The sequence below is a fragment of the Gilliamella sp. LMG 34361 genome, from assembly GCF_984569075.1.
In genome coordinates, this window is the sequence record NZ_OZ474903.1 from 2,244,752 (window position 1) to 2,360,094 (window position 115,343).

Sequence of the window (115,343 nt, forward strand, 5' to 3'; positions counted from 1 at the left end):
AAGCAAAGTCACATATTTTTGCTTCACGCGGTTACCGTGCTCTTGAAAAAGGTCATGTAGATGCGACGTCTGCCATTATTATTTTGGAAAGTTGGTTTGAAAATAACGAATCTGTTTAATCAATGAGTTATTTTAACAATAATTAGTCGCCAATAAATTTCATACTTGCTAAAATATCAACCAATTTTTCTACTGTAAGGACTGCTCCCCGTGTCAAATAACAAATCTCTTAGCTATAAAGATGCCGGTGTCGATATCGATGCAGGCAATGAACTGGTTAATCGCATTAAATCTGTCGTAAAAGAGACTAAACGTCCTGAAGTTATGGGTGGACTAGGTGGTTTTGGTGCATTATGTGCAATTCCGCAAAAATATAACCAACCTATTTTAGTATCAGGCACTGATGGCGTTGGCACGAAATTACGTCTTGCGATGGATCTAAATCGTCATGAGTCAATTGGTATTGATTTAGTAGCAATGTGTGTTAATGATTTGATTGTTCAAGGTGCTGAGCCGTTATTCTTCCTCGATTATTACGCAACAGGTAAACTCAATGTTGATGTTGCAGCAACAGTTGTTACGGGTATTGCTCAAGGTTGTAAGCAATCTGGTTGTGCTTTAGTTGGTGGCGAAACTGCTGAAATGCCCGGTATGTATCATGGTGATGATTATGACTTAGCTGGCTTTTGTGTTGGCGTTGTTGAAAAATCCGAAATGATTGATGGCAGTAAAGTACGAGATGGAGACGCATTAATTGCCCTCGCGTCAAGCGGTGCTCATTCAAATGGTTATTCGTTGGTGCGTAAAATAATTGAAGTAAGTGAAGTAAACCCTGCTACAGAACAATTAGATGGTAAACCATTAGCCGATCATCTACTTGCTCCAACTAAAATTTATGTCAAATCAGTGCTAGATTTGATTTCAAAAATTGAAGTTCACGCAATTGCTCATATTACCGGTGGTGGCTTTTGGGAAAACATACCTAGAGTATTACCTAATAATACTCAAGCAATTATTGATGAATCTAGCTGGCAATGGCCGGCAATCTTTAATTGGCTACAATTGGCTGGTAATGTAAGCCGCCATGAAATGTATCGCACATTTAACTGTGGTGTCGGTTTAATTATCGCTTTACCAAAAGCATTCGCAGACCAAGCTATTAACTTGCTTAATCAGCATGGTGAAAAAGCTTGGCTACTTGGCGAAATAAAAACATCAACGTCAACTGAGCGTGTAATTATAAAATAATGTAACTCCGTTTGTATTATCCAACTATAGGATAATACAAACTTCAATAGCGTCTTTATCTAACATCCCTTCCCAAAACCTTCTTATCAATTAACACATTTAATTAGCCTATTAATTAACTTTTACTATGTAGTTTACCAATGGTAATTCTCTTCATTGTGATTAAAAACGGATAGTTATAACGGAAAAATTTAACAGAAAAATAACTAAAAGCTATCTTACTTTCTGGTACAATAGCCAAAAATATAATAACTAAGTAATGTCATAAAACTATAGAATACAAGGTTTTTTAATGATCATATCAGATGCTAATAGTGCGGTGTCATCCGTCGCATATCGCGCAAACGAAATCATTGCTATTTATCCAATTACACCAAGTTCATCCATGGCTGAGCAAGCTAGCACGTGGGCAGAATTTAATAAACCCAATGTATTTGGTGATACCCCAAAAGTGGTTGAAATGCAATCGGAAGCAGGTGCAATATCGACTGTGCATGGTGCCTTAATGACGGGCGCACTAGCAACATCATTTACCTCATCACAAGGTTTACTATTAATGATTCCTTCGCTATACAAAATAGCAGGAGAATTAACACCATTTGTTTTACATGTTGCTGCTCGCACTGTTGCCACCCATGCATTATCCATTTTTGGCGATCATTCAGATGTCATGTCAATTAGGCAAACTGGTTTTGCCATGCTTTGTTCAAGCTCAGTTCAAGAAGCTCAAGATTTAGCGTTAATTTCACAAATAGCAACGCTTAATAGTCGTGTACCATTTGTCCACTTTTTTGACGGTTTTAGAACATCACACGAAGTTAATAAAATTTATCCAATTAGTGATGAACAAATCCGTCATTTATTACCGGCCGAAGCTATAGATGCTTTTCGAGCTCGAGCATTAACACCAGATAAACCGGTAATACGTGGAACATCAGCCAATCCAGATACTTATTTCCAATGTCGTGAAGCGGTTAATCCATATTATGAAAACGCTTACCATCATGTTGTTGAAGCAATGCAAGCATTTGAAAAAGAGACTGGAAGAAAATATCAACCTTTCCAATACTATGGCGCTAAAGATGCCGAGCGTATCATCGTTATCATGGGATCAGGTGTCAGTACAACCAAAGAAGTAGTCGATCATCTTATCAAAAATGATGAAAAAGTCGGTCTAGTTATCGTTAGATTATTCCGCCCTTTTTCAGCAAAACATCTTCTTGATATTATTCCCCAAACCGTAAAAAAAATAGCGGTGATGGATCGCACAAAAGAGCCCGGTGCTCAAGCTGAACCACTTTATTTAGATGTGATGTGCGCATTTGCAGAAAGGTTTTCTCGTGGTGAAAGCGATCATTTGCCACAAATTATCGGTGGTCGTTATGGCTTATCTTCCAAAGAGTTCGATCCACGTTGTGTATTAGCAATATTTAATGAATTAACAATTGCAAAGCCAAAACCTCGCTTTACCGTTGGTATTTACGACGATATCAGCGGTTTATCATTACCATTACCCAAGCAATCTATACCACAAACATCGGCACTCGAAGCGCTATTTTATGGCTTGGGAAGTGACGGGACGGTATCTGCAACAAAAAATAATATCAAAATCATTGGTGATAGTTCACCATTTTATGTACAGGGTTATTTTGTTTACGATTCAAAAAAAGCAGGTGGTTTAACCACTTCTCATCTTCGAGTTAACCTTGAACCAATAGATTCACCATATTTGATAACCAGTGCCCATTTTATCGGTTGTCATCAAGATCAGTTTATCGACAAATATCAAATAGTTGAAAGATTAAAAGATGATGGTATTTTCTTGCTGAATACACCTTATAGTAAGGATGAAGTTTGGCATAGATTACCTAAAGAAGTGCAAATTCAACTAATTAAGAAAAGAGCACATTTTTATATTATTAATGCCGCTAAAATTGCTCGAGAATGTAATTTAGGGGCAAGAATTAATACGGTCATGCAAGCCGCTTTCTTCCATTTATCGGAAATATTTAAAAATGATTTTAGTATTACCCAACTAAAAGAAGTTATTGCCAAAAGTTACGGCAGTAAAGGACAGGATATTGTTGAAAATAACTGGAAAGCGCTTGATTTGGCCATCGCATCACTTGAACAAATTCCGTTAAGTTGTGTTGATCAAAGTAGCGCTTCACGACCACCTATCGTACCAAGTAATGCACCTGATTTTGTTAAGATGGTAACTGCAACCATGTTAGCTGGTTTAGGTGATACCTTACCGGTTTCGGCCTTCCCGCCTGATGGAACATGGCCTGTTGGCACCACAAAATGGGAAAAACGTAATATTGCGGAAGAAATTCCAATTTGGAAACCTGAACTTTGCACCCAATGTAACCACTGTGTGGTAGCTTGTCCGCATGCCGCTATTCGTGCCAAAGTGGTAACACCTGATGATATGATCAATGCACCTGAATCACTAAGTTCACTTGAAGTAAAAGCACGAGACATGAAAGGTCAGCGCTACGTATTACAAGTTGCCCCGGAAGATTGTACCGGATGTAATTTGTGTGTTGAAGTTTGTCCATCGCGTGATCGCAATAACTTTGATATCAAAGCAATTAACATGCAATCACGCATTGATAATCTTAAAACACAGCGTACTAATTATAACTACTTTACTGATCTACCTGATCGTGAAATAAAAACGCTTGAACGAATAGATGTACGTACATCACAACTATTAACACCGTTATTTGAATATTCTGGTGCATGTGCGGGATGTGGAGAAACACCTTATATCAAATTACTTACTCAGTTATATGGTGATCACCTCGCTATTGCCAATGCAACAGGTTGCTCATCAATTTATGGCGGTAATTTACCATCATCACCATATACTACCGATCGTAGCGGTCGTGGCCCTGCTTGGGCTAATTCATTATTTGAAGATAATGCCGAATTTGCTCTTGGTTATCGAATTACATATAACCAACATAAAAAACGAGTATTACGTTTACTTGAACATGTTGCCGGTGAAGTTTCACCAGAGATTGTTATCAATTTACAATCACCAGATTTATCTATTGATGAAAAACGAACTCAAGTTAATTTATTACGTCAACAATTAGCGCATTTAACTTCAGCTGAAGCTAAGGAGTTAATGCAAGATGCTAATTATCTGATTGATAAATCAGTATGGGCAATTGGTGGTGATGGTTGGGCTTATGATATTGGCTTCGGTGGACTCGATCATGTAATGAGTTTAAGCGAAAATGTTAACATCTTAGTGCTTGATACCCAATGCTACTCTAATACTGGCGGACAGCAATCGAAAGCAACACCAATGGGTGCAGTTTCCAAATTTGCTGATTTAGGTAAACATAAAGCTCGTAAAGATCTTGGAGTCAGTGTAATGATGTATGGTCACGTTTATGTCGCACAAGTTGCTTTAGGTTCGCAATTGAACCAAACACTTAAAGCATTACAAGAAGCTGAAGCTTATAATGGCCCTTCTCTGGTTATTGCTTATAGCCCTTGTGAAGAACATGGTTACGATTTATCTAAATCTCATGAACAGATGAAAGATTTAGTTAAATCAGGTTTCTGGCCATTATATCGTTATGATCCGCGTCGTATGCAAGAAGGAAAACCAGGTTTAGTGTTAGACTCAAAAACACCAAACAGCGATTCATTAACAGATGCGTTACTCAGAGAACAGCGATTCCGCCGTCTAGAAACACTCGAACCAGTGATTGCCAATACCTTACATGAACAATCAACGAAAATGGTTAACTCCAAGTTTAAATTCTTACAGATGCTAGCGACCTATTCCGATATAGAAACGCCAGCAGACAGCTAAACCAAAAAAACGGATTAATTGCTAATTAACCCGTTTAATTTCCATAAAATACACTAGTCATGATTTAAATTGTTTCAGAGCAAAAAAAACTCTCTAAAGTAGAGAGTTTTTTTATTTTTGAAATTGTTACATCTTTTTAACCACCAGTCACACGACGAGTCATCCAGTAATGTTTTTTCCAGTAATTTTCATTCAAACTAGAATAAATAACCCCTTTTGATGTTGAAGCATGTAAAAATTTACCATCAGCATAATAAATACCTACATGTAAACCACTGCGACTACGTCCAGTTTTGAAAAAGACTAAATCACCTGCTTTTGGTTCAGTAACTTTATAACCTAATTTAGCTTGTTCAGCAGCACTTCTTGGAAGGTTTTTTTGTAATCTATTTTTGTAGAAGTTCATAACTAAACCTGAACAATCACTACCTGCTAAAGTAGTACCACCATAACGGTAAGGTGTTTTCTTCCATTTTTTGTAATGTTGTTCAATTTTCGACAACATCACAGGATCGGATTTAACAGATACTTGTCCATGGCTAGTGCTACAGCCAAATAAGACGAATAGTGAGAAAATTACTGAGCTTACGAGTAGTCTTTTTTTAACGCTACCGTAGCTGCTGCGCAACTTCGTTAATAATCGATTGTCTTTTTTTGTCATTTCTTTTTGTTCCTTTATTCAACGTCGACCACTGCGAATAACGTCTTGCAACCTTTAAACTTTTAGGCAATACACCTTTTTGCCACTTGTTCTTATCTAATTTAGACAACTTAACTGAGCTAAGGTTCGCGTGACTACGATATTTTAAACTCTCTTTAAGCTGAAGTAATCGTAAAGAAAGAAAACAAATGATCACATCATCAACACTGAGTTTTCTATATCCAGAAAGCTGATCGCGCATTCTAGAACCATAATGCTTAGCAGTTTGCATTAAACTACCAACAGCTGCACCTATTAACGCAGCTGAACCAAACGACAATCCACCAGTAGCTAAATCAATGCTGGCGCCGATTGTCGCGCCTGAAACAAAACCTTTGGTTAAATGAATTCCCATCATTTTTAATGCATCAAGATTAAACAAATCTGCTTTATAGCGGCCTTTAATTAAAGGTAGATTTTCATCATTTTCTTGACTTGAATCAAATTGATAGAGCTTTAACAAATCACAAATCGCTGACTGTTCGCGTTTTCTGACTTTGTTTTGCATATCAGCTACAGCTTGCCTATCATCAGGCTTTGCCATTTCATAAAAAGCAGTCACATCAACTAACGCTTCAGCAATAATTAAATTAGCAGTATAATTACGAGATTGACGAATTTCATCAATGTTAACTAACCAATTATCTAATATTTTTTTTGCAGGTTCAACCAATAGAGCTAAACTTTTGTATAATTTTTCCTCACCATCTAGCGGTGGAAATACAGCGTTAAACCCTATAATAGCATGAATTCCCATTCTTGAGAGCAATATTTTCCATTCCTTTTCATTTTGCTCCTCAGTAGAAACAAAGTTGAGTACTGCAAGAATTGGTTTATCACTATTGGTTAAGATAGCTAATTCGTCATGATATTTAGGTAGAACGGGCTCTCTCACGTCGATAACATAAATAGCCGCTTCACAATTTAACACCTGTCGAATCACTTTTGCTTCTTGATTAAAAAGGTTTTCAGCTTCTGGGCTTTGTAAAAAAATCGATAATTTATCAACCCCGTCAAGTTTAGTGTTTTGTGGAATAAGCTGATTAATGTAATCATAAAGCGCCAAACTGTCTTCAAATCCGGGGGTATCATAAAATGTTATGTCGGTATTATCGGCTAAAGGCAGTTTGATGGACTCCACATGTCTGGTGGTGCCAGGTTTATCAGAAACATCACCAAAATGACTATCACGTATCAATGCTCGTAAAAGCGATGTTTTGCCAAAATTTGCATGTCCAACTATCGCTAATTTCAATGAAGTTATCATATTACTTACCCTGTTCTAACCAATTAGGATCAGCTAACGGTAAAGATAGAGATTGCCAATTATGCAATTGCTTACCTTGATTAATAAACCAAATACGACTTTGTTGTGATTTATTCATTAATTGTTGAATAAAATTTAATATTCCGCGATCGGGTGCTCGGTCAGTATCAATTGCAATTAACATTTTATAAGCTGGTTTTAATTGCAAATAATCTAATATCGCACCTCGCTCTTGACGAGTATTTAAAAAACCATAAAAAGGAATTGTATTGGGAAAATTCCAATTTTCCTCAACATCTACGGCAACTAAGTAAACGTCATGTCCTTCTTCAATCTGCGAAATTGGTAATTGCCATTTATGTTGGCCTAGCTTATCTTCATCAACAACATTGGTTAAAAGCGGCTGTAATTGTTGAGAGAGAATTTGATAATAGGGATCATTCAAATTTAATTTAATTTTTCGACTACTAACAATCCAAATAACACCACAAAAAATCATCAATAAAAATCGAACTGCTAGCCCATAACAGATAAAAACACCCAGCAACCAAATAGCCCAAGAAGAACGAATATCGCCCGCACTTAGCGCATGTTCACTAAGTTTAATCACATTATCGCTTGGAATGGAAAAACCAAATAAAGCTGGCAAATAACCTAAATAGTGGGTTAAATGAATAATGGTATCAGAATTTAATAATGTGGTTTTCCACTCAAAACTATAATGTTGCGTTGAAAGTAGCACGACTAAAACTAATAAAGCGCTGCTTAAAATAACTGTCCAAAACAGATTAAGAACAAAGCCAATCAACCAACGGATTCGAGAACCAAATAAAGTAATAAAAGCAGGTATAAGCTGTTGTACAGTCTTTTTTTGATAAAGCTTTTGGGCTATCCATAACCAACAGTGAATTAATAAACTACCGCCAAAACGAGAGAAGAAGAAAAACGAACCAATCCAAAGAATCAGCGTAATCAAGTGAACGCCCAATAAACTAAATAGCGCCCAATACAAATTGATTGGATTTTGGCTCAACGCGCTAAAAGTTAATGAACTACCTAAAAAAATCGATACTAATAGTAATAAAAAGAAAGAAATCTTAATAGAACGCAAAATAATCTTCTGTGCCAAGTAAAGACCATTTGGCTTAGATAGCATCGTTGCACGAGTAACAATTCGATTAACCAAAGAGGTAGGTATAGCTTTAACTTGCCGATTGATATCTTGATCAGCAAACCGTCCTGATTCTGATTCAATTAAATGGATAGTTTCAGTAAGCCATAAAGATTTTAACTGTTGGCGCATTTAAATATCATCTTCATATTGATTATAAAAGAAACGCGACCTAAGTCGCGTTAAACAAAGATTGAATCATTTATTGTGTTATTTCACCAATTTTGGTTAAAAGAGTTTGAATACGTTGTTGCCAAACTTGTTGATCGTGTTTTAACTTCTCGTTTTCGTCACGTAATGCTTTCATTTCATCTGAACTATCATTAATTAATTGTTCAAGTTCTTGATTACCTTGCTTTAATCTTGAAATCTCTTGTTGTAAGGTATCAATGGTATTTACAGTGTGTTGAATTTTAGTTTCTAACTGATTCAATATTTCATATGACATATTTTTCCTCAAGCTCGTTTTATTTGGTGTATAATAAGTAGTATTATAACTAATTCAATCGAAAATCAACACCTTTTTAAATCTTAAGTTGGAGAAAATTATGCGAAAACCTCTCGTTATGGGTAACTGGAAACTCAATGGTAGTATCGAAATGGCAAAAGACTTAGTTGCAGGATTAAGAACTGAGCTATCAACTGAAGCAAACTGCGGTATTGCAATTGCACCACCAACCGTTTATTTAGATTTCGTTAAACATCAATTAGGTGGCTCAAATATTCTATTAGGCGCACAAGATGTTGGTGTTCATCTATCTGGTGCTTATACAGGTGAAGTATCAGCGACTATGTTAAAAGAAATCGGTGTGACTCACGTTATTATTGGTCACTCGGAACGTCGCACTTATCATAAAGAATCAGACGAATTTATCGCGCAAAAATTTGGCGTATTAAAAGAGGCTGGACTAGTTCCTGTGCTTTGTATTGGTGAAACAGAAGCGGAAAACGAAGCTGGCCAAACTCAAGCAGTATGTGCTCGTCAAATTGATGCCGTAATTAATGCATTAGGTGTTCAGGCATTCGATGGTGCTGTAATTGCATATGAGCCAGTTTGGGCAATTGGAACTGGTAAATCAGCAACTCCAGCTCAAGCACAAGCTGTTCATAAATTTATTCGTGACCATATTGCTAAACAAGATGCAGCTGTTGCTAAACAAGTTATCATACAATATGGTGGTTCTGTAAATGATAAAAACGCAGCAGAACTATTTACTCAACCAGATATTGATGGTGCATTAGTTGGTGGTGCTTCATTAAAAGCAGATGCCTTCGCCGCGATTGTTAGAGCAGCAGAACAAGCTAAAAAATAAGAGTCAAGATGAAAAGACGCCTTTAAAAGGCGTCTTTTTAAATAAATGGAAATTTGTAACTTATTTTTTACCCTTCTTTTCATACCTAGATGGCCAAATTTGCTCAACAGGTACTTGCAAATATTCAGAGATAATACGTTCATATTTAGGACAATGACGATATAAAGCATTACGCAAAGTATCAGCCTGTAAACCACTTGAACGTGAAAGCGCCCTTAAATTTCCACCTCGAATTTTAATTTCACCTACAACTCTTGATGGTGTCCAGTCTTGATCTTGTTCTCTCATTATGAGATCCTCTATTGGTTAAATTTTTTGCTATTGTAAAGATTATCGGTATTACAATACTAAATTGACAAAAAGTTACCATCAAAGAATATCACACAAAAAAACGAATTAAAATAATAAAAGCAAAAAAAACACGAAAATGGAATTATATACAATGGATAACAAAGTAAAAAAACAATCAGAACAAGAAAAAACACGAGACTTAACTAATACCGGAGTAATTTATTTCAAAAATCGATTAACTATTGTATTAGAAGGCCTTTCGGGAAATGCTTTTGCGAAAAAAGTGGGCATGTCTGAAGCCGTTATTCGCGATTACCTATCAGGAAAAACTTACCCCTCACTTAATCGATTAGCCACTATCGCACAAAAATGTGAAGTACCAATTGAATGGTTAGCTACCGGTAAAGGAGAATGTCGATTACTACCTGAGACCTTTGGCAGAGGTACTGTTCATGTTCCGTTTCACAATTTAAACGAAACCAACAACGCATTCTCAGTCATTGAATCAATCCCATTTGATTTGACCTTAATTAAACATCATGGTTGTGAAGCTGAAGATCTTGCTGCAGTTTGGGCTAAAGGCAACAGTATGGAACCAACCATATCTAATCATGATATATTAATTATAAACAAAGCACATTGTAAACCTATAGATGGCTTTCTTTATGCCATACAATCTGATGACCAAATTACTATTAAACGTATTCAAAATCAAGGAACAAATTTGTTATTGATATCGGATAATCCAATTTACCCAACGATTGTCGGCGACAAAATTAAACAACAAGATTTTAAGATAATCGGCCATGTAGTTTATTTACTGAAAAATCTTAATTAACATTAAAATCTGTTTTTTCATTTTGACTCCATTGATGAAAATCAATGGAGTTTTTTACATAACTCAATTTTTTATGCGAAAATTCGAGAATTAACTTGATGTTAAGAAAATTACGTAATCTAAACAACTCCAAAACAGCATAACCTTATACTTTTAACCTTAGTTATGTTAAAATCGTCGCAAAATTTTTGCTCATTAATTTAGTTATTATGCCAAATGTAAACTCTCGAAAAAAAGTCGTTGTCGGCATGTCTGGCGGCGTAGACTCTTCCGTTTCTGCTTATTTATTACAACAACAAGGTTATGAAGTTGTTGGTTTATTTATGAAAAATTGGGAAGAAGATGATACTGAAGAATATTGCTCGGCGGCAATTGATTTAGCCGATGCACAAGCAGTTTGTGACAAATTAAATATCAAACTACACACTATCAATTTTGCTGCAGAATATTGGGATAACGTCTTTGAACATTTTTTATCTGAATATCAAGCTGGTCGAACACCAAATCCGGATATTTTATGTAACAAAGAGATCAAATTTAAAGCATTTCTTCAATATGCTGCTGAAGATCTAGGTGCCGATTATATTGCGACTGGTCACTATGTTCGTAAACGCGAAGATCGCAACAAAGTCGAATTACTTCGAGGGATCGACAACAACAAAGATCAAAGTTATTTTTTATATACACTTAGTGAAGACCAAATTCGTCAAAGCTTATTCCCAGTTGGTGAACTTGAAAAACCTCAGGTAAGAAAAATTGCCGAACAAATAGGATTAGCAACAGCGGCTAAAAAAGATTCAACGGGTATCTGCTTCATTGGGGAGCGAAAATTCAGCGATTTCTTAGCACGTTACTTACCTGCTCAATCTGGTATTATTCGTACCGTGGATGGTGAAGTTATTGGACAACATCAAGGTTTAATGTATCACACATTAGGTCAACGCAAAGGCCTTGGAATCGGTGGTCTTAAACAAGCTGATGACACCCCATGGTACGTTGTTGATAAAGATGTTAACAATAACGAATTGATTGTAGCTCAAGGCCATGACCATCCTGCACTATTTTCAGATGGTTTAATTGCCCAACAACTACATTGGGTTGATCGTAAAGTTGTGAACCAACCATTCCATTGCACAGTCAAAACTCGTTACCGTCAGCAAGATATCCCTTGTTATGTTACACCACTAGGCGAAGATAAAATTGAAGTCGTGTTTGACCAACCTGTTGCAGCAGTTACACCAGGACAATCAGCAGTGTTTTATCAAGAGGAAGTTTGCCTTGGTGGCGGTATCATTGAAGAACGAATTATAAGTAGTAAGGAGCATTAATTTGAATAGTAAATACCATCATATTGCGATAGCTCTTGCTGGCATTACACAAAGTGCGACACTTATTCCCCAGCTGGCCAATACTGGGGTTTGCAATAATACGTTATATCAAATATCAATAAAAAGCATCTTAAATACATCACCAAAAACCACAGATGATGTTTATGATGGTATCAACAATATCAAAACGGGTTTAGAAACACTTATCTCGTTACTCTCATCCAATCAAAAACAACAAATTGACCTAATTCGTTATCTTTTTGGTACTTTAAGTATCACTAGTAAACTATTAAAAAACAATGTCGCATTAAATAAAATAGATCAGCGTCTAAAACAAATCTCAGGTCTTTATTTTGAAATGAATGATGAGATAATCGGCTGTCATATTGACGACCTCTCTATTTCATTAGCATGTATCTATTCTGATATCATCAGCCCATTAGCAACAAAAATCAAAGTAACGGGTAAAGCTCAATATCTACAAAATTCATTAGTTCAAGCCAAAGTGAGGACTTCACTATTAGCTTGTGTTCGTTCTGCCATTTTATGGTATCAAGTAGGTGGAAGTCGCTTTCAGATTTTATTTAGTCGTAAATCAATAGTTTATGCGGCACAAGATTTATTAAAAGAAATTAATCGTTATTAAATTTAAAAAATAGCAACGGAGTAACACCGATGGAATTATCTGCTCTAACTGCCCTATCACCAATTGATGGTCGTTACGGTGACAAAACAACAGAATTACGAACCATTTTTAGTGAATATGGCTTATTAAAATATCGCGTTCAAGTTGAAGTACGTTGGCTACAAAAATTAGCTAGCGAAGCAGATATTGTGGAAGTGCCAGCATTGAGTGAACTTGCTATCAATCACCTTAACCAAATTGTGGAAAGTTTCAGCGAGCAAGATGCGCTGCGCATCAAAACAATTGAAAAAACCACAAATCATGATGTCAAAGCCGTCGAATATTTCCTAAAAGAAAAAGTTACTAGCAACGAAGAACTACAGACGATTAACGAATTTATCCATTTTGCTTGCACATCAGAAGATATCAACAACCTATCTTATGCATTAATGTTAAAAACAGCGCGAGATGCAGTAATCGTTCCCTACTGGAACAAATTAATTGATACTATCACTACTCAAGCTAAGATTTATCGTGAGCTGCCATTGCTATCAAGAACACACGGTCAACCTGCTACACCATCAACGATTGGTAAAGAGTTTGCTAATGTCACCTATCGTCTTAAACGACAACTTAAACAACTACAATCCATTGAGATACTTGGCAAAATCAACGGAGCGACAGGTAATTATAATGCACACATGGTGGCTTACCCACAAATTAATTGGCACAAATTTAGCGAAGAATTTGTCACTTCATTAGGATTACAGTGGAATCCATACACCACACAAATTGAACCTCATGATTATATTGCTGAATATTTCGATTGTATTGCTCGCTTTAATACCATCATGCTCGACTTCAACCGAGATGTTTGGGGTTATATCGCATTAAATCACTTCAAACAAAAAACTATCGCTGGTGAAATTGGTTCTTCAACCATGCCACACAAAGTTAATCCAATTGATTTTGAAAATTCTGAAGGTAATTTAGGTCTTGCTAATGCTATTATGAGCCATCTTGGTAGCAAATTACCGATCTCTCGTTGGCAACGTGATTTAACTGACTCGACCGTATTGCGTAACCTGGGTGTAGGTATCGGTTATGCGATCATCGCTTATCAATCAACCCTTAAAGGATTAAACAAACTTGAAGTAAATGAAGATCATCTACTTGAAGAACTTAACCTAAATTGGGAAGTGTTAGCCGAACCAATTCAAACCGTGATGCGTCGTTATGGTATCGAAAAACCATATGAAAAGTTAAAAGAACTCACTCGTGGTAAACGAGTTGATGCCAAAGGAATGCAACAATTTATCGACTCGTTAGCGTTACCGGAACAAGAAAAAGTACGATTAAAACAATTAACCCCAGCAAACTATATTGGTTATGCCATTAATTTTGTCGACGAGCTTTAAACGGCATCTTTAAGTAATAACCATTAAAGAATAATAGAGCGTCTTCATGCCTAAGGTTTTCAAATTATCGATCTTAGGCAAATCAACTTAAGACTTGACATAAAAAATAAAAGAAGCTCAAAAGTTTGAAAATTAGGAAATATCATTGAAAATCCGCATCGCAACACGAAAAAGCCCCTTAGCACTTTGGCAAGCTAATTTTGTAAAACAACAGCTGGCAACAATCCATAAAGATCTTAACGTAGAATTGATCCCAATGGTAACCAAAGGTGATGTACTTTTAGACAGTCCACTATCGAAAATTGGCGGCAAAGGACTATTTGTTAAACAATTAGAACAAGCAATCCTAGACAACACTGCCGATATTGCCGTTCACTCGATTAAAGACATCCCTGCCCAATTTCCGGAAGGATTAACGCTTGCCACCATCTGCCAACGCGATGACGTACGTGATGCATTAATATCAAACCAATATCAAAGTTTGAACGACTTACCGCAAGGCGCCATTGTTGGCACCTCAAGTTTAAGACGTCAATGTCAATTGCGCGCCCAATACTCTCATTTAACAATTAAAGATCTGCGCGGTAATGTAGGTACGCGTTTAACTAAATTAGACAATCAAGAATACGACGCCATCATCTTAGCTTCGGTCGGCCTAAAACGACTAGGATTACAAGAGCGAATTAAACAATATATCCAGACAGACTTAATCTTACCCGCTGTTGGACAAGGTGCAATAGGCATTGAAGCACGATCAAGTGATGATACGATCCTAAAATTACTTGCACCGCTTGACGATAAAAACAGCCGAATTTGTATTCAAGCTGAAAGAGCGATGAATCGAGCCTTACAAGGTGGTTGCCAAGTACCGATTGCTTGCTATAGCCAATTAAATCATGATTCATTAACCTTAAATGGATTAGTTGGCAGTATTGACGGTAGCAAAATTATCAAAGTAACCCTTATAGGGCCCGCAGATCAACCCGAAGCATTAGGTCAACAACTAGCTAAAGAATTATTAGCCAAAGGGGCTGATAAAATATTAGCGGAAATAAACGACTGATGATCTATATTACTCGACCTTCTCCGGAAGGAGATATGTTAACTCAGCAATTAAATCAAGCAAATATTCCGGCAACTCATCTCCCCTTTTTTAAAATCTCAGCTGGGCCGGGGCTAAATAATCTCCAACAGCAACTAAACCAACTTGCTTCATCCGATATAGTTATTGTGGTTTCACCACAAGTCAGCCACATGATAAATCAGCTTCAACCAAAACTAAATTTTCCGAAACATCTACGTTATTTTGCCATTGGTAGAAAGTCAGCTGAATTGTTTAGCCAACAAAGTGGCGTTCATGTTGATTATCCAAATGAAGAGCGTAGTGAAGGATTATTACCACTATTAACCGACCTGCAAGGCCGTTCGATAATAATTTTATGTGGAAATAATGGACGACAATTACTCTCTCAGAAGTTAATTAAAAAAGCACAGGTAACATCTGTAGCGTGTTATTTAAGACAACCCATTGTCTACCCCACAGCAATATTAGCCAATGACATTGAGCAACAAATCATACTCGTAACAAGTGTCGATCATCTGCTACAACTGGACATTTATTGCCAAGATAAACATAAATGTGAAGCACAATTAATCGTAACCAGCCCACGAATTCTCGAAAAAGCCAAACAACTAAATTGGCATAAAGTTTTACCAATTGTTAGTGCAAATAATCAATTTTTATTTAAAACAATGATAACTCTATGTCATAATGCATGAGATATTTCTCAAAAATCTAAATGAGGTTAATTTATGACATTAAGATATTATGGTGCTAATGCAACACTTTCAAATATCAGCACCACTTCATTTAGTCAAACGCCAATAAAAAAGACAGAAGCGAATAACATGATGAATATTAATAAAAAAGAGACAAAATCTCCAAATCCTCAACTCGAACAAACAAGCAATATGCCAAAAGCGCCAGTATCAAGACTCTCAATATTTGCTATTGCATTAACGGTTTGTTTAAGTGGATTGATTTACTTCCAAGGTTACAAACAAATTCAAAACCAAAAGCAAAAAATCTCAACGCTACAAACAGAAGTTGCCAATTTAAAACAAAATACCAACATAATTAAGGACCTTGAAAATAATATTAACAATGAGGTCAATAAACAAAACCAACAGTTCTCATTATTATCTCAACGTGTCGATATTAAATTGAATGACAACAAAAAAGTACAGCAACAACTCACTGATAAGATTAATGATGCAAATAAATTAAACGAACAAAATCTAAATGCGCTTAATGAACGCTTATCAGCCGTATCGAATCTTGATAACAATGTTTGGCTAATTTCACAAGCAAACTATCTTGTCCATTTAGCAGGCAGGAAAATCTGGAGTGATCAAGACTACAACAGTGCACGTTTACTACTCAAAAGCGCAGATGAAAGCTTAGCTAAAGCGAATGATCCAAGTTTACTTTCCGCACGACAAGCTATCACAAAAGATATCAATTCACTATCACAAGTCACCTTTATTGATTCTGATGGTATTATCTTAAAACTACTTGGTTTAACAGAATCAGTGACCGAATTACCATTAATTGGAAATTATAAAGATATTGACCTTGGCATGAACCAACATGACGATACTCTTCCTAACAAGACGAATAATTCATCAAATTCAGTTAACAATAACAACGTCACCAATTCAACTGATGATTGGTCAAATAATTTACTTGCCAATGCTTCAACATTTATGGATAGATTCATTAAAATCGAAAAACTGGATGTAAAAGATAACCATTTTTCTAAGTGTTTAGACAAAGCTGGCAGCGACGAAAAACAAATTGTTAGATGCCAAATCCTAAAAACGCCACTTAGTCCAGAACAATCACTTTACTTACGCGAAAATATCCGCTTGCGATTATTAATTGCCAGCCAAGCTATTCCAAGACATCAAGAACTCATTTATCAACGCGCACTTAACGATGCCGCCATTTGGGTGAATGCTTATTTTGATGGAAATGCACCAGCAGTAAAAGCGTTCCTAGATGAACTCGAAAATTTACGAAACCAACCAATCAGCAACCGAAATATACCAGATAAACTCGATAGCATTACCGAACTTGAAAAATTAATGCAAACTCGTGTTAAATCGATATTAGGTAAATAGGAGAATAATAATGTTCAAAATACTCATTATATTCTTAGTATTAGTTGGTGGATTTTTTCTTGGCCCATTATTAGAAGGCCATCAAGGTTCTGCGGTATTTGAAGTTGCTAAATATCGAATTAGCATGTCATTTAATTCATTTATTATCTTGCAGATTGTTGGCTTACTTTGCCTTTACCTAATCTATAAATTATTTTCTAAAATTTTCAATAATAAATTGGGTAATTGGTTTAGCTTGAAATCACAAAAAAAATCGATCAAGCGCGTTGAACAAGCACAATTTTATCTACTCGAAGGTGATTATCGAAAAGCGGCAAAACTATTTATGAAAAGTGCCAAAGGTGCAAAAAGTTCGACGCTATCTTATCTACTTGCTGCTCAAGCTCAAATCGATAATGACCAACTCATCGCCGCAAATCAATCTTTAGAGCAAGCGGCTAAAACGTGCCAACCTAAAGAGTTATTCGCTTTTCAGCTTGTGCAAATTCGCTTACAGATAAAAAATCATGAATATAACGCAGCGAAAATCTCCATTGAAAAACTCTTAAATGAAAAACCGCGTCACGTTGAAATACTAAAATTGGCTGATCAACTCTATTATGAATCACAAGATTATCAAGCAGTAATTGATCTGCTTCCGAGCTTATATAAAACCAAAGCTTATCCTGATTCACAACTTGATCAGTTTAAACAAGCGGCATATATTAGTCGAATCAAACAACTATCGACAGACATCGATCCACTTGCTCTAATAAAATGGTGGAAAAAACAACCAAAATCTATCATCAACAATTTAGCGAATCAAAAAGCGATGGCCAACTACCTAAACCAATTAGGCCAAACAGCTGAAGCTGAAAAGCTAAAAAGAAACATCATGCGATTAGAATTAAAAAACGAATCTAAAAGCGGAGATAAATAAAAAAACAGGGTTATCGCCCTGCTTTTTTTATTTAAGTAATATTGCTAGATAATAAAATATCGAATCAAAGCCATACAACTCATACCAGCTATCACCACCCACATCAAATTTCGTGTCAAAACTGCCACAAAAATAGTTGGTACTGCTGCCAAGCAATATTCCAAATTAAAAACAGGAAACTCACCTTGCTTAACAATAAACAGATTTTGCACAAACAATGCCGTCAAAATACAAATTGGCACATAGGATAAAAAACGAATTACGACCGCTGGTAATTGCAATTTTCTAACTAACAAAAATGGGATAACTCGCGGTAACCAAGTCACCACACCACTACCCAAAATAATTAACAAACTATACATACTCATGCCTTATGCTCCACAATAATCCCCATAAAGCAGCCGGCAAAAGTACTAAACAAGATTGCCATTTCTGACGATACAAATCGCAATAAAAAAACCAGCATAACGGTCACGGTCAACATTGCTATAATTCGATTTTTAATCGTTTTGGTTTTATCGCCAGTTAACTGCAAATACAGTAAACCAATAAACATTGCCACTAACGCATAATCTAAACCAAACTGAGTTGGATTTGGTAGCCACTCGCCAATTAATGCACCAATCAAGCAAGATAATATCCATGCTAAATAAGCGGTAATATTCAGCCCATGCATCCAAGGTGGATTAATTGGCGCTTTATTCGCAATGGCATTCATTGCAACAGCAAAACTCTCATCGGTTAGTAAAGTGCCAATACCAATATTATTCAAAAGTGAAAAATGACGAAAAGCGGGCGCTGTTGCCATGCTCATCAAAAAATGTCGGGAATTAACCAAAAATACCGTAAATATCACAGCCGAAATTGGTGTCGGCACCATCATTAAACCAGTAATAATAAATTGTGATGCACCGGCATAAATAATGATCGCCATCAGTGTCACTTCCAAAACCGACAAATTAGACGCTTTACCCACTACGCCGGCCGCAATACCAATTCCAATATAACCCAATAAAGTGGGAACACAAGCGCGCACACCATCTTTAAATGTTAATGACATCTTCCTTTCCTTATAAACTGCCAACTTGGATAATGATAAAGATTAAATTATCGATAATTAAATCAAACCACATTCTTCTATAATCAAATTTTGCTATAATAACGCTTAATAACGTTATGTTAAAATCATTAATTATCTTACGGTAAATTTATTTATGTATACTGGCACTTTATTTATCATCTCAGCGCCTAGCGGTGCTGGCAAATCAAGTCTAATTCGCGCCTATTTAGCGCAAGCCAATCATCATCCTGCCAAAGTTTCAATCTCACATACCACACGAAAACCCAGACCAGGCGAAAAGCAGGGCGAACACTACTACTTTGTAGACAACCAAGAGTTTGAATCACTCATAAAACAAGATGCTTTTGTTGAATATGCTCATGTATTTGACCACTATTACGGCACATCCAAAGCCGAAATCGAACAATCATTACAACAAGGTATTAATGTTTTTCTTGATATTGATTGGCAAGGCGCACAGCAAGTAAGACAACAAATGCCTGAATCAAAAAGCATCTTCATCTTACCACCATCATTAAAAGAACTCGAAAATCGACTCATCAAACGTGGCCAAGATAACGCTCAAGTCATTAGTAAAAGAATGCACAAAGCCCAATCTGAAATATCACATTACAACGAATATGACTACATCATAATAAATGATGATTTTGATGAATCATTAACTTCACTCAATGCCATCATGACTACAGCAAGCCTTGAACAATCAAAACAAGCTATTACTCATCAAAAACTGCTTGCTGACCTACTAGCACAAAGATATTAACAAGATTGGCAAAAATATCGCCGAAAATTGGCGATATTTTTTATTAATTACCTAATGCGTTACTCGCTTGACTATTTTGAATTAACTCTAACTTATAACCGTCGGGATCTTCTACAAAAGCGATAATTGTCTTACCCCCTTTAACTGGTCCTGCTTCACGGGTTACACGGCCGCCTGCTTGACGAACGTCCTTACACATCTTAGCGACATCATCAACTCCAATAGCAATATGACCAAAAGCAGTACCAAGATCATATTTATCCGTCCCCCAATTATAAGTCAGCTCAATCACTGAACTTTCAGACTCATCACCATAGCCAACAAAAGCAAGAGAATATTGATACTCAGGATTCTCACTTGTTCTAAGCAACTTCATACCCATCACACGAGTATAAAAATCAATTGAACGTTTTAGATCACCGACGCGGATCATGGTATGTAAAATACGCATTGCTATATTGTTCCTTATTACAATTAAACATTTAACTTGAGTTTATCTATTTGTAATAAATCAAGCAAATTTTTATGCTGACAAAATAGCCGATTAATGAAATATTGAATTTAAAAAAGCGAGAAAAATAGAAGAGCTTTCACTTATCGTATAATAAGTGAAAGCACAGTAAGATTTGAAAAAAGAAAAGGTTAATTTATCGGAGCTGCGCTAAGACGTTTACCGTTTGAAATCAACTTCACTTTTTGACCAGCATAAAACTGCTTAGCATCACCTTTTTGAACAATAACTATTGTTGAACCCTTATCTTGCTTGATTTCTAATTCAACAGCTGCGGCTTGACTTGCTTTATTCTCGATTGCGTCACCTAAAATTGCGCCACCTACAGCACCGGTAGCAGCAGCTAGGATTCGCCCGGTACCATTACCTATTGTATTACCTAAAACACCCCCAACCACAGCGCCACCTAAAGGACCAACAACGTTACCACCATTTTTGCCATCAGAGTTGGCTTGAATCTTAACAGCTCTTACAGCAAGAACAGTACCATAGCTTACTTGCTGAACTTGCTTCGCTTGGTCAGTTGTATAAACATCGCCAGAATAGATATCACTATTACTACATCCAGATAAAATTGCTGCAAGAATAGTTAATGTGACGATTTTTTTCATAATTGATTCCTCTTATATTTCAGTATAATTATATATACCACATTTAGCATAATATTCTTTTGCTAAAACGACAATATCATTTTCATTATTTTATCAATAGACAATACAATTTATCACCAACTTAGGTTATACTCAGCTTAATAGTTAATCTACTATACAATAAGTACATGAAACGGTTATTTTTTCCTTTAATATTATCAGTTATGATAACTGCTTGTCATGATGAAAATCGAAACCGACGACGAAAAATTAAACCGTCACTCATCAATCCAAGTTTGATTGTATGAATGACAATTCAAATCCTGACGCCATCAAAGCTGATGGTTGTTCTGTATAATAATTTTATAGGCACAGTAAAAGTATGAAAACTATCGAAATCGACGAAGAACTTTATCACTTTATCGCAGGTCAAACTAAACATATTGGTGAAGATGCCTCCAGTATCTTACGACGATTACTAAAATTTAACAAACCAACGTCAAGCAAAGTAACACCTGCCCCACAAACTGAAAGCAACTACTCGGTTATTGACGAACTCATTAAAAGTGAAAGATTCACCAAAGAACGATCCACTATCAGTCGATTTTTAGCTGTCTTAGGTGCACTATACAACTACAACCCAGCACTATTTTCCATAGCAGCCACCTCACTACATGGCAGAAAACGACAATACCTTGCCAAAGACGAAAAATCGTTAGAAACCTCGGGCAAAAACACCAATCCACGAGAAATTATTGGTACCCCATATTGGGTTATCAGCAACACTAACACGGCTCGTAAAATCCTCATTATCGAATCGATTATGAGTGATATGGGCATATCAGAAAGCATGATCAACCAAGTTATTTGTGCATTCTCACCATCAAATAACTAAAAATTCACACAAAAGTGAATGAAAAAGAATAGTGAAAGAGGAGTAAAAAAATGGCTAGGCCAAGTCGTGCAGGATTATTAGCGCAATCATCAGACCTAATTGATCTTAAAACACTAAAAAACAATTACTATCAAATCAAACCTGATACTGACAACGTTAGCCAATTGGTTATCTTTGGTACCTCAGGCCATCGTGGTAGCTCAAACAAAGCCACCTTTAACGAAGCCCATATTCTTGCCATTGCTCAAGCAGTAGCAGAATACCGCAAAGCTAACAACATTACAGGTCCTTGCTTTATTGGTCAAGACACTCATGCCCTGTCTGAACTCGCTTTAAAATCAGTATTAGAAGTCTTTGTAGCTAACGAACAAACTGTCGTTATTGCCCAAGATTGGGGTTACACACCAACGCCAGTAATATCGCACGCCATCTTGACTTACAACGAAGGTAAACAATCACAATTAGCTGACGGCATCGTTATCACGCCCTCACATAACCCACCTGAAGATGGCGGAATTAAATATAACCCGACTAATGGTGGCCCAGCGGATACCGACATCACCAAACAAATCGAAAATCGCGCCAACGAACTGCTCAAAGCCAATTTAAATGGTATAAAACGCATTACAATCGAAAAAGCGATAAAATCAGACTACCTTCATACCAAAGAATATGAAACCGATTATGTCAACGACCTACAACACATCGTCGATCTATCACTAATCAAATCAACTTCACTCAAAATTGGCGTTGATCCACTAGGTGGCGCTTGCATTACCTATTGGCCACGCATTGCCGAAAAATACGGCATAAATCTTGAAATCGTCAACAACAAAATTGACTCGACATTTAGCTTTATGCATCTCGACCATGACGAAGTGATCCGCATGGATTGCTCAAGTCGCTGGGCAATGGCAGGATTATTGAATCTAAAAGACAAATTCGATCTAGCCTTCGGTAACGATACCGACGCTGACCGCCACGGTATTGTTACGCCAAAAGGCCTAATGAACCCAAATGCCTACTTATCAACCTGCGTAAATTACCTATTTCAAAACCGACCTCAATGGCACAAAGATATTGCCATCGGTAAAACACTGGTGACTAGTTCAATGATAGACCGCGTTGCAAACAGTTTAAACAAAAAATACCTTGAATACCCTGTTGGTTTCAAATGGTATGCTGATGGTCTTTATCACGGCAAACTTGGATTTGCTGGTGAGGAAAGCGCAGGCGGATCATTCCTAAGAACCAATGGCAAAGTCTGGACAACCGATAAAGACGGCATCATCTTATGCTTACTTGCGGCTGAAATGTCAGCAAAAATTGGCAAAAATCCACAAGAGCAATACCAAGAGCTGGAAAACAAATTTGGTATCTCTTATTATGGTCGCATTCAAGCTCCGGCTTCATTTACTGAAAAACAAAAACTTGCTAAACTCGATGCTAGCCAATTAACCACCGACAAACTTGCAGGTGAAGAAATAACCCAATGCTTAACCACTGCGCCAGCAAATAACGCGCCTATTGGTGGTTTAAAAGTCATTACGCAAAACGGCTGGTTTGCTGCTCGTCCGTCTGGTACTGAAGACGCATATAAGATATATGCCGAGAGCTTTATTAGTAATGAGCACTTAGCAACCTTACAACAAGAAGCGCAACAAATCGTGGCTAAAGCGATAAAATAAACAAAACAGATAGATTAATGTAATTAATCTATCTGTTAATAATAAAACTGGTTAATAGGGCTAAATTCTAGAGTTTAATAACACCTATTTTTTACTATTAAAAACCCCGCTCCTCAACTTTTTTGATGATGTTATGAACCGGTTATTATGCAAACAATTTATCGATACTGTTTAATAATTAACTTAAATCGCTCTCATACCTCTGGATAAACGCGCTCTTATTATTGGTTGAAATAGCAGTTTGCCGTAATTAACATTACATTTGATACCATCTCGCATTGAATTATGATCAGCAACTAGTAGTTTGGTCTAGTTTTTTTAGTATATTTAATTTAGGCGCAGTTTTTAAGTTCCATAGTTGCTCAACTATGTATAACGATGGGTTATAATGCCCTAAATGGTTACCTTCGGCAATAAAAGTAACGGTTTTATTACTCTAATATCTTCAATTTTCATTTTATATTGCTCCTTTAATATTCAGGTTTATGCATCTAATACCACCCCTATGATAGGGTCGGCTAGACTTCATTGTGCAATCTAACATTCCGCCAACACTGTCGGCTTACTCGCCTGCCTATCACAAAGCAACCATTCACTATTGGTTACTTTGTTGCTCCTGTCTCTACCAGGTATAAAAACTAAGGTGATACGCAAACACCATAGAATCTGTAAGCCTCCACCGCGTTTCCTAAGTTCCCGCTGACTGAGCTGACGGAGTTGACGTACGTAGAGTAATATGTGCGCTGAAAGTTAGCGCCAGCATAGGTTAACATAGAACCCCATTCAGTAAATAGCCCTGCACCAATTCGACGCTGGTAATAATCACCCGGTGACGAAGGTGTAGCTCCTATATAATCTCTATTAACAGCGTTAGTTAAATCCGCAATGCTTGAAAGACGATAACCTATATTATTACACCATAATAGATGCTTGCTATCAGATCTTGATTCACTAAAACTTCCACGATTGACAAACCACTGCTTTAACTCAAAACCATACTTCACGACCGCCTGACCACTATTATCTCGTCCAACTAACTCAAACGTTTGCGGTAATGTGGGTTTATCTACCCGCTCAGAATTATTCTGAGCTAATTGCTTGGCTACAGGTCCTGTTAGCGTAACGCGGACTGTTTCACCTGTAACATCCGGTGTCATAGTTACAGTGATACCCCCCTGTGTGATGGGGTCCCCCCAATTTAAAGGACCACTATTTCCTATCAATAAATCAAAATACAAATTATTAGCACCAGTAGTAGGGAAGTTTCGATGATAAGATGACGAATTGGTAGACTGAGGAATAAACCCGCTATAAACATTCCACTCTGAAGAAGGCCCTGCATATTTATCTTTACTATAGGTCATATCAGGCTTTACAAAACAGACCCTTGGTCCTTCTTCTCCTTTAGGTTTGATATAATAATCTGCTCTGCCTGTACCATAAAAAGTTCTATTAGGAACGCCATTACGAGTAGTAAGTACATATCCTATCGAAAGGTGCGAACTTGTACTGAGTTCAACTCTATAAGGTGCATTACAAATATTTAGTGTCTCGTTACGTGCTACACGATGATTATTCCTATCATAAATTTTTAAGTTAAAATAAAAACCGCCTATATTATTATTATTACCATTAAATAGGCCAAAATTACCATCGCCATCATCATCAGCCCCATAGTTATATGGTGAAGAACTAACAAATTTGCTAATATCGACCCTATCGTCATTAATATCCGTTGGCATAAACGTACCAATATCGGCGAAAGTCTCTCCGGCATTAGGCAACTCGATAGGATTTGATGCACTTGAGTTATTTGTTGCGCGAGTGATGATAGTTCCATCGGATAGCGTTATCCCGAGTAATTCATCGGTATTAGTCGCGCGCGTATAACCACCGTCGAAGGTTAAATATGGTGCGTGACCGTTGATAACATTTCGTGTTGTAGCTGTTAATGCTTGACTGCAATAAGAAGCCAACATCAATAAAATAGGTAATAAGGCTAAAATAATTTGCCGGAATGGAAACCAGCCACGAATTAGTACCCCAAAAAATCGGAAAATAGAAGAGAGATATTGAAGAGCACTACAAAAACTAGACCGATTTAAATTATAAGTTGGGCAGGTTTGGTGTTTGGTGTTTGGTGTTCAAAATTATAATGCATAGCGACAGCCTTGTCAAGTAATATTCTAATTTAATTCAATTTTTTCGCTATATCGGCAGTTCCCTAACCGATAAATTCACTTAAAAAGTGTTTAAAATTATATAGTTTATACAACCTCCTTCGCAACTAATTTTAATCGCTCAATTGTTAACTTTTGTAAAGAAAAGCACCAAACTAATTATTAAAGTAAATAATTAAAATGAAATGTCTACACTTTTTCATACTTAAGGCGTTATTAAATGCCATCGCGGTTAAATACGACCATATTGTACGCATAAGCAAGAAAACGTAGTTTTCTTTTTTCCGAATAGCTTATCCCTTAAGTACAATTAGTGTAGCCTATCCACTTCAATCTTCATTTTATATTGCTCCTTTAATATTCAGGTTTATACATCTAATACCATCCCTGTGATTGTGTCGGCTAGATTTCATTATGCAATCTAAAATTCCGCCAACACTGTTGGCTTACTCGCCTGCCTATCACAAAGCAACCATCCGCTATTGGCTGCTTTGTTGTTCTTATCTCCCCCCAACCCTTACGATTTAAGCACTAAGAAGAGTTAAGGATAGGCACAAACTAAATATACAGTATAATAGTTAGGTAAATAGCGGATCGCACCATCGTTAGGGTTCACTTTCGTATTAGTATTATGACGACTACTATCAGCCCCATATCCACCGCTTTCGTCACTATATGCATACACAAAATTTGCACCAGCATAGGTTGACATAGAACCCCATTCAGTAAATAACCCTGCACCAATTCGACGCTGGTAATGATTACCCGATGACGAAGGTGTAGCACCTATATAATCTCTATGAACAGCGTTAGTTAAATCCGCAAAGATTGGATAACGATAACCATTCCTATTACATACTTTTCTGATGGTACTAAAAGGAAAGCTCTTCTCCCCTCCATTAAAAAACCACTGCTTTAACTCGAAACCATACTTCACGACCGCCTGACCACTATTATCTCGTCCAACTAACTCAAACGTTTGCGGTAATGTGGGTTTATCTACCTGCTTAGAAGGATTTACTACTAATTGTTCGGGTTCGGCTACAGGTCCTGTTAGGGTAACGCGGACTTTTTCACCTGTAACATCCGGTGTCATAGTTACAGTGATACCCCCCTGTGTGATGGGGTCCCCCCATTCTAAAGGACCGCTATTTTTTATCAACAAATTAAAATACAAATTATTAGCACCAGTAGTAGGGAAGTTTCGATGATAAGATGACGAATTGGTAGACTGAGGAATAAACCCGCCATAAACATTCCACTCTGAAGAAGGTCCTGCATATAAACCTGTACCGACTCCTGAGGCAGGCCTTGCAAAACAGACCCTTGGCTCTCCTTCTCCTTTAGGTTTGATATAATAAGTTGCGCTGCCACTATTATAAACGGCTCTATTTGGAACGCCATTACGAGTAGTAAGTATACCACTAAGCGAACGGTACGAACTTGCACTGAGTTCAATTCTATAAGGTGAATTACAACTATCTAATACCTCACTACGTTCTACACGATCATTATTCCTATCATAAATTTTTAGGCCGAGAAGAAAAACGCTATTATTACTAGTAGATAGGGAAATAACATCATCACCATCATCATCACCTGCATAATTATATGGTGGATTAATCAATCCGTTAGCATTCACTAGATTGCTGCCATTAATATTCGTTGGCACAAACATACCAATATCAGCGAAAGTCTCTCCGGCATTAGGTAATTCGATAGGATCTGATGCACTTGAGTTATTTGTAGCACGAGTGATGATAGTTCCATCGGATAGCGTTATCCCGAGTAATTCATCGGTATTAGTCGCGCGCGTATAACCACCGTCGAAGGTTAAATATGGTGCATGACCGTTAATAACATTTCGTGTTTTAGCTGTTAATGCTTGACTGCAATAAGAAGTCAACATCAATAAAATAGGTAATAAGGCTAAAATAATTTGCCGGAATGGAAACCAGCTACGAATCAATACCACAAAAAATCGGAAAATAGAAAAGAGATATTGAAGAGTACTACGAAAACTAGACCGATTTAAATTATAAGTTAGGCAGGTTTGGTGTTTGGTGTTTGGTGTTCAAAATTATAATGCATAGCGACAGCCTTGTCAAGTAATATTCTAATTTAATTCAATTTTTTGCTATATCGGCAGTCCCCTAACCGATAAATTCACTTAAAAAGTGTTTAGAATTATATAGTTTAAACAACCACCTTCGCAACTGATTTTAATCGCTCAATTGTTAACTTTTGTAAAGAAATGCGCGAAATTAATTATTAAAGTTAATAATTAAAATGGAATGCCTACACTTTTTCATACTTAAGGCGTTATTAAATGCCATCGCGGTTAAATACGACAATATTGTACGCATAAGCAAGGAAACGTAGTTTTCTTTTTTCCGAATAGCTTATCCCTTAAGTACAATTAGTGTATCCACTTCAATCTTCATTTTATATTGCTCCTTTAATATTCAGGTTTATGCATCTAATACCACCCCTATGATAGTGTCGGCTAGACTTCATTGTGTAATCTAAAATTCCGCCAACACTGTCGGCTTACTCGCCTGCCTATCACAAAGCAACCATCCGCTATTGGTTGCTTGGTTGTTCTTATCTCCCCCCCAAACTTTACGATTTAAAAGCTAAGAAGATTTAAGGATAGGCACAAACTAAATATACACCATAATAGTTAGGTAAACCACGGATTCGACCATCTTCAGGGTTTACTTTCATAGAACGACCACCTGCCCCATATCCACCGCTTTCGTCACTATATGCATGTACAAAATTTGCACCAACATAGGTTGACACAGCACCCCATTCAGTAAATAGCCCTGCACCAATTCTACGCTGGTAATGATTATCCGGTGACGAAGGTGTAGCACCTATAGAACTTCCACTAACAGCGTTAGTTAAATCCGCAAAGATTGGATAACGATAACCATTCCCATTACATACTTGTCCGATGGTACTAAAGCCAAATCCCTTTTTCCCTCCATTAAAAAACCACTGCTTTAACTCGAAACCATACTTCACGACCGCCTGACCACTATTATCTCGTCCAACTAACTCAAACGTTTGCGGTAATGTGGGTTTATCTACCTGCTTAGAAGGATTTACTACTAATTGTTCGGGTTTGGCTACAGGTCCTGTTAGTGTAACGCGGACTGTTTCACCTGTAACATCCGGTGTCATAGTTACAGTGATACCCCCCTGTGTGATGGGGTCCCCCCAATTTAAAGGACTACTATTTACTATCAATAAATCAAAATACAAATTATTAGCACCAGTAGTAGGGAAGTTTCGATGATAAGATGGCGAATTGGTAGACTGAGGAATAAACCCGTGATAAATACTCCACTCTGAAGAAGGCCCTGCATATCTATCTTTACTATAGGTCATATCAGGCTTTGCAAAACAAACCCTTGGTCCTTCTTCTCCTTTAGGTTTGATATAATAAGTTGTATTACCCGCATAATAAGAGGTACTCTTTGGAACGCCATTACGAGTAGCAAGTATACTGCTTCCATACCCCCCTATAACAACTTTTAGTTCAACTCTATAAGGTGCATTACAAATATTTAGTATCTCGTTACGTGCTACACGAGCATTATTCCTATCATAAATTTTTAGGTTAAAAAAAAATTTCCGAGCCCCATTACATAAAAATCATCATCGCCATCATCATCACCTACATAATTATATGTTGGACTAATCAGTGTACTAAGATAGACCCTATCGTCATTAATATCCGTTGGCATAAACATACCAATATCGGCAAAAGTCTCTCCGGCATTAGGTAATTCGATAGGATCTGATGCACTTGAGTTATTTGTAGCGCGAGTGATGATAGTTCCATCGGATAGCGTTATCCCGAGTAACTCATCGGTATTAGTCGCACGCGTATGACCACCGTCGAAGGTTAAATATGGTGCGTGACCGTTGATGACATTACGTGTTGTAGCTGTTAATGATTGACTACAATAAGAAGTCAACATCAATAAAATAGGTAATAAGGCTAAAATAATTTGCCGGAATAAAAACCAGCCACGAATCAATATACCAAAAAAGCGGAAAACTGCAGAGAAATATTGCAAAACACGACTACTTTCGTTAAGACTAAACAAATTTAGAACATCAGTTAGCCTATTAAAGATGTAATTCATTCCAACAATCCTGTCAATTAAATTAATAGAAGATTAGATAACTAGAAACTGACTTGCTTATATTAAGTAGTTTTATATTAAACCGAATATATTTTACAAAAAAACAATCTTTATTGATTAATATAATTGTTAAAATTTGTAAGGAAGGTCACTTAATTAATCATAAAAGTAAGTGATTAAAATTAGTGTTTATTAAAAAAATGGTCCTATTTTAAACTCCCCCTATTTAATAGCACATTTTTTGAAAAACACGATAATCGTTTTAAACAGTGAAAAAAATCCTATTTGGTATAATTGGTTAGTAAGGGGTAGTTAGTTCAACTTAGGGTGCTGATCGACAAGTTCCTGTCGTTTGTTTTGTAGTTCTTCGATCTGTTCGTCGATATCTTCAACTTCATCCTCAATTGAATCAAAATGTTCAGACAAAAGTGATTCAGCTTCGTTGCGATTAGCAGCGGTTGGTGTGGTGCCGTGTAACGGTTTTTTAGCGGTTTCATGCATGGCAAAGCCGGTAATCACGCCAATGAATCCCACCAACATCAAGTAATAGGCTGGCATATATAAGTTACCCATTGATTCAACTAGCCATGCTACAAATGTTGGCGTTAGCCCTGCAACAATAATTGCAATATTGAAAATGCTAGCAATAGCGCTATAGCGGATATTGGTAGGAAACAGAGCGGGTAATATTGAGGTGATAATACCGGTAAAACAGTTAATAAACAGCGCCAAAATAAATACCCCCAAAAAAACCAAGGGAATATGTTGACTGTTAATTAACATGAAAGCCGGATAAGATAACAGCAATAAACCAATACTGCCAATTAATATGAACGGTTTACGACCTACTTTATCACTTAATAAACCAATTACGGGTTGAATAATTAACATTCCGACCATTATCGCTATAATTATTAGTAAGCCATGTTCAGTGTCATAATTTAAGTTATGCGCTAAATAACTTGGCATATAAGTTAACAGCAAATAGAATGATACATTTGTCACCATAACTAAGCCCGCACAAACTAAAATATGTCGCCAATATTTGCTAATAATATTTTTTAGCGCTGATGAGGTTTCAGCTATTTCTTTTGATTCTCTAGCTTCAAGGTGTTGTTGGAAAGTTGGTGTTTCTTCAGATATATGATGCAAGATAAAACTAATTATGCCTAGTGGTAAAGCAATTAAAAATGGGATCCGCCATCCCCAATGATATAGCGCCGATTGACCAAGTAACATCGATAAGAACACCACTAAACCTGCCCCTAAAATAAATCCAACCATTGAACCAAAATCAAGCCAGCCACCAATAAATCCACGTTTACGATCAGGTGAATATTCAGCAACTACTGTTGCTGAACCAGAATATTCACCACCTATCGAAAAACCTTGAGCTAATTTTACAATTAATAATAGAACGGGCGATGTAATGCCGATAGTTTCATAAGTTGGAATCAGTCCAATGCAAAACGTGCTTAATGACATTATCACCAAACTGATTGATAGTACTTTTTGCCGACCGATATTATCACCAATTAGACCAAAAATTATCCCACCTAATGGCCGAATAAAAAAAGGAATGGAAAATGTCGATAACGCTGCAATAATCTGCACACTGGGTGATACATGAGGAAAAAAGACCTGCCCAATAATGTAAGCCAAAAAGCTATATACGCCAAAATCATACCACTCAATGGCATGACTAAAAGCCGATGCCCAAGTGGCTTTTTTTAATTGATTGTCATTAATGATGGGAATATCGTTAATATCCAGGGGTTTATGGTTGGATTTTGCCATGAAATACCGCCTTTTAAATTCATTAATATCAAGATTTAGATCCAAATAATTAACTTCAATCAGCTACCATGCCAAAGTGATAAATATGATAAGAAAAAGATATGAGATTGAGATTAAAACGCACCAATTTTACTCAACGATTGATGCCATATAGATAAAGATTATATACCTAAATTCAACAAAAAAAACTCATTTATCACACCATGCTATTATTCCTTAGTTTAAACACATTGATGGTCACTAGTAACCTAATCTATTATCCTTTAGAATGAGAATACCAAAACTGATGAGGTATTCCCTATGCGATGGAGAGACCAAAGAGAGAGTGATAACATTGAAGATCGCCGCTCACAATCAGCAAGTGATATCGGGACTCGCATCCCAATTGGTGGTAAAGGTAAAATTATTTTATTTCTTGTCGTGTTAGTTGCCAGCTACTATGGTGTTGACTTAACGGGCTTACTAGACAGTAATGTCATTAATTTGGGCGATAACACATCAACAAGCCATGTTGATGACGCCCCGCTTAACGACAATGACGCCGCTAAATTTACTTCAGTGATTTTAGCCAGCACCGAGGATTTTTGGCAAGAACAATTCCAACAATTAGGCAAAACGTATATTCCCCCTAAACTGGTACTGTATAGCGGTGCAACCCGAACGCTATGTGGTACTGGTCAAGCTATGATGGGGCCATTTTATTGTAATTTAGATAAAACCGTTTATCTGGATTTATCATTTTATCAAGAGATGAAAAATCGTCTTGGTGGCGGAGGTGACTTTGCGCAAGGTTATGTGATTGCGCATGAAGTAGGGCACCATGTACAAAATTTACTTGGCACTTTTGATAAGGTCGAGCAATTAGGTCAAAATCAATCAAATCAGCTATCCATAAAACTTGAATTGCAAGCCGATTGTTATGCCGGTTTATGGGGTAATGCTATGCAAAAACAGCATATTTTAGAAGTGGGCGATATTGAGCAAGCTCTCAATACCGTGCAAGCAATTGGTGATGATCGTCTGCAACAGCAAAACAATGGTTATGTTATTCCTGATAGTTTTACTCATGGTACATCAAAACAACGCTATTTGTGGTTTAAACGTGGCTTTGTTAGTGGGTCGATGGATCAGTGCAATACATTTATCCAATAAGGAAATTTAAGTAAGGGAACCAATATGTCAAAAAAATTAGTAAATCGAGTATTGTTAGTCAATGACGACGGAATTGATGCACTAGGGATCCGAATTTTAAAAAACGTCGCGGAAAATATCGCTAACGAAGTTTGGGTAGTAGCGCCAATTGTCGATCAGAGTGGTGTTTCTTGTTCGGTGAGTTTAAAGTCACCATTTCGCATAGAAAAGCGTAGTCACACAGAATATGCGGTCTATGGTACCCCTGCCGACTGTTCTTTATTTGCTATAAAATCAGCAATGGCTAACCAATTACCGGATCTTGTGCTGTCAGGAATCAATAATGGTTCTAATTTAGGGTTCGAAACGATATTATCGGGCACCGTAGGAGCAGCAATGATGGCAATGACACTCGGTATACCTGCCATGGCGTTAAGTCAAGTTAGTAGCGAAGATAACACACCAACCAATTGGCACTGCGCCACGCATTTAATGCAATCAATAATCAGACAACTCTATGCCCTATCCACCCCAAAAAACATCTGTTTTAATATCAACTTCCCTAATTGCCAAGCTGAGCAAATAAAAGGTATAAAAATCACCAAGCAAGGCGAGCCTGATGTCAGTCAATTTGTGATTGCCAATACACAAGATCCAGAAGGTCATGACTATTTTTGGTTTAGAGCCAAACGCAACCAAAGTGTGGTGGATGATATCGAAAAAGAGCTTGATGCCGTCAATAATGGTTATGTCGCTATTACACCATTAACTTATGAACGTACCGATTACGCATTTTATCAACAAATGCAAACCGCGTTTAAAGATTAAGATTTTGCTAGGCGTCTTGCTAAATCAAGCAAGACGCAAATTAGAAAAATTAGTGATTATTTTTTTACTAATGTGCAAAACAGTAACGAAATCGTCACCATCACTAAACCAATCCAATAAATCACTTCATGGCCACAAGCTTGAGAGACAAAACCTTGAATAATACCCGCCAAAATAACGCTACAAATAATACCATTATTAAATAAAGTTGAAGCAACGCCCATGCGGGTTGGTAGCAAGTCTTGGAAATAGATAATACCAATGTTGGCAACAATCCCAATAAACAACCCATTGAAGATTTGCAATATATATAACATGGTTGCATCTTTAAATAAGATCATCCCTATATAAAACAAAATTCCGCAAACAATAGCAATAAAAAATAGATTACGCTTACCTAATACTGGCACCAAATAACCAGCAATAATCATAATAGGGATCTCAATCCCTGCTGCTAATCCCATCAAACCACCCGGTAATGAATTAGACAGGTGCAATACAGCTTCCACATAAATCGGCATATCAATGATATACATCATATTTGCAGTCCACATAAAAATAGTGGAGACTAGCAAACACATCACATTGCGATTGGTAAAAATTGATTGGTTCGCCGCGGCTAACTCAGTTGCAGTAAACGCACTGATTGCCATTTTTTCAACTGGTGGCAAGAAGATAGTGACGACAATCATCGAAATAATAAACATCGACATGGCACACAAATACATCGCAGTAAAACCATAATTGATTGCCAAGGCAAAAGACAATGGCGGACCAATCACCCATGCTAATGATAATTGCGCACGAATCAGGGAATTAAAGGCAACAGCATTACGACCACTCTTTTCGGCATACTCACGCGCCATGGCAAATACCTGTGGCATCGCGGCAGATGCTAAAGCTGCAAAAAATACCCCTAAGGTAATTAACACATAATAGTTACGTGAATATGCAAAAGTCAGACTATTTGCAAGTCCCATCAAACAACAAAAAATAACGATCTTATGCCTATCGCCTTTATTGTCCGAATATTTAGCTAACAAATAACTACCAATAATACTGGCTAACGCATTAATTGAATAAAACGCCCCCACTAAACGAGGATCAGCATCAACTTCAAACGATAAAAAGCGACTTAAGGTTGGTGATTGCAACGCACCTGCCACCCCAATAATAAATGTAGTAAATAAAAAAGCGGCAAAAACAACGCCAGATTTTCTTAAAAATGAAGAAGTCATAAAAGCAGATTAACCATTAAATTAAGTGCAATAATTATACCCCTAAAAAGAGTGGGAATATAGGCGTTGGTCACATAATTAAACGTTTTTAAACTAAGAATTTAAACGTATTAATATACCTATACCAATTTACACAATATTGAAAACAAATCACAGTAAGCTAATCAAATGTTATTAACCTTTAGAGCTAATATTGCAGCTTAAACCTAAAAAGATGTTATATTTATACAATCAAGAAAAAGCGTAGTAAAATAAAAATACAGTAGTGCCTTATCTTTATTTTCTAACAGCCATAGTTTTGCTTATTTGACGTCAAAAATAGAATGAAAACGGTTAGATAAATAGAAATCAAGTCAGTTACATGGCGGTTGAAATGGAATTTCATAGTACAAATAAAGGTTAAAGTCATCATTGACCGCATTATTTCATATAAATTAAAGAAAAGGTATTAGACAGTCAATAATGAAGATATTTAAGATCTTTCACTCATTATAAATGATATTTTTACGCTATTGCGACTGTAGAAGTAATATAATCATATCTGGAAAGATGAGAAAAGTTAAATAAATGAGTATAAAAAAATCCTATCAGTAATTAAATACTGATAGGATATTAATAATCAATTAGATAATTGTAACATCAGCAGCAGCAGGGCCACGAGGACTATCTTGGATAGAAAATTCTACCTGTTGACCTTCACCTAGCGTTTTAAAACCGTCGCCAGCGATTGCAGAGAAATGTACGAACACATCTTTACTTCCATCAGCAGGTGAAATAAAACCAAAACCTTTACTCTCATTGAACCATTTAACTTGGCCTGTTTTTTTAGACATAATAATCTTCCTATAAATAAATTAATCTCAACCATCAAGGGGTGATACTTTAGAACATAAAACCTAGACTACTTATTAACAAACAGAAGAGAAGACTGAAGAGAACTAATACAAATGTGATTAAAGTAAACTACAAACTGCATAAATCTAAATGTTACAAAATATATCTGCATGTAATATGCTTATGACTATTAACTCATAAATAGATGACGAATACAAGCAATGTTTTTAAATTATTAACAAATAAAATTCTAATGAACAATAACTAATTGTTATTGTTCATGTTAATAACTTTTATTTTTCTGATAAATCTTTAGATTTTTGAATTGCTGCCTCTACTGCATCAATAACAGCAGCTCGAAAACCCTTTTCCTCAAGTACTTGTACCCCTTCAATTGTAGTACCTGCTGGTGAACAAACCATATCTTTTAATTCACCCGGATGTTTACCTGTTTCAAGTAATAATTTAGCTGACCCCATCACTGCTTGAGTAGCAAATTTGTAAGCCTGTTTTCGAGTTAAACCACCTTTGACCGCGCCATCAGCCAGTGCTTCAATAAACATAAATACAAATGCCGGAGAAGAACCGCTCGCCCCGATTACTGCGTCAATTAAGTACTCCGGAACAACTTCCGTTTCACCAATGCAATTTAATAAGCTTTGAACAATTGTTAACTCTTCATCAGTAATTTCTGTATTTGGTGTTATAGAACACATAGCGGCATTGACTAATGCAGGGGTATTGGGCATGACTCTAACTATCTTTTGTTCGTATCCTACACATTTCGCAATAGTTTTTATGGTTACACCGGCTGCAATCGAGATAATAATCGTATTTTTTTTTAACTCTTTTTGAATATCATTTAATACATCCACAATAATATTCGGCTTAACAGCTATAAAAACAATATCTGATTCTCGTGCAACATCCCTTGCCGATTCTAAATTATTTATCGAGTGAGATTGATTAAGTGCTTGGCCTTTTTCGAGTTGAGGATCATAAACGTAAATTTGCGTCCCAGGCACAATATTACTTGCTAAAATACCTTGTAAAATGGCATTGCCCATATTACCTATACCGATAAAACCAATACGCTGTTCCATTTGTTTATCCCTTTTGTGAATGAAATTCTATACAGATTATAAATTAAATTTTTGAATTAAAACATGTACGATAAACGATAACCAGCATTTTTTTACTATATAATTTAATTAGTCATTAATTGCATACCATATTGCTGACCAGTTTGCATTAACGATAATATTTGCCTTGTTTTACCCTCACTTATTAGATTACTGATAGCTGGGGTATTGATAAGAACTTCAAAAATGGCTTTTCGACTTTCATTATGAGGAACCAATTTTTGACATATTATGGCTTTTAAACTATTGGATAGTTGGGTACGAATCAATTCACGCATTCCATCTTCAAATACATCAATAATACGGTTAATAGTTTGTATTGCCGATCGAGTATGTAAAGTAGCAAGAACTAAATGCCCCGTTTCAGCAATCGTTAACGCTGCTTGAATGGTGTGTTTATTGCGTAATTCACCTAATAAAATAATATCTGGATCTTGTCTTAATATGCTATCAATTGCGTCATTAAAATTTGTGATTTCTCGTTGTTGGATAAGTGATTTATTGTTTTGATAAATAAACTCAATAGGATCTTCTAATGTGATAATATGCTTAGCTAAAGTATGATTTATATGTTGAATTAATGCAGCTAAAGTTGTCGATTTGCCACTTCCTGTTGCGCCGGTTACTAAAATAATGCCAGATTCTGTTTTTGCTAATTCATTTATCACATTCGGTGCTTTAATCTCAGTTAGGCTTGGTATTTGTTGTTTGATAATCCGAAATACTGCTGAAATGCCGCGTTGTTGATAAAAAATATTTACTCTAAAACGCCCAACATCTTCAAGATGATAAGCAAAATCAATCTGCTGATGTTTTTGTAAAATAGCTTTTTGGGTATCTTTTAATAAATTGAATAATTCAATTTTAAGTTTCAGTGGTGATAATTCATCACCTGAGATAGGTTTTAGCTCACCATTGACACGAATGCAAGGTTTTTCACCACTAGAAAGATGCAAATCAGACGCTTTTTGCGTTACACTAAAAGCCAATATTGAATTTAACATTATCAATAACTATCCCTTAGTTTATTGGAAATTAATATGAATACAGTACATGACAATTTAATCAAGATTAACCATGAAATACGTACAATTGCTTTAGATTGCGATCGAGATCCCAATAGCGTTGAACTTATTGCCGTTAGTAAAACCAAACCTGTAACATTAATCGCTCAAGCAATTGATGCGGGTCAATTATCGTTTGGTGAAAATTATGTTCAAGAAGGTGTTGAGAAAATTGCTTACTTTAAAAAAAATATGCCAGATATTCCGATTACTTGGCATTTTATTGGTCCATTACAGTCAAACAAAACAAAATTAGTAGCCGAAAATTTTGATTGGATGCATACCATTGACCGTTTTAAAATTGCCCAACGTCTAGATGCACAGCGCCCAGCGAATATGAATAAGTTAAATGTTCTTATTCAGGTAAATATTAGTAATGAAGAAAGTAAATCAGGGATTCATGCAGATGAAGTTGCTAATTTGGTAAAACAGATTATGACATTACCTAATTTAAGACTACGTGGCCTAATGGCTATTCCCGAGATAGAAAATGACTTTACCAAACAACTTGAAGTGTTCAAACAAATGACTCAGCTTTTAGCTTCATTGAAAACGGATTATCCTTTGTTAGATACATTATCAATGGGTATGTCTGGCGATATGAAAGCAGCTATTATTGCAGGTAGTACAATGATTCGTATTGGTAGCGCAATCTTTGGTGCAAGGCAATATGTGTGATATATTGCAAGGCATGTTATATTTTAGGAGTCTTAAATGATATCGTTAATCTTCTTAGGAAGAGCTATTTTCACTTTTAGCTTATACGTACTTATTCTACGTTTGTGGATGCAGCATGCAAGAGTAAATTTTCATAATCCTTTTACCCAATTTATAGTTCGCATTACCCAACCTATTATTGGCCCGATGCGAAGAGTGATTCCGTCTATTGGTCGAATTGATACGGCTACTTGGATTCTTTTTTATGGGGTAGCCCTACTTAAAATTATGTTTATTTGCCGTTTTGAAGCAATTAACTTACCACTTTTTAGCCTTTATTACCTGCTTTTTGCCTTAGCTGCTATGGCACATGCAGTCGGACATCTAATATTTTTGTTATTATTATTTAGAGCAATTTTAAGTTGGGTTAGTCGTGGGCAATCTAATACGGATGAATTGCTTGCTCAATTGACTGAACCACTTATTGCCCCGATTCGTCGTATCGTTCCACCAATCGGTATGATTGATATTTCATTTATGATTTTCGTTTTTATATTAATGTTTCTGAACTTATTGGCTATCGATTTTCTTGGCAACTGGTGGCTAATACTATAATTAACAAAAGAGAGCCTGTGCTCTCTTTTAAATAATATGATCTTCCCAACAAATTACATCTTTTTCATATACAATTCGATTTTTAACCGATATTTTTAATTTGTGCATTACCTTTTTATTACCAACAATTAATGGATGCCACTCAGGTAACTGCCCCGTTTGTGAAAAATAACGATAAGTGCAAGTTGGCGGTAACCATTCAATAGTCAGCAAATTTTCTCGGGTTAACTTGATACAATCGGGTTCATAATTAAAGCGATTATGGTAATGTCTGCATTGGCATGTATTTGAATCAAGCAAATTACAAGCAACATTGGTATATAGAATTTCGTCGGTATCTTCATCCATTAATTTATTTAGACAACATTGACCGCAACCATCACAAAGTTGTTCCCATTCATCATCACTCATTTGATCTAAAGATTTATGTTCCCAAAAAGGTTCAATCATACTTTAAAATCATCTTCATTTAACATTTGTAAGAAAAATCCATCCGTTTTAATCTTTTCCTCAATTTCCTGTGCTGTACCAACAACAAAACGTCTTTTACCATCAAGCAATACTTTCATAACAAAAGCTGGCGTACCAAAAATCGACATGATTTTTTCAGGAATATGAGAGAAATCGTTTTCTTGCTCCATGTAAAGATAACAATTTTCTTTTTTTGTGCTTCGATAAATATAACACCACATCATAAAATAAAACCCTTCTCCTCAATTATTTCAGACTATTTTGTAAATAAACACCAGCACCAAATAATCCTGGATCTTTATGAGTAATCACATAAACAGGAATTTTTTTAACCAAAAATGACATCCGACCTTTGTATTCAAACGCTTCTCTAAATGGTGATGATTTAAAGAATTCAATAAATCTAGGTACTATACCGCCAGCAATATACACACCACCTTGAGTGTTAAGGGTTAAAGCTAAATTGCCACCGAACCTTCCCATAAAAGTACAGAAATACGTTAAGGTTGCTAAGCAAATCGGACAACTATTCGATAATGCTTTATTGACAATAATATCTGGAGTGATATCTTCAATCGGTTTTTTATTGATCTGTAATAACGCTTGGTAAATATTAACAATACCATTACCCGATAAAAATCGTTCGCAAGAAACTCGGCCAAATTTTTTTCTTAATTGCGCTAAAATTCGATCCTCATCTTCATTAACCATTGGCAATTCGGTATGGCCACCCTCACCAGATAAGCTGATCCAATGTTCATTAACTCTAACTAGATGAGAAACTCCAAGACCAGTCCCTGCACCATAGATTGCTATGGGATAATCGAGATTAGGTTCTTCTCCACCAATTTTAACCAGATCCTGCGCTGATAATTTAGGAATAGAAGTTGAAACTGCGGTAAAGTCATTAATTACTTCGAGCTTAGTTAGTTTAAGTTCATTAATAAGTTCTGAGCGAAAAAATGACAAGTTATTATTAGTCATTTCGATCAGATCCCCTTCATTGATTGGGCAAGCTATAGCAATGCAGGCCATATCAACGGTTACAGACTGAGTTTTTAAATAGGTTTTAATTAATTCGAGTAATATATCATCTTTCGAAATAAGGATTTTAGTTATTGCTGATAATTCATTCGTTGCTAAATCATAAAGTGCAAAACGGGCATTGGTTCCACCAATGTCGGTAACTAGTGCATATTGACTCATGTTATTCCCTTCTTTAAAAAATAAAATCTTTCTATATGAACAATAGTTCAATAAATATTAAAACAAAATTGATAATATTATGGACTATTTAGAATGATTTAACTAGATTCCGTTAACAGAATTTACTACTCAAATTACCGCTAACTATTGCGATAATTTGAGTCGTTGACAGGAAAATAACCAACTATAACCATTTTTTGAGTTTAAAGTAAATGTAAGGCGCAACCCCTGCTAGCAGCATTAATAATAAGGATAACGGATAACCATACTCCCATTTTAACTCTGGCATGTTTTCAAAGTTCATACCATACGCTGATGCCACCACTGTAGGTGGTAAAAACACCACTGAAACTACCGAAAATATCTTAATTATTCTACTTTGTTCAATATTAATAAAGCTTGTAGCCGCCTGCATTAAAAAGTTAACTTTTTGGAATAATGACTCATTATGTGGTACCAGTGATTCAATATCTCGGATAACTTCTCGAGCCTGTTCTAATTGTTCAACAGGCATCTTAGCGCGACGAACTAGATAGTTAACTGCACGCTGACTATCCATTAAACAAAGACGCACTTTCCAAGCTGTATCTTCAAGTTCAGCTAAGGAAGTAATCGCTTCATCATAATGCTCCTGAGCAGAGCGATCCATGATAATTAAGCTTAATTCTTCAAGCTCACTATAAATATTTTCGATTTGATCGGCTAACTGTTCGACTTTAACTTCAAATAAATCCAATAAAACTTCATAAGGATTTCCATCACTCATTTCCTGATATCGGGAACGCATTCGATATAAACGAAACGCAGGTAAATCACGTTCACGTAACGTAAATAAACGCCCATTATGCACGGTAAAAGCAACAGTTGAGTTACCTGCTCGGTCTTCAGCATCTTCATAAAAAAAGAAGGAGTGAACATGAAATCCTTCATTATCTTCGAAAAAACGAGCTGATGCCTCAATATCATCTAATTCAATACTTGTTGCTAAATTCTGACCTAAGTTTGTCAGAATGAATTCACGATCCGCTTCCTCTGGCTCTATCAAGTCAATCCAGGTCGCATTTTTTATATCGCCTTCATTAATTTTTACTAATTGTTTGTTTTTTAATCCAAACGCATTAATCATAAGGCCTCCAGCAGGAAAATGGTTTAAGATGGAACATCCACAAATGGCTGGCATTATACTCGTTATAGGCAGAAATTCCTATGTTTAAACCAATCTTTCTAATTTTTTAAAATTTGCATACAAACTTCCAAATTTAAATTAAATTCGGTGATGTTATTTCAGTCTCATGTTACAATACCGTACTTATATATCTATGCAATTGTTAGGAGTTTATAAATGGCAAACCGAGGAATTAATAAAGTCATTTTAGTTGGTAATTTAGGTCAAGATCCAGAAGTACGTTACATGTCAAATGGTAACGCTGTTGCAAATTTTAATGTTGCGACATCTGAAACTTGGAAAGATAAACAAACAGGTGAAAACCGTGATAAAACTGAATGGCATCGAATTGTCGTATTTGGTAAATTAGCTGAAATCACTAGTGAATTTCTTAAAAAAGGAACACTAGTTTATATTGAAGGACAATTACAAACTCGTAAATGGCAGGATCAATCAGGTCAAGATCGTTATACTACAGAAGTTGTTATCAACCCTATTGGCGGTTCATTACAAATTTTAGGCAACCGCGCTGGTAATGACTCTTTCAATGATGGTTCAAAAAGTTGGGGACAAAGCGCTAATAATACCTCCTCTGCGCCAGCTACTCCTGCTGCACCTCGTGCTTCAACCCCTAACGATACCCCAGCAAGTCAACCAGCTATGTCAGAACCGCCAATGGATTTTGATGACGATATTCCATTTTAATAGTTATTTATACATTTCTTTATTTTACAGGCGTATTAATTACGCCTTTTCCAATAATTAATATTCTTCTATTTCAAAATAACATGCTGATACTAGCTTTTTTCCCTGCTTTAAAAACAAGATACGATTTAAAAATCATAACCATTATCGCTATATTCTAAACTACAAACCTAATTTTTGAACGCTAAGATGAGATGAAATTCAGTATCGGCATTACCCGCTTTATGACTGAAAAATAGTTATTGTTTTGAAATAGTTCAAATTAATTGAACTTTTAATCTTTTGTTAGATTAATTTGGCTAATTAGTGGTGGTAAGCCAACTACTTGAACTTGGTAAAGGTGAGATTTTGATGTTACTCGCTGCTTTATCTTATGCGCTATATGGGGTATTAACCAAAAAATGAACTATCAAAATCGCAAATTGGTATTCAGTCTATATGCAAATTATTTTGATACATTAGCTTTATTACCCGGATTTTTAATAAGCAATAATATAATCATAAATTCTTATAATGTTTGTTTGGTTAGTTCTTTATGCTGGTATTCCCCGCTTCAATCATTGCGCCATTTGTTTGGGTTATAGGCATATATAAAACCGCTCTTTTCTTAAATTTAACGCCTATTATTACTGCACTAATTTCAATAACATTTTTGTATAAAAAGCTATATAGTTACTATTTAATCGGTGGTGGAATATCATTTATCGGTGTGATATTAGCCCAAAACCTAAAATCACCGTTATTTAAAATGAAAGAGTCAAATAATGGCAACTAATTAAACAGTATTGAGCAAATTTTGATTATTAGTTAATGTATCTTTTTTATATATTTCATATATACTTAATTCAAACTACTATTACAATTTAGATTCAATTTATGTTGGAACTTATACAAACAGTCGGGTTTGGTTTAATTTTGTTTATTCCATTAACTAATCCATTAACTACCGTTGTACTTCTATTGGGCCTATCTGGCGATATGACCAACGAAGAGCGTAATTACCAGTCAAAAATGACTTGTATTTATGTCTTTATCATCATGACTGTCTCATTTTATTGTGGGCAATTAGTCATGAGTACATTTGGCATATCCATTCCTGGATTACGTATCGCCGGGGGAATAATTGTTGGCATTATTGGCTTGAGAATGCTATTTCCTCAACAACCCTCACATAAAACCTTAGAGGCTGACGAAAAGAAGAAAGAAGTTTCAAATAATATTGCGTTTGTACCATTAGCCATGCCAAGCACAGCCGGACCAGGAACCATTGCAATGATTATCAGTATGGCTTCAACGGTAAAAAGCGGTGGGTATAACATAGCAACTTGGGTAGTTTATACCTCATCAATTCTTATCCCTTTACTACTATGTATTATTTTATGGTTATGTATGCGCAGCGCTGGCAACATAATGCGGTTTATGGGTAAAAGTGGCATTGAAGCCACTTCAAGAATTATGGGTTTTTTATTGGCCTGCGTGGGTACTCAATTTATTATAAATGGGGTTAAAGAGTTAGTGTTGAACTTCCCAAATATTTGAGGAACGCTACTTTTAACATCATATTAATTATAGATTTGGGATATTTTTAATCATCTCAACCCGCATTAAAAAATCATATAGCGGCAACAATTGCTTAAAGCCTTTAGCTAGTTTATCGGGTAAATCACCATTTAATACATCTTCAATATGATTATTAGTTACCAAAACAGCAAGATTTTTTCGATTGTACCATGTCGATATCTTTTCATCTTGTTCTTTGATTAAAGGTCTTTTATAAGTCTCACCGACTAATTCAAATGGCTTTTTAACACAGCGAATAACTTTTAGAAATTTCTCAGTATCATTTACTATCTCATCACGAAATATATCCATCGTTTGTTTGGATGCGCAATAATAACCCAATCCATAACGGTAACTATCTGGACTGATTTCAAAAAAATAGGCTGGCGCTTCTTTCCAATCACGATTAGGTCGCTTGAAAGTTAACCATAGGCAACTACGATATAGTGATTTATCTTTCGAAAATCGCGTATCACGATGAATTCGCGATATGGTTTTACCAATTGCGGGGCGCGTTTCTAACCACTCATCAATTTTAAGCATGGTTGGGGTTAATTGCTCGACTAATATTCGAAAGGGTTTAATCAAATCATTATCATAAATAGCTCGATGCTCATCAAACCATACCTTACTATTATTAATCCACGCATCTTGTAAAAAATTTAATCCCGCTTGAGTAAATCCAGTAAAATTTGCCATCGTCTATTCCTTAAATAATGCTCTTACTTTATCTAAATCTTCTTGGGTATCAACACCAATTGCCGGAGGTTGTTTAGCCACAGCAACATGGATTTTTTCACCATACCAAAGTACGCGCAATTGTTCCAACATCTCAATTTGCTCTAAAACCGAAGGCGTCCATTGAATATATTGCCTAATAAAACCAGCTCGATAAGCATAAATGCCAATATGACGCAAATAGAAATCGCTAATTTCATCTATCTTACCTTGCTCATTTAATTTAGCAAAACGATCACGCTCCCAAGGAATAGTCGCCCTAGAAAAATAAAGTGCATATCCATCTTTATCCATAACTACTTTTACTGCGCCGGTATTAAACGCTTCTTCAACGCTATTAATTGGAACAGCTAAAGTCGCCATGCCGATTTTATATTTTACTAAATTCTCAGCAACTTGATCGATAATAATTGGTGGAATTAATGGCTCATCACCTTGAACATTAACGATCACTTCGTCATCAGCAAATTTATAAGTATTAATAACTTCAGCTAACCGCTCGGTACCTGAATTATGTTTAGCGCCAGTGAGTATCACCTCGCCACCGTAGCTTTTCACGACATCATAAACTTGATGATGATCGGTTGCAATAATTACTCGATTAGCAGACGACTTTTGTGCTTGCTCCATAACCCGAATTATCATTGGTTTGCCGTGAATATCAGCTAGTGGTTTTCCTGGTAAACGACTTGAAGCATATCTTGCAGGAATAATTACCGTAAAACTCATAAAATTACCTCTAAACTTTTTATTCTTTATCACCATGAGATTGATTTAGTTGTTTCGCTTCGCTGGTTAATAAAACCGGAATACCGTCTTTTATTGGGTAAGCCAACAACTCTTTTTGGCAAATTAATTGTTGATTTTGCTTATTATATTCCAATTGTCCATGACATTTAGGACAAGCAATAGCATTTAATAGCATCATTTTTTTTCTCTTTGTGATTTTTTTTCTTCAAATAGTGAATAAATCTTTTCAATGACCTGATCGGGGATTACAGCATCAATGGGTAAATACCACCAGTTAGGTAATGCAAATTGACGACATTTTACTGCATCTTTTTCAGTCATTAAAAGTGTTTGATTAGTGCCTACTACTTTTTCTAATAACGGTAGGGTAAAATTTTGGTGATCAGCAAAGGATTCGGTATAAACCAAATCAGCTCCCATTTGAGTTAACATATCAAAAAAACGCTTTGGATTACTAATACCGGCAATTGCGTAAATATGATGTAATGCCGATAATTCACATTGTTTATTAGTAGAAAGATTTACTACATGATCGGGTACTAATTGCATGGTAAAAGTTCTATCAGGATATTGATTGATAAAGTCTTTTGAACTATCACCATTAATAATAATTAAATCAACCGATTTTAAACGACTACGTCTTTCTCGCATTGGCCCCGCGGGTATCCACCAACCATTACCGAATAAACGTTTACCATCAACCACTACAATTTCAATATCACGAGCTAAAGCATAGTGCTGTAAACCATCATCGGTTAAAATCACATCCAATTGATGAGAATCTAATAATGCTTTGACAGCATCAACGCGTTTTGGTGCAACTGCAACAGGTACATGTGTTCTGTGATAAATTAAAACAGGTTCGTCACCAGCTTGCTTTGTACTAGTATTTTCATCCAAGATTAATGGATAATGATTGGATTTTCCACCATAGCCTCGCGAAACCAGTCCTACTTTTAGTCCCTTAGCTTTCAACGCTTCAATTAAACTAATGGCAAGTGGTGTTTTACCATTACCGCCAGCTGATAAATTTCCAATAACAATAATTGGTACAGGCGATTGCCATGATTTAAATATACCCAGTTTGTATAATTGACGACGAACACAAGAAATCAATCCATATAAGAATGAAAATGGCAGCAGCAACCAAAATGATTTATTTTTACCATACCATAGTTTTTCAATCATAATATCGCTCGCTAATACCTATCATTTTATAACCTTTATTAATCTCATTGTTTTGCCTTATTTTACTCATAAAATGGTAAACTACCAAACCAATCATGATACCATCTAGGATATATATCGTGCCGCATCGTTTTTTGTTGCCATGATGTAGGGTAAAAAAACAGACTTATCTGCCCTTCTCTTGCCGTGACATGATAATTGATTTTTAGTTCTTTATAACGAGCAGTGATTTTGTTTGCTGGAAGTTGCCAAGGGTTATAGCGTGACGTTGAAGTCAACGCATTGACGGGATTAACATAATTTAAGAATGGATAACTTGATGAAGTATTACTACCATGATGTGGCGTCTGTAATATGGTTGAGGATAGATCCTGCTTATACTGTAACACTAATTCATGCTCTTGTTTACGCTCCAAATCACCTGTTAATAATACTGAAAATCGACCATCAGTAATGTGTATTACACATGAATCGGCATTTTCTGTATTATCAACTAATTTAGTTGGCCATAACACTTTAAAATTTAAATTATTCCAATTAAAATTGTGATTGGCTAGGCAATTATAATTATTTGGCAAACCAGAAGATGAACTCATAAGCCAAGCATTGGGATAACGTTGATGTAGATAGGATAATCCGCCAATGTGATCATTGTGATTATGGCTAATAATAATGCCTTCAACTTGAAGGTTATGCCATTGCAAAAACGGTATAATTACTTGCTCTGCAGCTGAGCTGTTTTCCCACTTAGCTCCAGTATCATATAAAACGGCTGATTTACCATTATGAATCACAATAGCAAGACCGTGTCCTACATCCAATACATCCATGCGCCATAAATAATCAGGTTGTTTATAAAAAGGTGAAAGAGCAATAATTAAGATGATAAAAATGGTGAAGCTAAACCGTCGCCAAATCGCTGTTCTCATTATTATCAAGGTTAACCAGCCAATAAAACTCAGATAGTAAAAATCCATTGAAATATTTAGCCACATAAGATTCAAATAATTCAAACAATAAAACAACCATTCAAGCGAATTTTCGGCAACAAACCATAACCACAAAGCAATATAAAAACAGTCGAAAAAACTAAACAATAGTGCTAATAATATTGCTGGAAAAGTAACAAGAGAGATAATAGGAATAGCAATTAAGTTAGTGACTAATGAAACAATACTGATGCCATGAAAGACATATAATTGGATCGGTAGTAATAACAGAGTCAAACCAAATTGTAAATGTAATAATCTAAATAAATACCAGCGTTTTTTGTGTTTTAGTATTTTAGGTAATGGCAACCAATCAAACAAAAAAATTAAACTAACAACCGCATAACAAGACAACCAGAAACTTTCAGACAATATCATTAGCGGATCAACAATTAACAATGCCGCAATAATTCGATTTATTTTTTGCCATGCACTTATCTGATTATTCTTATAACGTAAATAGATCCAAATTGATAAAGCAAAAATTGCTCGTAATGCAGGAGGATTAAATCCAGTTAACCACGTATAACCTACACTACTTAACCACCCTATAATTATGGGTAGCAAAAAGCAAATAAATCGTTGTGGTAAGCAAAATATTAACCCTTTTGTTAATACGAAGCTAATTGAGAAAACTAATAGAATATGCATTCCCGAAATTGCCATTAAATGAGCAACTCCAGTTTGTATCATCGTTATTCGATTATGTGTTTCAATTTGCGACCGATCACCAAAACCAAGCGCTAATAAAATGCCTCGATTGTTAAATAAATTAATATAGGATAAACATCTATCAGCAATAATTTGCCGAAGATTGGATTTATCTTCAAGCAGAGCTGATTTGATGACTTTGGCTTTTAATAAAGATTGATTTGCTATTGCAAAACGTTGTTTATCAAACCCGCCTTCATTTAAATAGCTATGCACCACTTTTGTTTTTATAGTTAATTGCCAAATTTGTCCTGCTTTAATTAAATTAGATTGTTCCCAATAAATAGCAATCGGTATCGGCGATGGCAAAGGTTCATCTGAAATATTGATAATTGAAAATTTTACATAGTGGGGAGTTATTAGATTAGTTTGAATTTCGGAAGAAACATAGGTATTAACACTTTCAACTTTTGCGGTAACGACTAATGTCCGATCTATATAAGGTTCAATCGAACTGAGATATTGCTTTGCTGTAGCTGTCGACCAAAGAAAGCCCAGTCCAAACAAAGTGACAAAAATAAAATAACCTTGAAATTTTACAGCCAGGATAATGAGGATTGAAGCTAGAATGAACCAATATTCATCACTCGGTAACGAAGGCAAAACCATTAATGGCAAACAGCCTAATGAAATTGCTATTGCCATTAAATCAATTGAACGCCGCATTAACTTTTACATCTAATATTGAATAAACACCCAATTTAACATAGTGGGAATTTATACAAGTTAATGTATAGCTAATTTTAGATCTCTATTCCAATTTATAAATGGATCTTTCATTTTTTATATCAAAAAATGATTTATTTAATAATAAATAATAAAAAAGCCTTTAAATAAAATCAAAGACTTTTTTAGTTAACAATATTTAATTATGCTTTAGCGGCATTATTTACGCGTTCACGTAGCTCTTTTCCCGGTTTGAAGTGAGGAATATATTTGTGTTTAACTTCTACATTCCCACCTGTTCTAGGGTTTCTTGCTTTACGTGGAGCACGATAGTTTAAGCTGAAACTACCAAAACCGCGAATTTCAACACGGTCGTTACTTTCCATTGCTAATGCGATTTGCTCAATAATATCTCTAACAGCATCATCTACCAGTTGCACAGGAAGGTGTGCCCGCCAGTTGACTATTTTTTCTGCTAAATCGGATCTGTTCATGGTCACTCCTAATTTAATTTATGTAGTATATAATTTATTCATTTTATACCACAAAAGAAAAAGAGGGCAAGCCCTCTTTACTCTTTCAATAAATATTTTTTACTCAGTTTTTGATGCCGCTTTGAATGCTTCAGCCATTGCGTTAGTAAATGATGCATCTTCCTGAGTTGCAGTATTATTTACAGCAGCAAGTGCTTCTTTCTCATCAGCTTCATCTTTCGCACGAATAGATAAAGAAATTGCACGAGTTTTACGATCGATATTTACAATCTTCGCTTCAACTTCGTCACCAACGTTTAATGCAGTAGTTGCATCTTCAATACGCTCACGAGCGATATCTTGTGCTTTTAAGTAACCTTCGATACCATCAGCGATTTCGATTGTTGCACCTTTAGCATCAACAGCGGTAACTTTACCTTTAACAATTGAACCTTTTTTGAAGTTAGATGCAAAGCTACTAAATGGGTCATCTTCAAGTTGTTTGATACCTAATGAGATACGTTCACGATCAGCATCAACTTGTAAAACAACGGCTTCAATATCATCACCTTTCTTATAAGCTTTAACCGCTTCTTCGCCTGGCATATTCCAAGAGATATCAGAAAGATGAACTAAACCATCAATACCGCCATCTAAGCCAATGAAGATACCAAAATCAGTGATTGATTTGATCTTACCGCTTACTTTATCACCTTTATTGTGTGATTCAGCAAATTGTAACCATGGATTTGGTTTACATTGTTTAAGACCTAAAGAAATACGACGACGTTCTTCATCAATTTCAAGAACAACAACTTCAACTTCATCACCTAAACTAACCACTTTAGATGGATGAATATTTTTGTTAGTCCAATCCATTTCAGAAACATGTACTAAACCTTCAACGCCAGTTTCGATTTCAACGAAACAACCGTAATCGGTTAAGTTGGTTACTTTACCAGTTACTTTAGTACCTTCTGGGTAACGTTTAGCGATTGAAACCCAAGGATCTTCACCTAATTGTTTTAAGCCAAGAGAAACACGTGAACGGTCTTTATCGAATTTAAGTACTTTAACAAGCAATTCTTGACCTACTTCAACCACTTCGCTTGGGTGTTTAACGCGTTTCCAAGCCATATCAGTGATATGAAGTAGACCATCAACCCCACCAAGATCAACGAATGCACCGTAATCAGTAAGATTTTTAATAATACCTTTAACTTCAGAACCTTCTTGTAGATTTTCAAGAAGTTGTTCTCTTTCTGCGCTATTTTCAGATTCAATTACTGCACGACGTGAAACAACTACGTTGTTGCGTTTTTGATCTAATTTAATAACTTTTAATTCGATCTCTCTATTTTCAATATGAGAAGTATCGCGTAATGGACGAACATCAACAAGCGAACCAGGTAGGAACGCACGAACGCCATTAAGATCAACCGTAAAGCCACCTTTAACTTTACCATTGATAACACCTAAAACTGTTGCAGCATCTTCAACTGCTTTTTCTAATGTTAGCCACGCTTCATGACGTTTAGCTTTTTCACGAGATAAGATTGTTTCACCAAAGCCATCTTCAATTGAGTCAAGCACAACGTCAACAACGTCGCCAACTTGAACTTCTAATTCACCTTGGGCATTTTTAAACTGCTCTACTGGAATTGCTGATTCAGATTTTAAACCAGCATCAACTAAAACAACATCTTTGTCGATTGCAACGACAGTACCATGGATCATATTACCAGAACGAGTGTCTAGTTGATTTAAAGACTCTTCAAAGAGTTGAGCAAAAGATTCAGTCATATTTTTATTTACTTAAGTTAAATTTAACGTCCACATTACATCCTGTCCTGTGGGGTTGTTTATAATACTCCACTCATCCTTGCAGTGGAGCTTGGTTCACGTAGCAAGTTTTAATACAAACTTACAACGCAAGTTTTTCTTTTATATACATAATAGATTGATTAAAAACATCTTGAATTGAAAGTGATGTGGTATCAATTATTAGTGCATCAACCGCAGGTTTTAATGGCGCAACGGCACGATTACGATCGCGCTCATCACGGGCAGTTATCTCCTGCAAAATTTCGCCGAATTTAGCATGAATTTGCTTATCTTGCAACTGTTTCATTCTTCTTTCTGCTCTTGAATGGGCACTAGCATCAAGAAATATTTTAACCGAGGCGTCAGTAAACACCACTGTACCCATATCCCGACCATCAGCAACCAATCCCGGCAACTGTCTAAAGTCACGTTGACGTTGTAGTAAAGCAGTTCTTACTTCATTGATTGATGCAACTTTTGAAGCAGCTCCACCTGTCTCTTCTGTTCGTATTTCACGAGAAACATCTAAACCATCTAATAAGATTTTCACATTATCACTACTTGTATCAAATGTCAGTGGTAATTTAAGAGCCAATGTCGCTAATTGTTTAGTATCATCTAAAGCAATATTTTGTTGCAAAGCAGAGAGTGCCAACACTCGATAAATCGCCCCCGAATCTAAAAGATGCCAATTAAAATGATTGGCTAACGCTTGACACAATGTACCCTTACCAACTCCACTAGGTCCATCAACAGCAATAACCGGAATATTATTAGTCATGTTATATTTCACTTAATTGTTTAAATTGTTCAAAATAGTCAGGGAACGTTTTCACCGTACATTTTGGATCCAAAATGGTGACTGGTGTATCAGAAAGTGCAACCAATGAAAAACACATTGCCATACGATGATCATTATAAGTTTTAATATCAGCATGATTGAGTTTGGTTGGAGGAATAATAGTAATATAATCCTCACCTTCCTCAACACGCGCCCCCACTTTACGTAGCTCAGTTGCCATCGCTGATAAACGATCAGTCTCTTTAACTCGCCAATTGTAAATATTGCGAATAGTGGTAGGACCTTTAGCAAATAACGCAGTAGTTGCTATCGTCATTGCCGCATCAGGAATATGATTCATATCCATATCAATGCCATTCAATTCGCCACGCGTACATTCAATATAATCATCGGCCCAAGTAATTTTGGCGCCCATTTTTTCCAGCACATAGGCAAATTGGGTATCGCCTTGCAGACTCTTTTTACCAATTCCGGTAACACGTACCGTTCCGCCTTTAATTGCCGCTGCGGCTAAAAAATACGAGGCAGAAGAGGCGTCACCTTCAACCAAATAGTGCCCCGGAGATTGATAAGTTTGATTGGCTTTAATGATAAATTTTTGATACCTGTCATTGGTAACTGACACACCAAACATCGCCATCATCTTAATTGTGATATCAATATAAGGTTTAGACACCAGATCACCAATAATGGTAATTTTAGTATCATTGGTAGCTAACGGGGCCGCCATTAAAAGTGCGGTTAAGAATTGGCTTGATACTGAACCATTAACCGCTATCTTACCACCTGTAAAACCACCATGGATATGTAGTGGCGGATAGCCGTCATTTTCAAGATAATCAATCTTAGCGCCCCCTTGACGCAACGCATCGACCAAATGACCAATTGGGCGCTCTTTCATACGTGGTTCGCCAGTTAGCACAATATTGTTATCAGCTAAACAGAGTGCCGCAGCTAACGGACGCATCGCTGTCCCTGCATTACCTAAAAATAGCTCCAACGGATGAGCAGAATGTAATTTGCCACCTACTCCTTCAATGTCACAAATCGTTCGATCGCTTGATAATTGGTATTTGATATCCAGCGCTTTTAAAGCATCAAGCATATAACGCACATCATCACTATCAAGTAAATTAGTTAATCGGGTTTTACCATGACTAAGTGCAGACAAAAGTAAGGCACGATTTGAAACACTTTTAGAACCAGGTAAATTAATTGTACCAATAAATTTTTTTATCGGTTGTAATGTTAAAGATAACATAGTAACTCTCTTTAGTAATTTTAATATTCTTTAGAATTTATCTAAGGTAGCTTTCAACAATTTTATCGCTTGTTGATCTTTAGCGCTATCTTGCCACAACTTATCAAATAAATGACGATAACGTCTAATCGCATCTTCTGATGAGGTAATTGAGGCAATACCAGTTGTCACATTAGGTAACTCGCCTAATCTAAACGGGCTCATAGCTAACGATAACGCATTATCATGTTGATAAAATATCTGAAAAGCAATAGATGGAATAGCTTGTTGAGTAATCGCAATTGTTGGTGCATAAGCTTGATCTTCAATTAATTCAATTAAATGATAGACCTCTTTTCGAGCCAACAACATTCTTTCCGACTTTTTACCTGGTGAAATGGTTAAATTACCAACTAAACCAATATGTAAAAATCGTTCAATATTGCGTAAGCTAATTAAATTAATAACTTTTGGAGCAGATTGATAAAATTGAGTTTTACGATCATTTAAAATAGATAAAGAGGTCGCATATTTGTGAGCTTCATTGCTTTCACTTGATTCTTTTAACATCATTGCTAAATGAGACAAATAATTGGGGGAAGTTAATAGAAAAGAAAAAGGGTCAAAATGCGAATAAATATGGGTCGACTGTTCTTCAAGTTGACGCATTCGTTCAAAAAAACCGTCTCCACTTGAATAATATTCGGTATCAATACCTAGTAAACTAGCAAATGACGTATCTAATAAAGAAGCTAATCGTTCAAGAGTTTCAATTTTTACAATTTCGCCTTTTTCTAAACGGTAAACTGCCGCTCTTGATATTTTAAGACTTTCAGCAACCTCTTCAGCTCTAAGAGAGGCAGCGATGCGATAAGCTCGCAATCGCTGTCCGATAGCACAATAATCAATCGATCCAGTAATCATAATATACTCAAACTATTGGGATTTTGGCAGTGTACCATATGGTGAGTACAATGCCAATTCCATGTAATGATATTTCAGGTTGAATCTATGTTTGAGTATCTTATTTCAACAATTCATCTTGCAATGATGAAGCATTGCTGAATTCAGTAAAATCAGTAATCGCATCAGGTTGTTTTTTACCTTCCTCGGGTTGGCCTAAAACTTGCGATGCGATTACCAAACCTTTTTGATCAATAACCGAACTTTTATAAAAATCGACCAAATCTTCTTTAGTAAGCTGCTTAAGTTGCGCTATTTTCTTATCACGCGAATCGAATTGGAAACGAGATAAACGATAGTCTGATATTAAACGTTCAAATTCTTCATCTAACGATTGTGGCGGCATAGTCTGCTCTTCGATAATGCTTCTTTTATACTGTTCAATATCATCATTAGATAATGCTTCTAATTTAGTTAACATCGTTGGAAAATATGCTTGATAACGTTTTAATAGATAGTCTGGATCATACTGATTACTCTGAACTGCAAAGCCTAATCCTACTGATTCACTGATATAAAATGGAAAAACACCAACGATATAACCTAATTGCTCATGGCTACGCAGTTGATCAAAAAACCAAGGTGACATAATGTTAGCTAAAGTATAGCCAACCATTTGACCTTTGATTGGATCATAATTAGTTGGAAAATAGCTCATCAACAAGGCATTATCGGTACTTTTTGCTTGTTGGGTTATTCTCGCACTAAACGTAGTTTTAAGTTTGATATCATCAAACGGCGTAAACTCGACATCACGTCTTAAGGTCTTTTGCACAGCATGGTAAAGATCTAATGAGTCTTCATTTGAAAGATTACCCAAACTAATCATATAAGGAATTGATTGCGTCATCAAATTATCGCGATAAGCTTGAACATCACTTACCGTAATATTATGAGTAATTTGTCGTCTATCATCTCGTTCAAAATAGTGTGGCATTTTGGATAATGCAAGCACTGGCTCTGTTGCTAAACGTATACTTTCAAAATGGTCTGCTCCATCAAGACGTTGCAAATACCATGATTTAGCTAACTCTAGATTTTGTTCATCGATAGTCACTTGGCGATAACTATTAAGGATGGCTAAAACCATTTCCGGTAAATGTTGATTAAAACCATTTGCGGTAATCATCAAACCATTATCACGCCCAGTTGATAACGACATCCCTGCATTACCAGCTTGAAATTGTAACTGGGTTAAATCACGACTCACAATGTAATCAAGCAACTCAAAAGCTACTGACGTTTTTGCATCTTTAAACGCTTGATTATTACGTAAAGAAATCGCAATTACTGCCTTAGGGTCTTGACTAAAATGACGACTAACAAAATGAATATGATTGCCTCGTTTACTAAATGTCGCGGGTTGAGTTTGATCATTATTTTGTCTGACAATATTAAAATTATCGGGAATATATGGATTTAACTCTGGCAAACTAAATGAAAAGGTTTTACCTAAATCTGCCCAAGTTGTTTTTAATTCATCAGTGATATTATCAACTTTATAAGGCGCATTAAGAAAATAAGCGGTTTTATTAGTAGTTTGATTTGGTGCAATCAACCAAATTCGAGCATTTTCCGGAGTAAAACTCTTAATACGCTTGATGATTGCGTCTTTATTCAAATGATCAGCAACATAATCAGAATCTAAAACATTTTTAACTGGATAAAGTAGCATCTGATCAGATAACCACTCTACATAAGACATATCACGGTTAACATCCTTATACTTAAAAGATAAAGCAAAAATTTTCTTTATTTCGTCATAATAGGCATCTGAAACACCCTGTTTTTCAATTAATTGTAAATAATTAAATATAGCGGCTATCACCATATCTTTTTTCGCCAAGCCTTCATCAGTTAAAATGACATTAATATTAAAGGTGCCGCTATTACCATAATATTGACTATCACTCGTTGCTTGAATAGCTTCAACCAAACCTTGTTTTTGTAACTGATCAGCTAACGTATTTTTACTATTATTACTTATTAGATAGATCAAGTACTCATTGGTCTTATCAGAAAATTTATTGATATCATTTTCAATCGGAAATTTTAAAGACAACATCTTCCTCGGTTGGGCTGGTACTATCGTAATTTCTTTACCTGTGTATTGCTGAGTAATGGCTGGTTGAGTAATTGGCGTAACAACTATATTTTTATTCGGAATTTTACCATAAGTAGCTTCCGCCAACTTTTGCAACTTTTTGATAGATTGATTACTATAAATCACCCCAACCATAATGTTGGCGGAATAATATTTATCATGAAAATTAACTAGCTCATCTTGTAGTTTACTATTATCTTTATCTCGTAACGTTTCTAAATTACCACCAGAAAATTGAGATGATGGATGATTAGGATTGATCGTTTCAGAATCAACTTGCTGAATTCGAAAACCATCACTTGAACGATACAATGTCATTTCAGCATTAACCGCATTACGTTCTTTATCGGCAAATTGAGGGTCAAAAATTGGCTTAGCAATAGCATCAGCTAAATAGTCTAACGCCGTACTAATTACCCCATTTTCAACTTCAAAGAAAAATGCAGTACGATTACCGCTAGTAGATGCATTATAGTTACCGGCATGTCGAGCCAAAAATTCTGTAAAACTTGATGGCTCAGGATATTTTTTCGAACCCATTAGCACCATATGTTCGGTATAATGCGCTAGGCCTTGTTGAAGAACGGGATCATACAATGAACCAACAGGCAATGCGATAGAACCGAGCGATTTGGTTGCTTTGGGATCTGAAACGAGTAAAACACGCATTTTGTTATCAAGTTCAATCACTTCATATTGACGATCATCGCGCTCGCTTTGATGAACTTTATCTAATAAAACAGCATGTTCATGATCATTTTCAATAGCAATTGAACTATTGAAAGTAAAAAGGGTTAACGCAGTAAAAAATAGAGTTCTTGTTTTCATATTATTCATAGAATTCTCGCCTTATTTGGAAGACAGTATAATCTAAATATAATTCAAAAAGAATAACTTATTAATGGGGATACTAAATCACAGCCAAAAGCTAAGAATATAAAGATATATTGAAGAATGAATAATTACAGCTTTATTTATATGAAGAGGACAAATAGTGAGAACCAATTTTCAATAAAAATTAGCCAAGATGTAATTAAATTAACATTATCGAATTAAAAATACAATAACTTAATAAATAAAAAGGGCTAAAAAATAGCCCTCACTGATTATCACTTCATTAATGAAGTGTCACATCATATCACTACCATATAAAAAACTAGAAAAAACTAATGCTCACGTGTCTTTCTGAACTCTACATCAGGATATCGTTCCTGAGTTAAATTTAGATTAACCATACTTGGGGCGATATAAGATAAATTATCACCACCATCTAAAGCCAAGTTTTGTTCGCATTTACGTTTAAAGTCTTCAAGTTTCTTAACGTCGCTACATTCGACCCAACGCGCTGTAGTTACATTTACTGGCTCATAAATCGCTTCAACGTTGTATTCAGATTTCAAGCGGGCAACGACCACGTCAAACTGTAACACCCCTACTGCACCAACGATTAAATCATTATTAGCAAGTGGTCGGAATACTTGTACAGCACCCTCTTCAGAAAGCTGAACTAGTCCTTTTAACAATTGTTTTTGTTTAAGAGGATCCTTTAAGCGAATACGACGGAATAGTTCCGGTGCGAAGTTAGGAATACCAGTAAATTTAAGATCTTCACCCTGAGTAAACGTATCTCCAATTTGGATCGTACCGTGATTATGCAAACCAATAATATCGCCTGCATAAGCTTGTTCAACATGATCACGATCGCCAGCCATAAAGGTTAACGCATCTGAAATATTCACATCTTTAACAATGCGAACATGACGCAATTTCATACCTTTTTCATATTTACCTGAAACTATACGCATAAATGCAACTCTATCGCGATGTTTAGGATCCATATTGGCTTGGATCTTAAATACAAACCCAGTGAATTTTTCTTCGGTTGCTTCAACTTTGCGTTTATCTGTTTGCCTAGGCTGAGGAGCGGGAGCCCAAGCAGTTAGGCCATCGAGCATGTGATCCACACCAAAATTACCTAATGCCGTACCAAAAAATACTGGGGTTAAATCGCCAGACAGAAAGGCATCTAAATCAAACTCATTCGATGCACCTTGAACTAATTCGAGCTCATCACGAAGTTGCTGAGCTAAATCATCACCAATTGTGGTATCTAATTCTGGATTATCTAAGCCTTTAATAATACGAACTTCTTGAATAGTATGACCTTTACCAGTTTGATAAAGATAAGTCTCATCTTTAGCTAAATGGTAAACACCTTTAAACAACTTACCACAGCCAATTGGCCAAGTAATTGGTGCACACATAATATTAAGCTCATTTTCGACTTCATCTAAAAGCTCCATCGGATCACGAATATCGCGATCGAGTTTATTCATAAAAGTTAAAATAGGTGTATTGCGTAAACGTGTAACCTCCATCAATTTACGCGTTCTATCTTCGACGCCTTTAGCTGCATCTATCACCATCAAACAGCTGTCAACAGCGGTTAATGTTCGATAAGTATCTTCTGAAAAGTCCTCATGCCCAGGGGTATCAAGCAAGTTCACTAAACAATCGTTGTAAGGAAATTGCATAACCGACGTCGTAATTGAAATACCACGCTGCTTTTCCATTTCCATCCAGTCGGACTTAGCATGTTGCGCATTAGCACCACGTCCTTTTACTGTTCCCGCTGTCTGAATGGCTTGTCCAAATAGTAAAACCTTTTCGGTAATGGTTGTTTTACCAGCATCAGGGTGAGAGATAATTGCAAAAGTGCGACGAGCATTCACTTCGTCTAAATAAGCTTGTTCTATCATAAAATTAATTAATTTAGCTGAGCAAAAAAATGATGGCGTATTCTAGCAGGTCTCTATCTATATTGCCATTGATGAGCACTATTTTACTAATTGCATATTAACCTACTCTTTATAGGATATAGATAATAGCGGCAAATAATATCAAAAATGATATAATCAAAAATATCAACTAAATATTGCTCAATAATAAAATAAATATGAATATTCGTGACTTAAAATTGTTTTTACATCTCTGTGAAACCTGTCATTTTGGAATGAGTGCAGATGCTATGCATGTAAGTCCTTCCACCCTTTCAAGACAGATCCAACGCCTTGAAGAACAATTTGGTCACTCGTTATTTATTCGAGACAACCGGCAAGTTCAAATTAGCCACGAGGGTGAAAAAGTAAAACGTTTTGCCCAACAAGTAGTTAACCTACATCAACAACTAAAACAAGAATTAGACCAAGCCGACCAGCAGTTAGTCGGTGAGTTAACCTTATTCTGCTCAGTTACAGCAGCTTATAGCCATCTACCGGAAATACTTGATCGCTTTCGCATCCACTACCCGCTAGTAGAAATTAAATTATCCACTGGCGATGCTGCCGATGCAGTTGAAAAAATACAGTCCCAACAAGCTGATCTGGCCATTGCTGGTAAACCAAAACAATTACCCTCTGGGATGGAATTTATAAAGTTGGGTGAAATTGAAATGGTATTACTCATCCCTAAACTCAATAGTTCATTTAGTGACAAATTACACCAAAAAGCCCCAGATTGGCATAACATCCCATTCATCTTACCTGAGCATGGTCCAAGCCGACAACGAATAGATTTATGGTTTAAACAAAAAAAAATCGTCAGTCCCAAAATATATGCAACAGTAGCCGGGCACGAAGCCATTGTCTCCATGGTTGCTTTGGGATGTGGCGTTGCGTTATTACCCAAAGTAGTAATGGAAAACAGCCCTGAAAGAGTAAGAGAACGTATTACCGAATGGTCTACCAATTTAATGGAACCGTTCGATATTGGCATATGTGTTCAAAAAAGGCGTTTATCGGAAAAAATTATTTCAGCATTTTGGGCATTAGGTTGCCAAAATTTACCAAACCAAGAATAAATTATATAATAAAATGTAAAAAATACGAAAATAGCACCCAATAGAAATGAAGAGAACGATTGTAATGTACACAAAATTTAAAAAAGCAAGCACGTTAGCATCTTTGATCTTTTTGACAATGTTTTCAAATCCAAACAATGCTGAATTAGGTGATCCTGTAAAAACTAATCCAATTAATTATAAACCCCATTGGCTAGTTATTCATAGCACTAACCATTATGATGGTGAAAGTGATGATCTTGTCACTGCAGGGATGGGATTTACTGCTTTATCGAAAATGATCCAGGAGATAAAATATGTCGATCCGGCCAATCCAACCACACAAGAATTACGCCGAGCAAAACTCAATCGTTTTATTGATATAAAAACGGGGGAAGGTATACTTTTTGGTTTTAGAATTAAAGATTTAACCCCCTTATTTGACGGAAAAATCGCCGGCACTGAAATATTAGCTACGATAAAAGGTGAAAATGTTGGCTTATTATTACAAGTCCCTATCGATTTTAACAAAAAAAATCCATGTATCGTAGTTGTACCGGCTTCCGACTCTGATGGATTATATAACGCCAAAGATATCCAAATTCGCGGATTATGGGGACTTAAACATAATTGTGCCGTAGTTTATAATGATAAAGGTACAGGTAATGGTATTTATGACATAACCAACGACCAAGGCTTCACTATTGATGGCAAAGTCGCTAAAGACAACTTGCTATTTAAACCAATCATAGAAAATAAACAAGAGTTTATCAAAAATAATCCGTACCGTTATGCAATAAAAGAGCTCCATTCAAAACAAAACCCAGAAGCAAAATGGCCAACTTATCTATTCAATTCGATCAATTTCGCATTATATGAATTAAACGAACTATTCCCCGCCCCAAATAAGTTAAACTTCCGGGAATCCAATACTCTTATATTACTCTATGGAGCTCAAGAGGGTGGAGCAGCAGTGCTTAGAACGACTGAATTAGATTTAAGGGGTAAAATAAATGGTGTAGTTGCTGTTAATCCGCAAATTCAACCTCGATTGGCAAAAGCCGTACCAGAAAATGCTATCGAAACCCAATCCTTTCATTCATTACCAGATTACAGCACCTATGGTGCACTTTACATTCCCTGTGCTATACCGGCAATTAAACCAAATAGCTCAGACAATTTTGTACCTGATGCCTCGAAATATCTTTTTTCGCAAAACCGTTGTAATGCATTAAAACAAGCTAAGTTATTACCAACTGGTACGTCGAAAGAAGCATTAAAGAAACTTCTAGATTATGGCTGGAAACCAGAAACGTACACCCAATTACCTTATTTCTACTTAAATGAATCAATTGCTTTTCCTTACAAATATATCAGCGCCTATGGTCGATATGACGTAAAAGAAAACATGTGTGATTTTTCAGTAGCTAGTACTCAACAAGAACCATATTACAATTATGGCGAAGTTCATCCACTAAAAGAAGTCAACTTTGCCGAAATTTGGGCATTATCAAAAAGCCACTTACCAATTTGGGCCAACAATGATGCAACTGTTATTGACCTTGTTGAAAATAAAGATCTCACTTCACCAAGACGTGAATGGTATTCAAGTTCAGTCGTCGAAAACCAAATAGATTATGGCACTAAAGGAGCGATCTGCTTACGAGAAAAGGCCAAAGATCCTCGCGTAATTAAAGGGTTAGAAGAAGTTCTAGCAACGGGTAATTTACATAAAACAAAAACCTTTATTGTTCATGGTAGAAACAATGTCAAACAACTTATCGATAACACATCTCGACCTTACGTTGTATTAAATAAGGCAGTTGAAGGCCAAGATTCACAACTACGTTATATTGAAGTTGAAAATGCAAGTTATCTTGATGGGAAAACACCTTTTGATAACATTTTATTACCAATTGATTATTATGGTGAAGATGCAATGGAATGGTTATGGGCAAATCTCACCCAACAAACGACCCTACCGGAAAGTCAAATCATTCGCACAAAAGTCAGAGGAGGAATTAGTGGAAGAGCCCCGCAAGCCACCGCTGAAAACCTGGTCCCTATTTCACAAATACCAGATAAGAATAATTTAATCAAAATTGATAATGGTAAAATACTAGATAAATAAAATTATCGACTTAAATGACTATCGAATAAATTGAAAGTCTATTCGATAGTCATCCAATCTCACAGCTATTTAATTAGTGAACACATTTTTGGATAAAGCTGGAAAAATAACCATTTCAATGACGCATAATTTTGTTCAAAATCAATAAAGGTTTCGCTTAATAAATTGAGCTTAGGTCTCCGTTTTGCCATACCATTTAAAACTTTACCGACAAAATCCACCGACGCATAATTCTCCAACCATTGTCCACGCCACATTGCATGCATAAAATCTTGATAATCTTCCGGATAATCGGCGATATAAGGTTGAATTTGCTGCTTAGTTAAAATATTGAATGATGAAACAGATTGTGTAGTATCAAATTTTACCCAATTTTTTGACAAAAAATGATCCCAAACAATATCAAGCGTAATTGGTGCGACACGTTGATGAGATTGTCGAAAAAGTAATTTAGCTTGTTTCACTTCAGCAAAACCATCAATCAAACGATCAATCTTACGGTGCAACATAATCCCATCGGCTATTTCGTTTGGATATTGCCGATAAGGATCGCCTTTGACAAAATCAGCAACCGTATTACCAATCAAGGAACTATTAGCAATCGTTGCCAGATGTAAATGCGCAAGAATATTCATGATCGTCTACCGTCGGTTAATCACGATGTTTAAACTCACCTTCCGCTAAACCTTCTCGCCAATAGCTAGTAATTTGGATGGCGTTCGGCGCCAGATTGACATATTTATCTTTAAGGGTATGACGTAATTGCTGAGCTTGCGAACCCTCTAATCCCCCCCAAAACAGTAGATTATCGTGTTGACTGAAATCCCAATTCATTAACGTATCAACCAATTGATTAGGATAATTAGCATCTTTAATCATCCATTGAATCGAAAAATGTTTTGGCAGATCTACAATATCAGTCTTATGATTAACCACAATAAAGGCAATTGCTTGGTGATCGGCTGGTAAATGTTCAAGGGTATAACAAATACTTGGTAGAGCTGAAACATCACCTATTAAAATCAAATATTGATTATCAAACTCTAGCTTACCTACCGGTCCAACGATACCAACTTGATCGCCAACTTTAGCATGCTGAGACCAAACTGTCGCTAAACCGCTGTCATGAATAGCAAAATCAATCACAATGTGATTGTTCCGCTCATCATAATCGCGAACACTATAACTACGGGCAAATTGACGAACCCTATCACTCACCGAAATTTTATTATTTTCATCTAACATCGGAAAAACGATTTTCCCCGTTAAAGGATCTGCAAATAACAATTTCAAATGTGGACAAATCCAGCGCGGATTCACTACTAAAGGTTTATCACAACTAAAATGTAATCGGCAATAACTCTCAGACGGCCTTTCGATCTTAATAACAGTTAATAACGCATTGATAATGTTTTTTCTCTCATGCATTTGATGATCCCTTATATTACCTCAATATTGCTTCACTATCATACAGCATAAAATGGTACAAAAAAGGATATTTTTCAATTGAAGATAGATAAAAAAACCACCCAAAATGGGTGGAATACAATTTAATAATAAGTTGAATAGATTAATAACGTAAAGCCCCGAAAGCCCCGCACCAATCTTGGTCAAATTTAGCCACCGCGGCATCAACAGCTGGATCGGAAATAAACAATTCAGCTACATCCACCGGTAACGTAATTGACTGGCAACCTGCAAGCATGCAATCTAATGCTTGTCTTGGCGTTCTGAAACTTGCAGCTAACACCATCGATTCTGGGCAATGCAAATCTAACAGCGTTTGAAGCTCATAAACCGTCTCTTTACTATTACCACCTTGGGCATCAATACGATTTACATAAGGGGCGATATATTTTGCACCAGCAAGCGCAGCCAAAAAGCCTTGGCCTGCACCATAAACAGCTGTACCTAAAGTCGGAATACCTTGCTTGGTCAACTCTTTAATCGCTATCAAACCTTCAGCATTAACCGGGATTTTAGTCACAATCGATGGCACAACTTTACGAAGTTGCTCCGCTTCTTTAATCATCTCTTTAGCGGTATGTGAAAGTACTTGTGCAAACAATAATTTATCGGCACCAAGCAAATCTTGTAGTTCAGTCAGCAAATCAAAAATTGGTTTACCAGATTTAGCCACAATACTCGGATTTGTGGTCACCCCTTTTATCGGTAAAATTGCTGCTAAACGTTTAATCGCTGCCACATCAGCTGTATCTAAATATAATTCCATACTAATCTCCTATTCAAAATGAACTGTACAAATTTTTAAAAGTAATACTACTTATTTTAAACTTTACTACCCACCGTTAATTACGCTATAACCATGATTTTCGATCAATTTTTTGATTTCATCAATTTCTTTAGGCGATGGTTCAGCAATATCTTTCATTTCATAATTTTGCTGAATTAATTCATATTTGGATTCGCCAAACTTATGAAATGGTAAAATATGGATAACTTTGATTCGATTAAACTCTTTTAAAAAAGAGAGTATTTTCATCACATTATCCTCAAATAATGTATACTGAGGAATTAAAGGTAATCGAGGAATCAAATTAATATTGTAATGATAAAGTTGCCTAAAATTATTTAATACTCGATCTAAATGAAGATTAATCGTTTTCATCGCTTTTTCTTGATCCATAATTTTAAAATCAAACAATACTTCGTCACACTGAGAAGCCACGCTTAAAAACTCGGAAAACCTTATATCACCAGCAGTTTCAATCGCAGTATTAATACCTAACTGTTTTAACCTTTTTAGCAATTGATATGCAAATTTTGCTTGTAATAGAACCTCTCCTCCGGATAAAGTCACTCCACCACCAGAAGTTCTAAAAAAAATTTCATCTTTTAAAATTTGGTTAATTAATTCATCTATATGAATATTATATCCTATTTTTTCTAAAGCTTTGCTTGGACATTCATCAACATCATTACAGCAAAATTTACATTTAATACATTTAGATTTACGTTTTACTACTACGCTTTGACGAGAAATAGACTCAGGGTTGGCACACCAAGGACAATGATGAGGACAACCTTTAAAAAATACGACGGTACGAATACCATTACCATCATTCAAAGAATATCGTTGAATATTGAAAATTCTCGCCACACTACTTTCACTCCTCTGAATAATTTCAGATGAGTGATTTTGATGAAGATCGATGTTAAAACAACTCAACTTATCACTACAAATGATGAGCTGTTCGTCGGATGATATCATCCTGAATCTCCTTTGATAACTCAACAAAAAATGCGCTATAACCGGCAACTCTAACAACTAACCCGGCATAATCTTGGGGCCTTTGTTGGGCTGCTTTTAAAGTTTCAGCGTTAACAACATTAAACTGAATATGTTGTAATTTTAATTTACTGAAAGCCTGTAAAAAATTAGCTAATTTATGTAAACCACTGTCATTTTCAAGCGTACTTGGCGTGAACTTCACATTTAATAATGTTCCATTTGATAATAAATAATTATCTAATTTACTGACTGATTTTAATACAGCTGTTGGTCCTTTCATATCTTGTCCTAACATAGGCGATAAACCACCATCAGCTAGCTGTTCACCCGAATAGCGCCCATCTGGTGTTGCCCCAACAACAGCACCTAAAGGAACATGAGCAGAAACAGTATAGGAACCTGGAACAAAATAACCATTTCTTGGATTAGAGTATTTTTCAACTTCTTTACAATACTCCCGAAGCAGCTCCACACTAATGTTATCAACTTCATCAATATCATTACCATATTTACTAAAACGATTTATCAAACGAGCTCGAATTTTCTGGCCTTCATCGCCATTGAAATTATTTTTTAATACTTGCAATAGTTCTTTGAACGACACTCGTTTTTCATCAAAGACAACGCCTTTCAAGGCAAATAAGGAATCACTCAAATTAGCTATACCTATACCTTGAACACCGGAAAAATTGTAGCGAGCACCACCTTCGGTAATATCTTTTCCTTTTTCAATACAGTCAAGAACAAAAGAAGATAAGAAAGGAACAGGAGCCCAATTTCGATGACCTAAATCACAGACATTACTACCGTCAATCATCAATTTAACGTAATAACGAATATTTGCTTTAATTTGTTCAAACAGACTGTCATAAGTTACATTTGGATTGTTTTCATTTTCATATAAAGTCATTTCCATTATCTTAAGAAGATTAAACATCGCTATATCATGTAAGCCATAGGTTCGCCCTGGAATTGAAAGCTCTACACAACCAACAACTGAATAATCTCTTGCATCTTCTAAAGATACTCCTCGATTTAAAAATGCAGGAACAATAACCTCATCATTGAAGATTTGAGGAATACCCGTTCCCAAACGAATAGTTTCAGCCGTTTTTTGTAAGAATTGCGGATCAATTAATTCATTAACCCTAACACCTAGATTGGGTTGAGGAAGACAAACTTCTTGATAAGCATTTAAACACAATGTAGAAAGATTATTAACCGCGCTATGTCCAATGGTATTTAAGCCACCTAATAAAATGGTATACCCTGAAGGAAATCCAGCAAAATATCTTGCACTGGATGTTGAACGTAATAAAACAATATCATTACATTTAATCCAGAGCGATGCTAAAAGCGTTTTCAAAAATGCCGGATCTTCGCCTTTCGCTAACGACAATTGATAAAATGGCCACATATATTGATCAAAACGGCCTAATGAGATTGAGCTGGCATTTGATTCATATTGTAAAATAATATTTATATACCAAAACAATTGACATGCTTCATAAAAATCTGTTGGTTTATGGTGAGCAACATTTCGGGATATTGCTGAGATTTTTTCTAATTCTTTTTTACGTTCTACATTTTGGCAATTCTTAGCCATATCCTCGGCCAAATCAGCATAGCGTAAAATATGTAATTGTGAAGCTTCTAACACAATTTTAGCTGCCAGGTAAAAATGATTATCGGGATGTTGTTTAACTAAATTGCTTAATTGGATAATTAAATTATCTATACCATTTTCTAATAATCTCGGGTAGTCAATAATGATATGACCTTGCCCTTTATCTGTTTGGTTGATACTAAAAATTGCTTTACTTTCGGCATCTTTGACTATTGAAGGGATCTCTTTGTTAATAAAATCCTTCATTGAACGTTTTTGCCAATATGGGTAAAGTTCATTAAGATAAATTTGTTTGTCTTCTTCAGAAATATTAAAACGGTCTTGAGGTCGAGTAGGAAAATCATCTAATTCTTTCAAAATCCAATAGGGATCCATTTCTGGAGAGATAATCCCTGAACGAGGTTTTACGGTTCGATTTCCAGCAATTAATTCGCCATCTCGTATTGAAATGTTAACTTTATTTAAAATATTTGCGGTAGCTTTTGCTCGCCTTATAATGATTGGTTCACCTTCGGTTAGCTTATGACTCTCGGTATAAAGTAAAGCTCTTTCTAACGAAATTTCTCTTGTTTTTGCAAACAAATCTCTTTTTAATTGTTCAATTCGAGTAACCATAACATAACCTCTTTATAAATAGGTTATAGCATTTACCGCTATAACCTTTTTGATTAAATCACTACTAATAAAAATTTATTTATTTAAATTTTCTTCAATTTTTTTCAAAATCAAATCTGCTTTCTTCACCGCATCACTAATTGCAATTCGAGCAATGGGTTTATTTTTGAAACGTTCCTGATTTTTTATACCTATGTCATTTGTTAATATAATGAAATCAGCATTAGCGACATCTTCCGCCGTAAGCTCATTTTCAATGCCTATTGAACCTTGAGTCTCAACTTTACATTGCCATCCTTTCTCTTTAGCTGCTTTTTCTAAAGATTCCGCTGCCATGTAAGTATGGGCAACACCTGAAGGGCAAGCAGTTACTGCGATAATATTAACCATTTTTTTCTCCTATAATTCTCAATATGCTTAACCAATGTCAAAAGAAATATCAATGTCATCGTCATTAGATTCTTCTTTATCAATTTTAACTTTTGAAGTGATAAACTTTTTCAGGAAAACAATTGCTAATGCACAAGTTAGCGAGCCGACCACAATAGCAAATATGAAACTTAGCTTTCCAGTTACAACAGGTAATACAATTAGCCCGCCCCATCCTGCATAACACTCAGCGTCTAAAAGCGCGGCAACCGCACCACCAACAGCAGAACCTAACATAGTAGAAGGTATTATTTTTAAAGGATCGGCTGCCGCAAAAGGAATTGCGCCTTCAGTTACACCCACCAATCCCATAACAATTGCCGCTTTACCTGTCTCTTTTTCTTCTTTACTAAATACATTTTTTCCAATTAATGTTGCTAAACCAGTACCAATTGAAGGCACGGCAATACCAACTGCCGCGATGGCAACAATGGTGTAAATACCTTCGCCGACACAAATTAACATAAATGCATAAGCTACTTTATTTACCGGTCCACCCAAATCGAAGCCCAACATTGCGCCCATGATTAAAGCAAGAATAACAATGCTGCCATCTTGCATACTACGTAACCATGATGTTAATGATGTTGTTAATAAACCAACTGGTTCTCCAAGTACCCACATCATGATGCCTGCGGTCAAAAAAGTTCCGACTATAGGAATAATAAATATAGGCATAACAGATCTAAGGATAGGTGGAACCTTAATTCGTTTAAGATAAAAAACGATAATTCCGCCAATGAGTCCAGCGATTAAAGCGCCAAAAAAACCGGCACCAAAAGTTGTTCCAACCCAAGCGCCAATTGCACAAGGTGCCAATGCAGCTCTCTCAGAAATTGAATAGCCAACATATGCAGCCAAAAAAGGAATCATTAAGGCTAAACCAGCAACACCTATTTGAAACAGTTTATTTAAAAAAGGGTCATTGACTGGATCCGGCACACCGCCCTGTCCTAATAGCATCACAGAGACGGCCAATAAAATGCCACCGGATACCACAAATGGAATCATATGAGAAACGCCGGTCATCAAATGCTGACGCGTGTTTTTCAAAATTAATACTAAATCGCTCATACTTAATACCTCATTTTTTAATTTTCTGACTACATTTTTATAGTAGAAAATGTTTACCAATAACCACAGAGTAAATAAATATTATTTACTGGATTTTTGTACTGTCTGTCTAAAAATGAGATATAGCTCAAAAAAATGAAATATTTTTCATGGATTTCGGTAAGGATTAAAACGTGATAAAGATCACAAATTTATTTATATATTACTTTTGTCCAGTTATTCATGGATTTTTCGTATAGTTTAATTTCAATAGTTATTTATTCTTTTAATTATTGATGATTACTAAAGTTATAAAACACCAAAATTGATTGGGAGAATAAATATGTCGAAAAAAATTGAATTTATTTGCACGCTACCTAATGGTATACATGCTCGACCGGCTAGCACGATTAAAGCCATCTGTGAGGAATTTAGGAGCAATTTTGAATGGCATAATTTGCGCACAGATGCTAAAGGTGATGCTAAAAGCACCTTATCATTAATAAGCACCAATACTTTATTAAATGATGCCTGTCATTTATTCATATCGGGAGATGATGAGGAACAGGCTTATCTACGGTTGGTTACATTTATTGACAAAGAATTACCGTTTTGTGATGAAGAGTTAATAAATAATGCTACTAATGAAATAATACCGTTACCACGCTCCTTAAAAAATTTAAATCCTAATATTATTACCGCTAAAACTGTATGTAATGGTGTAGCAAATGGCAAGTTACAAAAAATTGATTATATTGATTTAACTAAATTTAATGATTTCCCTTCTGCCAACTCAAGTAAATCTGAAAAAGAGCTAGTTATACAAGCAATCACTAAGTTAAGAAAATTAATATCATTACAAATTGACTGTTCAGCAGATACCTCTAAAGACATTCTTAGTGCACATTTGGCAATCCTAGAAGATCCCTCCTTTTATGAACAAATCGAATTAAATATAGAACAAAACTTGACGGCTGGTTCAGCAATAATAAATACAGCTAAATTTTTTAGTGAGCAATTAATTCAATCAGGCAGTGACTATTTAAAAGAACGAGAACTCGACATCCGTGATGTGTGCTATCAATTATTACAACAAACCTATGGCGATAAAAATTTTCAATTTAGCAATAAATTAACCGAACCTACAATTTGTATTGCTGATGAACTTACTCCAAGTCAATTTTTAGAATTAGATAAAAAATATTTAAAAGGTTTGCTGTTAGTCAAAGGAGGAACTACATCACACACAGTAATATTAGCGAGATCTTTTAATATTCCAACATTAGTTAGCGTTAACATGGAGATATTAGAAAATTACCTTAATCAACAAATCCAAATTGATGGAGATTTAGGTCTTGTTGCCTATGATTTATCTCCAGAAGTTATTCGTTATTACCAATCAGAATATGCTCTTAATAACCGTTTAAAAGATAAAGAAAAAATCTTTATTGACATTCCTGGTTCGACTGCTGATGGAATAAAACTTGAAATAGCAGCCAATATTGCTCACTCATCAGAAGCGCAAACTGCTTTTGATCATGGAGCTGAATCAATTGGTCTATTCCGTACCGAGATGCTGTATATGGATCGCCACTGCGAACCATCCGAAGACGAACTTTATAATACTTTTTGCCAAGCAATCGAAGCAGCAAAGCAACGTACAATCATTATTAGAACATTTGATATTGGTGGCGATAAACCAGTAAATTATTTAAATATTCCTAGTGAAAACAATCCATTCTTAGGTTATCGAGCTGTTCGCATCTATCAAGAATTTTTAACTTTATTCCGAACTCAATTAAGAGCGATATTACGAGCTTCAGCGCATGGTAAATTAAAAATCATGATTCCGATGATCTCATCAATGGAAGAAATATTATGGATCAAGGAAGAATTAACCATGATAAAACAATCTTTACGTAATGAGAAAATCCCTTTTGATGAAAAAATCCCTCTCGGTATTATGCTAGAAGTTCCTTCCATCATGTTTATCATTGATCAATGTTGTGAAGAAATTGATTTTTTCAGTATTGGTAGTAACGATTTAACCCAATATTTATTAGCTGTAGATCGAGATAATGAAAAAGTCACCAAGCATTATAATAGTTTAAATCCAGCTTTTTTAAGAGGATTAGATCACATCGTAAAAGAAGTACATCATTATGGTAAATGGATAGGTATCTGTGGCGAACTTGCCAGCAAAGGTTCTGTTTTACCGTTATTAGTTGGATTAGGGTTTGATGAATTGAGCATGAGTTCACCTAACTTGCTTTCAACCAAAGCTCTTCTTAAAAAATTAAACCGTTCAGATTGTCGGATATTACTCAATAAAGCGATGAATTGCCGAACATCACTTGAAGTCGAGCATTTACTTGCTCAATTCCGTATGGAGCAAGCAGATATACCTTTAATCACTCAAGAAACCATTACAATAAATCCAAATTGGATAAGTAAAGAAGAAGTCATCAAAGGAATGACTGATAATTTATTGATTGCAGAAAGGTGTCGTTATCCTAAAAAATTAGAAGAAGACATCTGGTTGCGTGAAGATGTATTTTCTACAACCTTAGGTTTTGGGTTTGCTATCCCTCACACCAAATCTGAGCATATAGAACAATCAACTATTAGTGTAACTAAACTTGCAGATCCAATATTATGGGGAGATGAACAGGTAAATATCGTAATTATGTTGACCCTAAACAAACACACGGCTGGCGATCAACATATGAGAATTTTTTCAAAATTAGCTCGCCGTATTATGCATGAGGAGTTTAGAACATCTTTACTAAACAGTAAAACCGCACAAGAAATTGAAGAGATTCTAAAAAAAGAACTAGAGATAGCCTAAACTTTCTTAAAACTACATTCCGTTAATACCAATCATTGACGGAATGAAACTTTATAGTTTTATACAAGCTCCATAAGGTGATTTAGACGCTCGATTTACAACATTCAATAATTTACTACTATCCAATAAAAACTGGCTAATATCCATTTCAATACAACGTGACTTATTGAAACGCTCTCTATTTTTGATATTGACATTACTAATAATAATTACCACATCCGCAACCTCAATGTCATGAGGTTCAATAACACTATCAATTCCTAATGCACCTTGTGTTTCTATTTTGATTAGCCAATTTTCCTGCTTAGCTAATTTAGCTAAACGTTCGGCAGCCATGTAAGTATGAGCAACCCCGCCAACACATGAAGTAATAGCTAATACATTTAATTTTGTCATTTAACAACACTCTTTATTCAACATAATGGTTATTATTGTGCATTAAAAATGTTAAATCAATAATCAAATTATATACATACAGATAATTATTATTTGAATAAGTTAGCTATCTTAAACTCATGACAGAAAATTAGACTCGATATATAATCTATCGGTTATTTGTAAGCTTAAAGGGTGTAACTAGATGGAACTATCAATTGAACAAACCATCAAAAATTATTTAGACAAAGCTAACAATTTCAAAAATATTTTTTTCTCTAATAGTCATAACTCAGCCCCTTCTCTCGCTTATCAAGTAGACTTTCCTAGATTAGAAATCATTCTAGAGGGAAACTTAAAGATGCAATGGGGCAATGACGAAACTAATTTAGTGGAAAAAGAATTAGCTACAGATGATTTACTTTACATCACTGCCAACAGTTGGAATAAACCTATTTGGACAACGCCTTCAACATCGTTAAGTATTTTATTTGGTAAACAACAAATTGGCATTAGCGTTTTACACTGGGATGGTTCACAATTAATTCCTAAAGGGCAAATTAGCACCCCAAGACGAGGGCCACGTGTTGGAACCTTTATTATTCAAGCATTATCCGAGTTAACTTGGCAAAACCAATCCCAAAACCAAACCGGCTATTATTTGATACAGAGCCTGCTTAGTAACACACTTGATTTACTCAATACCGACATAAAAACCCCCTCCAAAACCACCAGCTTATTCGAAGCAATACGCCAATATATCGACATCCATTTTCGAGAGGATATAAGTCGCGAATTTCTGGCCAAAATGTTTTATATCTCCCCCAATTATTTATCTTATCTATTCCAGAATGAAGGCAAAATTGGCTTAAACGAATACCTCAATCACATTCGCCTAGAGTATGCCAAATCGCTACTTAAAGGTTACGAGTTAAACGTCAAAGAAATCGCCCTAGATGCAGGCTTTAAAGATAGTAACTACTTTTGCCGCATCTTTAGAAAAAAAACCGAACGAACCCCAACAGAGTATCGGCGGCAATATCATAGTAAGTTAATGGAAAAGTAAACAAAGTAAATGATGTGTGAAAACGAGTTTTTGTTTATTTATAGGGAAATTAAAGGGGGGGTAAAAACCCCGTTCCTCAACTTTTTTGAAAATAGGACACAACCTATACGGCAGTGAACGCATTTTTAATTTTTGATATTCGTTATCACTCTTTTTAAATTGCTTACACAGAAGTGAACTAAGTAATCAAAAAATAGAAGCTTTAACGTTTTTCTAAACACTAACAGATCAGTTAATATATCTATCTGAATACCATTTTTTTCCTACTAATATCCAGATTTCGTTAAAAAGAGTTTTATTTTCAAATAGATCATCTATAGTTTTATATTTATTTAGTTGATTTGGTTTTTCTGCATCAAATTGCGATAATCCAAGGTAGACTGCTTCATAATAATTTTTAGGATGATCATCTTCTTTTAATTCATTTATATCATTCATTGTTTTTTCTAAAAACATTTGTAGATAAACATCTGTTTTTAGACAGTTTTTTAAAATGGGAAACTTAGCATTATTTAGACTTCCAGCACATATTAAATTAAGTTCATCGCCCTTATTAATATTTAGCAAATCATCTTTTTGATGCATTTCTAAAGATACATATTCAAATTTATTTTCCCCATTTGCTATAACATATTTCTTCCCCAAAAAATCGGTCTTTATTCCGGATGCTACAGCTTTAATGTTAATTATTCGTTTGTGATATGTTTTTTTATATATGTTCGGATTGTTGATATATTCATTGATTAATTGTGATGCATTCACTACATCTACATAATAAGTTATCATATTATTACCTCCGTTTTTAAATTCAGAGATATCTTTTCTTAAATACTGCTCTGTAATTCTTTTTGCATTATCATTGGCAAATGAATTAAAACCAATCAAAGTTAATATAGTAAAAGCAATTATTTTTTTCATGTTCCATTTCCATTAAATATAAAAAAACAACAATAGAACCATTGTGTTATAAACTGTTCAATTCCATTCATCACCGCAACCAGACAAAAAAAACTCAATAGAGGTTTTTAGAATTTTGACTATTTTAATGATTAGTTATTCTTCGACGCGGTCACAAGTCAACACCATTTTGATTTTTTTGATTGGGTTATTTTTTTTATCAATGGTTGTGTATATATTTGTCATAACAAAAGTGTCTTCGGATAGATATTCAATCTTCTGCGATATTTGCTTATCATCGACAACATACTCAGGTCTTTTGTAAATATCTTCAAGATCAAAAGGAAGCAGAGCATTTTCTTCATCATCCTCTCCCCAAAAAAGTTGTCCATTTCGTTTGGTAATAAAATAATCATATTCAGAGATCGTAGTGTCACCAAAATCTTGGAGCTTTCCTTTATCTAATACTGCTTCTTGCTGGCTCTGCTCGCACTCCCATTCACCTATTAGCATTTCCTCAGTTACTTTTTCTTCCTTAGCGATCGAATTAAATGAAATAAAAGCTAAAACAAACGTCACATAACATAAAATCTTTTTCATAAAATCTCCTTTTTTAGGTAATATTATGTTATAAAAAGATTTTTTTCAATAAAAAACCACCACAAGGGCGGTTTAAAGGGATATTGATTTTGAGTTTTATAGCTACTTACACAGCATTAAACGTTGCGAAACTGCATAAATACCCCCATTTCTATTTCTAAACTGCCTACACGGCAGTGAACCTTTTGTGTTGCTTTCCCCATGATTTAACTCCTTCCTTAACATCATCTAATGCATTCATTATACTTTTCGAAAACATGAAGTAAAAAAAATTTTTATCTTTTTTAATAAAAAAATTAATTTTGATATTTTTATCGTTTTTGATAAAGGATATTGTTGACGTTTTTATTAAATTTGATACAATTATAAAAAATAATAAAAGGGACTGATTAAATGTTTACGATAAAAATGCATGATGCCGCAAAAGCCGAGATTTTGGAGTTGCCATCAGAGCTTAAAGGTCAAACAATTAAGTTGATTGAAAAACTCAGAAATTTTGGTCAACTAAAAATGCCAGACAGTCGCTCGCTAAAAAATGGATTATTTGAATTGCGATCATCTGAGCGCAATAACATAGCTAGAACTATTTATGTATACCAAAAATCGAGAACAATTTTTATTTTACATGCGTTTATTAAAAAAACGGAAAAGACACCTGTTAACTCATTGACAATAGCACGAAAAAGATTAAGGGAGATGTTAGAAAATGAATAAAAAACACAGTACAACATTCGAAGAATTGAAAGAACTCGCACTGGCTGACCCAGTTGCGAGGGATGCGTATGACAGAGCTGAGGAAGAGTGGCAGCTTCGCGAGGTGTTACTATCAGCGAGGGAGAAAGCAAAACTCACTCAAACAGAGCTAGCCCATCGTTTAGGCGTTGCTCCGTCCAATATAAATAGAATTGAGAGAACACCGCTAAATTCAAATATAAAAACAATTTCCAAATATTTACATGCGTGTAATGCAAAATTTGAAATCAGATTAATGTAGTAATTTCAAAATAAAGTGGGCTGTTCACCCACTTTTTCTATTTTTATTTACTATTTTAACTATATTTCTAAACTACCTACACGGCATTAAACACGTATTTCATCACTGATAGTCTCAACCTTTTTTTCTAAACTGCCTACACGGCATTAAACCGTCATGGATTGCCGGATGCTCCAGTTGATTGTTTCTAAACTGCCTACACGGCATTAAACATCAACTCTGGTTAATTTAAGGTTTTCATTTTTTTCTAAACTGCCTACACGGCATTAAACAGAACAAAACATACTATAAACATTGTTTGCTAAAAGGCAAAGGGCATTTTTGATTTTAAAAACCCTTTTTTAAGATGATTTTTAATATCATGATTTTTATTGATTTTATTTTAGGCTAAAAAAAGGGTTAGCGATGATGGATTTTGATTTTTAAAAAAACTACTTCTCACTAATTTTTTGGACTTCAAAAAGTGCCTTGCTCAACTCTTTGAATCTGCATTTCTCGATCTTTTGGATCGAAAAACGTCCATGCGACAAAACGACTCAATTTTTGACCTTGTGCCATTGAGACAATTTTGTATTCAGTTACGGCTACATTTTTCAGTTGTTTTTTTATATTACTCAGCGATTCTTTTTTTGATACTAATGAGGAAAACCATAGGCATTGCTCTTTATATTTGATACTCTCTGTTATCATCCGATCAATAAATGCACTTTCGCCCCCTTTGCACCAAAGTTCAGCATGTTGTCCACCAAAATTAAGGATAACTTTATCCTTAGTAGAGTTCACTTTACCTAGCTTTTGTAGTTTGGTGTAAGCCGTAGCATGGGCTTCTTGTTCAGATCGATGGAAAGGTGGATTGCATACGCTAGCTAGATAAAACTCGTTGGGCTGAATGATATTTTCAAAAATAGCTTCGCTGTTAAGTTGTAAGCGACATTGTAGGGTATTTTTTAATAGATCATTGGATTTGGCTATTAACGAAGCAACTTTGATGGATGTAGGATTAATATCACTCCCCACAAAAGACCAACCATACTCGGCACAACCAATAATCGGATAAATAATATTCGCGCCAACACCAATATCTAATATGCGAACTCGCTTACCGATAGGCGTCTGATTTTGATTATCTTGCGCCAAGAGATCTGCCAAATAGTGAATATAATCTGCGCGTCCCGGAATTGGCGGGCAGAGATAATTGTCAGGAATATCCCAATACGAGAGTTGATAATAGTGCAATAAGAGTGCTTTGTTGAGGGTTTTAATCGCAATAGGATCAGCAAAATCAATCGTCACCCGACCAAATTGATTAGGTTTAACAAATTTTGCTAGCTCGGGTAATGTTTTGATAAGTAAATCAAATGGATAACCATTAATATGTTTATTGCGGGGATGTAAAACGGTTTTTTTGATTGATTGCATGAATGATCCAAGATAATGAATTGCTGGCTATTATAGCGTTTTTCAGCAAATTTGTGAAAAAATCGAGTGGTTTTATACTCCAAAAACCCCGTTCCTCAACTTTTTTATAACCGTTATCGGTAGGTGAATCATACAAAATTAATTTTGGATTTGTTATAATTTATTCCTTTCTATTTATACAATACCGTAATGAAATATCTAAAACCATTTTCGATATTACCGATTTTTAGTTTAATGCTAATGTCTTTTAATTCATATGCCAGCGAGTTTAATGGACAAGCGTTATCATTGTATTGGGCAATTCCGTTTGTAGGAATTTTATTATCAATCGCGTTATGCCCACTGTTTTTAGCCCGATTATGGCATTATCATTATGGCAAAATCGTTGCTATTTGGACGTTTATATTTTTAGGCTCTGCATTATTCTCTTTTGGATTATCCACCACGATCGAGTTAACGGTACATGCCATTATTGAGGAGTATATTCCTTTTATATTGCTACTTTTGACCCTGTTTACGGTTTCTGGTGGCATTCTTATTAAGAGTGATAAGATCAGTACCCCAAAATCAAATGTTATTTTATTAGCGGTCGGAGTCGTTCTTGCCTCTATTATGGGAACGACTGGCGCTGCGATGTTGATGATTCGACCATTACTTCGAGCTAATCGCCAGCGACAATATGCAGTGCATACCGTGATCTTCTTTATCTTTTTAGTTGCCAATATTGGTGGCGGATTAACACCTTTAGGGGATCCTCCGTTATTTATTGGTTTTTTAAAAGGCGTTGATTTTTTCTGGACTGTTAAGCATATGTTATTGCCAGTTGTGCTGACATCAGGTTTACTGCTAATCATCTATTATTTTATCGATAGGTACTATTATGTTAAGCAGTATGGTGTCATTAATAACACAATTAGCGCGGAACCCGTTAAGCTATATGGTCTAAAAAATCTTGTGTTATTAGTCGCTATTATTGCTAGTGTGCTGTTGTCTGGCGTATGGCATTCGTCGCTATATTTTACGCTGTTAGGTTCACAAATAGCATTACAAAATCTTATTCGTGATGCTCTTTTTATTGTAATTACGCTTATTTCTATTGTGATAACGCCGAAACAAGTCCGAGCTGGTAACGAATTTAATTGGGATCCGATAAAAGAGGTGGCTAAATTATTTATCGGCATTTTTATTACTATTGTGCCAGTGTTAGCGATTTTACGTGCAGGTGATCAGGGTGCTTTTGCTTCAGTCGTTTCGATGGTGACGAGTGAAAACGGTACACCAATAAATAGCATGTATTTTTGGTTATCTGGATTATTATCCGGATTTTTAGATAATGCACCAACTTATCTAGTCTTTTTTAATTTAGCATCCGGTAATGCCGCCAGCTTAATGACTACCTTCGAAAACACGTTACTGGCCATTTCAATGGGCTCGGTATTTATGGGCGCTCTAAGTTATATTGGTAATGCACCTAACTTTATGGTGAAAACCATCGCTTGCCAACATAAAATCACTATGCCAAGCTTTTTCGGTTATATGAAATGGTCAATTGCCATTTTGATCCCGGTTTTTATTATTGATAATTTGGTGTTTTTTGTGCTCTTTTAATGCGTGACGCCTTTTTGCATTCCCCCAAGTAAAGTGAGCTCAATTTTTACTTGGGATGGAATTTTAATTTAATTAGTATTAATTAGAAGAAATATTTAAAGCGAACCCTTACCCCATAACGATTATCATTACCACCGCCTTGTTTATCATCACGTTCCAGTCTAGATAAATACGTACCTAAGTAGATATTAAAGTTATCCATATCCATCACATTCGGAATTAAGTATGAAGCATTAATAGTATGTAATTTATATTTACCTTTAGCATAAATTTCACCATCGCCTTGGTAATTGGTATTGAAGGCTTTAATATCATTGGCAGCATAAATGTAACCAAGACCAAGCCTTTGCCAAATACCGTTTATACCTGCTGTAAAATCTCTTTCTTGTTCGGCATCTAAATACGAAATGCTGCTATTGAGAAGTAACCCATCGAATGATTTATCGAAGTCTCCTTCACTATTCCAGCTCATAGTAAGGCCATAGCCATGGCGTTTAGACTGATCATGCCATTTATCATTTTTATCATGATAGCCATAAGCATTATTAACTACATTGCGTTCCATGGCGATGGCTACAGAGAGATCATTAGTTCGGTAGGAAATGATTGGACGTAGGTAAACGACGTTTTTATCTTTATGCAATTTATAACCATGATACCGGTTATTAGCAAATAAGGATGTTCCATCTTTTACCATTGCATTAACTTGTAAATTCACCGCACCTAATTCTTTAGTTAATTCGATGGCACCGCCGTTACTACTACGCCCTCTACCCTCTTTTAGCATATAAATGTAACCAAAGCCATCGCTATAGAGATCGTTTGCGGTGTTACCGGAGTATTCGATAAAGGTATCTTGCCCAAGTGGGAACATGTCATAAGCTTCATAACGGCCGATTCTTAAACGCCAATCATCTTTTCTGCCAAAATAAAAACTAGCATCATCTAAATTAACTTTACCGCTCAAATCAGCTAGTGGTTGTACCGAGAATCCAGCATAGTTTTGATTTTCTAATTCTCTTTTTCCATCCATGCCGAATAAAATGCGGCCATTGATATCCCACTGTTCTGTATCGCTAGCATCAAAATCTTTATTTGCCGATGTCCTAAGTGAGGTTAACTGCTTTTTTTTGCTTGCAGCATCTATATTAAATTCCACATCACCATAAAATTTAAGTGTACCTTGATCGGTCTGCCATTCAATTGATGCTGATGCTAATAAAGAATAGAAACAGCAGACCCCGGCAATTATTTTTAATTTCATTGTTATTTCCTTTTAAAGTAGAGTTAGTCAGCTTATTTGTCATCACTAGAATTTTGGCTTCTGGCATCAAGCTCCGCTCGAATTGAAGCGTAACTATCATCAAGTTTGTAGAACTTAGCGATCCAAAACATCGATGCGATAATTAGAATAGCCGGTAGATATAAATAGCAGAGTTTAATTGCAAAAAGCGCACTCGGAACTTGAACCGCATTAGCAACATAACCACCGGATGAGAGTAAAAAACCAGTAATCGCCCCCGCACCTGCCATTGCTACTTTACCTAAAAAGCCATTGATTGAAGTTAGGATCCCAGCAGTATTGATACCGGTCTTCCACACCCCATAATCAACAGGATCGGCCTGCATGGAAAAGTAGATAGCCATACGTTGACCAGCGCCTAAAGATAAGATAACTGCCCCGATGATAAGGCAAGTATGGTTAACGCCCGATAACATCATTATTCCCATACCAATTAGGTTGATAGTGCTTGAGAAAAGGTAAACATGACGTTTTTTCATATAATTGGCTAACAATGGAACGGTTAGTGTACCAATTAAGGGGACGAAAGTTGATATTCCCGCAATAATGGCGGTAATGTTTTCACTTTCAACGTAATAGTTAAAAAAATAGACCAATGATCCAGTTTGTAAAAAAAATGCACCCCACATTAAAAAGATATTGGCTGCGAAGATTTTCCACGGCGTATTGTCTTTTAACCCTTTCCATGCTCGAGCTAAAGTCATTCGCTCTTGTTGTATAGTTATTTTCTCTTCAACATTTTTAAAACTTACAATTAAAAAGAAAGTAGCAATAATCCCAAAAATAATAGCGGTAAATAAAAAGCCATGCGTTTGGTCACCGTTACCTAAGGTCGCAACTAAAGGCAATGTTGCAACAGCGACAATAGTTGATCCTAAGGAGCCTAACAAAATTCTTACTGATGATAAGGTTGTTCGTTCTAATGAATCTGAGGTTAAAAATGGCAACATGGCACTGAAAGGAATGTTGACGATGGTATAGATAAATGAGAGACATAGATAGGTGATAAAGGCATAGATTAATTTACCTGTTGTGCCAAAATCAGGGACATAGAAGACTAAAATACATAATATGCCAAATGGAATTGCCCCGATTAATAACCATGGGCGACAGCGCCCCCAACGTGTTGAGGTATTATCGATAACTAAACCCATTAATACATCAGCAACACCGTCAACCAGACGAGTGACTAAAAACATGATGCCTACATAGTAGGCAGGAAGCCCCATTACATCCGTATAAAAATACATCAGATACAATGAAATTAATTGCCAGACTAAGTTACAAGATAAGTCGGCAATTCCATAACCTATACGTTGTCGCCAGAGCGAAAATAATGAATTGACCATTTCTTTATTCCTTATTACTTTTGCAGTTAAAGTTTATTTTGTCGAATAAACCAAGCGGGAGTGCAACTCCATGCATGACAGTAACTATTGATGATTTTGCTGCCATACGGTGAGTAATTAAGGTTGTTTGGATCAAACAATTCCCAAAACGTGTCGGCACCAAATTCAACCATTTTTCCCCAATATGCTTTAATCTCATCGATGGCTTGTTGTTTCATGCCTACTTTGAATAGCGCTAAGATATAGTGATGACGTAAATAAGGGGTGTTCATACCTATTTCTGGTGGCGTGGTTATTAATTGGGATAATAATTTTTGTTGATGGGCTAAATCGCCAATATCCGCCAAAATCATCCAGATTTGGGTGGCATAACTAATTTGTTTTTGTTTACCACTGACATAAAAACCGGTTTTCTCATCCCATAATGTATATGCTGCTCGTTTAACCAAAGCTAATTTTTGGCTCAATTGTTCGGTTATGTCGGGTTGAAAATGGTGTGAAAGTTGACAGGCTTTGTCTAAACAGTAGATTAAAACACCTTGCGAAGCACCTTGTTTGTTGAGTTTTTCGTGCCAATCAATAAATGACCACCAATCATCACTATCAGTCACTAATCCTTGTGAATCACAGCGGTTTAGATTTATTGCAATTTGCTGTAATGCGATAGGCCAAAGATCTTTAACAGTTTGCACATCATTTGTTTGATTAAAGTAATCATAAAGTACATCGACAAAAAAGAGCGAGTAATCAAATAAGAAAGTATCATCAGCAATGATATTGGGTTTTACAAATATATTAGCTGAGACCATGCCATCTTCACGACGATGGCTTGCAAAGAGATATAAGCAGCGACGAACTAAATCGTAGTGTTGAAACGTAACGTTGTTAACGAGGGCTTGTAAACGCAGGTCGCCTAACCATAATCTTCGATCTCTTTTTGGACCATCTTCAAAGACGTCTTGCATGCAATTTCGTAGTGTATGTATGGATACCTGATCTATCTTAGCTAATTGCGGATCTTGTGAGTGATAAGTTAGACAGTTTTCCGGTGCCGAACTAACTGTGTTAAAGGTTATCTCTTTAAATAAGATCCGATATTTAGGCGAAAGCGAGACAATGTCGATTTTTAAATAGCGAAAACAGTAGCGTCGAGTTAAGTTAATTTTAGCGGGTAAAACATCAATATATTCGTCATGCTGTTGCAACCAGCTTTTACTAAGCCAGCCTTGGTATTGATCAAATCGCTCTGCCATTTCGCAGAGTGTTTCACCAAAAGTTAATTTTATATGTGCTGGCGCATCGGGTGGGCTACCGATAGATTCGCATAAGAAAGAGAGATACCCAACATTGTGCTGGCCAAAATCAATGATAAAACTATCGCCAGAATGAAAACTTTGATGCAAATAATGCTCTACATCACTAACAACTTGTGATGAGCAGTTATGAATAGCGCTCGGATCATTAATGAGAGAGATGATATTTTTGGGGGTAATCTTGTTTTGATAGATTACTGGTTGTAATTGCTCAGCTTTTAGAATGAATGCATTATTTTTTATCATAATTGCATTAGCGTTGTTTTGAATTGATTGTGCCATATTCTTCTCCTTTAAAAAACGTCTAGAAGTATAGCTAGGCAAAACAGAGGCTAGCTACCAAAATACTGCCAGATTGCATCTATAAATGGCAATATTAAAAAGCTTAGACCGAGCGAGTTCACATTTCTGAGAATATTATTTTTTATCTCATGCTTAATTACTTTATTGTGTTTATAGATTAGATAAAAAATCTTTTATTTGATGCAAGATGTTAATCAATTGCCGTTGTAAGGATCGATAATTATGAATACGTTGAAAATTGATACTTATTTTAATCATAAATTAGATAAATTAGCGCTGTATAAAAGCAATCCTGAGAGTAACAGTAGTGAACATAATCACGAATTTGATGAATTAGTGATTGTTGAACATGGCCATGGCTTACATGTTATTAATGGTAAGCCGTTATTTATTCAACAAGGTGATGTGTTTTTAGTTAGAGGCCATGATTATCATTTTTATGATGACCTTGGCACATTAAAGTTAACTAATATTCTGATTAACCCTAACCGACATTTTACTTTTTTAAAAAATATGGAAGAGTTACTAAAACCGATTTCAGCCTGTGATTTAGGTTCTTATATTTGGTTAGCCCCTGTCATCCGTAAGGAATGTAATATGGTTATTAATCAATTATTTAATTTAAATAACTCAATTGAGCACCGTGAGTATCTGTTTTTTAAATTACTTATTATCATTAAACAATACAAGCAACAATCACAAAAAAATAACACTCGTTTCAAACTCCACCTTTTGCTTAATCATCTTCAAGAAAATTGTTTTGATGGATATGATTGGAACAATATAGCGCAAAGGTTTCATTTAACAACCCGGACAATGTTTAGGCATATTAAACAAGCGACTGGATTAACCCCTGAAAATTACATTAAACGATTAAGGTTAATGTCAGCACGATTGAAGATTAGAGAAAGTGATATGACTATTACAGAAATTTCATTACTGTGTGGTTTTGTAAACAGTACTCATTTTACTACTCTTTATAAAAAGACTTTTGGCATCACACCAACAGAAGAGCGAAAAGTTAATTAGTTGTTTAAATAAGGAGGTCGTTGAATTTTGCTTAACACTTAAATATTTCTAGCTACGTTGGGGATTTCCTAAGTGTTTTCATCGAATCAGGAAACTGGGATATACGTGAAATCATAAACGGGTTTATCAGGTTTATTGTCAGTTAAAACTCAACATTCGCTCTAAACGAAATAAACGATTGCCCCAACGTTATCCACAACCATTATCAGTTCCAAGTCGTCTGGGAGAATTTTGGTCAATGGATTTTATGAGTGATAGTTCTCAAAACCACCGCCGATTTAGAACCTTTAATGTTATTGATGACTTTAATCGTGAGGCATTAGGCATTGATATTGCAGTCAGTTTATCGGCAGGTAGAATTACCCGTTATCGCAATCATAATAAATATGATTGCGATTTGGTCAATTGCTACTTGTGAATGTCAATGAAAAAATAATTTGTGTCATTATTAAGCTATGTAGTTATTTACTTCGATTAATTATGATAGGTGAGGCAATCCATAGCTGTCGTTATTGCTTATATTGAACCTCTCTAATACAAAAAATGATTATTACCGTCTTAGCGTTATTTCGCCTTCTGAATTTAAACACATATTATTAACAATAACTTAAAACTATTTCCAAATTTAGTTGAATGCTGCATTAGGGTTTAATAACGATATTTCGTAGTTCTATTAACGTGCCGAAATCGTTTACCTTGAGATTTCGAGGAGAAACGTTATCCAGCACTTTTGGTTTTTGATTTTCTCCAGGATTGATATAAGTATAAACTTTTTTACCATCTGTAAAAAAGTAATAATAATCCTGTTTTGAACGGTATTCGTAGCCGCAAGCTGGAAGTATAATTTCCACACATGGACTTATAATATCGACAATTGATCCCAGAAAAATCGGAGCATCTTGAAATTTATCGGTATTGAGTTGTTGCCCGTCAATAAAAATTCGCTTCTTTCTGATTTCAATATCATCTTTTGTAGTAAGTAGTTTGAGATAGACAGAAGACTCCTTTTTTTCTAGTCTTCGTGAATTTTCTTCAAGACTATAGTATTGTTGATTGTCAAAGAACACTGAACCTGATGAAATTGCGTGTAATTCACCAGGATTTTTGACATTTGATATATCAATTGATCCATCTCTATAGCTCGGATCAGAAGGATCAGCTTCTTGGTGTGCAAACCAATTAAGATAATCATTGTCATTAAATACTTTGTCATGATACACATATAAATCTTTGTACGCATTCAGATAGGTCGCTTTAACTGGTTTAAAAGAATTAAATATTTTAATCCATATCAGCCCATTCTTTGTATCCATAGAATCACCTGACCAATTAGTATGCATCTCTGCTTTAGTAAACCCATTATACTTACCTTGCAGATTGAACTCTTCGGTAATGTCTGTGTATTTAAAGTCTATATCAATCAGATAAAATGTATCATCGTCATACAAGTAGTAAATTTTTGGATAAGAATGATGTGTCTGAAAAAGATATGTTTGTGAAGGTGTGAGATGAGGAATTTTTTCAAGTTTATTCTTACTTATATCGTAGACATACACAGCATTATTATCTTTTAATAAAACTACATTATCATTTAAATATTTGTAACTATCAGAAACAGCAATGATTTCTAAATTTCCTTTGAGCTCAGGTATTTTGTGTTTATCGGATTCCCCCTTAAACGTATAAGAGACATAATACCAATGGTCAGAAATTAGAAAGAATTTGTTAGAAACAATTTTGCTAACCTCATTTTCATTAAATAATGGGGTAATTTCATATTTGCTGATGTCTCTTCTATATAAGGGTTTAGGTATAAAATAGTATTTTGCATTAAATAATACAAGTATCTTGTTACCATCATCAGAAATAATCCGAGCACTCTTATCTGTAATGTCCGTTAAGCGTACTTTTGATTGAGATATGTAACTAATTTTGTTCTTAGCTTTCACTGTTTCTTGCAGATATATGCCGTCCTTTTCAACCAACAAATCATAATAAGGAGAGTCGGTGTGACAAATACTTTCTTGACTTGCTTGTACAAAGTCAATGAATACCAGGTAGAAAGTGAGTAATATGATCCGTTGTATAAGATGTTTCATTGTCAATAATTTTTAAAATTATTAATATTAAATTAAATCATAGCAAAATAAGATAAGAATATAAAAGACTGTTTTTTATCTTAGCTTTAAAAATATACAAAATAGCTTGATGTTATATTGATAATTTGATTGTATTCAAGGTAGATGGTTTATAGGTAAGCTATAGTTCTAATTATCCTAGGCTGGGCAGAAACTGATTTACGCTATAAATATTTATTGATTTAACATAACTTAGTCACAACCGAAAATATCAGACTTTAGTGTGTAACTATCCCCCTAAATAATGCATCAAATGCAGATATTTTCACAATAGTAGTTTGAGCAGAATAAATCCCCAAGTAGTACCCAAGCGATATTTTTGTTCTCTTTTATCTGAGAATTTAGTATCACTTTCTAAACTATTCCAACAAAACATATTTTGTTCAGCAATGATAAGTCCGGCAGAAAGTGCATTTTGCTGGTCAACAGAGAGTTTTTTGGTTGTTTTTAAAAATGTGAAGCTTCGCACATTTTTAATAAAAAGTCTTGCATAGCTATAATTTATAGCCAAAATATTATGTTAGCTGTCCAAATATTAAAGGTAAGATTTTGATTTACTTTTTAGAATGTGGTGGTAAGTTTTAAAAAGAAATGAGGTTCAAAATGATTGAAATGTTACTTGATAAAGATTTTTTTTCGTCTAGCGATCAAAATATCACCGTTGAGCCTCGAGCACCACAACCTGTCTACCCAGAACATACTCATAACTTTAATGAGATCGTTATTGTCACCAGCGGATATGGTAAACACATTTTAAATGGATGCCTGTTTGATTTGTATCCAGGTATGATGTTTTATATTAAGGCTTCCGACTGTCATTTGTACGAAAGCGTTGATGATTTGCATTTAACCAACATTTTGTTTAGAGATCCTGATAAATTTCATTTTATTAATGGGATAAATCAGTTAATTCCAAATCCTGATCTAACTCAGTCACACTACTTTTTTGATAAAAAATCTGATGAAAATATTCAATCGATTATTAAGCAATTGACACAAAATCAATCCAATGCAATTCAAGAGTGTCTATTTTTGCAGTTACTGTTGATTTTTAAAAATAATCTTTATGTTAATCATGGCTCTGGTTCATGTGATAATCGCGTTAAGCAACTGCTAAGCTGGTTACAAATCAATTTTAAAGAGCAAATTGATTGGCAACAGTTAACCACCCAGTTTTCATTGTCATTACGCTCTTTTCATCGTCATATGAAAAATGAAATTGGTATTACACCTCAAAAATATCTAATAAAGTTACGCTTAGCTTATGCTTACACACAGTTAATTTATAGCAATAAATCCATTACCACCATCGCACAAGAGTGTGGTTTTAATGATAGTGCTTATTTTTCTACCAGTTTTAAACAAGAATTTACGTTTTCGCCACAAACATTACGTAATAATCCAGATAAACGTTATCATTAGTCAGTCAGGAACAGCTTATGGAAAGATGTTTGCGTTTATATAAACAAGATTATTTTATTTCACAGATCAATACTGTTACTGTCGAAAAACGTGATCATCAACAACCCTTCCCTTTGCATGATCACGATTTTAATGAAATTGTGATTGTATGCTCAGGTAATGGTCTGCATCATTGGAACGATTATGTTTATCCGATTACCAGTGGCGATATTTTATATATTAATCCCAATGACGTGCATGGATATGAGTCTGTTAATGAGCTTAAATTGGATAATATTTTATATTTAAGAGAGTCACTTTTTTTATCATCCACTATTGAGTCTTATTTACCTAAAGTGACGGCAAAACATAATGAACGTTCTTGGCGTATTCAACCATCATATCTTAAACTTCTATCACCACTAATTGAACAATTAGCCATTGAGTCTAAGAAAAATAATTTAGCTTCCGTGCATTTATCGGAGGCTCTTTTTTTGCAGTTGGTTATTTTATTAGATCGGATTAAGCAAGCACCAAAGGTAGCTCTACCCAACGCTACTCATCAGTTGGATTTATTGTTTACTGCACTTCATAACAGTATAGCAACGCCATTTAATGTTGATGTGTTTTGCAAAGAAAATCAAATTGCAAGCCGTTCACTTAGTCGCTTATTTAAAAGCCAAACAGGGATGACTATTACTGGCTATTTACAAAAAAGACGCTTGTGTGATGCGATGTCTTTACTTCGAACGACTAATTATTCGATTAGTATGATTGCAGCAGAATGTGGTTATGATGATAGTAACTATTTTTCATCAGTATTTAAAAAGCTAACTGATCAAACTCCCTCCGAATATCGCGCTAAATTTAACAATAAGAAGTAATAATTATGGGTATTTAAACGATCGGTATATTCAATTTACTCTCTTTTATGTAAAAAAAAGAGAGTAATATTTTATGCTAAATAAAAGACTTCACTTAGGGGTTCACTAATCGGACTGTTATCAGGATTGCTTGGCATGATGTCTTGCATAAATGCCCACCATTTTTGACAAGCAGCTGTTTTAGCTACAGCGTCCCAGCGCTCTTCAGATTCAATTTCAACATAAGCAAAAAGTAAATTTCTTTTGCTGTCTAAAAATATTGAATAATTGTGAGCACCATGAGCTTTGAGTTCTTTTACTAGATCAGGGAAGATTTCGACGTGCCGTTTTTTATATTCAGCATGTTTGTCAGGGTGTACCTTCATAATACTTGCTTTTCTTATCATAATGATTCCTCTTTCTATGTAATAGGCTAATTTGTAATTAACCTATTACGTTTCATTGTGCGATTTTTATTGGTAAATAGAGTGATATAGTTGCTCAATTTCTTTTACGTTAGTGTTACGCGGATTACCTCCAGTACAAACATCGTTAAAAGCAGCTTGAGCTAGCGCAGGAATATCTTCCAATTTTACTCCAATCTCTTTTAATGTGGGTGGAATACCAACATCAGCATTAAGTTGTTTAACAGCATCAACGGCAGCTTTTCTTGCTTGTTCGATAGTCATGTTTTCCGTCGCAGCTACTCCCATTGCTTTAGCGATATCGCGATATTTATCACCAGTAAATTCAGCATTGTAAGCCATTATATGAGGTAAAAGGACGGCATTAGCCACACCATGAGGTGTGCCATAAAAAGCACCAAGTGGATGTGCCATTCCATGAACTAATCCTAATCCCACATTTGAGAAGCCCATGCCAGCAATATATTGCCCTAATGCCATATCTTCACAACCTTTTGCCCCCCCTTTTACCGAGTCACGCAATGAGCGAGAGATAACTTCAATTGCTTTAAGATGAAACATATCAGATAGTTCCCAAGCGCCTTTGGTTATATAACCTTCTATCGCGTGAGTTAAAGCATCAACGCCCGTTGCAGCTTTTAAACTTGCCGGCATGCTGATCATCATGTCTGAATCAATAATCGCAACGGCAGGGATATCATGTGGGTCAACACAAACGAATTTACGCTTTTTCTCCTCATCTGTGATTACGTAGTTAATCGTCACTTCGGCAGCAGTACCTGCTGTGGTCGGAATTGCTATTGTTGGTACCGCTGGTTTTTTAGTTGGCGCAACGCCTTCAAGGCTACGTACATCAGCAAATTCTGGATTGTTAATAATAATACCGATAGCTTTTGCGGTATCTTGAGGTGAGCCTCCACCAATCGCAATTAGGTAGTCAGCACCAGATTGTTTGAATATTTCCACCCCTTTTTGTACAATACCGATAGTTGGATTTGGCATAACTTCATCAAATATTTGATAGGCAAAGCCATTATTATCTAGTAACTGTGTCACTTTGGTGGCGACTTTGAACTTGATTAGATCTTTATCAGTAACCACTAACGCTTTTTTAAAACCACGTTTTTTTATTTCATCTACGATTTGACTGATTGAACCGGCGCCAAAGTAAGATGTTTCATTTAGAATCATTCTATAAGTCATGATGTTTTCCTTTTAATTAATTAGTCATTCCTAAACCAACAATGTTAGCAGCAACAATGATCACTAGGCATCCAATACAAAGCACACGTACTGTTTTTTTGCCCGTTCCAAACCACTCTTTTAGTGCTAAACCAACAATCCCACCACAAAGTACATAAAAACTCATATGCAGCATCCAACTCATAAAGCCATATTCAGTTGGAATATTTGCATGGCCCCAAGCATAGAAGAAAAATTGGAAATACCACATTGCACCGCCTAAGATAGCAAAGAGGACATTGCTAATTAGTAGAGATTTGGCAACTGAGATATCTTTTTTGAATGATAGGTCTTTTTTAGCACAGAGTCGACTAATACAAAAACCGAGATTAATAATTGCTCCTCCTCCCATAATAATGACATAACTTGGAAGTGCCACATATAGATGGTCAACACCTAGTGCAGCCGCTTTTTCGTGCATGGGTACTGCAGCACTCATGGCAAAAGACATACCAGCTGAGAAGATGCCACACATGATGGCAAGCAAAAGACCTTTCTTTAAATTAAAATCTTCAACTTGTACACCTAGTGTTTTTTCTTTTAATAAACCGGCGTAAGTTACGATAGCAACACCAATAAGTGCAACGACTACGCCTAATAATGTCATTTTTCCGCCAGTCGAGGCTAATAATTCACCAAATTTACCTTGTAATATTGGTGTCATGAGGGTACCGACGATTAAGGTTATTCCGATTGCAATACCAATTCCCATCGACATCCCTAAATAACGCATTGTAAGGCCATAACCAATGTTACCAACTCCCCACATTGCACCAAATAAAAAGACCGGAATTAAGATGTCTGAACTAAACGAAGCGTAATAAGCACCAAAATCGGGTAATAAGAAGTAACTAATTGACCAGGGTAATATGATCCATGAAAACAGCCCGGCAATTGACCACATAGTTTCCCATGACCAATTTTTTACTTTTTTAAATGGTGCATAAAAGCAAGCGGCAGAAGCAGCACCAACAAAGTGCCAAAATATGCCTAAAATGATTGAACTCCCCATATATTTATCCTTATATTTTTAAAATATAATTTGATATATTTTTTATTAACAGCTTTTAAATTTTTAGTGCATCCTCCATTGGAGTAACACCAAAACGCTCGGCTAATAATCTAAACTCTTCAGTAGTGATGGTTTGACGCTTTCCACCCATTGATAAGACTTTCACTAAAACTTCTGCTGATTTTTCAGCTGTATCAATTAAACCAAAAGCTTCATCTAAGGTTGAACCTGTTCCAAAAACGCCATGAAAAGCCCATAACACTAAACTATGTTTTGCCATCTGTTTTGCAGTGGCATAACCGATTTCGTCTTTCCCTGGTACCATCCAAGGTACAACACCGACACCGTCTGGGAAGACAACTAAACACTCGGTACTCATCTCCCATAACCATCTGGTTATTACCGCGGTATCGAGTTCTAAGACATAAGTTAACGCAATTAAATTCGTTGCATGACAGTGCATAATGACGCGGTCTTTCCCTTGGCTTTGTTCTATTCTCACAATATGGGATTGTAAATGTGCAGCAAGTTCGGAAGTTGGTAATCCGCCATTTATCAATCCCCACATGATATAATAACCTTTGCCTTGTTCGTCGATTTTAACAATGGCTAACGTGTCAAGAGGATCTAAAATGACATTGCGAAAAAACTTGCCTGATCCAGTAACGATAAAATACTGGTTGGCGAGTTTTGTAACATCTTGCGTCAACGATATATGACGCGGTTTTTCATAAAAATCACTTTGAAAAGAGATTACATCACTTTCTAGTAATCTTAAGCTAACATTACCCCCATTACGTTCATCCCATCCTTTTAACCACATGTCGTAAGTGGCTTTAATCATCCCTTTTACAAACCAAGAAGAAAGAATCTGTTGCATTTTGTGTTCCTTATGATCGTTTAGTTAAGACTGTTGTTTCATATTGACGAACTTCATCTAACCATCGACTACCAACTGGGACTTCATTCGATAAACAATACTGATCCCAAACAGCTTGCCAAGGTAATGATTTTTGTTCTTCTAATAATGCTAGTCGTGAGGTAAAGTCACGATCATGTTCATATTTTTTTAATTTCTCGGTTGGTTCTAACAATGCTTTTAATAGACATTTTTTCATGTTGCGAGTACCAATTACCCATGCAGCAATACGGTTAATAGAAGCATCAAAAAAGTCTAGACCAATATGTACACGGTCAAATAGTTTGTTTCGAACGATTTCACTGGCAATATTTTGTGTTTCATCATCAAAGAGCACTACGTGATCACTATCCCAACGTACCGGGCGACTGACATGGAGTAATAAATGCTGAACAAATGGCATAACGGCAGAAATTTTGTCAGAAATTACTTCCGTTGGATGGAAATGCCCAGCATCTAGACATAATGCCGTTTTACGTGATGTCGCATAGGCAAGATAGAATTCATTTGAACCTGCGGTATAAGATTCCAGACCGATGCCAAATAATTTACTTTCAACCGCATCAATGTGATATTTAGGATCGATTTTTTCGTGAATAATTTGATCCAATGACTCAACTAAATGTTGTCTTGGTCTAAATTTGTCGACAGTAATATCTTTCATGCCATCCGGTAACCAAATATTCATGACCGATGGCGTTCCTAATTCTTTACCAAAATATTCTGATACTTTACGACACGCTTTACCGTGATCTATCCAAAATTGCCGAATTTCCAAATTATTATGGGTTAATGTTCCCTCATTGCTTAAAGGATGTGAAAAATAAGTTGGATTAAAATCTAAACCAATTTGGTGTTTTTTAGCCCATTTAACCCAATTGGCAAAGTGTTCAGGTTTAACTTCATTACGATCAACTTTTTGGTCAGATTCTAAATATGAAGCATGCAGGTTTAATCGTTTTGGACCGGGAATAAGACTAAAGGCTTTATCTAAATCCTCTCTTAATTCATTGGCAGTTCGAGCTTTACCAGGATAATTACCGGTTGCCTGAATACCACCAGTTAGTTCGCCTTCTTGCTTTTCAAAACCGGCAACATCATCCCCTTGCCAGCAGTGTACTGAAATCGGTAATTTTGCCATTGCGACTATTGCAGCATCGGTATCTACCCCAATTTCAGCAAATCTTGCTTTCGCGATTTGATAGGCATTTTCAATTGCGCTCATAAAATACTCCTTGATAAATATAAAAATTTCAATTATTTATTTGATTTGGTTGATAATATTTGGTGTCAAAATTCTGTGAAATTAGCTTTCTCAATGCGTAAACATCCACAATTTCACCTAAGGAAATTAACTGATAACCCACATTGCCTAATGCTGATGATTCAATCGGTCCGGCGGTAACATTGACATTACATAAGTCAGCACATAACTGGTTTAAAAAAGCATTTTGACAACCACCGCCGACAATATGTAATGTGTTGATTGGTTTGCCAATGAGTGTCGATAATTCTTGTAATACGTCTCGATATAAGTAAGCTAGACTGTCAAAAATACACCTGACTAATTGAGCGAGGTTTTTAGGAACCTGACCACTGTTTTCTAAACAGACCTGTTTGATGGTTTCTGTCATGACATCTGGATTTAAAAACCTTGAGTCATTAGGATTGATAAGAAAAGCAGAAGGTTGTTCTTGTTTTGCTGATGCGATTAAATTGGTAATATCTTTGATGTTATTTTCGGCACAAACACGTTGGAATAACCATAATCCCATTATGTTTTTTAATACTCGATAATTACCCTCTACTCCGCCTTCATTAGTAATATTGGCTTTTAATGCCTGTTTGCCAGTCAGTGGCTGTTTCGCTTCCAATCCCATCAATGACCATGTACCTGAACATAAATAAGCACTGTGCTCATTCATTAATGGGGCAGCAATAACTGCACTAGCGGTATCATGGCTGGCAATTGCAATTACTGGAATACGATCGCCCTTGGCACTTTGCCAATAGCCAACTCGGTTTCCGGGCATTGTGATATCACCAAACCATTTACGCGGTATACCGAGATAATCAAGTAGATCTTTATCCCAATTTTGAGTAATAACATTGACCAGTTGAGTGGTGGTTGCGTTGGTGTATTCACGATTTAATACACCTGTTAAGCGGTAAATTAAATAATCAGGAATCATAACAAAATCGGTTACTTGTGATAACCATTCGGGTGATTCAAGCATCATGGCTTTGAGTTGATAAAGTGTATTGAAAGTTAAAAATTGGATGCCAGTTTTTTGATAAATATTCTCTAGGCCAATGTCATTTTGTACTTTAGACATTATATCGTCAGTACGATGATCACGATAAGAGTAAGTAGGACCGACGATTTGACCTTGCTCATCAAGCAACACATAATCAACGCCCCAAGTATCAATACCAATACTGTCGAGCTTGATACCTTGTTGGCTAATTTTGTTTAATCCTGTTAAGATTTCTTGTTCTAAGTAGTCCAAATCCCAACAATAGTTTTTATTACTATTTTTGAATCCATTGCTAAACCGATGTATCTCAGTCAATGTTATTTTTGCCGTTTGAGATTGATAATTCGACAACATGACTCGGCCACTTGATGCACCTAAATCGATTGCAGCAATATATCTATCTGCCATTATAAATATCCTCACTTTTGCTAATGAAGATAGTCTAGTTAACAATTTTGATTTACACTTTTAATTGCCTGCCAATGTTAAGTAAGTTTGGCAAAATTTTTAAAATGCTTGTGATCTTGTCCACAAAATGTGAATAAGGTTGGAGTGTTTATACTTTCAGAATAAATGTTGATATAATGTCTAATTTAGAAAATCAATTGAGAGTTCTCTATGTTAAATCAGTTAAAAGCAATTATTCAATATCTTCTTCCAAAACAACTATTAACTACCCTATTTGGTTGGTTGGCGAATAAACGTTTAGGCAGAGTCACAACATGGATGATTATTGGCTTTTGTAAACTGTATAAAATTGATTTAGGCGAAGCTAAATTAACCAACGCAAAAGAGTATAAGACATTCAATGACTTTTTTGCTCGTGAGCTAAAAGACGATGCTCGTCCAATTGATAACGTTGCAAATAGTATCGTAATGCCAGCAGATGGTGTGATTAGTCAATTTGGTAATATTCAAGATAATCTACTTTTACAAGCTAAAGGACATTTTTACTCATTAGAAGCACTGCTTGCTTGTCATCCAGATATGATTAAGTTTTTTAGAAATGGATCTTTTGCGACCACCTATTTATCTCCGAAAAACTACCATCGTTTTCATATGCCTTGCGATGGTATTTTGCGTGAAATGATTTATGTACCAGGTTCATTATTTTCAGTTAATAAAGCAACAACTGAAAGTATTCCTAATATTTTCGCTCGAAATGAACGGGTAATTTGTTTATTTGAAACGGAATTTGGTCCAATGGTGCAAATTATGGTTGGGGCAACGATTGTTGGTAGTATTGAATTAAAATGGGAAGGTGTTATTACTCCTCCCCGTGATGGTGTGATGAAGCGTTGGACTTATGCTGGTGAGATTAAATTAACCAAGGGTGAAGATATGGGTTGCTTCAAATTAGGATCAACTGTTATTACGTTGTTTGCTTCAAATACGGTTGAATTTGATAGTAACCTTAAACTTGGTGACGTTACTCGAGTAGGTCAAAAACTAGCTGAAAGGATCTAACTTTATGTTGATACGCGGTTTTTTGGGTGGAATATTACTTCTTCTTTTTTCTTGTTTTGCTTTTGCTGAAGAATCCATACTCAATATTGATAACGAAGAGCAGCTTTCAGAAGTTATTACTAAGCTTAATGTGAAAAATGAAGATCTTCGTCTCAATATGGAATATCAAAAATCTCATTTAACCAGTATCATTAATGAACAAAACAATATTAATACTCAAATTTCACATGTTCAAAATACACTCGCTACCCTTGCTGAGCAAGGCGAGTGGTTGAGTTTTTCAACTGCCTTAGGTGAAACCCTTCGTCAACAGTTATTACGCTTACCTGAAAAACCTAAATCACAACCACTTGATGCAGAAATTGCCGAAGCTAAAGTTCAACAACTAAATTACTCAAATACCTTAGCAGGAATAGATAATTATCCGGTATTATCAGGTAATTTCAATAATCTGAAATCGGCGAGCCAATATCGACGTTTATTAAGAGAGCAAAGTGAGCTACTAAAAACATTGATTTCTGGCACTGATACCACCATTTTGGAGCTGACTAAATTAAAAATATCTAATAAGCAATTAACCAATGCGATTGATGAAGTTAATGATGCCGCGCACCGTTACTTTTTTTGGGTGGCAGATGTCAATCCGATTTCACTAAGTTTCCCATTAGATTTAGCCAAGGATGTCGTTTATGTCACGGTCTCAATTGATACGCTGTCGCAACTTTATAATGCTGGCGTTGAAGTCCTCAGTGCACCAAAGCCACTGTTTTTCCTAGTACTATCATTATTGTTTGTCTTTGTGCATTTCAAAATGCGCGGAAAATATAACGCCTTCTTGAATAAATCAGCGACTCGTGTCGGTAAAGTCACCCAAGATAGTTATTCACTCACCTTGAAAGTGATTATTTTCTCATTAATTATGGCGTTACCCGTCCCTATTTTATGGGCAGCGTTAGGATATGCGCTGCAAATTAATTGGGATTATCCTGTAGCCGTTGCTTTAGGCTATGGTGTCAATGCAGCTGCACCTATTTTATGGGTATTTATTATCACTGCACATTTTGCTTCACAAAACGGATTGTTTATTACTCATTTTGGCTGGTCAAAGCAAAATGTTCGTCAAGCCATGAAATATTATCAATTATCTGTTTGGGTGGTAATCCCTCTAGTGATGGTAGTGATGAGCTTTGATCAGTTTAATAATCGTCAATTTGCAGCCAGTATCGGCAGAACGGCATTTATTATTCTCTGTTTTGCATTGGTATTTATGACTAATTCTATTCATCGTGCTGGTGTTCCGCTTTACATTGATAAAAAGGGATCGGGCGATAATTTATTAAGTCATATTTTATGGTTTGTACTATTAAGTGCGCCATGGCTAGCGATTATTGCCGCTTGTTTAGGTTATTTATCGACAGCAGAAGTGCTATTAGGAAGATTAGAGGCTTCGGTTATTATATGGTTTGGCTTACTCGTGGTTTATTTTATGATTCGCCGTTGGATGTGGATACAAAAACGTCGAATTGAATTTGAACGAACCAAACAACGCCGATTAGAACGTATGCAACGCGCTAAAGGGATTGAAGAAGATCTGAACTCAATCAATGATAATGTTGATGAGCCTATTATCGATTTAGATGCAATTAGTGCACAATCATTGCAGTTAGTCAGATCGATTATTATGCTAATTGCATTAATTAGTATGATTTTACTTTGGTCTGAACTCCATTCGGCTTTTGCCTTTATGAACAATATTAGGCTTTGGGGGACAAGCACTATCATTAATGGTAATGAAATTGAGCAACATATTACATTAGGCGCAGTATGTATTGCTATTTTGGTTATGACCATTACTGTGCAGTTGGTAAAAAACTTGCCCGCGCTACTTGAGTTAGGCATTTTACAACATTTGGATTTAGCACCCGGTACAGGGTATGCCATTTCAACGGTATCAAAATACATTATTTTGATGATAGGTTGTATGATTGCTTTTTCATTTATTGGGATAGATTGGTCTAAAATTCAATGGTTAATCGCGGCATTAGGTGTTGGTTTGGGATTTGGTTTGCAGGAGATTTTTGCTAACTTTATTTCAGGATTAATCATCTTATTTGAAAAACCAGTTAGAATTGGCGATACCGTAACTATTCGTGACTTAACAGGTAACATTACCAAAATTAATACGCGAGCAATAACAATTGTTGATTGGGATCGAAAAGAAATTGTCATGCCGAATAAAGCGTTTATTACTGAACAATTGGTCAACTGGTCTTTATCAGACTCAATTACCCGTATTGTGCTAACTATACCTGCAACAATTGATGCTGATAGTGAGCTGGTGATGAAACTATTACAACAGGTGTCACAGGAATGTGAGTTCGTTCTTAGTGATCCAGAACCACAAGTCTATTTAGTTGATATTCAAGAAGGTATTCAACTATTTGAACTGAGGGTATTTGCTGCCGAAATGGGACATCGTATGAAACTACGCAGTTCAATACATAAATTGATTCTTGAAGCTTATCGTCAACATGATTTAACATTGCCATTCCCACCATTACAAACCAATTTAGAAGCACTTGGCCGTAAAAGTGGGCGTCGTAGTTATACCATTGGTACTATTTAACCGAATAAGGTTTCTAACCATGGCACTCCATATGCACCGGGTGCCAATAAAACAAATGCCCAGATTGGTGCCGAAGCAACATTGGCTATATTGAATTTTGTTGCTGGCATATGCATTGTACCAGCGATTAATGGAACGACAGCTCGCAAAGGCCCAAAGAATCGACCAATAAACACACCAAAAGTACCATATCGCTGGAAGAATTGTTCTGCACGAAATATCATTTTAGGATATTTATTTAAAGGCCACGAAGAGATTACCTGTTGGTGATAATGTTTACCTAACCAATATGAGAGAAAATCACCGATAATTGCACCTATCGATGCGGCAATCAAAACTGGAATAAACGAGATCACTCCTGTTCCCACCAATGCCCCAGCCGCCAATATAATTGCGGTTGCAGGAACCAATAATGAGATGATCGCCAATGATTCGCCAAATGCTAATAAAAAAATAATTGGCAATGCCCACACTTGATGATGTTCAATAAATTGCATAATAGTATGCGTGATTTCATTTAATGACATAAATTAGCTTGCTGTTATCTTTTTAGAATGCCCCATTCTAACACAACAAATGCTAGATAGTTCTAACATGCCTAATTATAGGTATAAACTAACAAAAAGCTGGCATGTTAGCCTTTTTATTAATTTTAACCTCAGTTATTATAATTAAAATTTGCTCGGCTATTAATTATGAGATAAACCATGACAATAGGCATTGAAAAAATTAATATGAATAAATTTAAACATGGTCAATTACAACCATTACAAGAAGACACTGTCGCAATTGAAAGGCCGGTTGCATTAATTTATAACGGTATTTCTCACGTTGTCATGATGGCAACACCTAAGGATCTTAATTATTTCGCTATTGGTTTTTCATTAACTGAAAATATTATCGAATCTATTGATGAAATTTATGGTATTGATATTATTGATACCGAACAAGGTATTGAAGTCCATATTGATCTCTCTTCACGACGTTTTATGCAATTAAAGCAAAACCGTCGATATTTGACTGGTCGAACCGGCTGTGGAATTTGTGGTAGCGAACAAATAGAGCAAGTTTGTCAGTTTATTCCTCCTCTTCCATTATGTGATAAAATTCATCTATCTGATTTTCATCAATCTCTTAATGATTTAACTAAAGTTCAGACCGTAGGTAGTCAAACTGGTTGTACTCATGCTGCAGTATGGTTAGATTTAAACGGTAATTTTATTGCAGGATTTGAAGATGTAGGTAGGCATGTCGCTTTAGATAAATTATTAGGTTATCGCACGGAATTACAACAAAAAAATAATCAGAATACAAAAGGTATTATTCTGGTTTCAAGTCGAGCAAGTTACGAAATGGTGCAAAAAACGGCTCGTTGTGGTGTAGAGTTCCTCTTTGCTGTCTCAGCGGCAACTTCAATGGCGATTGAACAAGCTAAACAAAGTCAATTAACATTAGTCGGCTTTTTTAGAGGAGCTCAAGGGATTATTTATTCTCATAGTGAACGTATTATCGAATAATATGCAATTTTTAGTTAAATTAGTCAAAAAATGGTTGAAATAATCTATTGATTATTATAATAAAAACAATATATTAACTATTTTATCTTAAGATATCCCATCATACGTCTTTCTTTATTGGTCGAAGATCATCATAATATACACCCAAAATAAGAACGACTCTGTTTTTATTCTATATTATACGATCTCTCTAAAATTATGAATTTAATCTTTATCAATTAAGGCTTTACTACAATTTGAAAGGATAGCGTCATGCATCAAACAGCAGATATTCAACAAGCAGTAAACTATATTCAACAAATATCGGATAAAAAACCAACAATCGGAATTATACTTGGATCAGGCTTAGGCTCTTTTGCCGATACTCTTGAAGACGCCGTTCATATTCCTTATGACAATATTCCTCACTTTGCAAAATCCGCTGCAGTTGGCCATGCCAATGAATTAGTGATTGGTCAATCCGGTGATAAAACAGTTCTCGCGATGAAAGGCCGTTTCCATTACTATGAAGGATTTTCATTAGATCAAGTTACTTTCCCTGTGCGGGTAATGAAAATGCTTGGCGTTGAAAAACTTATCATTACCAATGCCTGTGGTGCAGTCAACACGAGCTTTAAACCAGGTGATTTGATGATAATTACTGATCACATTAACTTAACCGCTAACAATCCGTTAATGGGTCCTAATAATCCTGAACTAGGCGTACGCTTTTTGGATGTAAGTGAAGTATATAACAAACAATTAAGAGCAACTGTTAGCGAAGTGGCTAAAGAACTAAACATCACTTTACAACAAGGTGTTTATGCATGGTGGACAGGACCAACTTATGAAACCCCAGCAGAAATTAGAATGATCCGTACCTTAGGTGCTGATGCAGTTGGTATGTCTACTGTACCTGAAGCAATTATTGCTCATCATTCTGGTATTAAAACTATCGGGATTTCATGTTTAACTAATATGGCTTGTGGAATTTTAGATCAACCTTTAGGACATGAAGAAGTGATTGAAACAGCTGAACGTGTTAAATCAACCTTCTTAAAATTGATTACTAATACAATTGCGCGTTTTTGATTTGTAATTTTTTAAAATTTATTTTAGTAGTTCACTTTATTTTGGATATAAATAATGAACATGAAACATAGATTACAAGTAATGATGCTTTTACAATATTTCATTTGGGGAAGCTGGCTGACGACGTTTGGTATTTACTTAATCAATACCTTGCATTTTTCGGGTGCTGAAGTCGGGCTGGTTTATAGTACGAAAGGCTTTGCGGCATTAATTATGCCTTTTATTATTGGTATTATTGCGGATAAATTTATTCCACCTAAATATTTATTTATGCTTTGTCATGCTGTTTGTGCTATTGCTCTGTTTTTTGCAGCATCCGCAACTACACCCAGTGACTTATATTGGTTGATGCTTATCAATGCGATGGCATTTATGCCAACTATTGCCTTATCTAATTCAATAAGCTATCACTGTTTAGAGAAAAGTCATTTAGATTCTGTCAGCGTTTTTCCGAAAATTCGTGTTTTTGGAACAATCGGCTTTATTATCGCTATGTGGACTATAAGCTTACTTAAATTCGATACAAGTAATGCTCAACTCTATATTGCTTGTGGTGCATCAGTAATTTTGGTTATCTACAGTGCTACCTTACCTGATATTAAAATAAACCAAGATCAACAACTATCATGGATTTCACGTTTAGGTTTAGATGCATTCGTATTATTTAAAAAACCAGTAATGTCAATATTTTTTCTTTTTTCGATGTTATTAGGAGCTATATTACAAATCACCAACACCTTTGGCGGTGCATTTTTGAAAGATTTTGGCCAGATCCCACAATTTCAAGATAGCATCATTGTGCAACATCCTGCGATATTATTATCAGTATCACAAATGGCAGAAGTTGCTTTTATTTTGACTATCCCATATTTTCTTAATAAATTTGGTATAAAAAAAGTCATAATGATTAGTTTAATGGCATGGACATTAAGATTCGGCTTTTTTGCCTATGGTGATCCAACACCATTGGGTTTTGTATTATTGATGTTATCAATGATTGTGTATGGTTGTGCTTTTGACTTTTTTAATATTTCAGGTTCTATCTTTATAGAAAAAGAGGTGAATTCTAATATCCGTGCCAGCGCCCAAGGTCTATTTATGACAATGGTTAACGGTATTGGTGCAATTATTGGCTCATTTATTAGTGGTGTTGTAGTCGATATCAATACCCATGATGGATTAAAAGATTGGCATTCAATATGGTTAATTTTTGCGGCTTACGCATTAGTTTTAGGTTTTGTTTTTTATTTTACCTTTAATTATAAACAATCTACGAAGTAACAACTTATCAATATAAATAAGGGATAAATGATCCCTTATTTATCCTCTGTTTTTTTGAGTATTAACATACCGTAAAAATAGTGACAATAGCCACAAAATATTGGCTATAATTTTTTACGCGCCATTAGTTGGCACTAAATATTGTTTTAAACGTTATGAGATTTAAGTATGAAAGAAAAATTTTTAGGTGGTTTATTAGTTTTTTTAGGTGCGTGTAGTTTTGGCGTACTTTCTTCAATTGTAAAAACAGCTTATAAATCTGGTTACACCCTTGGTCAAGTCACCGGCGTTCAGTGCTTTTTAGGGATGTTGATATTATGGGGTATTCATCTTATTGTAAAGACGTTTAATAAAAGCAAATTAAATAAGCAAAATAAAACACCATTAGCTAAAAAATGGAAGGTCTGTGCAGTTGGTATATTCCCTGGGTTAGTCGGCATTTGCTATTATCAATGTGTGCAGTTAGTGCCAGCGTCAATCGCAATTATTTTGCTAATGCAATATCTATGGATTAGTATAATTATTGATTTTGTTATTTTTAAAAATAAACCAACTCCGATTCAATTAATCACAGTTGTTATCATTATTGTCGGAAGCTCTTTAGCTGCAGGCATTTTTAATCAGACTATTAAATTAAATTTAACAGGTTGTTTCTTCGGCTTTTTAGCAGCAATAATGTACTCACTTTTTATTACCACCAGTAGCAATATTGGTAATCAATTACCAAAATTAGAAAAGAGTGCCTTAATGATAACGGGTGCTTGCATTGTGACTTTTTGTATTTTTCCACCACTGTTCTTCTTTGAACTTAGTATTGACGATAGAATCTATCAACTAGGATTTTTACTAGCCTTACTGGGCACAGTTTTACCACCGTTTCTATTTTCAGTCGGTATGCCTAAAATTGGTATTTCATTAAGTGCAATTTTATCGGCTGGTGAACTACCAATTGCGGTGACTTGTTCTTATTTCTATTTAAAAGAATCGGTCTACTTCAATCAATGGATAGGTGTAGTGATTATTTTGTTTGCCATTGCCTTACCAAATCTTAAACATTTAAGAAAATAATCATCAATAAATTAAGTGTGGATAACCACACTTAGTTATCATTAATTTTACCATCAAGCATACAACACATAACTTTTTAACCACTGAATAAAAATATCCATTTTAGGATTATATTTTTCTTGTGATTTACAAATATAATAACGTTTGGCACATGGCGCTTCCATGTCAGAAAACGGTTCAACAAGTTGTCCTGAATCTATATATTTAGCAATAATTTGTTTACGACCTATGGCAACACCTGCACTATTGATTGCAGCGGCAACAGAATGATCTGAGTGATCAAATAGCATATTTTGCATTTTGTTGAAATCGAAAGACAACGAAAAATGATTAGCCCAAGTTTGCCATTCATCAAAACTAAAATCTAAAAATTTATTTTGATTGTAATGCAATAAAACACAATTTTTTAAATTTTCTGTGTTGTTATAAAGATTATGTTGATGAGCATAATTGGGTGTACAAACAGGGATAATCGTTTCACTAATTAAATGTTCGCACGATAATTCGTCATGGTGTAACGAATCATAATAGATAGCTAAGTCAATTGGATACTGACTAAAATCAATATCATTATTACCAGAAATAATATTTAAAGTGATATGAGGATAATAATTAATAAATTGTGATAATTTTGGAATTAAAAACTCTCGAGTGAATGATGGACAAGAATAAATAGTTAGTGCACCAGTAACACCTTTATTTTTAATTTCTAAAATTTCTTGATTTAATATGTTAAGTGATTTTTTTACAATTGCGAATAAATTTTTTCCATCATGAGTCAAGGTAATCCTTCGATGAAATCGCTTAAATAATTTAAAATTAAGCTCTTCTTCAAGTTTATTGATTTGATGGCTTACTGCACTTGGGCTAATACAGAGTTCTTCAGCAGCTAATGCAAAGGATAAGTGACGTGCGACCGATTCAAATGTATGCAATTTTGATAACTGATAACGATTTATAAAACGATTTTTATTTGGTAAAATACCTTCATTATTCATTTTTTACTTCCTATATACCATCATAAAACATGGTTGGATATAATCTATTCCTAATCAGCATGCCAACAAATACTTATTCATCAATATCTCTAACTGCTTACTAAAATGAATTTTATCACATATTTGGAGCAATTTAGCTCATGTAAAGTTAACAATAGATCATTTATCAAATAGTAGACAAAAATAATAAAAAATACTAGTATCTAATGGCTTAAAAGCTATAATAATTAATTTATTAAATTCTACTATGGTAGAATATTGTTTTTAAGAAAATTCTCAACCGTGAATAATACTTCTTGTTAATTTTATTTAATGAAATTAACAAGAAGTAAAATTATCTGTTGGTATTGATATCTTATTGATTGTCCCAATATAATGTATGCTGTCTTATAGTGTTTAGAATAGGTAAATTTGCTTCATTGAAAGTTGATTAGTTTTAAATAATATTATAATAACACTAACAAAACAGTTTAAGTCCACTATGACAATTAAAAGTGAAGTTATTCTCATTATTACTCATCTTTTCAAGAAGATTCGATATTTTTCAGATGGTCTTATAAGAATCAATGATTGAAGTATCTCAAGATGAATATTTTACCAAGATGAGAGGTTTAATAATGAGTAATAAATGCTTGTTTAAAATAAAGTATGATTTATCTTTATGTAGACAAAAAAGGTAGATTATTAAGCCAATTAAATTTTATACCAACACAGTTTGGTAATAATAATATTTCCAATTTTTTATAACCATTATTTAAAAAATATTAAAGGAGGCACTTAAAAAATATTCGGTTTAAAATGAGTTATTAATTAGCTTTTTAGTATTATTCTAATTATAACAATATGTTTTTTTCTAAACATTAATAGTCAATTGTAAATAGTAGTATATAAAAAAATCTTTATTGATTTTTATTTATAAACATGAAGTTATACAGGTATACCTTGGCAATAGTGTTTATTGTCAATTTATTGTTCTATTTTTACCCTGAATTAAAAGGAAGTTACAGAATGAAGACATATAAAAAGCCATTATTTACCTTAGTACACTGTAATGACGCTATTCCTGAACACAAAACCTTAGCTTATTTAGATTCAACGTTAAATGACTATACTGATCATATCGATGAAATTATTGGGTTACGTATTAAGGAATTAAAACTTCACCATTCTGAATATAGGGAACATCATAATGATACCAACAATAAATCCGGTTTTTCATTTATTTTTCCTGAAATTTTTGAGTCAGAACATCATAAAAAACAGATTGGCATGTTAAAAGAGGAAATGTTAATTGCCAAAGAATCAAATAAAGTAATGGGATTACTTAATGATCGTTTAAAGGAATTTGCCAAGTTCTATCCAGAAGTACAACTTAATTTGAACAATGTTCAATTGTTACCAACTAAATTCAAAGAATACCTGTTTGCTCCACCTTTAGTCTTGACCGAAGATAATGCAATTATGCTTTGGGATGACTAGAAAAAACTTAACAATAATTAATAAGCCAAAATCTACAGTATTAATATACTGTAGATTTTTTATTTAACATTCTTACTAATTTTATTTCTAACCTATTATTTTTTTAATTAACTATTGAATGCGCTTTCACCGTGACTGTTGATATCCAGACCTTCACGTTCATATTCTTCACAAACGCGTAAACCAACAATAAGATCTGCTATTTTATAAGCAATAAAGGCAATAATAGAAGTCCAAATAACACAAGTAATAACACTCATTAATTGTATTCCAACTTGACTCATCATAGTTATACCTTCTGTATAACCAACACCACCTAGTGATTTTGAAGTAAATACACCCGTTAATATACAGCCGACAATACCACAGACTCCATGAACGCCAAACACGTCACAAGTATCATCGACTTTTAAAATCCTTTTTAAAGAAGATACGCCCCATACACCTGCAAAACCACAAGCAAGACCAATCAACATTGCACCACCAACACCAACAAAGCCAGCTGCAGGAGTTATCCCAACTAATCCGGCAATCACACCCGATGCTGCACCTAAACAAGATGGTTTGCCACGTAGTATCCATTCAGCCATAGTCCAAGCAAGTACTGCCGCAGCTGTCGCAGCAACCGTATTAATGAATGCCAGGCCAGCGATTTCGTCAGCGTGTGTTGACGATCCAGCATTAAATCCAAACCAACCAATATATAGAATTGCAGCACCTAAATAGACATAAGGCAAGTTGAAAGGCTTTAAAGGCTCACGGTTATAACCAATACGGCTTTTAAGCAAGTAAGCACCTAATAGACCTGCAACTGCTGCGTTAATATGCACAACAGTACCACCAGCAAAATCCAATGCGCCTTCATCGCCAAGGATACCGCCACCCCACACCATATGTGCCATCGGAATATAGGAGAATGTAAACCATAACACCATAAAGATTAAAACAGCTGAAAAGCGAATTCTTTCAGCAAATGCACCCAAAATTAAACAACAGGTAATACATGCAAAGGAACCTTGAAAAGCAATCCAAATCATTTCATAAATTGAACCTGAAATATCCGTAATTCTGACATTAACTAACAAAAATTGGTCAAAATTACCAAAAAACCAGTTACCCTCACCAAATGCTAATGAATAACCATAAACAATCCATAATACGGCTATTAATGAAAAAGTAACTAATACTTGTGATAACATAGAAAGTACATTTTTAGATCTTAATAAACCACCATAAAAAAATGCGATACCCGGCACAGACATAAATAGTACTAATGCAGTACAAATCATCATAAAACCGTTATCAGCTTTATCAGCAATTGCCACTTCTTCGGCAAATACCGGGCAGGTTAGAACCAATCCTAAAGAGAGAATAATTTTTTTCAACATAATGATATCCTTATTGATAGTTATAGTGCTGACTCATCAGTCTCGCCGGTACGAATTCGAACAACATGTTCTAAAGAGGTAACAAATATTTTGCCATCGCCTATTTTTCCAGTATAAGCGGCTTTAGTAATGGTACTAATAACTTCATCAAGCAATTCATCACTGATTGCTAATTCGATTTTAACTTTTGGTAGAAAATTAACATTGTATTCTGCTCCTCGATACAGTTCGGCGTGACCTTTTTGACGACCAAAACCTTTAACCTCAGTAACAGTTAAACCTGTAACACCTATATTAGACAGTGATTCTCTAACCTCTTCTAGTTTAAAAGGTTTGATAATTACAGTGACAAATTTCATCCATTACTCCTCATAACTATTAATCTTATTAAAGATAATGCAAAGCGCGTGCCAAGAATTAATACTTGGTTAAGTAATATTGAAACACTTTAAATTTTTGAGAATTATTGATTATTACTTTTTAGAAAAAAGTTGAGGAACGGGGTTTTTGAAGTAAAAAATAATCGTATTATCGCACCATTATGGTGCTCATGCTTATTTTTGGTGCTGTTTGAAATAAACAAAATCAGAACGTTACCATTAATTTGCGATATTCATCATAAGCAAAGTGATCTGTCATGCCACTAATGTAATCTTGAATTAATCGGCAACGATAATAAAATTCCCAACAATTAAATTGTTGATTATCTAACTGAGCCAGTGCTTGTTGATAAGCCACGCAATGTTTTGCGGATAATTTATGGTATAGCCGCGTTTCGATAGGATATTTTTTGTGATTACCGTTTTTAACTAATTCTATGAAGTCGTCAGTAGCCATATTTAGAAGTGGGCTATAAATATCCAATAATCCAGTAATAATTCGATAACCTTGAAGTTCTACATTTTCAACAGTTTCATGGTTAAAAATATGCTCAAATCCTACTGTTTTGAAGATGTTAAGTAATTTATATTCTGCATCATGATCTTCAAGTAGCGCGTGATTAAAGGAACCATGATAAATTGCTTCGATATTTTCAATAAAGCGCTCTGCAGCATGAGGGACTAGATGACTTATAGTATTTACACGCAAATACATAAAGAACTGGTCGATGCCTATTGCTTCAAATTCATTTTTTTTCAAATTATCATAAGGTCGATTTACAACTTCATCAAATAGATCACCTTTTTTAACTGGTCCCCATGCTTCTTTTAGATAATGATAAAGCTGTTGTACCGTTAAAATTTTCTTTTCAATTGCATCTTCAAGATCGGCAATACAGTAAGAAATATCATCCGCTGCTTCCATAATATAAGTTAATGGATAACGATGGAAAGGTTGAATATCTAGTTGCTCCGACATTGTTTTAACGAAAGATTCCTCTGATAGATAATATCCAGGTTTTTTCATTAAATAATTAAATTCTTCTGGTATATCATCCGACCAATAAGCTGGTTTAGAATATTTAAAAATCGATGCAATCTGCGAGTAGGTTAAATTAAGCCGTAAGATAGTATGCACTAATCGAATCGCTTGTGCATTACCTTCAAAATTAGCCAGATCTTGGCGAATTTTTAATTTTAATGATTTAGTTGAGTCATCATCAAAATCATTAATATTAAGTACTGGGTAGATTGATATAGTATCAATACCTAAACGCTGGCTAAACCAATGATTGATTGCCGATTCACCAAAATGGCCAAATGGTGGATTACCAATATCATGCATTAAGCAAGCCATTTCGACTAGGCTTTCAATTGACATGACTGAATTTTCCAAGCCAAATGCATTTAATTTTCCTGATTTATTTAGTCGATTGACAATCTCTTTTACAATATAGCGACCAACTTGTTGTACTTCCATCGAGTGAGTAAGTCGGGTTCGAACGACGGAATTACGCTCTAAAGGAAATACTTGTGTTTTTTGTTGTAGACGCCTAATGGCTGCAGAATTTAAAATACGACCACGATCACTTTCAAAAAAACGTAAAATAGAATATTCATCAAATGCTTCACGTTGTTTACTCGCGTAGCGCTGATAATTAATTTTTTTACTAAAATCGATCATATCGCAATCTCTTGATTTAATCAGCTATAACTTCTGCATTGCCCACGTTATTGGTTGACTATATTCAGTCGGTAACAAAGCAGATAATTGACCTAATGCTTCAATCAATTCTGGTCGATGTTGATGAGTTAAGTTGATATGACCAACTTTACGCCCAACTCTAACATCTTTTTCATACCAGTGTAGATGGGCTAAATTAACTGATAGCCAATTGAGATTATAATCTGTGCCAATTAAATTTATCATTACTGCTGGACAAAAGACATCTGGTTTAGGTAACGGCAAACCTAAGATAGCGCGTAAATGCAATTCAAATTGGCTGATAGAGGCACCATTTTGCGTCCAATGCCCACTATTATGTACTCTTGGTGCTAATTCATTAATGAGTAAGTTATCACCAACAACAAAACACTCCATCGCCATGACGCCTACATAATTAAGCTTATGCATTATGCTTGAAAGCATCTGCTCAGCCTTTGTCTGTAAGCTATTATTTTCACATGGAATGGCAACACTTATTTTTAATATGCCATCTTGGTGCAAATTATTGGTCAAAGGATAAAAGACTGTTTCACCTTTGGCATTTCTAGCACCAACCAGTGATAGCTCTTTTTCAAAAGGGATGGCTTGTTCAACAATAGAATTTTGATAAACCTCATCTGGAATATCATCATCAACAGCTATGCGCCATTGACCCCGTCCATCATAACCACCGGTTCGACGTTTAACGATTAACAAATCACCTAACTTCTCAAACAAACTCAGCCAATTATGCTCGTCATTAATAGGATACCATTTAGCCGTAGGCAAATTAAGTTCATCAAGTAGCTGTTTTTGGCTTAAACGATCAGCAATAATCGGAAATACATCTCGATTAACAAAATGAAGATGGTTGGCTAATATTTGGGTGAAAGGTGTTTGTGGCCAACGTTCTATTTCTGCGGTGATAACTGAATTTTGGTAAGGGATAGTTGCTGGATCAACATCCAAACCAACCGGATAGACATGAATACCTAAAGGCTCACCGGCCTGCCGCAGCATACGCCCTAACTGGCCATTTCCTAAAACACAAACTGATTGAATTGTCATATTAGATATCGACTCTCGGATCAGGATTATTTAAAACTTCATCGGTTTGACTTAATCGCCAATTAGATAAACGATGATAGATATCTTGATTATGCAACGCCAAAATTTGGGCAGCTAATAAAGCCGCATTTGCGGCACCTGCTTTACCAATAGCTAAGGTACCAACAGGAATACCTTTAGGCATTTGTACGATGGAATAAAGACTATCTACACCACTTAGTGCCGCACTTTGCACGGGTACGCCCAATACTGGTACTAGCGTTTTCGCCGCTAACATACCCGGTAAATGCGCTGCGCCACCTGCTCCAGCGATAATCACATCATAACCTCGTGATTTGGCATTTTGCGCAAATTCAAACAATTTGTCTGGCGTACGATGTGCAGAAACAATTTCGACGTGATAAGCGATGGTTAAGATATCTAAGATATCAGCAGCGTGCTGCATGGTAGCCCAATCACTTTTTGATCCCATTACAATGGCAATTTTAGGTTGAGTATGCATAGGCAATTTAAGCGAGAGATAAAATATTAAGTAACCAAAGTATACACTAAAATTAAATGATTGGGCTAGCAAGAATCAAGGTTATTTATCAATAAGTTAAATTATCAGGTATAGCATATTAAATCCGCCAAGATATGGCGGATAATAATGTTGATATTATGGATTAACAGCGGCAATGATCTTTATTTCAATCAAATATTCTTTTTTCATTAAACCCGCATTAACGGTACAACGAACGGGGGCTTTTCCTTTTGCGACCCATTCGTCCCACGCTTGGTTCACGGCAGGAAAATCACTTTTATTTACTAAAAATAGTGTTGTATCTAAAATGCGAGTTTTATCACTATTTGCTCTCGCCAAGATTTGATCTATTTCAGCTAATGCACTTTTCGTTTGTAAATAAGCATCATCGCACAAATCTGTCGGTACGCTAGTGTAGTAAATCACATTGTTATGAATTATCGCTTCTGACCACCTTCCTGCTGGATCTATTCGAGTTATTGTCATTCTATTTTCCTTAATAACTTTTGATTATGATACTTTTATAAAATCTGAACGCAACTTCTTAATCTCATCACGTAATACCCCCGCTTTTTCAAACTCCAGATTTTGAGCAGCTTCATACATCATAGCTTCAAGTTCTTTGACTCTGGCTTGAACTTCTTTTATTGAAACATAATTATATTCACTACCAGGCTCAAACGTTTGGATCTTGGCTGTGGCTTTTTTAGTGCTTAAACCTGCATCTAAAATATCTTTAATCTCTTTGCGCACTGATTTTGGGGTTATACCATGGGCTTGGTTAAAATCTTCCTGTTTTTTACGACGCCTTGCTGTCTCATCAATTGTGAGTTGCATAGCTGGCGTGATCTTATCAGCATATAATATTGCTTTACCATTAACGTTTCGAGCGGCTCTCCCTACGGTTTGAATTAATGAACTTTCGGAACGTAAAAATCCTTCTCGGTCAGCATCCAAAATCGCAACTAATGATACCTCTGGAATATCTAATCCCTCGCGTAGTAAGTTAATACCAACTAATACATCAATCTTACCCAAACGAAGATCACGAATAATTTCCATTCGTTCAACAGTGTTGATATCGGAATGCAAATATTTAACATTGACATTATGTTCAGATAAATAGTCAGTTAAATTTTCTGCCATCCGTTTAGTTAACGTTGTTACTAAGATTCGTTCGTCTTGGTTTATGCGTAATTTAATTTCAGACAAGAGATCATCAACTTGAGTAGCAACTGGTCTTACTTCAATGATTGGATCTAATAATCCTGTAGGTCTTACTACTTGTTCGATGATTTCACCACCTGATTTTTCAATTTCATATTTAGCAGGTGTTGCTGAAACATATATAGTTTGTGGCATGATATTTTCAAATTCAATGAATTTCAACGGTCGATTATCTAAGGCAGAAGGTAATCGAAAACCATATTCCACAAGATTTAATTTACGCGATCTGTCGCCATTATACATTGCCCCCAATTGAGGGATTGCCACATGAGATTCATCAATAAACAATAAACCATCAGCCGGTAAATAATCGAATAATGTTGCTGGTGGATCGCCGGCATTTCGTTGAGCTAAATAACGCGAGTAATTTTCAATCCCTGAACAGTAGCCAAGCTCACTCATCATCTCAATATCAAATAGTGTACGTTGAGTTAATCGTTGCTCTTCTAAGAGACGATTATTGTCTAACAAAACTCTTTGTCGTTCTTGGAGTTCTTGCTTTATTTCAACAATCGCATCGTCCATAATATTTCTTGGTGTTACATAGTGAGTTTTAGGATAAATCGTAATGCGTGGCATTTCATTAATCGCATTACCTGTTAATGGATCAAATATAACAATCCTTTCAACTTCATCATCAAAAAGCTCGACACGCACAGCATGCTCATCAGAATCAGCAGGAAAAATATCAATAACATCGCCACGAACTCGGAAAGTACCACGGCTAAAGCCAATCTCATTACGGGTATATTGTAATTCGGCTAAACGCGTTAAGATTGCACGCTGGTCAGTAATAGTCCCTCTTGCTAAATGTAGTATCATTGACATGTAAGTTTCTGGCGCACCTAATCCGTAGATAGCCGAAACAGACGCAACAATAACAACATCACGACGTTCCAATAGCGATTTGGTTGCGGATAGTCGCATCTGCTCAATATGTTCGTTAATAGATGCATCTTTCTCTATAAATGTATCCGTTGAAGGTACATAAGATTCTGGCTGATAATAATCATAATACGAAACAAAATACTCTACTGCATTGTCGGGAAAAAACGCTTTCATTTCACCATATAATTGCGCTGCCAACGTTTTATTGGGTGCTAAAATAATGGTTGGACGATTGTGCTTGGCAATAACGTTAGCCATGGTAAAGGTTTTACCCGAACCTGTCACGCCCAATAATGTTTGATGTGCAATTCCATCATCAAGATTTTGATTTATACGATCAATTGCTCCAGGTTGATCACCGGCAGGTTTAAAATCAGAACATAATTTAAATTTTCTCATTACATCGCAACCTAAAATTTTACCTATTAATAAAAATTATCCCCAAAAACACTTGACCTTCAAAAATATTATATTTTTTGTTCAGTTAAGTTAAAACTATGTAAAGATATGTTAAAGACAGAACCTTGATTTATAGTAACATATTGATAATTATATATAATCATGTTCATGATTAAGTTGTAACCAAATCAAGTAAAATCCTGATAGACATTGAAGTTAGCACACTTTTCAATTAACTATTCACAGAGTTATCCACAGGCAACGGGGATAACTTGCTAAGTATAATCAATATAAACTTTTTTAAAGTTTTAAGCTAAAAAATAGCCGCTTTAAAAAAGTTTTTTTATTGATTATTTCTATTTTTAATTCATGTTTTAATAGTTTTTATCTAATCCTTTAGTTAATACTCTCAATTTTGTATTGATAGCCAACAGTCTCATTAGGCACAAATGTTAATCGATGAGTGATGCATTTTGGCGCATCTTCTGCATGATGTGAAACAAACAACAATTGCGTTTTACCTTTATCAATTAAATTATCTATCCAACTTTTGACCAATTCTCTGTTTATATGATCCAGTCCTTGTAACGGTTCATCTAAAATAAGTAAAGTTGGATGTTTAACTAAAGCTCTAGCAATCAGTATTAATCGCTGTTGCCCCCACGATAACGAGTGAAAAGGTTTTTCGGCTAAATCGGTTAAATCTAGCAATTGCAACCACTGCTTAACTAATTTTGACTGCTTATCACTAATCGCTCGGTAGACGCCAATTGAATCAAAGTAACCTGATATCAATACATTTTCTACACTCAAGCTAACTCGATAATCAAGATGAAAACTACTACTGACGTAACCAATATGGCGTTTAATGTCCCATATGGTTTCACCAGATCCTCGTTTACGCCCAAACAGTGTCAAATCGTTACTATATCCCTGAGGATGATCACCCGTTATTAGACTCAATAATGTCGATTTTCCTGCCCCATTTGGCCCAACTATCTGCCAATTTTCATTTGTTTTTACTAACCAATTTAGTCCATTAATAATTGCTTTACCATCATATTGAACATAACCATTATTTAAAA

106 protein-coding genes (2 of these 106 running past the window's edge) are annotated in these 115,343 nt (G+C 35.3%); 40 read left to right on the plus strand and 66 right to left on the minus strand.

What is annotated here, in order from left to right; all coding sequences use genetic code 11:
• The 3 genes from ruvX to nifJ form a co-directional block, all read left to right on the plus strand.
• Positions 1-119, plus strand: partial view of a Holliday junction resolvase RuvX gene (gene ruvX / locus AC5LXI_RS10650; protein WP_493442297.1) — the end only. Its footprint begins 301 nt before the window's first position; 119 of the gene's 420 nt are visible here — the last part of the coding sequence; the start codon falls outside the window, past its left edge; the stop codon is at positions 117-119.
• 91 nt (positions 120-210) lie between these two features.
• Positions 211-1,248 (plus strand): phosphoribosylformylglycinamidine cyclo-ligase, encoded by a 1,038-nt coding sequence (gene purM / locus AC5LXI_RS10655; protein ID WP_493442298.1) that lies wholly within the window; start codon positions 211-213, stop codon positions 1,246-1,248.
• Positions 1,249-1,540: 292 nt separating this feature from the next.
• The gene (gene nifJ, locus AC5LXI_RS10660) at positions 1,541-5,083 is read left to right on the plus strand and encodes a pyruvate:ferredoxin (flavodoxin) oxidoreductase (protein WP_493442299.1); all 3,543 of its coding nucleotides are present in this window, start codon (positions 1,541-1,543) and stop codon (positions 5,081-5,083) included.
• A gap of 136 nt (positions 5,084-5,219) precedes the next feature.
• On the opposite strand, the gene AC5LXI_RS10665 is transcribed toward nifJ, so the two are convergent.
• The 4 genes from AC5LXI_RS10665 to zapB form a co-directional block, all read right to left on the minus strand.
• Positions 5,220-5,744, minus strand: a complete 525-nt coding sequence (locus AC5LXI_RS10665; protein ID WP_493442300.1) for a C40 family peptidase — start codon at positions 5,742-5,744, stop codon at positions 5,220-5,222.
• Positions 5,692-7,050 carry a DUF3482 domain-containing protein gene (locus AC5LXI_RS10670; RefSeq protein WP_493442301.1) on the minus strand — a complete coding sequence of 453 codons (1,359 nt, stop codon included), beginning with the start codon at positions 7,048-7,050 and terminating at the stop codon, positions 5,692-5,694. The genes AC5LXI_RS10665 and AC5LXI_RS10670 overlap by 53 nt, the downstream gene beginning before the upstream one ends.
• Position 7,051: 1 nt before the next feature.
• The gene (locus AC5LXI_RS10675) at positions 7,052-8,353 is read right to left on the minus strand and encodes a DUF2868 domain-containing protein (RefSeq protein WP_493442302.1); all 1,302 of its coding nucleotides are present in this window, start codon (positions 8,351-8,353) and stop codon (positions 7,052-7,054) included.
• A 70-nt stretch (positions 8,354-8,423) separates the two neighbouring features.
• Complete coding sequence (gene zapB / locus AC5LXI_RS10680; protein WP_493442303.1) at positions 8,424-8,669, minus strand: cell division protein ZapB; 246 nt, start codon at positions 8,667-8,669, stop codon at positions 8,424-8,426.
• A gap of 100 nt (positions 8,670-8,769) precedes the next feature.
• Here zapB and tpiA point away from each other — a divergent pair, with 100 nt between their 5' ends.
• Positions 8,770-9,534 carry a triose-phosphate isomerase gene (gene tpiA, locus AC5LXI_RS10685; RefSeq protein WP_493442304.1) on the plus strand — a complete coding sequence of 255 codons (765 nt, stop codon included), beginning with the start codon at positions 8,770-8,772 and terminating at the stop codon, positions 9,532-9,534.
• Between the two features lie 60 nt (positions 9,535-9,594).
• Here the strand turns inward: tpiA and AC5LXI_RS10690 are convergent, their stop codons facing one another.
• On the minus strand, positions 9,595-9,822 hold the full coding sequence (locus tag AC5LXI_RS10690) for a helix-turn-helix domain-containing protein (RefSeq protein WP_065578965.1): 228 nt from the start codon (positions 9,820-9,822) through the stop codon (positions 9,595-9,597).
• A gap of 154 nt (positions 9,823-9,976) precedes the next feature.
• On the opposite strand from AC5LXI_RS10690, the gene AC5LXI_RS10695 reads away from it, so the two are divergent.
• The 8 genes from AC5LXI_RS10695 to AC5LXI_RS10730 all read left to right on the plus strand — a co-directional run bounded on the left by AC5LXI_RS10695 (position 9,977) and on the right by AC5LXI_RS10730 (position 18,136).
• Positions 9,977-10,663, plus strand: a complete 687-nt coding sequence (locus AC5LXI_RS10695) for a LexA family transcriptional regulator (protein WP_493442305.1) — start codon at positions 9,977-9,979, stop codon at positions 10,661-10,663.
• 209 nt (positions 10,664-10,872) lie between these two features.
• The gene (gene mnmA / locus AC5LXI_RS10700) at positions 10,873-11,991 is read left to right on the plus strand and encodes a tRNA 2-thiouridine(34) synthase MnmA (protein ID WP_493442306.1); all 1,119 of its coding nucleotides are present in this window, start codon (positions 10,873-10,875) and stop codon (positions 11,989-11,991) included.
• A gap of 1 nt (position 11,992) precedes the next feature.
• A complete protein-coding gene (hflD, locus tag AC5LXI_RS10705; protein ID WP_493442307.1) occupies positions 11,993-12,637 on the plus strand; it encodes a high frequency lysogenization protein HflD in 645 nt (214 codons plus the stop codon).
• Between the two features lie 29 nt (positions 12,638-12,666).
• Positions 12,667-14,034: an adenylosuccinate lyase gene (gene purB, locus AC5LXI_RS10710; protein ID WP_493442308.1), complete on the plus strand. Its 1,368-nt coding sequence runs from the start codon at positions 12,667-12,669 to the stop codon at positions 14,032-14,034.
• A 145-nt stretch (positions 14,035-14,179) separates the two neighbouring features.
• Complete coding sequence (hemC, locus tag AC5LXI_RS10715; RefSeq protein WP_493442309.1) at positions 14,180-15,097, plus strand: hydroxymethylbilane synthase; 918 nt, start codon at positions 14,180-14,182, stop codon at positions 15,095-15,097.
• Positions 15,097-15,813: a uroporphyrinogen-III synthase gene (locus AC5LXI_RS10720; protein ID WP_493442310.1), complete on the plus strand. Its 717-nt coding sequence runs from the start codon at positions 15,097-15,099 to the stop codon at positions 15,811-15,813. The genes hemC and AC5LXI_RS10720 overlap by 1 nt, the downstream gene beginning before the upstream one ends.
• 33 nt (positions 15,814-15,846) lie before the next feature.
• The gene (locus tag AC5LXI_RS10725; RefSeq protein WP_493442311.1) at positions 15,847-17,217 is read left to right on the plus strand and encodes a uroporphyrinogen-III C-methyltransferase; all 1,371 of its coding nucleotides are present in this window, start codon (positions 15,847-15,849) and stop codon (positions 17,215-17,217) included.
• A 10-nt stretch (positions 17,218-17,227) separates the two neighbouring features.
• On the plus strand, positions 17,228-18,136 hold the full coding sequence (locus AC5LXI_RS10730) for a heme biosynthesis HemY N-terminal domain-containing protein (RefSeq protein WP_493442312.1): 909 nt from the start codon (positions 17,228-17,230) through the stop codon (positions 18,134-18,136).
• A 44-nt stretch (positions 18,137-18,180) separates the two neighbouring features.
• Here AC5LXI_RS10730 and AC5LXI_RS10735 read toward each other — a convergent pair whose 3' ends face one another.
• Complete coding sequence (locus AC5LXI_RS10735) at positions 18,181-18,504, minus strand: AzlD domain-containing protein (protein WP_493442313.1); 324 nt, start codon at positions 18,502-18,504, stop codon at positions 18,181-18,183.
• Positions 18,501-19,196, minus strand: coding sequence for an AzlC family ABC transporter permease (locus tag AC5LXI_RS10740; RefSeq protein ID WP_493442314.1), 696 nt, complete (start codon positions 19,194-19,196; stop codon positions 18,501-18,503). The genes AC5LXI_RS10735 and AC5LXI_RS10740 overlap by 4 nt, the downstream gene beginning before the upstream one ends.
• A gap of 154 nt (positions 19,197-19,350) precedes the next feature.
• Between AC5LXI_RS10740 and gmk the strand changes: the two genes are divergently transcribed.
• Positions 19,351-19,980 (plus strand): guanylate kinase, encoded by a 630-nt coding sequence (gmk, locus tag AC5LXI_RS10745; protein WP_493442315.1) that lies wholly within the window; start codon positions 19,351-19,353, stop codon positions 19,978-19,980.
• A 43-nt stretch (positions 19,981-20,023) separates the two neighbouring features.
• On the opposite strand, the gene gloA is transcribed toward gmk, so the two are convergent.
• Positions 20,024-20,431, minus strand: a complete 408-nt coding sequence (gene gloA, locus AC5LXI_RS10750; protein ID WP_493442316.1) for a lactoylglutathione lyase — start codon at positions 20,429-20,431, stop codon at positions 20,024-20,026.
• Positions 20,432-20,622: 191 nt separating this feature from the next.
• Complete coding sequence (locus AC5LXI_RS10755; protein ID WP_493442317.1) at positions 20,623-21,102, minus strand: outer membrane lipoprotein; 480 nt, start codon at positions 21,100-21,102, stop codon at positions 20,623-20,625.
• A 361-nt stretch (positions 21,103-21,463) separates the two neighbouring features.
• Here AC5LXI_RS10755 and AC5LXI_RS10760 point away from each other — a divergent pair, with 361 nt between their 5' ends.
• Positions 21,464-21,976, plus strand: a complete 513-nt coding sequence (locus AC5LXI_RS10760; RefSeq protein ID WP_493442318.1) for a replication initiation negative regulator SeqA — start codon at positions 21,464-21,466, stop codon at positions 21,974-21,976.
• 50 nt (positions 21,977-22,026) lie between these two features.
• On the plus strand, positions 22,027-23,664 hold the full coding sequence (gene pgm / locus AC5LXI_RS10765; RefSeq protein ID WP_493442319.1) for a phosphoglucomutase (alpha-D-glucose-1,6-bisphosphate-dependent): 1,638 nt from the start codon (positions 22,027-22,029) through the stop codon (positions 23,662-23,664).
• Between the two features lie 638 nt (positions 23,665-24,302).
• Here the strand turns inward: pgm and AC5LXI_RS10770 are convergent.
• The 5 genes from AC5LXI_RS10770 to proP form a co-directional block, all read right to left on the minus strand.
• Positions 24,303-25,643: a hypothetical protein gene (locus AC5LXI_RS10770; protein ID WP_493442320.1), complete on the minus strand. Its 1,341-nt coding sequence runs from the start codon at positions 25,641-25,643 to the stop codon at positions 24,303-24,305.
• Between the two features lie 742 nt (positions 25,644-26,385).
• Positions 26,386-27,819 (minus strand): hypothetical protein, encoded by a 1,434-nt coding sequence (locus AC5LXI_RS10775; protein ID WP_493442321.1) that lies wholly within the window; start codon positions 27,817-27,819, stop codon positions 26,386-26,388.
• A gap of 671 nt (positions 27,820-28,490) precedes the next feature.
• Positions 28,491-29,240 (minus strand): hypothetical protein, encoded by a 750-nt coding sequence (locus tag AC5LXI_RS10780; protein WP_493442322.1) that lies wholly within the window; start codon positions 29,238-29,240, stop codon positions 28,491-28,493.
• 227 nt (positions 29,241-29,467) lie between these two features.
• Positions 29,468-30,004, minus strand: a complete 537-nt coding sequence (locus AC5LXI_RS10785) for a hypothetical protein (RefSeq protein ID WP_493442323.1) — start codon at positions 30,002-30,004, stop codon at positions 29,468-29,470.
• Positions 30,005-30,316: 312 nt separating this feature from the next.
• Positions 30,317-31,801, minus strand: coding sequence for a glycine betaine/L-proline transporter ProP (gene proP, locus AC5LXI_RS10790; RefSeq protein ID WP_493442324.1), 1,485 nt, complete (start codon positions 31,799-31,801; stop codon positions 30,317-30,319).
• 300 nt (positions 31,802-32,101) lie between these two features.
• Here proP and ypfJ point away from each other — a divergent pair, with 300 nt between their 5' ends.
• A complete protein-coding gene (ypfJ, locus tag AC5LXI_RS10795) occupies positions 32,102-32,953 on the plus strand; it encodes a KPN_02809 family neutral zinc metallopeptidase (RefSeq protein WP_493442325.1) in 852 nt (283 codons plus the stop codon).
• A 24-nt stretch (positions 32,954-32,977) separates the two neighbouring features.
• Positions 32,978-33,760 carry a 5'/3'-nucleotidase SurE gene (surE, locus tag AC5LXI_RS10800; RefSeq protein WP_493442326.1) on the plus strand — a complete coding sequence of 261 codons (783 nt, stop codon included), beginning with the start codon at positions 32,978-32,980 and terminating at the stop codon, positions 33,758-33,760.
• Between the two features lie 56 nt (positions 33,761-33,816).
• Here surE and AC5LXI_RS10805 read toward each other — a convergent pair whose 3' ends face one another.
• The 4 genes from AC5LXI_RS10805 to AC5LXI_RS10820 all read right to left on the minus strand — a co-directional run bounded on the left by AC5LXI_RS10805 (position 33,817) and on the right by AC5LXI_RS10820 (position 37,978).
• Positions 33,817-34,998 (minus strand): MFS transporter, encoded by a 1,182-nt coding sequence (locus AC5LXI_RS10805; RefSeq protein ID WP_493442327.1) that lies wholly within the window; start codon positions 34,996-34,998, stop codon positions 33,817-33,819.
• A gap of 623 nt (positions 34,999-35,621) precedes the next feature.
• Positions 35,622-35,831, minus strand: coding sequence for a transcription antiterminator/RNA stability regulator CspE (cspE, locus tag AC5LXI_RS10810; protein WP_493442328.1), 210 nt, complete (start codon positions 35,829-35,831; stop codon positions 35,622-35,624).
• Between the two features lie 294 nt (positions 35,832-36,125).
• Positions 36,126-36,935: a pyrroline-5-carboxylate reductase gene (gene proC / locus AC5LXI_RS10815; RefSeq protein WP_493442329.1), complete on the minus strand. Its 810-nt coding sequence runs from the start codon at positions 36,933-36,935 to the stop codon at positions 36,126-36,128.
• A 104-nt stretch (positions 36,936-37,039) separates the two neighbouring features.
• On the minus strand, positions 37,040-37,978 hold the full coding sequence (locus AC5LXI_RS10820) for a type IV pilus twitching motility protein PilT (RefSeq protein WP_493442330.1): 939 nt from the start codon (positions 37,976-37,978) through the stop codon (positions 37,040-37,042).
• Positions 37,979-38,014: 36 nt separating this feature from the next.
• Between AC5LXI_RS10820 and AC5LXI_RS10825 the strand changes: the two genes are divergently transcribed.
• Positions 38,015-38,716: a YggS family pyridoxal phosphate-dependent enzyme gene (locus AC5LXI_RS10825; protein WP_493442331.1), complete on the plus strand. Its 702-nt coding sequence runs from the start codon at positions 38,015-38,017 to the stop codon at positions 38,714-38,716.
• A 36-nt stretch (positions 38,717-38,752) separates the two neighbouring features.
• Positions 38,753-39,310, plus strand: a complete 558-nt coding sequence (locus AC5LXI_RS10830) for a YggT family protein (protein ID WP_493442332.1) — start codon at positions 38,753-38,755, stop codon at positions 39,308-39,310.
• A gap of 27 nt (positions 39,311-39,337) precedes the next feature.
• On the opposite strand, the gene AC5LXI_RS10835 is transcribed toward AC5LXI_RS10830, so the two are convergent.
• From AC5LXI_RS10835 to corA, 4 genes are all read right to left on the minus strand, one after another.
• Complete coding sequence (locus AC5LXI_RS10835) at positions 39,338-39,760, minus strand: YcgN family cysteine cluster protein (protein ID WP_493442333.1); 423 nt, start codon at positions 39,758-39,760, stop codon at positions 39,338-39,340.
• A complete protein-coding gene (locus AC5LXI_RS10840) occupies positions 39,757-40,005 on the minus strand; it encodes a YcgL domain-containing protein (protein ID WP_493442334.1) in 249 nt (82 codons plus the stop codon). Before AC5LXI_RS10840 ends, AC5LXI_RS10835 begins: the two co-directional genes overlap by 4 nt.
• Before the next feature lie 22 nt (positions 40,006-40,027).
• Positions 40,028-40,987 (minus strand): glucokinase, encoded by a 960-nt coding sequence (gene glk, locus AC5LXI_RS10845; RefSeq protein ID WP_493442335.1) that lies wholly within the window; start codon positions 40,985-40,987, stop codon positions 40,028-40,030.
• A 184-nt stretch (positions 40,988-41,171) separates the two neighbouring features.
• Positions 41,172-42,113, minus strand: a complete 942-nt coding sequence (gene corA, locus AC5LXI_RS10850) for a magnesium/cobalt transporter CorA (RefSeq protein ID WP_493442336.1) — start codon at positions 42,111-42,113, stop codon at positions 41,172-41,174.
• Between the two features lie 285 nt (positions 42,114-42,398).
• Here corA and ssb point away from each other — a divergent pair, with 285 nt between their 5' ends.
• The 3 genes from ssb to AC5LXI_RS10865 all read left to right on the plus strand — a co-directional run bounded on the left by ssb (position 42,399) and on the right by AC5LXI_RS10865 (position 44,396).
• A complete protein-coding gene (gene ssb / locus AC5LXI_RS10855) occupies positions 42,399-42,857 on the plus strand; it encodes a single-stranded DNA-binding protein (RefSeq protein WP_493444295.1) in 459 nt (152 codons plus the stop codon).
• 535 nt (positions 42,858-43,392) lie between these two features.
• Positions 43,393-43,632, plus strand: coding sequence for a hypothetical protein (locus AC5LXI_RS10860; RefSeq protein ID WP_493442337.1), 240 nt, complete (start codon positions 43,393-43,395; stop codon positions 43,630-43,632).
• 92 nt (positions 43,633-43,724) lie between these two features.
• Entirely contained in the window at positions 43,725-44,396 is a 672-nt protein-coding gene (locus tag AC5LXI_RS10865; RefSeq protein ID WP_493444296.1) for a MarC family NAAT transporter, read from the plus strand.
• A gap of 27 nt (positions 44,397-44,423) precedes the next feature.
• On the opposite strand, the gene AC5LXI_RS10870 is transcribed toward AC5LXI_RS10865, so the two are convergent.
• The 12 genes from AC5LXI_RS10870 to prfC form a co-directional block, all read right to left on the minus strand.
• A complete protein-coding gene (locus tag AC5LXI_RS10870; protein WP_493442338.1) occupies positions 44,424-45,116 on the minus strand; it encodes a DUF2461 domain-containing protein in 693 nt (230 codons plus the stop codon).
• 3 nt (positions 45,117-45,119) lie between these two features.
• Positions 45,120-45,884: a 3-deoxy-manno-octulosonate cytidylyltransferase gene (gene kdsB, locus AC5LXI_RS10875; protein WP_493442339.1), complete on the minus strand. Its 765-nt coding sequence runs from the start codon at positions 45,882-45,884 to the stop codon at positions 45,120-45,122.
• Between the two features lie 19 nt (positions 45,885-45,903).
• Positions 45,904-46,083, minus strand: a complete 180-nt coding sequence (locus AC5LXI_RS10880) for a Trm112 family protein (RefSeq protein WP_493442340.1) — start codon at positions 46,081-46,083, stop codon at positions 45,904-45,906.
• The gene (lpxK, locus tag AC5LXI_RS10885) at positions 46,080-47,093 is read right to left on the minus strand and encodes a tetraacyldisaccharide 4'-kinase (RefSeq protein ID WP_493442341.1); all 1,014 of its coding nucleotides are present in this window, start codon (positions 47,091-47,093) and stop codon (positions 46,080-46,082) included. Before lpxK ends, AC5LXI_RS10880 begins: the two co-directional genes overlap by 4 nt.
• 62 nt (positions 47,094-47,155) lie before the next feature.
• The gene (locus AC5LXI_RS10890; RefSeq protein WP_493442342.1) at positions 47,156-49,459 is read right to left on the minus strand and encodes a DNA internalization-related competence protein ComEC/Rec2; all 2,304 of its coding nucleotides are present in this window, start codon (positions 49,457-49,459) and stop codon (positions 47,156-47,158) included.
• A 203-nt stretch (positions 49,460-49,662) separates the two neighbouring features.
• Entirely contained in the window at positions 49,663-49,953 is a 291-nt protein-coding gene (ihfB, locus tag AC5LXI_RS10895) for an integration host factor subunit beta (protein ID WP_086359459.1), read from the minus strand.
• A 99-nt stretch (positions 49,954-50,052) separates the two neighbouring features.
• A complete protein-coding gene (gene rpsA, locus AC5LXI_RS10900; RefSeq protein ID WP_493442343.1) occupies positions 50,053-51,735 on the minus strand; it encodes a 30S ribosomal protein S1 in 1,683 nt (560 codons plus the stop codon).
• 121 nt (positions 51,736-51,856) lie between these two features.
• On the minus strand, positions 51,857-52,537 hold the full coding sequence (gene cmk, locus AC5LXI_RS10905; protein ID WP_493442344.1) for a (d)CMP kinase: 681 nt from the start codon (positions 52,535-52,537) through the stop codon (positions 51,857-51,859).
• A gap of 1 nt (position 52,538) precedes the next feature.
• Entirely contained in the window at positions 52,539-53,819 is a 1,281-nt protein-coding gene (aroA, locus tag AC5LXI_RS10910; RefSeq protein WP_493442345.1) for a 3-phosphoshikimate 1-carboxyvinyltransferase, read from the minus strand.
• Between the two features lie 30 nt (positions 53,820-53,849).
• Positions 53,850-54,722, minus strand: a complete 873-nt coding sequence (locus AC5LXI_RS10915; RefSeq protein WP_493442346.1) for a helix-turn-helix domain-containing protein — start codon at positions 54,720-54,722, stop codon at positions 53,850-53,852.
• A gap of 100 nt (positions 54,723-54,822) precedes the next feature.
• Positions 54,823-57,702: a pitrilysin gene (gene ptrA / locus AC5LXI_RS10920; protein ID WP_493442347.1), complete on the minus strand. Its 2,880-nt coding sequence runs from the start codon at positions 57,700-57,702 to the stop codon at positions 54,823-54,825.
• Between the two features lie 329 nt (positions 57,703-58,031).
• Positions 58,032-59,624, minus strand: coding sequence for a peptide chain release factor 3 (gene prfC / locus AC5LXI_RS10925; RefSeq protein WP_493442348.1), 1,593 nt, complete (start codon positions 59,622-59,624; stop codon positions 58,032-58,034).
• A gap of 197 nt (positions 59,625-59,821) precedes the next feature.
• On the opposite strand from prfC, the gene ilvY reads away from it, so the two are divergent.
• Positions 59,822-60,724, plus strand: coding sequence for an HTH-type transcriptional activator IlvY (ilvY, locus tag AC5LXI_RS10930; protein WP_493442349.1), 903 nt, complete (start codon positions 59,822-59,824; stop codon positions 60,722-60,724).
• 64 nt (positions 60,725-60,788) lie between these two features.
• Positions 60,789-62,834 carry a 3-hydroxybutyrate oligomer hydrolase family protein gene (locus tag AC5LXI_RS10935; protein WP_493442350.1) on the plus strand — a complete coding sequence of 682 codons (2,046 nt, stop codon included), beginning with the start codon at positions 60,789-60,791 and terminating at the stop codon, positions 62,832-62,834.
• Between the two features lie 65 nt (positions 62,835-62,899).
• Here AC5LXI_RS10935 and AC5LXI_RS10940 read toward each other — a convergent pair whose 3' ends face one another.
• The 7 genes from AC5LXI_RS10940 to AC5LXI_RS10970 form a co-directional block, all read right to left on the minus strand.
• Complete coding sequence (locus tag AC5LXI_RS10940) at positions 62,900-63,469, minus strand: acyl carrier protein phosphodiesterase (RefSeq protein WP_493442351.1); 570 nt, start codon at positions 63,467-63,469, stop codon at positions 62,900-62,902.
• Positions 63,470-63,485: 16 nt separating this feature from the next.
• Positions 63,486-64,262, minus strand: a complete 777-nt coding sequence (locus AC5LXI_RS10945) for a siderophore-interacting protein (RefSeq protein WP_493442352.1) — start codon at positions 64,260-64,262, stop codon at positions 63,486-63,488.
• A gap of 142 nt (positions 64,263-64,404) precedes the next feature.
• Entirely contained in the window at positions 64,405-65,067 is a 663-nt protein-coding gene (gene fsa / locus AC5LXI_RS10950) for a fructose-6-phosphate aldolase (RefSeq protein ID WP_493442353.1), read from the minus strand.
• 66 nt (positions 65,068-65,133) lie between these two features.
• A complete protein-coding gene (locus AC5LXI_RS10955) occupies positions 65,134-66,066 on the minus strand; it encodes a [formate-C-acetyltransferase]-activating enzyme (RefSeq protein ID WP_493442354.1) in 933 nt (310 codons plus the stop codon).
• On the minus strand, positions 66,032-68,329 hold the full coding sequence (locus AC5LXI_RS10960; protein ID WP_493442355.1) for a formate C-acetyltransferase: 2,298 nt from the start codon (positions 68,327-68,329) through the stop codon (positions 66,032-66,034). The genes AC5LXI_RS10955 and AC5LXI_RS10960 overlap by 35 nt, the downstream gene beginning before the upstream one ends.
• A 75-nt stretch (positions 68,330-68,404) precedes the next feature.
• Positions 68,405-68,719: a PTS fructose-like transporter subunit IIB gene (locus AC5LXI_RS10965; protein WP_110423036.1), complete on the minus strand. Its 315-nt coding sequence runs from the start codon at positions 68,717-68,719 to the stop codon at positions 68,405-68,407.
• 27 nt (positions 68,720-68,746) lie between these two features.
• Positions 68,747-69,832, minus strand: a complete 1,086-nt coding sequence (locus AC5LXI_RS10970; protein ID WP_493442356.1) for a PTS fructose transporter subunit EIIC — start codon at positions 69,830-69,832, stop codon at positions 68,747-68,749.
• Between the two features lie 322 nt (positions 69,833-70,154).
• On the opposite strand from AC5LXI_RS10970, the gene ptsP reads away from it, so the two are divergent.
• Complete coding sequence (ptsP, locus tag AC5LXI_RS10975; RefSeq protein WP_493442357.1) at positions 70,155-72,659, plus strand: phosphoenolpyruvate--protein phosphotransferase; 2,505 nt, start codon at positions 70,155-70,157, stop codon at positions 72,657-72,659.
• 51 nt (positions 72,660-72,710) lie between these two features.
• Here the strand turns inward: ptsP and AC5LXI_RS10980 are convergent, their stop codons facing one another.
• On the minus strand, positions 72,711-73,055 hold the full coding sequence (locus AC5LXI_RS10980) for a fructose PTS transporter subunit IIB (RefSeq protein ID WP_493442358.1): 345 nt from the start codon (positions 73,053-73,055) through the stop codon (positions 72,711-72,713).
• A 184-nt stretch (positions 73,056-73,239) separates the two neighbouring features.
• Here AC5LXI_RS10980 and AC5LXI_RS10985 point away from each other — a divergent pair, with 184 nt between their 5' ends.
• Positions 73,240-74,100, plus strand: coding sequence for a helix-turn-helix domain-containing protein (locus AC5LXI_RS10985; RefSeq protein ID WP_493442359.1), 861 nt, complete (start codon positions 73,240-73,242; stop codon positions 74,098-74,100).
• Between the two features lie 228 nt (positions 74,101-74,328).
• Here AC5LXI_RS10985 and AC5LXI_RS10990 read toward each other — a convergent pair whose 3' ends face one another.
• Together AC5LXI_RS10990 and AC5LXI_RS10995 are read right to left on the minus strand one after the other, a co-directional pair.
• Entirely contained in the window at positions 74,329-75,018 is a 690-nt protein-coding gene (locus AC5LXI_RS10990; protein ID WP_493442360.1) for an OB-fold protein, read from the minus strand.
• 135 nt (positions 75,019-75,153) lie between these two features.
• A complete protein-coding gene (locus tag AC5LXI_RS10995; RefSeq protein ID WP_493442361.1) occupies positions 75,154-75,597 on the minus strand; it encodes a hypothetical protein in 444 nt (147 codons plus the stop codon).
• Between the two features lie 393 nt (positions 75,598-75,990).
• On the opposite strand from AC5LXI_RS10995, the gene AC5LXI_RS11000 reads away from it, so the two are divergent.
• Complete coding sequence (locus AC5LXI_RS11000; RefSeq protein WP_493442362.1) at positions 75,991-76,311, plus strand: type II toxin-antitoxin system RelE/ParE family toxin; 321 nt, start codon at positions 75,991-75,993, stop codon at positions 76,309-76,311.
• Positions 76,304-76,591 (plus strand): helix-turn-helix domain-containing protein, encoded by a 288-nt coding sequence (locus AC5LXI_RS11005; RefSeq protein ID WP_493442363.1) that lies wholly within the window; start codon positions 76,304-76,306, stop codon positions 76,589-76,591. Before AC5LXI_RS11000 ends, AC5LXI_RS11005 begins: the two co-directional genes overlap by 8 nt.
• Before the next feature lie 456 nt (positions 76,592-77,047).
• Here AC5LXI_RS11005 and rlmF read toward each other — a convergent pair whose 3' ends face one another.
• The gene (gene rlmF / locus AC5LXI_RS11010) at positions 77,048-78,010 is read right to left on the minus strand and encodes a 23S rRNA (adenine(1618)-N(6))-methyltransferase RlmF (RefSeq protein ID WP_493442364.1); all 963 of its coding nucleotides are present in this window, start codon (positions 78,008-78,010) and stop codon (positions 77,048-77,050) included.
• A 240-nt stretch (positions 78,011-78,250) separates the two neighbouring features.
• Between rlmF and AC5LXI_RS11015 the strand changes: the two genes are divergently transcribed.
• Positions 78,251-79,618 (plus strand): sodium:proton antiporter, encoded by a 1,368-nt coding sequence (locus AC5LXI_RS11015; protein ID WP_493442365.1) that lies wholly within the window; start codon positions 78,251-78,253, stop codon positions 79,616-79,618.
• An 82-nt stretch (positions 79,619-79,700) separates the two neighbouring features.
• Here the strand turns inward: AC5LXI_RS11015 and AC5LXI_RS11020 are convergent, their stop codons facing one another.
• The 3 genes from AC5LXI_RS11020 to AC5LXI_RS11030 are packed head-to-tail and all read right to left on the minus strand — an operon-like array spanning position 79,701 to position 83,865.
• Positions 79,701-80,882 (minus strand): carbohydrate porin, encoded by a 1,182-nt coding sequence (locus AC5LXI_RS11020; protein ID WP_493442366.1) that lies wholly within the window; start codon positions 80,880-80,882, stop codon positions 79,701-79,703.
• Positions 80,883-80,914: 32 nt separating this feature from the next.
• The gene (locus AC5LXI_RS11025; RefSeq protein WP_493442367.1) at positions 80,915-82,270 is read right to left on the minus strand and encodes an MFS transporter; all 1,356 of its coding nucleotides are present in this window, start codon (positions 82,268-82,270) and stop codon (positions 80,915-80,917) included.
• A 26-nt stretch (positions 82,271-82,296) separates the two neighbouring features.
• Positions 82,297-83,865 (minus strand): alpha-L-rhamnosidase-related protein, encoded by a 1,569-nt coding sequence (locus AC5LXI_RS11030; RefSeq protein WP_493442368.1) that lies wholly within the window; start codon positions 83,863-83,865, stop codon positions 82,297-82,299.
• 243 nt (positions 83,866-84,108) lie between these two features.
• Between AC5LXI_RS11030 and AC5LXI_RS11035 the strand changes: the two genes are divergently transcribed.
• Positions 84,109-84,915 carry a helix-turn-helix domain-containing protein gene (locus AC5LXI_RS11035; protein WP_493442369.1) on the plus strand — a complete coding sequence of 269 codons (807 nt, stop codon included), beginning with the start codon at positions 84,109-84,111 and terminating at the stop codon, positions 84,913-84,915.
• 247 nt (positions 84,916-85,162) lie between these two features.
• Entirely contained in the window at positions 85,163-85,333 is a 171-nt protein-coding gene (locus AC5LXI_RS11040; protein ID WP_493442370.1) for a hypothetical protein, read from the plus strand.
• A 223-nt stretch (positions 85,334-85,556) separates the two neighbouring features.
• Here AC5LXI_RS11040 and AC5LXI_RS11045 read toward each other — a convergent pair whose 3' ends face one another.
• Positions 85,557-87,014: a hypothetical protein gene (locus AC5LXI_RS11045; RefSeq protein ID WP_493442371.1), complete on the minus strand. Its 1,458-nt coding sequence runs from the start codon at positions 87,012-87,014 to the stop codon at positions 85,557-85,559.
• 304 nt (positions 87,015-87,318) lie between these two features.
• Complete coding sequence (locus tag AC5LXI_RS11050; RefSeq protein WP_493442372.1) at positions 87,319-87,564, minus strand: hypothetical protein; 246 nt, start codon at positions 87,562-87,564, stop codon at positions 87,319-87,321.
• 92 nt (positions 87,565-87,656) lie between these two features.
• Here AC5LXI_RS11050 and rhaS point away from each other — a divergent pair, with 92 nt between their 5' ends.
• Complete coding sequence (gene rhaS / locus AC5LXI_RS11055; protein ID WP_493442373.1) at positions 87,657-88,475, plus strand: HTH-type transcriptional activator RhaS; 819 nt, start codon at positions 87,657-87,659, stop codon at positions 88,473-88,475.
• 17 nt (positions 88,476-88,492) lie between these two features.
• Complete coding sequence (locus AC5LXI_RS11060) at positions 88,493-89,338, plus strand: helix-turn-helix domain-containing protein (protein WP_493442374.1); 846 nt, start codon at positions 88,493-88,495, stop codon at positions 89,336-89,338.
• Positions 89,339-89,409: 71 nt separating this feature from the next.
• Here the strand turns inward: AC5LXI_RS11060 and rhaM are convergent, their stop codons facing one another.
• From rhaM to rhaB, 6 genes are all read right to left on the minus strand, one after another.
• The gene (rhaM, locus tag AC5LXI_RS11065) at positions 89,410-89,724 is read right to left on the minus strand and encodes an L-rhamnose mutarotase (RefSeq protein ID WP_493442375.1); all 315 of its coding nucleotides are present in this window, start codon (positions 89,722-89,724) and stop codon (positions 89,410-89,412) included.
• 66 nt (positions 89,725-89,790) lie between these two features.
• On the minus strand, positions 89,791-90,945 hold the full coding sequence (gene fucO, locus AC5LXI_RS11070; RefSeq protein WP_493442376.1) for a lactaldehyde reductase: 1,155 nt from the start codon (positions 90,943-90,945) through the stop codon (positions 89,791-89,793).
• Positions 90,946-90,961: 16 nt separating this feature from the next.
• The gene (gene rhaT / locus AC5LXI_RS11075; RefSeq protein ID WP_493442377.1) at positions 90,962-91,996 is read right to left on the minus strand and encodes an L-rhamnose/proton symporter RhaT; all 1,035 of its coding nucleotides are present in this window, start codon (positions 91,994-91,996) and stop codon (positions 90,962-90,964) included.
• Positions 91,997-92,051: 55 nt separating this feature from the next.
• Entirely contained in the window at positions 92,052-92,876 is an 825-nt protein-coding gene (gene rhaD, locus AC5LXI_RS11080; protein WP_493442378.1) for a rhamnulose-1-phosphate aldolase, read from the minus strand.
• A gap of 10 nt (positions 92,877-92,886) precedes the next feature.
• Positions 92,887-94,140: an L-rhamnose isomerase gene (locus AC5LXI_RS11085; RefSeq protein WP_493442379.1), complete on the minus strand. Its 1,254-nt coding sequence runs from the start codon at positions 94,138-94,140 to the stop codon at positions 92,887-92,889.
• A 28-nt stretch (positions 94,141-94,168) separates the two neighbouring features.
• Positions 94,169-95,581, minus strand: coding sequence for a rhamnulokinase (gene rhaB / locus AC5LXI_RS11090; protein ID WP_493442380.1), 1,413 nt, complete (start codon positions 95,579-95,581; stop codon positions 94,169-94,171).
• 210 nt (positions 95,582-95,791) lie between these two features.
• Between rhaB and asd the strand changes: the two genes are divergently transcribed.
• The gene (asd, locus tag AC5LXI_RS11095; RefSeq protein WP_493442381.1) at positions 95,792-96,640 is read left to right on the plus strand and encodes an archaetidylserine decarboxylase; all 849 of its coding nucleotides are present in this window, start codon (positions 95,792-95,794) and stop codon (positions 96,638-96,640) included.
• 4 nt (positions 96,641-96,644) lie between these two features.
• Complete coding sequence (mscM, locus tag AC5LXI_RS11100) at positions 96,645-99,266, plus strand: miniconductance mechanosensitive channel MscM (RefSeq protein ID WP_493442382.1); 2,622 nt, start codon at positions 96,645-96,647, stop codon at positions 99,264-99,266.
• Here mscM and AC5LXI_RS11105 read toward each other — a convergent pair.
• Entirely contained in the window at positions 99,263-99,793 is a 531-nt protein-coding gene (locus AC5LXI_RS11105) for a DedA family protein (RefSeq protein WP_493442383.1), read from the minus strand. The two genes, mscM and AC5LXI_RS11105, sit on opposite strands and share 4 nt — an antisense overlap.
• Positions 99,794-99,973: 180 nt before the next feature.
• Here AC5LXI_RS11105 and fdhD point away from each other — a divergent pair, with 180 nt between their 5' ends.
• The 4 genes from fdhD (at position 99,974) to AC5LXI_RS11125 (ending at position 104,203) form a co-directional block, all read left to right on the plus strand.
• Positions 99,974-100,783, plus strand: coding sequence for a formate dehydrogenase accessory sulfurtransferase FdhD (gene fdhD / locus AC5LXI_RS11110; RefSeq protein ID WP_493442384.1), 810 nt, complete (start codon positions 99,974-99,976; stop codon positions 100,781-100,783).
• 252 nt (positions 100,784-101,035) lie between these two features.
• Complete coding sequence (locus AC5LXI_RS11115; protein ID WP_493442385.1) at positions 101,036-101,854, plus strand: purine-nucleoside phosphorylase; 819 nt, start codon at positions 101,036-101,038, stop codon at positions 101,852-101,854.
• A gap of 54 nt (positions 101,855-101,908) precedes the next feature.
• Positions 101,909-103,135: a nucleoside permease gene (locus AC5LXI_RS11120; RefSeq protein WP_493442386.1), complete on the plus strand. Its 1,227-nt coding sequence runs from the start codon at positions 101,909-101,911 to the stop codon at positions 103,133-103,135.
• Between the two features lie 168 nt (positions 103,136-103,303).
• Complete coding sequence (locus tag AC5LXI_RS11125; protein WP_493442387.1) at positions 103,304-104,203, plus strand: EamA family transporter; 900 nt, start codon at positions 103,304-103,306, stop codon at positions 104,201-104,203.
• A 53-nt stretch (positions 104,204-104,256) separates the two neighbouring features.
• Here the strand turns inward: AC5LXI_RS11125 and dsdC are convergent, their stop codons facing one another.
• On the minus strand, positions 104,257-105,201 hold the full coding sequence (gene dsdC, locus AC5LXI_RS11130; RefSeq protein WP_493442388.1) for a DNA-binding transcriptional regulator DsdC: 945 nt from the start codon (positions 105,199-105,201) through the stop codon (positions 104,257-104,259).
• A gap of 1,008 nt (positions 105,202-106,209) precedes the next feature.
• Between dsdC and AC5LXI_RS11135 the strand changes: the two genes are divergently transcribed.
• Positions 106,210-106,680 carry a hypothetical protein gene (locus tag AC5LXI_RS11135; RefSeq protein WP_493442389.1) on the plus strand — a complete coding sequence of 157 codons (471 nt, stop codon included), beginning with the start codon at positions 106,210-106,212 and terminating at the stop codon, positions 106,678-106,680.
• Positions 106,681-106,787: 107 nt separating this feature from the next.
• On the opposite strand, the gene amtB is transcribed toward AC5LXI_RS11135, so the two are convergent.
• The 8 genes from amtB to modF all read right to left on the minus strand — a co-directional run.
• Positions 106,788-108,068 (minus strand): ammonium transporter AmtB, encoded by a 1,281-nt coding sequence (gene amtB / locus AC5LXI_RS11140; protein ID WP_493442390.1) that lies wholly within the window; start codon positions 108,066-108,068, stop codon positions 106,788-106,790.
• Positions 108,069-108,088: 20 nt separating this feature from the next.
• Complete coding sequence (gene glnK, locus AC5LXI_RS11145) at positions 108,089-108,427, minus strand: P-II family nitrogen regulator (protein ID WP_493442391.1); 339 nt, start codon at positions 108,425-108,427, stop codon at positions 108,089-108,091.
• 226 nt (positions 108,428-108,653) lie between these two features.
• On the minus strand, positions 108,654-110,132 hold the full coding sequence (gene dgt, locus AC5LXI_RS11150) for a dGTPase (RefSeq protein WP_493442392.1): 1,479 nt from the start codon (positions 110,130-110,132) through the stop codon (positions 108,654-108,656).
• Positions 110,133-110,156: 24 nt separating this feature from the next.
• The gene (gene purK / locus AC5LXI_RS11155; protein ID WP_493444297.1) at positions 110,157-111,215 is read right to left on the minus strand and encodes a 5-(carboxyamino)imidazole ribonucleotide synthase; all 1,059 of its coding nucleotides are present in this window, start codon (positions 111,213-111,215) and stop codon (positions 110,157-110,159) included.
• A 7-nt stretch (positions 111,216-111,222) separates the two neighbouring features.
• Positions 111,223-111,723, minus strand: a complete 501-nt coding sequence (gene purE / locus AC5LXI_RS11160) for a 5-(carboxyamino)imidazole ribonucleotide mutase (RefSeq protein ID WP_493442393.1) — start codon at positions 111,721-111,723, stop codon at positions 111,223-111,225.
• Between the two features lie 156 nt (positions 111,724-111,879).
• Positions 111,880-112,230, minus strand: a complete 351-nt coding sequence (locus AC5LXI_RS11165; RefSeq protein WP_493442394.1) for a RidA family protein — start codon at positions 112,228-112,230, stop codon at positions 111,880-111,882.
• A 24-nt stretch (positions 112,231-112,254) separates the two neighbouring features.
• Positions 112,255-114,258: an excinuclease ABC subunit UvrB gene (uvrB, locus tag AC5LXI_RS11170; protein WP_493442395.1), complete on the minus strand. Its 2,004-nt coding sequence runs from the start codon at positions 114,256-114,258 to the stop codon at positions 112,255-112,257.
• 396 nt (positions 114,259-114,654) lie between these two features.
• Positions 114,655-115,343, minus strand: partial view of a molybdate ABC transporter ATP-binding protein ModF gene (gene modF / locus AC5LXI_RS11175; protein WP_493442396.1) — the 3' end only. Its footprint extends 772 nt past the window's final position; only the last 689 of its 1,461 coding nucleotides appear in the window; the start codon falls outside the window, past its right edge; its stop codon occupies positions 114,655-114,657.

Bases quoted from the DNA above. Each gene is read 5' to 3' on its own strand.
- rpsA (WP_493442343.1), bottom strand. From the start codon at position 51,735: ATGACTGAATCTTTTGCTCAACTCTTTGAAGAGTCTTTAAATCAACTA.
- dgt (WP_493442392.1), bottom strand. From the start codon at position 110,132: ATGATCGATTTTAGTAAAAAAATTAATTATCAGCGCTACGCGAGTAAA.
- AC5LXI_RS10890 (WP_493442342.1), bottom strand. From the start codon at position 49,459: ATGCGGCGTTCAATTGATTTAATGGCAATAGCAATTTCATTAGGCTGT.
- AC5LXI_RS11035 (WP_493442369.1), top strand. From the start codon at position 84,109: ATGAATACGTTGAAAATTGATACTTATTTTAATCATAAATTAGATAAA.
- amtB (WP_493442390.1), bottom strand. From the start codon at position 108,068: ATGTTGAAAAAAATTATTCTCTCTTTAGGATTGGTTCTAACCTGCCCG.
- zapB (WP_493442303.1), bottom strand. From the start codon at position 8,669: ATGTCATATGAAATATTGAATCAGTTAGAAACTAAAATTCAACACACT.
- AC5LXI_RS11085 (WP_493442379.1), bottom strand. From the start codon at position 94,140: ATGAGCGCAATTGAAAATGCCTATCAAATCGCGAAAGCAAGATTTGCT.
- proP (WP_493442324.1), bottom strand. From the start codon at position 31,801: ATGGCAAAATCCAACCATAAACCCCTGGATATTAACGATATTCCCATC.
- surE (WP_493442326.1), top strand. From the start codon at position 32,978: ATGTCAAAAAAATTAGTAAATCGAGTATTGTTAGTCAATGACGACGGA.
- purE (WP_493442393.1), bottom strand. From the start codon at position 111,723: ATGCATACTCAACCTAAAATTGCCATTGTAATGGGATCAAAAAGTGAT.
- fdhD (WP_493442384.1), top strand. From the start codon at position 99,974: ATGACAATAGGCATTGAAAAAATTAATATGAATAAATTTAAACATGGT.
- ypfJ (WP_493442325.1), top strand. From the start codon at position 32,102: ATGCGATGGAGAGACCAAAGAGAGAGTGATAACATTGAAGATCGCCGC.
- AC5LXI_RS10970 (WP_493442356.1), bottom strand. From the start codon at position 69,832: ATGAGCGATTTAGTATTAATTTTGAAAAACACGCGTCAGCATTTGATG.
- AC5LXI_RS11030 (WP_493442368.1), bottom strand. From the start codon at position 83,865: ATGGCACAATCAATTCAAAACAACGCTAATGCAATTATGATAAAAAAT.
- AC5LXI_RS11040 (WP_493442370.1), top strand. From the start codon at position 85,163: ATGAGTGATAGTTCTCAAAACCACCGCCGATTTAGAACCTTTAATGTT.
- lpxK (WP_493442341.1), bottom strand. From the start codon at position 47,093: ATGATTGAAAAACTATGGTATGGTAAAAATAAATCATTTTGGTTGCTG.
- AC5LXI_RS10880 (WP_493442340.1), bottom strand. From the start codon at position 46,083: ATGATGCTATTAAATGCTATTGCTTGTCCTAAATGTCATGGACAATTG.
- AC5LXI_RS10915 (WP_493442346.1), bottom strand. From the start codon at position 54,722: ATGATTACTGGATCGATTGATTATTGTGCTATCGGACAGCGATTGCGA.
- AC5LXI_RS11025 (WP_493442367.1), bottom strand. From the start codon at position 82,270: ATGGTCAATTCATTATTTTCGCTCTGGCGACAACGTATAGGTTATGGA.
- rhaT (WP_493442377.1), bottom strand. From the start codon at position 91,996: ATGGGGAGTTCAATCATTTTAGGCATATTTTGGCACTTTGTTGGTGCT.
- AC5LXI_RS11015 (WP_493442365.1), top strand. From the start codon at position 78,251: ATGTCTTTTAATTCATATGCCAGCGAGTTTAATGGACAAGCGTTATCA.
- rhaM (WP_493442375.1), bottom strand. From the start codon at position 89,724: ATGATAAGAAAAGCAAGTATTATGAAGGTACACCCTGACAAACATGCT.
- glnK (WP_493442391.1), bottom strand. From the start codon at position 108,427: ATGAAATTTGTCACTGTAATTATCAAACCTTTTAAACTAGAAGAGGTT.
- AC5LXI_RS10725 (WP_493442311.1), top strand. From the start codon at position 15,847: ATGACATTAAGATATTATGGTGCTAATGCAACACTTTCAAATATCAGC.
- proC (WP_493442329.1), bottom strand. From the start codon at position 36,935: ATGGAACAGCGTATTGGTTTTATCGGTATAGGTAATATGGGCAATGCC.
- AC5LXI_RS10760 (WP_493442318.1), top strand. From the start codon at position 21,464: ATGAAAACTATCGAAATCGACGAAGAACTTTATCACTTTATCGCAGGT.
- asd (WP_493442381.1), top strand. From the start codon at position 95,792: ATGTTAAATCAGTTAAAAGCAATTATTCAATATCTTCTTCCAAAACAA.
- rlmF (WP_493442364.1), bottom strand. From the start codon at position 78,010: ATGCAATCAATCAAAAAAACCGTTTTACATCCCCGCAATAAACATATT.
- AC5LXI_RS11135 (WP_493442389.1), top strand. From the start codon at position 106,210: ATGAAGACATATAAAAAGCCATTATTTACCTTAGTACACTGTAATGAC.
- AC5LXI_RS10840 (WP_493442334.1), bottom strand. From the start codon at position 40,005: ATGATGTGGTGTTATATTTATCGAAGCACAAAAAAAGAAAATTGTTAT.
- AC5LXI_RS11120 (WP_493442386.1), top strand. From the start codon at position 101,909: ATGAACATGAAACATAGATTACAAGTAATGATGCTTTTACAATATTTC.
- AC5LXI_RS11005 (WP_493442363.1), top strand. From the start codon at position 76,304: ATGAATAAAAAACACAGTACAACATTCGAAGAATTGAAAGAACTCGCA.
- kdsB (WP_493442339.1), bottom strand. From the start codon at position 45,884: ATGAGTTTTACGGTAATTATTCCTGCAAGATATGCTTCAAGTCGTTTA.
- AC5LXI_RS10740 (WP_493442314.1), bottom strand. From the start codon at position 19,196: ATGTCATTAACATTTAAAGATGGTGTGCGCGCTTGTGTTCCCACTTTA.
- AC5LXI_RS10665 (WP_493442300.1), bottom strand. From the start codon at position 5,744: ATGACAAAAAAAGACAATCGATTATTAACGAAGTTGCGCAGCAGCTAC.
- AC5LXI_RS10825 (WP_493442331.1), top strand. From the start codon at position 38,015: ATGAATACAGTACATGACAATTTAATCAAGATTAACCATGAAATACGT.
- ptrA (WP_493442347.1), bottom strand. From the start codon at position 57,702: ATGAATAATATGAAAACAAGAACTCTATTTTTTACTGCGTTAACCCTT.
- gloA (WP_493442316.1), bottom strand. From the start codon at position 20,431: ATGCGTATTTTACATACCATGATCCGCGTCGGTGATCTAAAACGTTCA.
- AC5LXI_RS10720 (WP_493442310.1), top strand. From the start codon at position 15,097: ATGATCTATATTACTCGACCTTCTCCGGAAGGAGATATGTTAACTCAG.
- AC5LXI_RS10940 (WP_493442351.1), bottom strand. From the start codon at position 63,469: ATGAATATTCTTGCGCATTTACATCTGGCAACGATTGCTAATAGTTCC.
- gmk (WP_493442315.1), top strand. From the start codon at position 19,351: ATGTATACTGGCACTTTATTTATCATCTCAGCGCCTAGCGGTGCTGGC.
- AC5LXI_RS10935 (WP_493442350.1), top strand. From the start codon at position 60,789: ATGTACACAAAATTTAAAAAAGCAAGCACGTTAGCATCTTTGATCTTT.
- AC5LXI_RS10835 (WP_493442333.1), bottom strand. From the start codon at position 39,760: ATGATTGAACCTTTTTGGGAACATAAATCTTTAGATCAAATGAGTGAT.
- AC5LXI_RS10695 (WP_493442305.1), top strand. From the start codon at position 9,977: ATGGATAACAAAGTAAAAAAACAATCAGAACAAGAAAAAACACGAGAC.
- AC5LXI_RS10730 (WP_493442312.1), top strand. From the start codon at position 17,228: ATGTTCAAAATACTCATTATATTCTTAGTATTAGTTGGTGGATTTTTT.
- AC5LXI_RS10980 (WP_493442358.1), bottom strand. From the start codon at position 73,055: ATGACAAAATTAAATGTATTAGCTATTACTTCATGTGTTGGCGGGGTT.
- AC5LXI_RS11125 (WP_493442387.1), top strand. From the start codon at position 103,304: ATGAAAGAAAAATTTTTAGGTGGTTTATTAGTTTTTTTAGGTGCGTGT.
- AC5LXI_RS10690 (WP_065578965.1), bottom strand. From the start codon at position 9,822: ATGAGAGAACAAGATCAAGACTGGACACCATCAAGAGTTGTAGGTGAA.
- AC5LXI_RS10995 (WP_493442361.1), bottom strand. From the start codon at position 75,597: ATGAAAAAGATTTTATGTTATGTGACGTTTGTTTTAGCTTTTATTTCA.
- AC5LXI_RS10990 (WP_493442360.1), bottom strand. From the start codon at position 75,018: ATGAAAAAAATAATTGCTTTTACTATATTAACTTTGATTGGTTTTAAT.
- dsdC (WP_493442388.1), bottom strand. From the start codon at position 105,201: ATGAATAATGAAGGTATTTTACCAAATAAAAATCGTTTTATAAATCGT.
- AC5LXI_RS10670 (WP_493442301.1), bottom strand. From the start codon at position 7,050: ATGATAACTTCATTGAAATTAGCGATAGTTGGACATGCAAATTTTGGC.
- AC5LXI_RS11020 (WP_493442366.1), bottom strand. From the start codon at position 80,882: ATGAAATTAAAAATAATTGCCGGGGTCTGCTGTTTCTATTCTTTATTA.
- AC5LXI_RS10755 (WP_493442317.1), bottom strand. From the start codon at position 21,102: ATGAAAAAAATCGTCACATTAACTATTCTTGCAGCAATTTTATCTGGA.
- AC5LXI_RS10860 (WP_493442337.1), top strand. From the start codon at position 43,393: ATGCTGGTATTCCCCGCTTCAATCATTGCGCCATTTGTTTGGGTTATA.
- fsa (WP_493442353.1), bottom strand. From the start codon at position 65,067: ATGGAATTATATTTAGATACAGCTGATGTGGCAGCGATTAAACGTTTA.
- AC5LXI_RS10675 (WP_493442302.1), bottom strand. From the start codon at position 8,353: ATGCGCCAACAGTTAAAATCTTTATGGCTTACTGAAACTATCCATTTA.
- AC5LXI_RS10955 (WP_493442354.1), bottom strand. From the start codon at position 66,066: ATGATATCATCCGACGAACAGCTCATCATTTGTAGTGATAAGTTGAGT.
- AC5LXI_RS10820 (WP_493442330.1), bottom strand. From the start codon at position 37,978: ATGTTAAATTCAATATTGGCTTTTAGTGTAACGCAAAAAGCGTCTGAT.
- rhaB (WP_493442380.1), bottom strand. From the start codon at position 95,581: ATGGCAGATAGATATATTGCTGCAATCGATTTAGGTGCATCAAGTGGC.
- AC5LXI_RS10870 (WP_493442338.1), bottom strand. From the start codon at position 45,116: ATGGCAAATTTTACTGGATTTACTCAAGCGGGATTAAATTTTTTACAA.
- purB (WP_493442308.1), top strand. From the start codon at position 12,667: ATGGAATTATCTGCTCTAACTGCCCTATCACCAATTGATGGTCGTTAC.
- AC5LXI_RS11115 (WP_493442385.1), top strand. From the start codon at position 101,036: ATGCATCAAACAGCAGATATTCAACAAGCAGTAAACTATATTCAACAA.
- AC5LXI_RS11165 (WP_493442394.1), bottom strand. From the start codon at position 112,230: ATGACAATAACTCGAATAGATCCAGCAGGAAGGTGGTCAGAAGCGATA.
- pgm (WP_493442319.1), top strand. From the start codon at position 22,027: ATGGCTAGGCCAAGTCGTGCAGGATTATTAGCGCAATCATCAGACCTA.
- rhaD (WP_493442378.1), bottom strand. From the start codon at position 92,876: ATGCAACAGATTCTTTCTTCTTGGTTTGTAAAAGGGATGATTAAAGCC.
- AC5LXI_RS10805 (WP_493442327.1), bottom strand. From the start codon at position 34,998: ATGACTTCTTCATTTTTAAGAAAATCTGGCGTTGTTTTTGCCGCTTTT.
- AC5LXI_RS10945 (WP_493442352.1), bottom strand. From the start codon at position 64,262: ATGCATGAGAGAAAAAACATTATCAATGCGTTATTAACTGTTATTAAG.
- rhaS (WP_493442373.1), top strand. From the start codon at position 87,657: ATGATTGAAATGTTACTTGATAAAGATTTTTTTTCGTCTAGCGATCAA.
- corA (WP_493442336.1), bottom strand. From the start codon at position 42,113: ATGATTAATGCGTTTGGATTAAAAAACAAACAATTAGTAAAAATTAAT.
- AC5LXI_RS10965 (WP_110423036.1), bottom strand. From the start codon at position 68,719: ATGGTTAATATTATCGCAGTAACTGCTTGCCCTTCAGGTGTTGCCCAT.
- AC5LXI_RS11000 (WP_493442362.1), top strand. From the start codon at position 75,991: ATGTTTACGATAAAAATGCATGATGCCGCAAAAGCCGAGATTTTGGAG.
- AC5LXI_RS10770 (WP_493442320.1), bottom strand. From the start codon at position 25,643: ATGTTGGCTTCTTATTGCAGTCAAGCATTAACAGCTACAACACGAAAT.
- mnmA (WP_493442306.1), top strand. From the start codon at position 10,873: ATGCCAAATGTAAACTCTCGAAAAAAAGTCGTTGTCGGCATGTCTGGC.
- ihfB (WP_086359459.1), bottom strand. From the start codon at position 49,953: ATGAACAGATCCGATTTAGCAGAAAAAATAGTCAACTGGCGGGCACAC.
- AC5LXI_RS10780 (WP_493442322.1), bottom strand. From the start codon at position 29,240: ATGACCTATAGTAAAGATAGATATGCAGGGCCTTCTTCAGAGTGGAGT.
- cmk (WP_493442344.1), bottom strand. From the start codon at position 52,537: ATGACTAATAATATTCCGGTTATTGCTGTTGATGGACCTAGTGGAGTT.
- cspE (WP_493442328.1), bottom strand. From the start codon at position 35,831: ATGTCTAAAAAAACAGGCCAAGTTAAATGGTTCAATGAGAGTAAAGGT.
- ptsP (WP_493442357.1), top strand. From the start codon at position 70,155: ATGTCGAAAAAAATTGAATTTATTTGCACGCTACCTAATGGTATACAT.
- AC5LXI_RS11060 (WP_493442374.1), top strand. From the start codon at position 88,493: ATGGAAAGATGTTTGCGTTTATATAAACAAGATTATTTTATTTCACAG.
- AC5LXI_RS11105 (WP_493442383.1), bottom strand. From the start codon at position 99,793: ATGTCATTAAATGAAATCACGCATACTATTATGCAATTTATTGAACAT.
- glk (WP_493442335.1), bottom strand. From the start codon at position 40,987: ATGAGTCAATATGCACTAGTTACCGACATTGGTGGAACCAATGCCCGT.
- AC5LXI_RS10735 (WP_493442313.1), bottom strand. From the start codon at position 18,504: ATGAGTATGTATAGTTTGTTAATTATTTTGGGTAGTGGTGTGGTGACT.
- uvrB (WP_493442395.1), bottom strand. From the start codon at position 114,258: ATGAGAAAATTTAAATTATGTTCTGATTTTAAACCTGCCGGTGATCAA.
- AC5LXI_RS10985 (WP_493442359.1), top strand. From the start codon at position 73,240: ATGGAACTATCAATTGAACAAACCATCAAAAATTATTTAGACAAAGCT.
- AC5LXI_RS10960 (WP_493442355.1), bottom strand. From the start codon at position 68,329: ATGGTTACTCGAATTGAACAATTAAAAAGAGATTTGTTTGCAAAAACA.
- prfC (WP_493442348.1), bottom strand. From the start codon at position 59,624: ATGATAGAACAAGCTTATTTAGACGAAGTGAATGCTCGTCGCACTTTT.
- fucO (WP_493442376.1), bottom strand. From the start codon at position 90,945: ATGACTTATAGAATGATTCTAAATGAAACATCTTACTTTGGCGCCGGT.
- AC5LXI_RS10830 (WP_493442332.1), top strand. From the start codon at position 38,753: ATGATATCGTTAATCTTCTTAGGAAGAGCTATTTTCACTTTTAGCTTA.
- AC5LXI_RS10785 (WP_493442323.1), bottom strand. From the start codon at position 30,004: ATGAATTACATCTTTAATAGGCTAACTGATGTTCTAAATTTGTTTAGT.
- tpiA (WP_493442304.1), top strand. From the start codon at position 8,770: ATGCGAAAACCTCTCGTTATGGGTAACTGGAAACTCAATGGTAGTATC.
- aroA (WP_493442345.1), bottom strand. From the start codon at position 53,819: ATGTTATCTTTAACATTACAACCGATAAAAAAATTTATTGGTACAATT.
- mscM (WP_493442382.1), top strand. From the start codon at position 96,645: ATGTTGATACGCGGTTTTTTGGGTGGAATATTACTTCTTCTTTTTTCT.
- ilvY (WP_493442349.1), top strand. From the start codon at position 59,822: ATGAATATTCGTGACTTAAAATTGTTTTTACATCTCTGTGAAACCTGT.
- ssb (WP_493444295.1), top strand. From the start codon at position 42,399: ATGTCAAATGGTAACGCTGTTGCAAATTTTAATGTTGCGACATCTGAA.
- AC5LXI_RS11045 (WP_493442371.1), bottom strand. From the start codon at position 87,014: ATGAAACATCTTATACAACGGATCATATTACTCACTTTCTACCTGGTA.
- nifJ (WP_493442299.1), top strand. From the start codon at position 1,541: ATGATCATATCAGATGCTAATAGTGCGGTGTCATCCGTCGCATATCGC.